Origin of the sequence: Paraburkholderia elongata, from assembly GCF_013177735.1 — a bacterium.
GTDB classification, from domain to species: domain Bacteria; phylum Pseudomonadota; class Gammaproteobacteria; order Burkholderiales; family Burkholderiaceae; genus Paraburkholderia; species Paraburkholderia elongata.
Genome location: NZ_WOEZ01000055.1, coordinates 1 through 110,036 on the forward strand (window position 1 = coordinate 1; position 110,036 = coordinate 110,036).

Sequence of the window (110,036 nt, forward strand, 5' to 3'; positions counted from 1 at the left end):
ATTCGCAGGCAAGGTGGCGGTGATCACCGGTGCGGCAAGCGGTTTCGGCCGGGCGTTCGCGGAGAAGGGCGCGTCGCTCGGCATGAAGCTCGTGCTCGCCGACGTGAATCCCGAGACGCTTCTTCAAACCGTCGCCGCATTGCGCGCCGGCGGCGCCGAGGTAATCGGCGTGCCGACGGATGTATCCGACGCCGCCCAGGTCGAAGCGCTCGCGCAAGCGGCGCTCGACGCCTTCGGCAAGGTACATCTTCTGTTCAACAACGCGGGCGTGGGCTCGGGCGGCTTCCTTTGGGAAAGCTCGGCGAACGACTGGGCGTGGGTCTTCAACGTCAACGTGATGGGCGTCGCGCACGGTGTGCGCGCCTTCACGCCGATCATGCTGCGGCAGAACGAACCCGCGCATATCGTCAACACGGCGTCGGTGGCGGGTTTGCTGTCGCCGCCCGCAATGGGTATCTACAACGCCTCGAAGCACGCCGTCGTGTCGCTCACGGAGACGCTTTATCACGACCTGCAACTCGCGCAGGCGGCCAGTGGCGGCGAGGTCGGCTGTTCGTTGTTATGCCCGGCCTTCGTGCCGACCGGCATCGCCGACGCCGAACGCGCGCGGCCCGCGGAACTGCGCAACGATAGCGGGCCGACGCGCTCGCAGATCGCCGCCGGCAAGCAACTGCAACGCGCGGTGCAATCGGGCAAGCTGACGGCGGCCGACGTCGCTGACATCACGTTCGAAGCGATCGCTGCGCGGCGTTTTTACATCGTCACGCATCCGGGCATCATGGCAACGGTGAAGCTGCGTCACGAGGATATCGAGCAGTTGCGCAACCCGACTGATCCGATGTCGCTGAAGCCCGAAGTGAAGAACGCGAGCTAGGGGCTGTTTCCCCACTTTCGACCCATTAACCTTCGGCGCCCACGCGCCACCAGAAGCCCGATGCCGCTGAATCCGAAGATCGAGCAGGTGCTCGACATGATCGCGCGCGCAAAACGCCCGCAGCTTCACGAGTTGAGCCCGCAAAAGGCGCGCGCATCCTACGAAAAAAGCGCGCCGATTCTGGAGATCGCGAGCGCGCCGATGTTCGCGGTCGAGGACCTGCACGTGCCGACGCGCGACGGTGCGACGATTCGCGCGCGTCTTTATCAGCCGATAGAGCCAAGCTGGGCCGAGCCTGCGCCGGCGCTGGTGTATTACCACGGCGGTGGCTTCACGGTCGGCAGTGTCGATACGCACGATGCGTTGTGCCGGATGTTCGCGCGCGATGGCCGTTGTACCGTGTTGTCGGTCGATTACCGGCTCGCGCCGGAGTACAAATTCCCCACCGCCGTTGAAGACGCGTTCGATGCGTTGATCTGGCTGCACGCGCATGCCGCGGAATACGGCGTCGATGCAGAGCGGCTGGCCGTGGGCGGCGATAGCGCGGGCGGCACGCTGGCAACGGTGTGCGCGGTGCTGGCGCGCGACGCGGGCATCAAACTCGTGCTGCAATTGTTGATCTATCCGGGCGCCACGGGCTATCAGCAAACCGATTCGCACTCGCGCCTCGCCGATGGCTTCCTGCTATCGGGCGACACGATTCAATGGTTCTTCGAGCAATACGTGCGGGATAAGAGCGATCGCGACGACTGGCGTTTCGCACCACTCGACGGCAAGCGCGGCGCGCCCGATTTCAGCGGCCTCGCGCCGGCATGGATCGCGACCGCCGAATACGATCCTCTAAGCGATGAGGGCGATGCGTATGCCGAGAAACTACGCGCAGTGGGCAATCAGGTCACCCTGAAACGCTACCCGGGCATGATTCACGAGTTCTTCAAGATGGGCGGCTACGTCCTTGACGTTGCGCAGGCGCATGGAGATGCCGCCGCGGCATTGCGGGCGGCGTTCGGCGTCGAGTAGTCTGCGCTCTGTCTAAGCCGTCTGGGAGATCGTGCGATTGATCGCCCGGCTGCCCAGCAGCGAGGCGGTCAGCAAATGACCGTCAGGCAATGAACGGCCGGGCAGTCGCCAAACAGTCCTCAGGCAATCTCGCGTTCAACGTTGAACGCAAAGCTGCGCTCGAAGTCGCCGGGTCGCACGATCCGGTGCGAGCCGTTGTCGTCGCTGCGTTCGGCGGCCGCTACGCTGATCACCTCGCCATGCGCGACCACGCGTACCGCCGTCGTGCCACGCGTGCCGTATTCCGGCGTTTCGATAAACGCCGCTGACAACGCCCGCTCCCGTTCGAGCGGAATGCCGGTGGACGGCAATTCGTCATCGCGCGCGAGGCGCGGATCGCGCATCAGATCGATCAGGCGTTCGAGCGGCGGCATCGCATCACTCGTGAGCATGGCGCCCAGTTCCGCGCGTTTTTTAACCAGCTTCGGCCAGGCGGTATCGAGCACCGCGTTCGAGATGCCGTGCGTGCCGGGCGCGAGCAGCGTGGGCGCGATGTTCGAGCGGTTGCAGTACCAGCCGAGTTCGCGGCGCGTCCAGTCGCCGACGAGCAGATTGAAGCCGTTGTAGATGTCGCCGGTTCGCGCGACGTGTCGCAGATAGTCGAGCGGCGTTTCGTGCTGGCCGTTACCCGATCCACTGAGCCAGTCGCTCACAAGCGTGCCGCGGGTCGGCGCATCGGCGCGCATTTCATGCGGCGCGCGGTAATTGGTCAGCGCGGCGAAGCGGCCATCGCGCGACATGCCGAGCCACGTGCCGCCGCCCAGCAGATCACGACCGGCCAGCACGGTCGGTGCGTCATGCCACCAACTGATCGGCTCGGCGGTACGGCGGAAGAATTCGTCGCGATTTGCGGCGAGCGTGAAGAGCGGTCCGTCGACCGCATCGGGTCGCCAGTCGAAGACGATCAGGCACATCGGGGGGCGTCTCCCGGTGAGGGCTTAAGAGCGGCAGAACTTGAAGTCAGCAGGAAGCTTGCCGCGAAATTGACGGAGGCGCGCGAAGTAGAAATCCCGCTTGGAATTACCCGCATCTTCAGGCTGCGCGTCAGCGGCGATCACTTCGAAAGTGTCGCCTTCGCACAGTTGCAGTAACTGGACCATGTCCGCAGGCAAACGGATAGCGAGGCTATCGCCCCATTTCAAAACTTTCATGGCCTTCCCATGGATTTAACTGGCACGTGTCAAACTTGACCGAATCAAACCTCAGTCGGCAACCCATACGGCAACGCCAGGAACGTCAGCGCCGGACCATCCACCGCGCCCAGGTGCACCGTGCCGCCTTCGAGCGCCGCCAGCTTGATCTCCACCAGCACATCGACGCCGCCTTCCGGCGCGGACGCCGCATTCACCACCATCCCGCACGGCTGGCCCGGATCGTCCGAGTGGAACAGTTCGGCACCGGCCTTGACCGTCTCCAGTTCGCCGGCCACGTTCGCGAGCGAGGTGCGCCGCTTGATCGTGCCGCGATACTGGCTGCGCGCCACCACTTCCTGACCCGGATAGCAGCCTTTGCGGAAATTGACCGCGCCGAGCACGTCGAAATTGACCATTTGTGGCACGAACTGTTCGACCACCGGTTGCGTGATGCGCGGTTCGCCCGCACGAATGTCGAGCCAATCCCATACGGCCGGCGACACGCGCTTGAGTTTTTCGTCGAGCAAGGGCAGGCGTGCCTCGACCACAGCCTTCGGGCCGATCCATAGATAGCGCAGCCGGTCGAGCGCGTCCGGAACACGAATCAGCGAACCCGCCGTGCCGTCCACCTGCACATGCACGCCGTCGGGCAGCGCATCGAACACACCGGAAAGCGCTTTGCGCACGTCGCCTGCGAGGCCCACCACCGCCAATTCACCGCTCGCATCCACGAGCCTGGCCTTGGCGCGCAGGACGAACATGGAAAGCCGCTTCTGCACGGCGGCCTGCACGTCCTTCGACACCAGCAGGCGGATCGTCTCGCCCGTGCGCCATGTCAGGAACGACGCCAGCAGTCGGCCCTTGGCCGAGCAGTAGCCAGCGAGGCGCGCATTGGCGGCGTCGAGATGCTGGGTGTCGTTGGTCAACTGGCCGTGCAGGAAGCTCGCCGCGTCGTCGCCGGTCACGTCGATCACGCCGAACTGCGTCAGCGGCATGTAGGCGCCTTGTCGGATGACGGCGTCGAATTCATCGGCGGCAGGGCGCGGCAGCGTAGGAAGTCCGACTGGTGCTGCGGCCTGCGCCGTGGCAGCGGCGCCGGCGGGCACAACTGCGGGAGTCACTGAAGGCGTGCCTGAAGCGGTAGCGAGCGGTGTGTTCATGGATTCCGAGAACAGTCAATTCTGACTTTAGCTAAGGCAAACAAGTATTATATGAGGTCCAACCCAGCCACGTTTCGCATGTCCCTTCTGAAGAAATGTTTCGTCGCCGGCTCAATCGTCGTTGTGCTGGCCGCAGCCGCAATCGCAGGCGGATATCACTGGGCCACCAGCCCACTCGATTTGACCCCCGCGCAACTCGATGTCACCGTCAAGCCGCACAGCAGTTTGCGCAGCGTCACGCTGCAGCTCAACCGCGGCGGCGTGCCGGTCGAGCCTGAACTGTTCGTTATCATGACGCGGCTGCTCGGGCTGCAAAGCGACCTGAAATCGGGCAACTACGAGTTCAAGACGGGCATCACGCCGTACGAAGTGCTGCAAAAAATCGCGCGCGGCGACGTCAATGAATACGTGGCGACCATCATCGAAGGGTGGACCTTCAAGCGCATGCGCGCCGAGCTGGACGCCAATCCGGCGCTCAAGCACGACACGGTCACCATGAGCGACACCGATCTGATGAATGCGATCAACGCGCCGGAAGCGTCGATAGGCAATGGCGAGGGGCTGTTTTTCCCCGACACGTATCTATTCGACAAGAACACCAGCGATCTGGACGTCTACCGCCGCGCATACCGGCTGATGCGGCTGCGTCTGGACGAAGCGTGGACCGCGCGTGCGCCGAACCTGCCGTACAAGACCCCGTACGACGCGTTGACGATGGCGTCGATTATCGAAAAGGAAACCGGCAAGAAATCGGACCGGGCGTTGGTGGCGGCCGTGTTCGCGAACCGCCTGCGCGTGGGGATGCCGCTGCAAACCGATCCGACCGTGATCTACGGCATGGGTGAGAACTACACCGGCCGTATCAGAAAGAAAGACCTGCAGACCGACACTCCCTACAATACCTACACCCGGATGGGGCTTCCGCCAACACCCATCTCGCTGCCCGGTGTCGCATCGCTGCAGGCGGCGATGAACCCGGCGCAATCCACCGCGCTGTACTTCGTATCACGCGGCGACGGCAGCAGTATCTTTTCTGACACCCTCGGCGATCACAACAAGGCCGTGGACAAATACATTCGAGGGCAATGATGGCGCGGGGCAAATTCATAACGTTTGAGGGCATCGATGGCGCCGGCAAGACCACCCACCTGGGCTGGTTTCGCGAACGCCTCGAAGAGAAAGTCGCGAGCACCGGCCGCTCTGTCGTGATGACGCGCGAGCCGGGCGGCACGGCGCTCGGCGAACAGATCCGCGAGATCGTGCTGCATCAGAAAATGGACCTCGAAACCGAGGCGTTGCTGATGTTCGCGCTGCGCCGCCAGCATCTGGCCGAAGTGATCGAGCCGGCGCTGGCGCGCGGCGACTGGGTGCTGTCCGACCGTTTCACCGACGCGACCTTCGCCTACCAGGGTGGCGGCCGCGGCCTGCCGCGCGACAAGCTGGAAACGCTCGAACGCTGGGTGCAGGGCGGTTTTCAGCCGGACCTGACGGTGCTGTTCGACCTGGCGCCGGAAATCGCCAACGAACGGCGCAGCGCCGCGCGCGATCCGGATCGGTTCGAAAGCGAGTCGGAGGCATTTTTCAACCGCACCCGTGCCGAATATCTGCGCCGCGCGGAAGAAGCACCGTACCGGTTCGCTATCATTGACTCTTCACAGAGCATCGCGCGTATTCAGAAGCAACTTGAAGAATTGATCGCAGTTCTTTGATTTTAAAAGAACATAATCCTGAGTTATAACGGTGACGAAGTTCGCTTGATATCTCAACAAGCGTCGTCAACCGATTGATTTAAAAGAGAAACGATGATTTATCCGTGGCAAGCCGATGACTGGAACCGCCTGCAGCAGTTGCGTGGGCACTGGCCGCACGCCTTGCTGCTGCATGGCCAAGCGGGGATCGGCAAGCTGCGCTTCGCGCAGCACCTCGCGCAAGGGCTCCTGTGCGAGGCCCAGCAGGCCAACGGCGAGCCCTGCGGCGCGTGCGTGGCGTGCAACTGGTTCACGCAGGGCAATCATCCGGACTATCGGATCGTCGTGCCTGAAGCGCTGGCCGCCGAAGCCGGTCTCGCTAACGCCGCGGAAGAAAAAGCCGAGAAGGCCGACGGCGACGAAGGCAAGAAGACCCGCGCGCCCAGCAAGGAAATCAAGATCGAGCAGATTCGCGGCCTGCTTGATTTCGTCGGCGTCGGGTCGCACCGCGGCGGCGCGCGCGTGGTCGTGCTGTATCCGGCCGAGGGGCTCAACATCGCTGCCGCCAACGCGCTCCTGAAAACGCTCGAAGAACCGCCGGCGGGCGTGGTGTTTTTGATGGTGTCGGCGCGCGTCGACCGGCTGCTGCCCACCATTATCAGCCGCTGCCGCCAGTGGCCGATGACGATGCCTGCGCCGGATGTCGCCAGCCGGTGGCTCGCCGCGCAAGGCGTCGCCGAAGCGCCCGCGCTGCTCGCAGAGGCCGGCGGTGCGCCGCTCACGGCCCTCGCACTCGCGAGCGACGAGAACCGCACGCTGCGTGACTGGACCCTCAAGCAACTGGCCGCCGGTGCCGAGTGCGACGCTTTTGCCTGCGGCGAGGCGCTGCAGAAGCTGCCGGTGCCGCTCGTGCTCGGCTGGCTGCAACGCTGGATGTACGATTTGCTGGCGCAGCGCACGGCCGGCGTGCCGCGCTATTTTCCGCAGGCGTCGACGGCGTTGACGCGCTGTGCATCGCAAGCCGACGCCAGCGCGTTCGCGCGCTTCATGCGCACCGTGACGCGCCAGCGCGCTGTGGAGAACCATCCGCTGAACGCGCGGTTGGTGTTCGAAGAACTGTTTATCGGCTACCGCGAGCTGTTCGCGTAAGTCTGTTGATGGCGGACGATCCGGCCGGGGCAGGCGCGCCTTACCGCGCCGTGCCCACTCGTGCGTCCGTCCGCTGATTCGTCTTCCATCTCACGTTCAAAGCACCATGAACCTTTCCTACCGCGATGCCACGCTCGACGATCTGCCCGCGATCGTCGCCATCTACAACTCGACCGTGCCGTCGCGGCAAGTCACCGCCGATCTCGAACCGGTGAGCGTCGAAAGCCGTCTGGCGTGGTTTCAGGCACATGGCCCGTACAAGCGTCCGCTATGGGTGGTGGAAGATCCGCAGCAGTCCGGCCGCGTGATCGCATGGCTGAGTTTCTCTGACTTCTACGGTCGCCCGGCCTATCTGCGCACCGCCGAAGTCAGCATCTATCTGGACGAAAGCGCGCGCGGCAAGGGGCTCGGCAAGCAACTGCTGACGGCCTCGCTCGCGGCGGCGCCGGCGCTCGGTATCGACACGGTGCTGGGTTTTATCTTTGGCCACAATGACGCGAGCCTGCGACTGTTCCGTGGCTTCGGTTTCGACACGTGGGGGTCGCTCCCGCGCGTTGCGGTGCTGGACGGCGTGGAGCGCGATCTGGTGATTCTCGGCAAGCGGCTCGAAGCGGCCGCCGGCTGATTTACAGTCGGATTGATAGGCGGATTCACGGCCTGATCGACGGCCAGATTCACACCAAGCTATTTATCAGCAGGACATCATCATGTTTGTCGATTCGCACTGCCATATCAACTTCGAAGGACTCGCCGACCGCCTGCCGCAGGTGCTCGAGAACATGCGCAGCCATTCGGTCACGCATGCGCTGTGCGTATCGGTCGACCTGGAGACGCTGCCGTCTGTACTGGAGATCGCGAGCCAGTACGAGAACGTGTTTGCGTCGGTCGGGGTGCACCCGGATCACGAGGACATGCGCGAGCCGAGTCTCGCTGAACTCGTCGAACTGGCCGAGCATCCGAAGGTGGTTGCGATCGGCGAGACCGGCCTCGACTACTACCGCCTGGAAGGCCGCACGATCGCCGATATGGAATGGCAGCGCGAGCGCTTCCGCACCCATATCCGCGCGGCGCACGCCACGAAGAAGCCGCTGATCATTCACACGCGTTCGTCGGCGGAAGACACGCTGCGCATCATGGCCGAAGAGCGCGCGAGCGAACCGGGCGGCGTGATGCATTGCTTCACCGAACCGTGGGCGGTTGCCGAGCAGGCGTTGGCGCAGAATTTTTACATTTCGCTGTCGGGTATCGTCACGTTCAAGAGCGCGACCGACGTACAGGACGTCGCGCGCCGCGTGCCGCTCGATCGTTTGCTGATCGAAACCGACTCGCCGTACCTCGCGCCCGTGCCGTATCGCGGCAAGCCTAATGAACCTGCGTACGTAAGTTATGTCGGACGCTTCATCGCGCAACAACGCGACATGCCGGATACGGCGCTGGCCGCCGCGACGACACAAAACTTCTTCCGGCTCTTTAAAATCCCCGCGCCAGCTGGCGCGTGATGGATAAAGTCAATAAATATCAAAAGGATAGGGAAGTTTCCTAAAGCAAAACATGACAAATTATTCGACTTCGACCGCTGCGTTTCAAGAGACTTCAGCGGTGCAAACCGCCCTCGGTTCAACGCGCCGCAGCGCGTCGCGCCTCGCGCTGGCCGCCACGCTCGCCTGCGCCGCGCTGACTTCGTTGGTCGCCTCGCCGGTTCAGGCCGCGCCGATCGACTCGCTGGTCAAGTCGGTCAAATTCGACGACGTCGACGGCGTCAACAAGCTGCTCGCCAAGGGCATGGACCCGAACAGCGTCGATAACCAGGGCTACCCGCTGCTGGTGATCGCCGCACGCGAGAAGTCGGACAAGGTGGGCGCGGCGCTACTCGCCAATCCGAAGACCGACATCGAGATCCAGGACAAGGCCGGCGAGAACGCCATGATGATGGCCGCGCTGAACGGCGACCTTGATTTCGTCAATCAGCTGATCGCGAAGGACGCCGAAGTCAACAAGAAGGGCTGGGCGCCGCTGCACTACGCGGCTGCGAACGGCCACGACGACATCGTCAAAGTGCTGCTCGACCATTCGGCCTACGTCGACGCCGGCTCGCCGAACGGCACCACGCCGCTGATGATGGCCGCCCGTGGCGGTCATGTGTCGACGGTGAAGCTCCTGCTCGACAACGGCGCGGACCTCACGGTGAAGAACCAGATCGGCCTGACCGCGCTCGATTTCGCGAAGACCTACAAGGAGCCGGACGTGGTTGAGGGACTCACCGCACGCCTGCAGCAGATGCAACAGAAGTGAACTGCGTGAAAAACCGGAGCGCCGGCCGCCGGGGTACCGAAGCGCCGGAGTGCCGGGCCACCGAAGTGTCGGACCACCGGAGCGCCGGACCGACAAATTTGCCTGAAGATAGCGGCTGTTGGCATGACTGCGGCCTTGCAAAACAGTGCAGAATGACGACTTGGCGTGCTACGAGGCGCGCCGGTTCGATGCGGCGCAAGACCGCCTGATAAACGACCCTGGAAAGGAACATCATGCTGCGGGCTTTGATTTTCGCCAGCGCGCTTGCCGTACCGCTATCGGCAGCCGCGTTTACGGGAGGCGACCTCAACAAGCTGTGCACGAAGACCGATGTGGCATCGCGTAGTGCGTGTGCTGCGTATATCGAAGGCGCCGCCGACGGTATCTTCAACACGATCGACGCTATCGGCGGCACCACTGGGCCGCGCGTCGGCCAGTACTACTGCCTGCCGCCGGACGCGCGCTCGGCGCAACTCACTGACGCAGTACGCAAGTACATCGCCGAGAATCCGATCGTCGCGGGCTATAACGCCAGTACGGCGATCTCGCTGGGGCTCGGCAAGGCATTTCCTTGCAAGAGCGGCAGCTGATCGCGTCGTCGATTTGAATTTGATGTGAATCGCGGCAGACACCTGAGCCGCGTGCCCGAATCGGGGGGACGCAAGGCGTTTCAGCCAGCTTGAGCCTTGAACAGCACATCGGCCGCGCCGTGCGAACCAAGGAGGACTACCAACATGGGCCGACTGATCGTCGTGTCGAATCGCGTCGCAACACCGACAGAAACCAAAGGATCGGCGGGCGGCCTCGCGGTTGGCGTGTTCGGCGCGCTCAAGGATGCGGGAGGCGTGTGGTTCGGCTGGAGCGGCGACGTGGTGAGCGAGACCGTCGCCAACGCCGGCCCGACTTTGGAGCAGGACGGCGCGGTGACCTTCGCGACCGTCGGCCTTACGCGCAAGGATTACGACCAGTACTACCGCGGCTTTTCGAACGCGACGCTGTGGCCGGTGTTCCACTACCGCAACGACCTCGCGCGCTACGAGCGCGACGAGTATGCGGGCTACCGGCGCGTGAACGCATGGCTCGCGCACAAGCTGATCAAGCTGCTCGAACCCGACGACGTGATCTGGATTCACGACTACCATCTGATCCCGTTCGCCGAAGCGCTGCGCTCCGAAGGCATCGCGAACCGCATCGGTTTCTTCCTGCACATTCCGTTTCCCGCACCGCAGATCCTGCTCAACATTCCGCCGCACGAAGAGTTGGTGAAATCGCTGTCGTGCTACGACCTGCTGGGCTTCCAGACCGCGACCGATGAACTCGCTTTCCACGACTACGTGGCGCGCCACGCGCGCGGCACCGTCAGCGGGGGCAATCAGGTCGAAGCCTTCGGCCGCAAGTTGCGTACGGGCGTCTATCGGATCGGCGTATTTCCCGACGAAATCGCCGAACAGGCCAAGCGCTACGAAAGCCGCCAGCACGTGCTCGACCTGAAGCAGAGTCTGGAGGGCCGCAAGCTGATCATGAGCGTCGACCGGCTCGATTATTCGAAGGGGCTGGTTGAACGGTTTCGCGCCTTCGAGCAGTTGCTGGAACGCTCGCCCGAATGGCGCGGCAACGTCACGCTGGTGCAGATCGCACCGCCGACCCGGTCGGACGTCGCCACCTATCAGAAGATCCGCCAGGATCTCGAATACGAAGCGGGGCGCATCAACGGCCGCTATTCGGGCCTCGACTACACGCCGATCCGCTATCTGAATCAGCAGTACGACCGCTGGAAGCTGATGTCGCTGTTTCGCGAATCGCAGATCGGCTTTGTCACACCGTTGCATGACGGTATGAACCTGGTCGCGAAGGAGTATGTCGCCGCGCAAAATCCCGACGATCCAGGCGTGCTAGTGTTGTCGATCTTCGCGGGCGCAGCCGCGGAGTTGAGCGGCGCGCTGCTGGTCAATCCGCACGATACGATTGGCATGTGCGAAGCGTTGCAGCGCGCGCTGCAGATGCCGCTCGATGCGCGTCAGCGGCGTCATGAGATCAACATGGCGGCGCTGCGCAAGAACGATCTCGGCGTGTGGCGCGATACTTTTCTGAACGATTTGCGCAATGTGCCCGTGCAGAAGCCGGGCAAGGGTGGCGGACATAAGTGATGGTGCATTTGAACGGACTTGTTTTACTGAGCGCTCGACAGCGCGCGTTTGGTCGAAGGGTGGCCGCATGCTGAGGACTTTGGCCATCGCGGGGTACCGGTCGCTACGCGAGTTGATCGTGCCGCTCGGGCAATTGAATGTCATCACGGGTGCGAATGGCAGCGGGAAATCGAGCGTCTATCGCTCGCTGCGTCTGCTGGCTGAGACCGCGCGCGGCGGCGTGATTACGTCGCTCGCGCGTGAGGGTGGTTTGCAATCTACGTTGTGGGCTGGGCCCGAACGTTTTTCGCGGGCCGTGCTGGCGGGCGAGTTGCCCGTCGAGGGCACGCGCCGTAAAGAACCGGTGAGTCTGCGGCTTGGATTTTCCGGCGACGATTTCGGTTATGCGATCGATTTGGGGTTGCCGCCGCTCGATAAAGCCACCCGTTTCCCCCTCGACCCCACGATCAAACGCGAGAGCATCTGGAGCGGCCCGGTGTTGCGTCCGTCGGCCTTACTGGTCGACCGGCACGGCGCGGCCTTGCGCACGCGTGACGAGCAGGGCGACTGGCAAACCATCCCCCAACCAGTCGCCAGCTTCGACAGCATGATGACGGAGTTCTCCGACCCACGGACCGCCCCCGAGATGATCACGGTGCGCGAGCAGATTCGCTCGTGGCGCTTCTACGACCACTTCCGCACGGATGCTGAAGCGGCCGCGCGTCTGCCGCAGATCGGCACGCACACGCCGGTGCTCTCGAACGACGGCGCGGACCTCGCTGCGGCGCTGCAAACCATCCGCGAGATCGGCGACCCCGTGGCACTCGATGCCGCCATCGACGACGCATTTCCCGGCTCGCGCCTCGACATCGCCACGCAGGACGGCCGCTTCGAAGTGTCGATGCAGCAACACGGCCTGCTGCGGCCGCTGAAGGGCGCGGAACTGTCGGACGGCACCTTGCGCTACCTGTTGCTGGTGGCCGCGCTGCTGACACCGCGTCCGCCGGCGCTGCTGGTGCTGAACGAACCGGAGACGAGCTTGCACCCGGACCTGCTGCCGGCGCTGGCGCGCCTGATCGCGCGGGCTTCCGCGCATTCCCAGGTGCTGGTGGCATCGCATGCGGCGCGGTTGATCGCGGCGCTCGAGCGAGAGGATGGCAGCCAGTCGATCGTGCTCGAGAAGCACTTCGGCGCGACGCGCATCGCCGATGCGGACGATCGCGACCTGCCGGGCTGGAAATGGCCGGCGCGATAGCAATGGCGAGGCGGATAATAGGCGCGCCATCGGATGTAAGTTGAATGTAACAGCGCACAGGAATTGCAAGACCAAGGGTTTTTTGTTGCGTCCTGGTGAATAATGCTTTGATGCGGCTGGTGCAGGCGGACACCCGGCGTTCGCCTCATTGATGGAGAAGGACCGGCGCTGTCATACTCAGCGCCGCTGACGTGCACCGCCATTGGCGCAAGCCGTCAGTTCACGGAGACAAAATATGAAGATTGCGCAGATCGCCCCCTTGACCGAATCGGTGCCGCCGAAGCTATACGGTGGCACGGAGCGCGTCGTGTCCTATATCACCGAGGCGCTCGTCGAACTCGGCCATGACGTGACGCTGTTTGCGAGCGGCGACTCCGTCACGAGCGCGAAACTCGAACCCGTATGGCCGCGCGCGTTGCGTCTGGACCCGGGGATCCGCGATCGCATCGCGCCCCATATGCTCTTGATGGAACTGGTGCGCCGCCAGGCCGAAAACTTCGACGTGCTGCATTTTCACCTCGACTACTACTCGTTTTCGGTCTTCAAGCGTCAGGAGACACCCTTCGTCACGACGATGCATGGCCGCCTCGACTTGCCCGAGCAACAGCCGGTGTTCGACACCTTCAACACCGCGCCGGTGATCTCGATTTCGAATTCGCAGCGTCATCCGTTGCCGCAGGCCAAGTGGCTCACTACCGTCTATCACGGCCTGCCTGAGCAGCTCTACACGCCGCAGCCGGTCGAGCAGAAGTACCTCGCGTTTCTCGGCCGTATCTCGCCGGAAAAACGCGTCGATACCGCGATCCGGATTGCCGGGCGCTGCGGGATGCCGATTCGCATCGCCGCGAAAGTGGATGCCGCCGACCGCGAATACTTCGAGCGCGAGATCCGGCCGTTGCTGGACTTGCCGCATGTCGAGTTCATCGGCGAGATCGCGGATAACCAGAAGGCCGAGTTTCTATCGGGCGCGCATGCGCTGCTCTTCCCGATCGACTGGCCCGAGCCGTTCGGCCTCGTGATGATCGAAGCAATGGCGTGCGGCACGCCGGTGATTGCGTTTAACCGCGGCTCGGTGCCGGAAGTGCTGGACGATGGTGTGACCGGCTTTATCGTCGAAGATGAGATCGGCGCGGTGGCAGCGGTCAATCGCCTGCATAAGGTGCCGCGGGCGGGCGTGCGGCAACGCTTCGAAGAGCGCTTCACGTCGCACCGGATGGCGCAACAGTATGTGGATGCGTATCAGTCGGTGATTCGCGCGCAGAAGCGTTCGCGCTTCAAGGTGATCGATACGTCGGGGAGTTGAGCGGCGTACTGTGGCCTCACGCGGCACGATGAAAAAGAACGGCGACGTGCGATGCGCATCGCCGTTTTTTATTGCCGCTGCCTTCGGGACCTGGGAGCGGGTAGCTGCCTAGATCTTCAGGCGCGATACCTTGGTGCCCTGCAGCGAGATATCGGCCATCAGGCCGGAGTTGGTCAGCACGAATACTTCGACCGGGGCGGTTGCCGTGGTCGTGTCGATCGCGCCGTTGGCGCCCATCTTCACCAGCGCGACGGAGGCGTCGCCGCCCGCCGACCAGCCGTCGGCATTGCGGAATGTGTCGAGCGAGTCCTGCGTCATGAACAGGAAGATGATGGCCTTCGACTGCGCGCCCGCCGTAAGACCGAGCGAACCGGAAATCGTGCTGTAGTAACCCACCGTGCCGCCGCCTACGCGCAGCGCACCTTCGCCATACTGGCCGCCGACGATGAAGCCCGCTTGCAGTACCGACGGGAACACCAGTACGCCGCGCGCCTTGGAGACGAGTTCGCGCGAACCCTTCACGGTTGTGAACAGGCGCGACATGGTGCCGTCGACGCTGGCATCGATCGACTGGCGTTTGGATGCATCAGTGGAGGGCGTGTTCTGGCTGGGGCCGTTGGTCGTACAACCAGCGAGTGCAAGGCCTCCGAAAGCGAGCGCGGCGGTAGTCTTCAGCATGAAGTTACGTCTTTGCATCGTTTTTCTCCATCATGGTTCCTAGGCACAACCCCATATTGTGCTGCCGGGTTGCCTTTAAGTTATATCACAGGCCAGCGGGGAAGGCGTACTTGGTCGTTCGGCTAAAAGCCTTGTGTGGCGGGGGTTTGCGAACTATTGTCGGGGGCGTTGATGTAATTTTGACCGGCCGCGGCACCCGCATCCTCACCCATGGTTCGCCGGACTTTTGACAGGCGGGCGCCGCAGCGCGCGGCGAATCATGCCGATCAGCACGCCGATCAGGAACAGCGTGATCGCCGGCACGATCCAGTAGCCGACGAACGCATGCCAGAGGTAAGCCATGAGGGTAGAGCGACGCACGCTATATTCGTTGCGGGCGTCCTGCTGGCGCGGCGCATTGGCGGCCAGCACATCGGCCGGGCAGCCGGCGGCTTGCGCCTCGTCGGGCTTGCCATGGCAGCGCGCGGGGGCGCCGGCGGCGCGTTGTGCGTCGGTGAAATTCCAGGTGGTCAATGCACGGTCGAGGTCGACGGCGTTGTACGCCATTTCTTCCCGGATCTCGCTGACCGCAACGATCGCCACGGGCACAGCCCAGAATATGATGACGACCAGCCACCGCCTCAACCAGCGGTTTTTATGCTTCGATACCATCCTTGCCTCCGATCGATGCTCTGCAGCATCAACGACAAGATGGCGGCCCGTCTAATGTTGTGTGTGGGGGTGGGCCGTCTCCGCAGCCATCATAGAAGAAAAACGGCGCGTTCGCGCGGATGGACAGCGAAGGAATCTGCGGCGCGAGGGCGGTTGCCGGGGAGATGAGCTGCGAAGGGGCGCAGTAGCGAGGATAGAAGCAAGGACAGGAGAAAGGCAGTAGCCGCGCCGGAAAGCGGCGCGGCCCTGTTCGAGCAATACGCGGCTGAGCGCGCGGCGTGTGGGCCGCGCCGATTGCCTCGTGTTTAGTTAGCCGGCGCGGACGACAGGCAGGTCTTCATGAAGGCCTTGCGGTCGTCGCCTTTCTTGTCAGCGGCTTGCGTGTTGCACGCCTTCATCTTGTCCTGCTGGCTCATCGGCGCTGCGGCAGCCGGCTTGGCGGACAGGCAGGTCTTCATGAAGGCCTTGCGGTCATCGCCTTTCTTGTCGCCGGCCTGCTTGTTACAGTCGGCCATTTTCGTTTGCTGGCTGTTCTGCGCGAACACCGGCGAAACGAGGACCGCGCCCAGCACCAGCGTAGCGATAGCGGATTGGATTTTCATGTGGCACTCCATCGGTGGTGAAAACGTTTTTGGTCGTTCATGCGCGCGGGCGTCAATGGAGTCCAGGACCCCTCGGCACGCGCATTATGGCAAATGCTGTCTGCCAGAACGGACAAAAGGGCATTCCGGTTGACAAGCGCTCACGCTGGTTTTCCCCTACGCGGCGGGGGATGGCGGTGCTCCGGCGAATGAAACGGCTCAATCGTAGCCGGGCCAAAATATGTTATGCAATCCGGATTAATTGGCGAGGTGCATGCAAATGAATTAGCACACCGTCGTTCGATATGGGTGATCAAATATTAAGCATTCGATCCGCATTGCTGCAGATGCAAATGAATAGAAAATCGGCAGAAAATCCCGTTGACGATCGTACGGGTCATCTTGACTCGAATTTCCGCGCCGATGCGCCGCCCGCCCTCTGCGCCACGCAAGCCAAAGGAGGCTCGCCATGCACTATCTGTTGATCTATGACCTCGTACCGGACTACCTCGAGCGGCGTGGCGTGTATCGCGAGGCCCATCTGAAACTCGCCTGGGCGGCAGCGGAACGCGGTGAATTGCAACTGGCCGGCGCGTTGACCGAACCCGTGGACACTGCCGTGCTGCTCTTCGAAGGCGACTCTCCTGCAGCCGCCGAAGCCTTTGCCAGAGCCGATCCGTACGTGCTCGCGGGGCTCGTGGCAGTTTGGCGCGTACGCCAATGGATGACTGTGGCGGGTGAGGGCGCGGCGAACCCTATGCGCTAGAAGAGAAGCCGATCAGCCACGCTCGCGCGGCGTCGAGAGGAATGCGAACTGCATGAAGAAGCGCTGCGTTCGCTTGCGCGACAATGGCGTCTCGATGCCGATCAGGTGCTGTCCACTCATTGTGTCCACGCACTTCCCAGCCGGGCAAAATTACATTAAAAACGCATCAAAATGCATTGTGGATCAAGTGCGGATTTCGTAAAGACCATTCGCCGCCCTTGCCGTGTCATTGTGCTGTGCAATAGTGTGTTTCGGAGCCGGAACCGACAGCCGTTCTGTTACAGCAATGCGTGAAATGACGCAGCAAAAAGGACAAGATTGTTTCCATCCGTAACACTTGTCTCAACGATATTCACGCAAACCCTGGTGATGGTATGCTTCGTGCACAAATTCTCCCATGCACGAGTGAGACCACGTTTTGTGCTTCGCAATAGGGACAAACCGCACTAACCCAGTGCGATATTGACCAGCAAACAGAACGTACAAAACATATTTGTGCAACCGAGGGCTGCACACGGATCGTGAAAGTTGAATCCGTGGCCGCCCAAAGCCGCGGCCGGGCCAGGCCGCGTGGAGAAAACCCAATGTTTTTCGATGAGCTAAGCAATGAAGAATGGGCGCTGCTAGCAGCGCTTGTCTCTGATGAGCCGGCCGTCCGTCTAAACCGACGCGGCCGGCCCCGCGCCGAACCACGTATCGTGGCGAATGCCGTCCTGTGGATTCTGACAACTGGCGAACCCTGGTCGAAGCTGCCGGGGCGCTATCCGTCGGGTCCCACATGCCGGCGCCGTTTCGAAGAATGGCAGTTGAACGGCACCCTCCTCGAGATGGTTCGGCTGTTGTCGCAAACCGGGCGCACCTTCGCGTACGTCCCGCAACCGGCGCCGCCCGTCGCGGTCAAGCCGGCAGCACCGGTAGCGGAAACCCCCAGCGTGCGCGACGAAAGTCTGCGTGGTGTGTCGTGGAAGAGCCCCGAGTCGTGGCAGACGCCCGGCATGTCGAGCAGTCTGAGCAACTGGCGTTCGGCCGATCCGATCGCCGATATCACACGCCAGTTGTCCGGGCTGACGAACGTGCCGCCGGTATCGCGCGCGCCTTCGAAACCTTCGACACCCGCCTCGTCATTCGCAGCAAGGCCTGCTATGCGCGCCGATCTGCAAAGCATGGACGAAGCGCGGGCGGTGGACGCGGCAATGCACAGTCTGGATTCGGCCATCGCGTCGGCACGCCGCACGCAACAGCTTGAAGATCAGCGCAGCCCGCTGTCGATGAGCCTCGCGCCACGCGGCACGCAAGTCGCCGACCGGCGCGGCTACGTGATCTACGTTGCGGCGGAGCAGGTGCCCAACGCCATGTATCGCGCGTGGGCGGAGATCATGAAGGACGGCAAACGCGTCGAGCGTTCCGGCCTCGTCGGCCCGCGTTTTGAAGAAGCCGACGCGGCAGAGCAATACGCGCTCGAATGGGCGCGGCAGTGGATCGACCGTGAATGCGTCACGCAGGCTGCGGCAGACGCCGCACCGGCAGTTAACGCGGCAGCGGCTGCGGCTGCGCGTCCGTTGCCGGCCATGCGTCATGTGCCGGAGCCGGTCACGGTGAATCACGGCGGCCCTTTGCACGGTCCGCTCAATGCGTTCCGTGGGCCACTGCGTCGTTATCCTGGCGAACCGGCCGCACCCGCGACCGAAAGCAGTAGTGCATCAGATCGTTTTCCGTCGTACCCAGAACTCATCTCCCACGCGGGATGAGCGAGACGGCAAGCGCAGCAGCACCCCGCGGCCGTTAGGAGCAACCGCCGCAGGTTCCCGCTTCATCTGTTGTGAATCATTGGCGTTGCCTGACTGGTGTCGATTGACGTTGCCTGGGCGCTGATTAAAGTTGCCCGCCGGCGTCCTTCACCGGCGTTCCTCATTGGCGCGCTTTCATCGGCGTGAGTCAGTCGCGTGCTTCACGGGCGTCCCTCATTGGCGTCCATACGTATCGTCGAAGCGCACGATATCGTCTTCGCCGAGATACGAACCCGATTGCACCTCGATCATTTCGAGCGGCATCTTGCCCGGGTTCTCGAGACGGTGGGTGACGCCCAGCGGAATATAAGCCGATTCGTTTTCGGAGACGATGAAGCGATCTTCACCTCGCGTGACGAGTGCGGTGCCGCGCACGACGATCCAGTGTTCCGCGCGGTGATGATGCATTTGCAGCGAGAGCCGCGCACCCGGCTTCACGACGATACGTTTCACCTGGAAGCGCTCGCCGGTGTCGACGGAATCGTAATTGCCCCACGGGCGATGTACCTTGCGATGACTGGCCGCCTCCAGCCCGCCATCGCTGCGAATCCGTCCGACAATCTTCTTGACGTCCTGCACGCGCGATTTGTCCGCGACCAGAATCGCATCGGCCGTTTCGACCACCACGAGATCCTGCGTGCCGACGCAGGCAATCAGGCGTCCTTCCGAATGCGCGAAGGTCGAAGCCGCCCCTTCGAACATCACGCGGCCGCGGCCCACGTTCTGATCGGCGTCTTTCTCCGAGATGTCCCAGATCGCGTCCCACGAACCCACGTCCGACCAGCCCGCTTGCAATGGCACGACCACTCCGGATGCGGCGGTCTGATCGTTACCCAGTTGCTCCATCACGGCGTAGTCGATCGAATTCGACGGCGAGGCGCTGAACGCGTCGCGTTGCAGACGGAAGAAATCGCCGTCCGCTTTGCCACCCGCGAATGCTGCTTGGCAGGCTTCGTAAATCGCCGGCTGGAAATGGCGGATCGCCTTCAGCCAGGTCGACGCGCGCATGATGAAAATGCCGCTGTTCCACCAGTACTCCTGCGATTCGATATAACGCTGCGCCAACTCCAGATGCGGTTTTTCGACGAAGCGATCGAGCTTGTGCGCGCCGATCTTGTCGGCTGCATCGGCGTCCGTCGCGCCAGCGTCGTTAGGCGTGCCAAGCGCCTCACCGATGCGGATGTAGCCATAGCCTGTTTCCGCACGCGTCGGCACGATGCCCATCGTCACAATATGGCCGGCGGCCGCATGCTGTACGCCGGCGGCCACTGCCGCATGAAAACCGTCGATATCGGTCACTGCGTGATCGGCGGGCATCACGACCATGATGCCGTCCTCGTCCTGCGCGGCGATCGAAAGGGCGGCCACCGTCAGCGCCGGCGCCGTGTCGCGCCCGGCAGGCTCGAGAATCAGCCGGGTCGGTTTGCCGCTCGTGCGCAATTGCTCGGCGGTCGTGAAGCGCTGTTCTTCGTTGGCCACGACGACCAGTTGCTCGGCGAGCGGATGGCCGGTTTCGAGCCCGTCGAGCCGACGAGTGGTCGATTGCAGCAGCGAGTCGTCGCCGAGCAGGCCAATCAGTTGTTTCGGATGCTGCTCGCGCGACATCGGCCACAACCGTGTGCCGGAGCCGCCCGCCAGAATCACGGGATGAACCTTGAGCTTGACGTTTAGGGGCATAGCTTGCGTGGACCGGGTGTCGGCGGGCGTGGCCGTAACCAGAGCTGTCATGAGATGGACTCCTCGAGGCTGGGTGAATGCGTCGAGTTTTATCACGAAGTAATGAATCAATAAAAGCGCGTTAAATGGAAACTATATAAAACGTCTAATAAAATTCGTCGCTTCGTGAAGGAAAAATGTCCGGATAATTTTTAAAAAAGAAAAATTACCCGAAAAAAATAGCGGGCAATTTTTTTGTCCAGCGGAATGAGGGAAAATGGAGGTGAACGACGAGATGTAAGCTTCGTAGGAAAACAGACAGATTGACTCACCGCCGCCTCCAGAAAGGCGATAAAAGGGGCTCTCAAACGCTAATTCGGTAACAATTGCCGCACAAAATTCAGAAAAAATACCGAAATTTTGACCGATACATTTTGAGATTTTTTGCTGTCTTGCAGTCCGAATTTTAATATCGCTTTATCTATACCTGTACAAGGGTATTCACTCATTCAGGCACCTGCTTTCCGAATCGGCCGTTCAGGAATTTTTTATCTGGAAGGCGGCAGGGCAATTAGCACCGGTTCAATCAGTTTCGCGTTGCGCATTTATCTGGCAGGCGCGAATACCGGCGTTGCGCCCCCGGCGGCAAGACTTGATGAGTGTGATGGGAATTCAACCAACCAACGGATGGCACTTGACTGACGAACTGAGGGGCAGCGCATGCTGAGCGTTCTATCGAGAATCATCGACATCGCCATGGTCGCGCTCGGCGCCGCCATCGCGACGGCCGTGCACAGCGGGAAATTGGCGTGGCTGGACGACGTCCAAAGCGTGTCGCTCGCGTTCGACTGCCTGCTGGTGGTGGTGTTCTTTCCCGCGCTGGGGATCTATCAGTCGTGGCGCGGCAAGCCGCTCTACGACCTGTTGTGCCGCGTCGCGGGCGGTTGGGTGATGGTGGAGGTCACCGGCGTGCTGATCAGCTTCAGCCTGCACCGCTCGGACAGCCTGTCGCGGCTGTGGCTCGTGTACTGGGCGGTTGCCACGATCGTGCTGCTGATCGTCAACAAGGCGATCGTCTATTCGATCCTGCGCGGCCTGCGCCGCGAAGGCTTCAATCAGCGGGCGGTGGCGATCGTCGGCGGCGCGCCGTATGGGCGCTTCCTGATCGAACAGATGCGCAGCCGCCCGGAAGCGGGCTTTAGCCCCGTCGTGGTGTTCGACGAGGAGGGCACGATCAATCCCTATGAAGACCCCGATGCGAGCGATTCGATCGAGGGCGTGCCGGTCGAGCGCGATTACGCGCGGATGCTTCAACTGGTGCGTCAGCGTGCGATTCGCGAGCTGTGGCTCGCGCTGCCGATCTCGAAGGAGAAGGCGATCCACCGCTTCGTAATGGACCTGAAGAACGACTTCGTGAACATCCGCTTCATCCCGGACGTGCGCAGCCTGACGCTCTTCAATCAGCCGATGGTGGATCTGCTCGGCGTGCCGGCGATCAACCTGGCCGCCTCGCCGATCACCGATCTGCGCGTGCTGCCCAAGCGCGTCTTCGACCGTCTGTTCGCGCTGGCGGCATTGACCGCGCTGTCGCCGGTGATGCTGGTGATCGCGGCGATGGTGAAGCTGAGCTCGCCCGGCCCGGTGTTCTTCCGCCAGAAGCGCAAAGGCATCGACGGCAACCAGTTCGAGATCTACAAGTTTCGCTCGATGAAGATGCACAAGGAAGAGGCCGGCAAGATCACCCAGGCCACGCGGCGCGATCCGCGCATCACGGCGGTCGGCGCGTTCCTGCGGCGCACCAGCCTCGACGAATTGCCGCAATTCATCAACGTGCTGCGTGGCGAGATGTCGGTGGTCGGCCCGCGCCCCCACGCGCTCGAACACGACGACATCTACAAGGATCTGGTGAAGGGCTACATGCACCGTTACCGGATCAAGCCGGGTATCACCGGCTGGGCGCAGATCAACGGCTATCGCGGCGAAACCGACCGCATCGAAAAGATGATGGGCCGCGTCAAGCTCGATCTGTACTACATGCAGCACTGGACCTTCTGGCTCGACATCAAGATCGTCGTGCTGACGCTGTGGAAGGGCTTTGTGGGCAGCAACGCTTACTGAGCGTCGCATTGCGCATTTATCGAGCAGCCGCTGCGCAACGCATCGCGCGACGGCTCTCCTGAATCAACTCCATTTTCCGAGGTGTAATACATGAACCTGACGATCATCGGTAGTGGCTACGTAGGCCTCGTGACGGGCGCTTGTCTGGCCGACATCGGCCACGACGTCTTCTGTCTCGACGTCGATCAGCGCAAGATCGACGTGCTCAACAACGGCGGCGTGCCGATCCATGAACCGGGTCTGCAGGAGATCATTGCGCGCAATCGCAAAGCAGGCCGCCTGAAGTTCTCGACCGACATCGAGGCCGCGGTCGCGCACGGCGACATCCAGTTCATCGCGGTGGGCACGCCCTCCGACGAAGACGGTTCCGCCGACCTGCAATACGTGCTTGCCGCCGCGCGCAACATCGGCCGCCATATGACGGGCTTCAAGGTGATCGTCGACAAATCGACGGTGCCGGTCGGCACGGCGTCGCGCGTGCGCGACGTGATCGGCGAGGAACTGGCCGCGCGCAACGGGAGCCACATGTTCTCCGTGGTGTCGAATCCGGAGTTCCTGAAAGAAGGCGCGGCCGTAGAAGACTTCACGCGGCCTGACCGCATCGTGCTCGGTTGCGATGAAGACATGCCGGGCGAAAAAGCGCGCGAACTGATGAAGCGCCTCTATGCGCCGTTCAACCGCAATCGCGAACGCACGCTGTACATGGACGTGCGTTCGGCCGAGTTCACCAAGTACGCCGCCAACGCGATGCTCGCCACGCGTATCTCGTACATGAACGAGCTCGCGAATCTGGCCGATCGCGTCGGTGCTGATATCGAAGCGGTGCGCCGCGGCATCGGTTCCGATCCGCGGATCGGCTACGACTTCCTGTATGCCGGTTGCGGTTACGGCGGTTCGTGCTTCCCGAAAGACGTGCAGGCGCTGATTCGCACGGCAGCCGATCACAAAGCCAACCTGCGCATTCTCGAAGCGGTGGAAGCCGTCAACGACACGCAGAAAAAGATCCTCGCGCACAAGATCGTCGATCGTCTGGGCGAAGACCTGTCGGATCGCACCTTCGGCGTGTGGGGCCTCGCGTTCAAGCCGAACACGGACGACATGCGCGAAGCGCCGAGCCGTCCGCTGATCGCCGAACTGCTGCGCCGTGGCGCGCGCGTGAAAGCCTACGACCCGGTTGCGATCGACGAATCGAAGCGCGTGTTCGCACTCGATCTGAAGGATGTGCCGCAACAGCACGCGCGCCTGTCGTTCGTGAACGAGGAGATGGACGCGGCCGAGGGCGCCGATGCACTGGTGATCCTCACCGAATGGAAAGTCTTCAAGAGCCCGGATTTCGATTTGCTCAAGGAGAGCCTCAACACGCCGCTGATTTTCGACGGCCGCAATCTGTACGAGCCGGACGCGCTGCTCGAACTCGGTATCGAGTATCACGCGATCGGCCGTCAGCACGCGCTGCGCAATGCGCCGGCGAAGGTCGGCGCGAACGGTATGCCGGTAACAGCCCATTCGCCTGAAGCGGTCGAGGCCGCTCAGGAAGTTGGCCAATAAGTTGGCCAATAAGCCGCCGCGCCGTCACGCCTCGTTAAGGAGCCCGCTATGTTCGCTAACGTTCTGATCGTCTGCCACGCCAACGTGTGCCGTTCGCCCGCTGCCGAGATGCTGTTCAAGTCCCGGCAGCGCACGGCGTCGCGGTCGTCCTCAGCGCCGATCGCGTTTCATTCGGCGGGCCTGCGTGCCGCGAACGGCCACGGCATGGACCCGGTGATGCGACGCCTGCTCGACGAGCAGGGCGTCGCCTCCGGGATCCACTATTCGCGGCGCCTCGAGCGCCAGCTCGTGCGTTCCGCCGACCTGGTGCTCGTCACCGAGCGCGCGCAGGTGAGCGCGGTCGAAGCGCTCGATCCGGCCTCGCGCGGCAAGGTCTATCCGCTCGGCAAGTGGGAAGACGATTCCGACGTCGCCGATCCGCACGGCGGCGTGGAATCCGACTATAGGGAGAGTCTCGTGCTCATCGAACATCTGGTCATGGGATGGCTGAAAAAAATATGCTGATGAAAAAACTCACTGCACACACATTCGCGAACTGCAACTCGACAGGCTTTAAATCGAGGTTTGCCGCCACGCTTTTGCTGACGTCCTTTCTGTCGGCCTGCGCTACCGCACCTGGCAATTATCTCGACACGTCCCGTCTGAAAGACGACGGCCAGCACCAGAGTCAACAAGCTAACGAAACCTATCCGGTCCATCTGATCGACGGCCCGCTGGTTGCGGCGCAAGCGCAAGCTCAAGCCAGCGCCGCGCAACAGGCGCTGCCGACCTCGCATTACAGCGATCCGTCGCAGTACGTGTACCGGCTCTCGCCGCAAGACATTCTCGGCATCACCGTGTGGGACCATCCGGAATTGACCACGCCGCAGGGCAGCACGCTGTCGGCGGGCGGCAACACCACGCAGAGTGTCGGCGGCGCCCTGCAGCAGCCGTATACCGCTGCGCTGCCGGGCCAGGCCGATCCTTACGGCCAGACTGTCGCCGCGGACGGCACGATCTATTTCCCGTTCGTCGGCCGTATCAAGGCCGCGGGCAAGACCGTGGGCGAGTTGCGCGATCAGTTGAGCGCCGGCCTCGTGCGCTACATCCGCAATCCGCAGGTCGACGTGCGCGTGCTGTCGTACCGCGGCCAGAAAGTGCAGGTGACCGGCGACGTGAAGACGCCGGGCCCGCTCGCCATCAGCGACGTGCCGCTCACGCTGGTCGACGCGATCACGCGCTCGGGCGGCACGAACACCGACGCCGACATCCAGCGTGTGCGCCTCACGCGCAACAACAAGCTGTACGTGCTCGACGCCAACCGCATGCTCGACCAGGGCGACACCACGCAGAACGTCATGCTGCAAAACGGCGACGTGATCAACATCCCGGATCACAACGACAGCCGCATCTTCGTGATGGGCGAAGTGAAGACGCCGATCCAGCTGCCGATGGTGAAGGGCCGCCTGACGATCGCCGACGCGCTCACGCAGTCGGGCGGCATTCTCGACACGGACGCCAATCCGCGCCAGATCTTCGTGATGCGCGGCATGCGCGAGCATCCGACCACGCCGGACGTGTACCGCCTCGACATGACGCAGCCCGACGCGATCATGCTGTCGTCCCAGTTCCAGTTGCAGCCGATGGATGTCGTGTATGTGGGCACCGCCGCTTCGACCACGTTCAACCGTGTGTTGCAGCAGGTCCTGCCGACCATACAGACGCTGTTCTACCTGAAGCAGTTGACGAAATAACCGTCTGAGCCGCCGACAGGCCCGCGCCGCTCTCTCAGGGCGCGGGACCGAAGCAAACGCCAAGGCAAACGCGCAAGCACATGCCAAAGCAGACGCTGAAGCCCACGCCGAAGCAACCAAAACGGGATCGAATTGTGAGCAATCAAATCTCTCCACACATGGCCGGTCCGATCAAGACCGAAGAAGAGGACGTCGTCCTCGGGCAACTGGTGCAGGTGATCCTCGACGACATCTGGTGGCTGATCGCGATCGCCGCGGTGATCGTCGCGCTGGCCGCCGCGTACTGTTTCCTCGCCAAGCCGATCTATTCGGCCGATGCGCACGTGCGGGTCGAGCAGTCCGACAACACCTCGCAGGCGCTCACGCAAACGCAGACGGGTGCGGCGATCACCACCGGCTCGACTTCGCTGCCGACCGACGCCGAAATCGAAATCATCAAGAGCCGCGGCGTAGTCGGTCCGGTGGTCCAGCAACTGAAGCTGAACTTCAGCGTCGTGCCGAAGACGATTCCGCTGCTCGGCAGCATCGCCGCGCACATTGCAACGCCGGGCCAGCCGGCGCGGCCGTGGCTGGGTCTGTCTTCATACGCGTGGGGCGGTGAAGACGCCGAGGTCGATTCGATCGATGTGGTGCCCGCGCTCGAAGGCGAAAAGCTGACGATGAAGGTGTTCGACGACCAGCACTACGAACTGTTTGCAAAGAACGGTTCACTGCTGCTGCGCGGCCAGGTCGGCCAGCAGGAACAGGGTGGCGGCGTGACGATCCTCGTCAGCAAGCTGGTGGCACGTCCGGGTGAAGAGTTCACTGTCACGCGCTATAACGATCTCGACGCGATCGCCGCGTTCCAGTCGGCAATCACCGTGCAGGAGCAGGGCAAGCAAACCGGCGTGATCCAGATCTCGCTGGAAGACAAGAGCCCTGAGCACGCCGCTCTGGTGGCCAATGCGCTCGCGCAGTCGTATGTCCGTCAGCACGTGTCGAATAAACAGGTCGACGCGAGCAAGATGCTCGACTTCCTGAAGAGCGAAGAGCCGCGCCTGAAGTCCGATCTCGAACGCGCCGAAGCCGCCTTGACCGCGTACCAGCGCCAGTCCGGCTCGATCAATGCGAGCGATGAAGCCAAGGTCTACCTCGAAGGCAGCGTGCAGTACGAGCAGCAGATCGCCGGTTTGCGTCTGCAGATGTCGCAACTGACCCAGCGCTATGGCGACGACCATCCGATGCTCGTGGCCGCGCGCCAGCAGATGGCCGAACTGGAGGCGCAACGCGCCAAATACGCGGACCGCTTCCGCGATTTGCCGGCGACCGAAGTGAAGGCCGTGCAGTTGCAACGCGACGCGAAGGTGGCGGAAGACATCTACGTGCTGCTGCTTAACCGCGTGCAGGAGTTGTCGGTGCAGAAGGCCGGTACCGGCGGCAACGTGCATATCGTCGACCAGGCAATGCGCCCGGGTGCGCCGGTCAAGCCGAAGAAGGTGCTGATCCTGTCGGCGGCGGTGATTCTGGGCCTGATCTGCGGCACCGGTTTCGTGTTCCTGCGCCGCAATATGTTCAAGGGGATCGACGACCCCGACCATATCGAGCGCGCTTTCCATCTGCCGGTGTACGGTCTCGTGCCCTTGAGCGCCGAACAGGCTGTGCTCGAAAGCGGCTTCCAGCGCGGCGGCGAACGCCTGCGCTCGGTGCTGGCGAATGCGCGGCCGAAGGACGTCACGATCGAAAGCCTGCGCAGCCTGCGCACCTCCATGCAGTTCACGATGATGGACGCGAAGAACCGCATTGTCATGCTGACCGGTCCCTTGTCCGGCGTCGGCAAGAGCTTCCTGACGGTCAATCTGGCGGTGCTGCTCGCGAACTCGGGCAAACGCGTGCTGATGATCGACGGCGATATGCGTCGCGGCGTGCTCGAACGTTACCTGGGCGGTGTGCAGGACAACGGTCTGTCGGAATTGCTGAGCGGGCAGATCTCGCTCGAGGAAGCGATTCGCGCCTCGAACGTCGAAGGCTTGAGCTTCATCTCATGCGGCCGCCGTCCGCCGAATCCGTCGGAACTGCTGATGTCGCCGCGTCTTCCGCAATACCTGGACGGCCTCGCCAAGCGCTACGACGTGATCCTGATCGACACGCCGCCGGTGCTGGCCGTGACCGATGCGTCGATCATCGGCGCGTACGCCGGTTCGACCTTCTTCGTGATGCGCTCGGGCGTGCACAACGAAGGTGAGATCGCGGAGGCGTTGAAGCGCCTGCGCGCAGCCGGCGTGCACGTGCAGGGCGGCATCTTCAACGGGATGCCGGCGCGTTCGCGCGGCGGTTACGACCGTGGTTATGCAGTGGTCCATGAATATTTGAGTACCTGAGCCACCAGACTGAGCCCATTGTTCTGATTCCAGCGCAAACACGATAAAAGGACATCACGATGAAAGTGACGGTACTGGTTCCGACTTACCGCCGCCCGGCCGACCTGGCGCGCTGCCTCGCAGCACTGCAACGGCAGTCGCGCGCACCGGACGAAGTGGTGGTGGTCGCGCGCGCCGACGACGAAGCGACCCACGCCTGCCTGCGCAATCCGGCCGTGCCGGGCACGTTGCCGCTGTCCGTCGCGCTGGTGGACGTGCCCGGCCAGGTCGCGGCCCTGAATCGTGGACTGGACGCGGCCAAAGGCGACGTGATCGCGATCACCGACGACGATGCCGCGCCGCACGTGGACTGGGTCGAACGTATTGCTGCCGCGTTCGAAAGCGATGCGCGCCTCGGTGCGCTGGGCGGACGCGACTGGGTGCATGAAAAAGGCCGCGTGCTCGACGGCGAGCGGCCGCTGGTCGGCAAGGTCACGGCGCATGGCAAGATCATCGGCAATCACCACCTTGGGGTCGGCGGCGCACGCGAAGTCGACATCCTGAAGGGCGCTAACATGAGCTACCGGCGCGAGGCAGTTCGCACGATCCGTTTCGATCAGCGTCTGCGCGGCGCGGGCGCCCAGGTTCACAACGACATGGCCTTCAGTCTGAGCGTGAAGAACGCCGGCTGGAAGCTGATGTACGACCCGCGCGTAGCTGTCGATCATTTCCCGGCCGAACGTTTCGACGACGACCGGCGCGACGCGCAAACCATGGCGGCATTGCGCAATGCCGCCTTCAATTTCCATCTGATCCTGCGCGACCAACTGCCGCCGCTGCGTCGCGAAACCGCGTGGTGGTGGTGGACGCTGGTCGGCACGCGGGTCTATCCGGGTCTCACGCACGCCGCGCTCGCGCTGGTTTCGAAACAGGCGAGCCTGAGGCTATCGCGCTGGCGCGCGGTGCGCACCGGCGCGCATGAGGCGCGCCGCGCGCTGTCCCGGACCGCGTGAGCGCCGCTCGACCCCGCGTGTCCCGCGTGATCCAAACGTCCTGCACGTTCGTGCATCGGCACAGGCGCCTGCTTGCGCATGCCGATGCTCCTTTCCACCGGCAGAGCGGAGTGTCTGCATGAGTACGAAAGTTCACGTTCATCTGTTTTACGGTGCCGACCCGCGCTTTTACCGGCCGGGCGACAACATCGGTTGCCTGTACGGCTATCACCATGCCGAATCCGATGCGTTCGCGCTGACCTATTCGCGGGACGCTCGCGAGAGCAAGCCAGTTTGTTTGCTGCGCCGCGCGCTGAAGGCGGCGCTTGGGTTCGACTTCATCCATACGTGGCGCAACCGCGCCGAGATGTTGCGCTCGGACGTGATCTGGACACATACCGAACAGGAATGGCTGTCTGCCGCGTTGATGCTGCTGCTGAGCGGCCGCAAGGCGGGTGCTAATGCTTCGCCATTGCTGTTGGCGCAAAGCGTGTGGCTGCTCGATAAATGGCCTTCCTATGGGATTCTGCGCAGCTGGCTGTATCGCAAGCTGATGACCCGCGCCGACCAGCTGACCACGCTCGCCAGCGAAAACGCCGAACTGTGCCAGCGCTACTTCAAGCGCGACGCAAAACCGCTCTTCTACGGCCTCAACACGCAGGACTTTCCCGTAAAGGCGCCGACCGAATGGACGCCTCACACGCCGATCCGCATCGCCGCGATCGGCAACGATCGCGACCGCGATTGGGAAACGCTCATCAAGGCCTTCGGCAACGATGTGCGCTACACAGTGAAGCTCGCGACACGCCGGCGGATTCCCGCCTCGCTGCGCGCGCCGAACGTCGAGATCGCGTTGTTCTCGGGCATCAAGAAACAGCACGAACTCTACGACTGGGCCGACGTGATCGTCGTACCGCTACGGCCGAATTCGCACGCCTCGGGCATTACGGTGATGCTGGAAGCGGCGGCGGTCGGCAAGCCGATGGTGGTCACCAACGTCGGCGCGCTGCAGGATTATTTTCCGGCGGGCGAGGCGGCTTATATCCCGCCGTTCAACCCACAGGCGTTGCGCGAGGCGGTGGATCGGCTCGCCGCCTCTCCGATGGATGCGTTGCGCCAGGCGCAGGCGGCAGCCGCCGGTTTGCTGTCGCGCGATCTGACCACGCAGAACTATGCGATGCAGCACGTGAGGGTGACGCAGGAGATGCTGCGGGCGCGCGCCGCGCCCGCCGCTGCCACCGTGAACCAGCCGGTGCGAATCCGCGCGGGCAGCCAGGGGCAGGGTCAAGGTCAAGGCCCTTCGCGCCAATCGCGCGGGGGTCTCTAAACGATGTCGACGATTGCGCGAGGTGGCGACAACGCGGGGCGGGTTCAGTCCGGCGCTCGCAAAGAGTGGCTGCCGGAGGCTTTCCTGTGGCTGATCACAGCGATGCTGATCATCGCGCATCAGGGCACGGTGCTCACGCTCGGATTCCCGGTGCTCGCGATCCTGACAGGCCTGTGGCTCTACTTCAAGAGTCCGGCGCGCTACATCGGTTTCATGTGGTGGCTGTGGTTCATGAGCCCGGAAGTGCGGCGTCTGGCCGACTGGTCCAAAGGCTCATTCACGCCGACCAGCCTGATCCAGGTCGCGCCGCTGGCGGTGACGATGATCAGTGCGCTCTCTCTACTGCGGTACTACAAGCTGCTTTCGCAGCGGCGCGGCCTGCCGGTGCTGCTCGTTCTGATGGGGCTCGCCTACGCATTCATGATCGGCGTGATGTCGAGCGGACCGCTCGCCGCGACCTATGACCTCGCGAACTGGCTCTATCCGATCCTGATCGGCTTTCACATCATGGCGCACACGCGTCAGTACCCGAAGTATCGCGACACCATCGTCAGCACTTTTATCTGGGGCATGCTGGTGATGGGCGGTTACGGCCTGATCCAGTTCTTCATCATGCCGCCGTGGGACGCGCTGTGGATGCTCGGCTCGCAAATGAATTCGCAGGGCGATCCTGTGCCGATGGGTGTGCGCGTGTTCAGCACGATGAACTCATCGGGACCGTTCGCGTTCGCGATGATGGGCGCGATGGTCTACGTGATGGCGGCGACGCACCGCGTGCGCTGGGTTGCCGCGGCGCTGGGCTTCTTTTCCTTCGCGCTGAGCCTCGTGCGCTCGACGTGGGGCGGCTGGGTGATCGCGCTCCTGATCCAACTGGTCAAGGCGAACAACAAGGTGCGCGTGCGGATCGTTGCGAGTGCGGTGCTGCTTGCCGGTCTTTGCGTGCCGCTGCTCACAGTCGGCCCGGTCGCCGAGCGGATGCAGGCGCGCCTGAACACGCTCGTCAATCTGAGCGACGACCAGAGCTATGCCGCGCGTAACGAGTTCTACGCGACCTTCGCGAAGACGGCATTTACCGACGTCTCCGGCGAAGGCATGGGCGCGACTGGCACCTCGACCAAGCTCTCGAACGACGGCGGTCAGCTCGGCCAGTACGGAAACTTCGACAGCGGCGTGATGAACATCCCGTTCGTGCTCGGCTGGCCCGGTACCTTGCTCTACATGTCCGGCATCGTGTGGCTGGTGGTGCGCGCGGCGCTCGCGTCGTTCAAGCTGCGCAACGACAAATTCGTTTCAGCTTGCCTGAGCCTCAGTCTCGCGACCTTCGCGATGCTGGTGTTTACCAATTCGCTGGTCGGCACCGGCGGGCTGCTGCTTTTCATGAGTGTTTTTTCGATCCTTTCTGCGGTGCACTACGAAAAGATGAACCGCAGACGCACGCTATTTCCCCACGGAGGCACTGATTGAGAGTCGCCATTGTCACGCACGTCGTGCGCCATAACGACGGCCAGGGGCGCGTCAACCACGAGATTGCGCGTGCCGCCCTCGATGAGGGCATCGCAGTCACGCTGGTTGCGTCGCACGTTGCGCCGGATTTGCTCGCGCATCCGAACGTACGCTGGGTGCCGGTGAAAATCGGCCGCTGGTGGCCCACCAATCTGCTGCGCCAGCAGGTGTTCGCATTCAAGAGCGCGATGTGGCTGCGCGCGCATCGCCGCGAATACGACGTGCTGCACGTGAACGGCTTCATCACGTGGATGCCCGCCGACGTCAACACTTCGCACTTCGTACATAGCGGCTGGTTCGGCAGCAAGTACTACCCGTTCGGGCTCACGAAAGGCGTGTGGTCCGCGTATCAGTCGGTCTATACGCGCTGCAACGCGTTGCTCGAACGCTGGGCTTACCGGCGCTCGAAAGTGATCACGGCCGTGTCGCAAAAGGTCGCCGATGAAATTCGCGCGATCGGGTTGACGCCTCATAACCGGGTCGACGTGATTTACAACGGCGTCGATACGCAAGGCTTCGCGGCCGCAACGGGCGACCGCGCGAAATTCGGTTTGCCTGCGGACGCATTCCTGCTGCTGTTCGTGGGCGACCTGCGCACGCCGCGCAAAAACCTCGGCACGGTATTGCAGGCGCTCAAGCATCTGCCCGAACACGTGCAGATCGCGGTGGCCGGATTTCTGCCGGGCAGCCCGTATCCGGAAGAAGCGAAGACGCTCGGCATTGCGCATCGCGTGCATTTTCTCGGCCTGGTCAAAGAAATGCCAGTGCTGATGCATTCGGTCGACGCGTTCGTGTTCCCGTCGCGCTACGAGGCGATGAGCCTGTCGCTGCTCGAAGCGATGGCCGCGGGCCTGCCGGTGGTCACGGCGCGCACGGCGGGCGGCGCCGAAATCATCACACCGGAATGCGGCATCGTGCTCGACGATCCGGACGATCCCAAGGCATTGGCCGGCGCCGTCGCGCGTCTTGCTGAAAACGACGACGCGCGCCGCGCGATGGGCATTGCTGCCAATGAACTCGCGACCGGCTTCGGCTGGGCGCGGATGGCCGCGCAATACATCGCGCTGTACCGGCAATTGGAGGGGCAGCAGAAGGACCGCCGGCGTAGCGAAACGGAAACTGCGGCAGTGGCCAAGACCGACGCGCTGACGCTGCACACGCTGGCCGGGCAGACAATTCACCACCATTCTCAGAACGCACAGGGGCAACAATCATGACCACGAGCTCAATCAAATCACTGCAGATCGGGATGCACTGGTTTCCCGAGCGCGCGGGCGGCCTCGACCGCATGTATTACTCGCTGGTTGGCGCGCTGCCGGGCGCGGGCGTTGCGGTGCGCGGCGTAGTGGCCGGCTCGCCCAAAGTCGCCGCGGACACCGGCGGTGCGATCAACGGTTTCGGCTCCGCCGCGCAATCGCTGCCGCTGCGGCTGATGGCGGCACGCCGCGCGCTGCGCCAGGAGATCAGCACCTCGCGTCCCGACGTGATTTCGTCGCACTTCGCGCTGTACACGTTTCCGGGTCTCGACGTGACGCGCGGCATTCCGCAGGTTTCGCACTTTCAGGGGCCTTGGGCCGACGAAAGCCATGTGGAGGGCGCCGATTCGCTCGGCCAGCGCGCCAAGCGCTATCTGGAGCAATCGGTGTATGCGCGCTCGTCGCGGCTGATCGTCTTGTCGGAGGCGTTTGGCAAGATTCTGACTTCGCGCTATCGCATCTCACCGGACCGTGTGCGCGTCGTGCCGGGGTGTGTGGACGTCGAGCAGTTCAATCTGCCGATCACACCGGCCGAAGCGCGCCTGAAGCTGCAATTGCCGCAAGACCGGCCGATCGTGCTGGCGGTGCGCCGCCTGGTGCGCCGCATGGGTCTCGAAGATCTGATCGATGCGGTGAAGCTGCTCAAGCGCACAGAACCCGACGTGCTGCTGCTGATCGCGGGCAAGGGGCGGCTCGAAGGCGAGTTGCAGGCGCGTATCACCGAGGCAGGCCTCGAGAACAACGTGAAGCTGCTGGGCTTCGTGCCCGATCAGCATCTGGCTGCTTTGTACCGTGCGGCAAATATCAGCGTGGTGCCGACGGTGGCGTTGGAGGGCTTCGGGCTGATTACCGTTGAATCACTGGCTTCGGGCACGCCCGTGCTGGTGACGCCGGTAGGCGGCTTGCCGGAAGCGGTGGCGGGTTTGTCGCCGAATCTGGTATTGCCGGCGACGGGGGCGAAGGCGATTGCGGAAGGTCTGGCAGGCGCGTTGAACGGCTCGCTAAAGTTGCCGGATGCCGAGGCTTGCCGTCGCTATGCACGCGAGAATTTCGACAACTCGGTGATCGCGAAGCGGGTGGCCTTGGTGTATAGCGAGGCGATCAAGGCGGGTGGGGGGCATTGAAAGGAGGGCGGGCCGCGTCTACGTGGCCCGGCTGCCGTCGGCGTTAAGCAAACGGAAGTCGGCAGGAGACTCCTCAAACGCGTTGGCGCTCCTCATTGCAGACACCAGTCCAGCAAGGTCTGCATAGTCGAAAGTGGCGCACCAACTACCCATGCGCGATAGCGCATTGATGAGCGGCTCCGGCCGCCCGCTCTGCGTGAGCGCCCGGAGGCAGTCGACGAACTGCGGATGAAATAACGTTGGAATCGTGATGCGTGAGCGTCCGCACCTCGACAGTTCCGCATTCATGACCAACCTGGAAAGCCGTCCGTTGCCGTCTGCAAACGGATGTACTTCGACGATGAGAAAAAGGTAATAAATGGCCCGTGCCATCCCTTCTGGGATAGTCAAGGCAAGGCGAGATCCTTCGGCCAGTGTGCCGCGCACGTGCGAGGGTTGGACGAACTGGGTCGTGCCTGCGTAGTTCGCCTCGAGCTTGAGGTGGCCGGGGTCCACTTCTGGCCGGCGCTCGAGCATGACGCGATGCCGTTCCTGAAGCAAATCGACGAAATCGTCGCCAACCGGCGGCACCGCCGCCCGGGTTTCCGCGCGATACGCAAGATTGAACACGCCCAGGATGTCGTGCGAATCCTTGGGGCGTTGCGCAACTATCTGGTTGCGCAGAACAATACCCTCGGCTTCCTCCACGGAGAATCGGGTTCCTTCGACGTAGTTCGAAAAATACGATTCAAGAAACGCAAAATGGATTCGGGCGCTGCCTTGAGCGGCGACGTCTGTTATGTCAGGCAGTATCGCCGTGCGCAGCGCAGTGGCAAGTGTGCTGAAAAGATCAATACGCTCCATGTCGATGGGCGTGCCTTGAGCGATGGCCAATCCAGCCTTTGTTTTGAGCACGCCCTTTGAATGAGTACTCAGCAGAGCGCCGATTATCCTGTTGAGTACGTCGAAGCTGGCTGTCGCGTCGAGCGGATCGGCGAGCGCGCGAGCGCGGTCTCGAACCTGGTTGAGCCCGGCTTCCTTGTTTGCATTCAGGCAGGTAATGAGCCGTTCTTCAACGGCGTCACGCGCCGCGCGGGTGGTGGCCGATCCCCGGCTGAGATTTTCCAGAAGAGCGCGTTCCTGCGAGGCCCAGTAAAGGTCGAGCGAACCGAGGCGAAGATCGCCCGGTTGCGGCCCGGGCCCTTTGATGAGGACCAGCGTGAGGTCCGGATACCGGATGCGCCGGTTAAAGCGAGTCGGATGGGACAGTACGACTTCATTGGACGCTGTGATGCCACCCGCAAACGCGCTGAGATGCGTGACTACGGCACCCGGCACGGCATGGGCTGCGATCCTTTGCCAGTTTCGATGAATTCTGCCGGATACCTCCTCTTCGCTGCCGGATTCGACGTATACGCCGCGGCCGACACGAGTCAGGCTGCCTTCCTTCGCGCGGCGCTGCAGACTGCGAGCAAGCGCGGGATCAGCGGTCGTAAAAAATACGTCCTCTGAATGTCGTTTTCCAGCTTTGGAGAGGCTCACTTGGGGAGAATATGTCGTTTTCCAGCTTTCAATTTAGCATATCTGTCGTTTTCCAGCTAAATTAAAGTGATCCAGCGGCGATCCGCGCTGTCGTTTTCCAGCTAATCTGCTTGCTGAACCTGCCGACTTTGTCGTAAACCAGCTAAGGAACAGGCAAATATGTCGTCCCAGCGCTTATAAGCCCGTGCTTGAGTGTCGGCGGATGCACCTAGCCTTACTGTCCTTGGGCGGGGGGCCGCAAGAGCCTCTGCGTTACATCGCCCGCCCGACGATCAGCGGATTCACCACGCCGGTCGCCTCGGCGTCGCGATTCGCATAGGGCAGCTTATGCAGCACGTAGCGCATCGCATTGAGCCGCGCGCGCTTCTTGCAATCGGAGCGGATCACGGTCCACGGCGCGTCGGCCGTATCGGTCTGCGCGAACATCGCTTCTTTGGCCTGCGTGTATTCGTCCCATTTGTCGAGCGAGGCGAGGTCGACCGGACTCAGTTTCCATTGCTTGAGCGGATGCACCTCCCGCTCCTCGAAGCGGCGGCGCTGTTCCTCCCGGCTTACCGAGAACCAGAATTTGATGATATGCGTACCGCTGCGCGCAAGGTGCCGCTCAAATTCAGGTACCTGTTGCATGAATTCGCCGTACTCCTGTGGCGAGCAGAAACCCATCACCCGTTCGACGCCGGCGCGGTTGTACCACGAGCGGTCGAACAGCACGATCTCGCCCGCCGTGGGCAGATGCTGGACATAGCGCTGGAAATACCATTGGCCGCGTTCCGACTCGCTCGGCTTTTCCAGCGCGACCACGCGCGCGCCGCGCGGATTCAGATGTTCCATGAAGCGTTTGATCGTGCCGCCTTTGCCGGCCGCGTCGCGTCCTTCGAACAGAATCACGACGCGCTGGCCGGTTTCCCGCACCCACGCCTGCAATTTCAGCAATTCGACCTGCAGGCGATATTTCTGCTTTTCGTACGCGCGGCGGGACATCAAATTGCGGTACGGATAACCGCCTTCGCGCAGCGCCGGCGACAGTTCGTCGTCGGGATGGCGCACGGCGCCGGCATGCCAGGTGGCGGGATTGCCTTCCAGCAATTGCATGCGCAAGGCTTGGGCTTCGTCGGGCGAGAGGCCGTCCAGCAGCGTCTTGATGCTGTTCATCGCACCGCCGGGCTCGGGTTCGGCTTGGGTTTGCCCGGCAAGAACGCTTTCCATGCCGTTGACGATGAAGGCGTGGGCGGCTTCCACTGAACGGCTGGTTTCGCTGCGTTCGGCGGCACGCGCTGCGTGATGGGCATGGACGGCTGCTTCGCCGCTGATGGCGCTATGCGAGTCACTTTGCGTGGTGCCGCGAGTAGCATCGCGGATGTCGACGGCGACGTCGCCGCGGCTGACGAGCCGAGGCGCTGGCGCGCTCGCGAGTTTTATCCTGCGGGGATGCCAAGATAGGGGATTCCTCATGGAAGATTGATCTTTGCGCGCCGGCACTAACGAACGCAGACGCACATGCAAACGTGACCGCGAACGCTAAGGCAAATGCACGGATTCAAGCGTGGAGCCGACGCCTTCTCAAGCGGCTGCGGCCGCCTTCCTCAAGACCCCATACAGCTGATCCTTTAGCAGAAGTTTTTCCTTCTTGAGCCTTTCGATGGCGGTGGCGTCAGCAGGCGTGACGTTCGTTTCCATGTTGTGGATGCGATGATCCAACTCGTTATGGCGTTCGAACAGGCGGGAGAAGTGGGCGTCTTCAGTTTTGAGACGGGAGATCAGGTCGCGATACTCGGGGAACATCTGTCGCTCCATCTGGCAGTGATGAAGGTGCCGGGTCTTCCAGGAAAGACGCGGCACCCTCTGGAGCGACCATTTTTGCACTACCAGGTATCGGTAGTATTGACCTGAATCATTGCGATCAGGCTTACCGATCTTCGGCTCACGTCGAGGAAGGCGAGCGCACCTCCACCGGTGAAACTGCGACCGCTCGCGCGGCCGCTCGTCACCGCACCGAATCAGAACGTCTCGTGATGCTCGTTCCGGCCAAGATCCGCATGAACCATCATGTGGCACAACTGTTCGAGCGTGGTTTCCGGCTTCCAGCCGAGCTTCTCGTGCGCCTTGTCGGCGCAACCGATCAGCAGGTCCACTTCCGCCGGGCGGTAGAACTTCGGGTTCACGCGCACCAGCGTCTTGCCGGTGGCCACGTCGATGCCGGTCTCGCGCTCTTCCTTGCCCGACCATTCGATCTGATAACCCGCAGCCGCGAACGCCATGCGCACGAAGTCGCGTACCGTCTCGGTGCGGCCGGTGGCGAGCACGAAGGTGTCGGGTTCGTCGGCTTGCAGCATGCGCCACATGCCTTCCACGTATTCGAGCGCGAAGCCCCAGTCGCGCTTGGCGCTCAGGTTGCCGAGCTCCAGCGCGTCCTGTTTGCCGAGCTTGATCTTCGCGACGGTGTCGGTGATCTTGCGGGTGACGAACTCGCGGCCACGCAGCGGCGATTCGTGATTGAACAGAATGCCGCTGCTCGCGAACAGGTTGTACGACTCGCGATAGTTGATGGTCGACCAGTGCGCGAACAGCTTGGCGACGCCATACGGGCTGCGCGGATAGAAGGGCGTGTCCTCGCGCTGCGGCACGGCCTGCACGAGACCGAACATTTCCGAGGTCGACGCCTGGTAATAACGGGTCTTCAGATTCAGAATGCGGATGCCTTCGAGCAGATTCAGCGCGCCGATGCCGGTCACTTCGGCGGTCGTCACGGGCTGGTCAAACGAGACGCCCACGAAGCTCTGCGCAGCCAGGTTGTACAGCTCGTCGGCCTGCGCGCCTTCGAGCAGGCGCAGCGTCGAACCCAGGTCGGTCAGATCGTGTTCGACCAGACGCAGATTCGGATGATCGAGCACGCCGAGCTCACGAATGCGCCAGAAGTTGACCGAACTCGTGCGCCGGTAGGTGCCGGTCACGTGGTAGCCCTTGTCGAGCAGCAGTTTGGTCAGATAGGCGCCGTCCTGTCCGGATACGCCGGTGATGATCGCTTTGCGTGGTTGGCTCATAGCTTGCCTTCGATATTGGTAAAAGAAAAAAGAAGCGCACTTGAAAAAAAGAGCTTCAGAGCGTGCCGTCCAGCAGTCGCCGCACCAGCGGATCGACGACCTGAAAATCCTGTTCAGCCTTGAGACGGTATAAGTCCGGCTTCGGATGCGCGCCGTCGGACATCAGCGTCTTCCAGTCCGGCAGATTGCTGACGTAAGCGAACTGATCGACGAGCGGCACCTGCTGTTCGGCGGCCACCCGGCGCGTCATCGCGACCATCGCGGCGAGCCGCGCGTTGAGACGGTTGTCGGGCATCGGGTTCGAGGTCTGCAGAACCGGCGCTTTGCCGAGTGCGCGAGCCGTTTTCACGAGCGTCGTTTCAGCCGCGTAAAACTGCTCGGGCGTCTGGTTCTGCATCACTTCGTTGATGCCGTAGTTGATCAACACGATCTGCGCGGACGAAGCGGCGAGCCGTTCCTGCCACGGCAGACCGGCAGTCGGGCCGGCGCGGCGGTTGCCGGTGCCGTCGCGCAACTGGGTGGCCATCGTGCCGCCCACGCCGTAGTTCGTGACGCGTACCCGCTCGCCGTGCTTGGCCTGCAATTCGTCCTGCAGGTACGACACGGCGTTTTGTGCCTGGGGTCCGCAGTGGCCGTCTCTGCAGGTAATGCCGAGCGTGGTCGAATCGCCGTAGGCGTCCACCAGCACCTGCGTTGCTGGACTTCCGGCATGCGCATCCAGTGCCAGTGAAACCAGCACCGCCGCAGCGGCCGACACGCTCGCGGCGAGCCACCTGCGGCGCCTCATGCGCGGCTTTGCGGCGCTTGCGACGCGCCCCCCGAAACGCTGCCGGCGGGTGCATGGGCGTTGCCTGCCGAACCGAAGATCAAACGCTTTTCGAACGCGAACCACGTGATGCTGGCGTAGGCGAGGGTGATCGCGAGCGCCAGCGCCGCGGTCAGAAACCGGTTCAGATGCAGCGGCCACAGCGTGTACAGCACGCTCAGGTGGATCAGATAAATCGTGTAGCTGATGGTGCCGATATAAACCAGCACAGGGTTGCACAGCAGCCGCTTGACGATGCCCTTGCTTTGCAGGGCGATGACCACGACGGAAGTGCACAGCACCAACGAAATGCTATAGAGCCCGGCGTTCGACAGCGGCGTATTCGCCGCGCGGAACCGCGGGTAGTGCAGATGCAGCCACGCAAGCACGGCCAGCGCGGCAAAAAAGCCGAGCACGGCAAGGCCCTTGAACGGTTCGAGTGCGTTGCGATCGCGCCGTACGGCGACCGCGAGCAGTGCGCCGGCCGCCAGCAGGTCCATGCGGAACGGCGTCAGGTAATAGATTGGCCAGAACGAATCGAACCAGGGCGTGGCGAGCGCGCGCAGCACCGGCACCAGAATAATCAACGCGGCCGCCACGTAGCCGAGCACGCGCTCGGGCAGCAACAGAATCACGAATGGCCAGAAAATATAGAACTGCTCTTCGACCGCCAGCGACCACAGCACATTCAGGCTGTCGTGACCGCTTTGATTGAGCGCGTCGCCAATATTGGTCGCGAAGAACGCATACCACTGCCAGTGCTGCGCCCAGCCGAAGCCGAACAGAATCGACGACACCACCATCAGCAGCAGATAAGGCGGCAGGATGCGCCGTGCACGGCGCGCATAGAAGTAGCCGAAATAGGACTGCTGACGCGCCTTGCGTTCGAGCAGGATGCCGGTAATCAGAAATCCGCTCAAAACAAAAAACAGATCGACGCCCATCCACAGCGGCGCTTTCAGCGCGTGCTGGGCGAACACGGCGAGCACGGCGATGGCGCGCAAACCGTCGAGCTGCACGATGCGGCGTGAGTGAGAAGGCGCTAAGGGCAGTGCGCTAGCAGTCATGAACCGTCCATGGTGTGAAGCGGATGAGCCGGGCGAAGGATCGCGCGAGCCTTCTCAAGTCAAGAACAGGGCTTAAGAAAAACAGGGGCGCGCTCGCTTCGCGTCGCAACGGAAGTGCAATCGATTCTAGGCAAAAGAAATTGATGAAAAAACGGGAATGAAATGGATAAATGAATCTGATTGCAACAGGGTGTTTCGTTACCCATTCGAAATAGATTTTTATGCTTGTGTCCCGAAATTGTCGCAATGCGTAAGAAGTGCCGCCGGCATCGGGCTGAACCGGTAAAGATGGATGCGAAGGCACGGCTGGACGCCGGCATCCACGGGCATTTTCATTTAATCGATTTTTAAATCATTTTCTTTCACAACGCTTAAGGCATCGAATATTTTTGAATTATTTTCGATTTTCGTTGCGGCGTTTTTTCCGCGTAATGTGAGCCGTGCGGATTGGGCGGCCAAGGAGGGCGTGTGCGTCACGCGCTCAGTGCTCGCGATCGACCGGGCTCGCGATCGACCGGGCTCGCGTGCGAGTGGCGGCTCTGCGGCGAACCTGGTCTGAAAGCCTCGTCTTATACGTCGTGTCTCGCGTGAATCAGTCTCACGTTCTTACGTCGCTTCTAGCGGTCTTCGCCGTCATTTCATTGGATTTTTCACCCGCGCGGGCTATTTGCCTGATCGCGGCACGGCCCTGATTGGAGGAATTGCTTTGGTCCGTTTCACGTTCAAAACCTGGATTGCTGTACTCGCCTGTGCGACCGGCATGACGGCGGCATCGGTCAGCTTCACGGCATCCGCGGAAACCGTGTTGAACGCGAAAAATTCCTGGATCGGCAACACCTTCGGTTTTGGCGACGGCACGTGGACGCAGATCAACATCACGGCGATCGCGGTCGCGCCCGACGGCAGGGTCTACACGAACGCGCCTTGGGACGAAAGCGGCGCCGAAGCGAGCGTCTACCAGAACGGCAAGATGCTCGGTTTCGCGGGCGGCACGCATGGTTGGGGCAACGGCGGCGGTAGCGCGATCGCGGTGAATCGCAATTACGCCTTCGTGGCGATCGCGGTCGGCAACGAAAAGGGCCGTCTGGTCGAGCAGGGCGTGTGGCCGGAGAAGGGCAAGCAATGGTTCGGTATTTCGCGTCGGCAGATCGCCGATCCGAAGCGCGCCGCGCCGTTCCAGCCGGCCGCGAAAAGCGCTGACCCGCATGCGCAACTGGCAGCCGGCTTTTTGATGATGAACGAAGTGCCGACCGGCACGAGTGCCGAAATCGGCGGTTTGGCGGCGAACGACACCACGCTTTACGCGGCGAACACCGCGCGCGATCGCATCGAGGTGTATGACGCGGAATCGATGCAGCAGAAAACCACGTGGACCGTGCACGAACCGGGCCGGATTGCGCTTGCGCCCGACGGCACGCTCTGGGTATTGAGCGGCACGCGCAACGATAAGACGCCGCATGTGGAGCACTACACCGCGGCGGGCAAGCGCATCGACGAAACCTTCACGCTGCCCGCCGATACGGTCGCGGTCGATATCGCTATAGACGCACAAGGCCGCGTTCTGATCGCCGACAACGGCCCGCGTCAGCAAGTTCTGTTCTTCAGCAAGAGTAATGGCCGTTACGCGGAGTCGGGCTCGCTCGGCGAGCGCGGCGGGATTTTCAGCGGCGTCCCCGGCAAGCCGGGACCGCAGCGCTTCAACGGTTTGACCGGCGTGGGCGTGGATGCGCGCGGCAACGTCTATGTGTCGACCAACGGCATCGGTCCGCGTTACGAGCCGATCGGCGCGGGCCTCGGCGCGACGCTCGAAAGCTACGCGCCTGACGGCAAGCAGAACTGGCAGGTGCAAGGCTTGTTGTTCGTCGACGGCGCATGGATCGATCCGTCACGTCCGGATAGCGTCTATACCGGCAACAAACGCTTCGAACTCGATCTCTCGAAGCCTGCAGGTCAGGACTGGAAATACGCGGGCTTTCTGTCGAACCGCTTCAAGTATCCCGACGATCCTGTCTTTCACACCGATCAATATCCAGGCTTGCCGATCGCTCGCAAGCTCAAGGGCCACACGTTCCTGTACCTGACCGACATGTACGCGGACCACCTGAAAATCTATCGCTTCGATCCACAGCACGACGGCGAAGTGGCGATTCCTTCGGGCTTCATCGCCGGGCGTGAGCGCGCCGTCGCCAAGGTGCCGAATGCGCCGCCGGGCGGCGACTGGATCTGGCGCGACGTGAACGGCGACGGCAAGTTCAACACGGACGAATTCACGCTCAACACGAGCGGCACAAAGCTCGCGGGCGGCTGGGGCTGGTGGGTCGATAGCGCAGGCGATATCTGGCGCACCCGCGATAACAAGGGCATTTACCGCTTCCGTTTCGGCGGCCTCGATGCGAAGGGCAATCCCATCTACTCGTATTCGAATCTCACGCAATACCCGGTGCCGCAGCCGTTCACCGAACTGCATCGCGCGATTTACGAACCCGAGACCGACACGATGTACGTGACCGGTTATACGGCCGACACGCCGACCGACCGCGGCTTCTGGAAAGAAGTGGGCCGCGTGCTGGTGCGTTACGACAAATGGTCGAGCGGCAATCCGGTGCAGCGCTATTCGATCACGCTGCCGTGGACCACGCAGACCAAACCCATCGCTACGATCATCGGCCTCACGGTCGAAGGGCAATACATCTTCGGCGTCGAGCCGGTCGGCGCGGTGCACGTGTGGGACAAGGACAGCGGCCGCGAGGTCGGGGTGATCCGTCCGGGTCCGGAAGTGGGCGGCGCGTCGGGCTGGGTCGACGTGCCCAACGGCATTAGCGCCGCGAAACGCAGCAATGGCGAGTACCTCGTGTTCGTCGAAGAAGACGCGCGCGGGAAAGTGATGATGTATCGCTGGAAGCCGTGACGTGACGTGACGTGACGCTCGCGGCACGACGGCTTTCGAATGAATCATCAGGCAACTGATTTAACCCAAGGCATCCGATGGACAAAGGCATTCTCAAGAACGTAGCGATCAACTTCTTCGGACTGGTGCTGCCGACTTTCGTCTCGCTCGTGACCGTGCCGTCGTATATCAAGCTGCTCGGCGTCGAGCGCTACGGCGTGATCAGTCTCGTGTGGACCTTGATCGGCTACTTCGGGATTCTCGATCTCGGCATGAGCATGGCCGCGCAGAACCACATCTCGAAGGCGCGCGCCTCGGGCGACAAGGGCGAGAGCGCACGCGTGTTCTGGAGCGCGACGTGGCTCAATCTCGCGACCGGTGTGATCGGCGGCCTGATCATCTATTTCGGCGCGTTTCTGTACACCGCGTACTTCACCAAGGTGTCGCCGGAGTTGCAGCATGAGGTCTATATGGCGCTGCCGTGGCTCGCGGTGGCGATTCCGATTGCCAACGTGTCGTGGGTGTTCGCAGGTGCGATCAACGGCGCGGAACGCTTCGGCGTCTACAACACCAATCAGACCATCGGCACCTTCCTGTTCCAGTTGCTCCCGCTCGGCGCTGCGCTGTGGATGGGGGCGACCTTGCAGAACGTGCTGGCCGCAGCAGTATTCGCACGGATTCTCGCGGCGATTCTGCTGGGCCGTTCCGCGCTGAAGGTGCTGGAAATCCGCAGCATTCTTCCGCCGCAGCTCGGCGTGGCGAAGGGACTCTTCAACTTCGGCGGCTGGATGCTGATTGCGAGTGTCACCAACATGATCGCGGAATCGCTCGACCGGGTGATGCTCGGCACGAGTCTCGGCGCGCGGTTCGTTACCTATTACACGGTGCCGCAGAACCTCGTGACGCGTTTGAATATCGTGCCGACCGCGCTGGTGCGTACGTTATTTCCGCGCCTGTCTGCCGTGGGTCGCGCGGATGCGGACACCATCACGCAACAGTCGCTCGAATTCCTTAACGGCGTGTTCACGCCGGTCGCGCTGGTCGCCATGCTCGTACTCGAGCCGTTCCTGCATCTGTGGGTCGGCAATGAGATTGCCACCGTGGCGGCGCCGGTGGGCCGGATCATGATCGTCGCCGTGTGGCTCGTCGGCCAGGCGAACGTCACACGAATTCTGATCCAGTCGCAGGTCAATCCGGCCACCGCCGCGCGCGTCGGTTTGTTCGAATTGCCCTTGTTTGCAGGGGCTTTGTGGCTCGGCATCACCCATTTCGGTTTGACCGGCGCGGCGATGGCCGTGGCCGGCCGGGCATTGTTCGATTACGCCGTGCTGCTGCGTCTGTCGGCGATTCGCGCGCGCCAGATCGCGCTCGACATGCTCGCCCACCTCGCTTTTCTGCTGGCCAGCCTGTGGCTTGCCAGCTTCCTGCCGAGTCTCGCATTGGCGATCGTCGCCGGCGTATTGATGGTCGGCGCGAACGTCGCCTGGTCAATCACGATGACACCCGCTTTGCGCGATCTTGCGCGTTCACTGCTGTTGCGACTGAATCCGAGGAAAAGCGCATGAACCACGAAGTCCTTGAAGAAGCCGTGCTGCAACCCGCGACGCGCAGCGCACTGGCTGAACTCACCACCGTTCCCGGCGTTCAGGCGCCGCCGCGCCGCACGGCGTTGCGCAGCGATAAGACGGTGCGTGTCGCGATCGTGCACGACTGGCTCGTCACCTATGCGGGCGCCGAGAAGGTGCTCGAGCAGATCGTCGCGTGCTTTCCGGACGCGGACCTGTTCAGTCTCGTCGATTTTCTCGACGACCGCAGCTTCCTGCGCGGCAAGCCGGTCACGACCTCGTTCATCCAGAAACTGCCGCTCGCGCGGACCAAGTACCGCACGTATCTGCCGTTGATGCCGCTCGCGATCGAGCAGCTCGACGTGTCGGCCTACGACGTGGTGATCTCGAGCAGCCACGCCGTTGCAAAAGGGATTCTCACCGGCCCCGACCAGGTGCATATCAGCTACGTGCATTCGCCGATCCGCTACGCGTGGGATCTGCAGCACCAGTATCTGCAGCAGTCGAAGCTGACCGCTGGTCCGAAGTCGGCAATGGCGCGGCTGATTCTGCACTACATCCGCAACTGGGATATCCGCACGTCGAACTCCGTGGACGGCTTTGTTGCGAACTCCGACTTCATCGCGCGGCGGATCAAGAAGGTCTATCAGCGCGAAGCGCAAGTGATCTTTCCGCCCGTCGACGTCGAAGCGTTTTCGCTGTGCACGGAAAAGGATGATTTCTATCTGACCGCCTCGCGGATGGTGCCATACAAGAAGATCGATCTGATCGTCGAGGCGTTCGCGCGGATGCCCGAGCGCAAGCTGGTGGTGATCGGCGACGGCCCTGACATGCAGAAGATCCGCGCGAAGGCGGGGCCCAATGTCGAGATCATGGGCTACCAGCCGTTCAAGGTGCTCAAGGAAAAGATGAGCCGCGCGAAAGCCTTCGTGTTCGCCGCGGAAGAAGACTTCGGCATTTCAGTGGTTGAAGCGCAGGCGTGCGGTACGCCGGTGATCGCCTACGGCAAGGGCGGGGCGCTTGAAACCGTGCGCGATCTGTCTGAATCGCGGCCCACCGGCATGTTCTTCGACGAGCAGAACGCCGAGTCGATCATTGCGGCAGTTGAGCGTTTCGACGACCACGTGAAGCGTTTTTCTCCGATGGATTGCCGCGCGAATGCCGAGCAGTTCTCCGCCGCCCATTTCCGGGAGCGTTTCTTCGCACACGTGCGGGCTTCGGTGCCGGCATTGCGCTCGGCGACGCTGCCGCCGTACGTCCCTTATAAAGCAGAGGCGGCTGCCAACGCGCCGCGCATTCTCGCGGTCGACCAGAGCGGCGTGCTCGGCGGCGCTGAGTTATCGCTGCTGGAAATCGTCAAAGCCTTGCGTTCGCGCATCGAAGTCGTGCTGTTCGACGATGGCCCGTTCCGCACTGCTTTGGCCAAGGCCGGCGTGACCGTCAACGTGCTGGACGCCGGCGCATTGCGCAATGTCCGCAAACAAGGCGGTTCCTTGCCGAAGGGCCAGGCGCTCAAGGGTTTGATGTCGCTCGTGCGCGCCACCGCGAAACACGCACGCAACGCCGAGGTGATCTACGCCAACACGCAGCGCGCAATGGTGATCGGCGCGATTGCCGGCAAGCTCGCGAGGCGGCCGGTGGTCTGGCATCTGCGCGATATCGTGAGTCCCGAGCATTTCGGCGGCAAGCAACTGGCGATCATCAAGTGGTGCGCGCGTTTAGGTCTCACGCACGTGATTGCCAACTCGGCGGCTTCCGCTCGCGCCTTCGCGGAGCTCACGCATTTCGACGAAAAGCGTATCGACGTGGTGTTCAACGGTATTTCCGCAGCACCGTTCGACGCCTTGCGCACCGTTCCGCAAGCGACGCTGCGCCGGCGCCTGAACTTGCCGCAGGACGCGTTTCTGGTCGGCTCGTTCAGCCGCCTCGCGCGCTGGAAGGGGCAACATGTGCTGCTCGAGGCGATGGTCCTCAATCCGCAGATGCATGCGGTGCTGGTGGGTGCCCCGTTGTTCGGCGAGGACGCATACGAGATCGAACTGCATGCCTTCGTCGCCACGCACAACCTCGGCGACCGAGTGCATTTTCTCGGCTTCCAGCACGACATACCGGCTTGCATGTGCGCAGTCGATGCCGTCGTTCATACTTCGATCACGCCGGAGCCGTTCGGTCGCGTGATCGTCGAGGGGATGCTGGCGCAGCGGCCGGTGGTGGCTGCACGCGCGGGCGGCGTGCTGGAGATCATCGACGACTACGAAAACGGCGTGCTGTGCACCCCCGGCGACGCACACGGTCTTGCCGATACGCTCGCTGAATTGCGCTCGAACGACGAACTGCGCAATAAGCTGGTCAGGAATGGGTATCAGACGGCGTTGAGCCGGTTCGGGACTGCGACCTATGTGGAAGGTGTCGAGCGGATTCTGAAGCGCGTGGCGGGGCGTTGAGGTGCTTGCGCGCGCTGTTAGGCAGATGGTCAGGCAGATGGTTGGGGGAGGCGATTTAACGCGGGGGTAGGCAGGGACTGGGCCGGTCCCTGTCGTTAGCGCAGCGGAGCGAAAGCCCTGAGGGCCTTCGCTCCGTTTTTTTATCGTGCCGTGCGCGGCTTGAAACTCGCCGACCACTTCATCGCCGGCAGTTCGACCAGCCGGTAGAACACGTACGCTACCGGCACGGCCACCAGCATGTAGCCGAACGACGGCCAGATCGACATTTGCAGTGACGAGCGGAACAGGACCGACGACAGCAGCACGAAGATTGGGAGATGGATCAGATACAGCGAGAAGCTGAAGTCGCCGAAGCGCGACAGGAGGCGCACGCCTGGGCCATCGGTCTTATCAGCATTAGGGCGCTCCAGCGCCTTATACAGGTAGAACGCGAAACCGACCGCCCAGAGCTGGAATGCGCCGTACTGCCCGAAATGGAACGCCGCACAACCGAGCGCGATGAACGCCGCAGCCAGCACATAGAGCCAGGCCGACGAGCGCGCATCCCGAGCGGTACGGGCCTTCGTATCGGCGATCCACGCGCCGAGCGTCCACGAAAACCAATAGGACGTGAAGAACTGGATATCGTGGCGCTCAAGCACATAGGCGGACACTACATTGATCACCGCGACGATCGCCAGCACGGACGTCATGCCCAGACGCCGGCGCAGCGCGAATAGGAGCGGGTAGATCGCGTAGAACTGCACTTCGAGCGATAGCGTCCAGAGCGCGCCGTTCGACCCATACGTCTTGCCGGCCACGCCTTGCAGCGAAAACAGGTTGACGAGAAACGCCTGCAGGCCGATCTCGCGGATCTTGTGATTGACCGGCGGCAACTGCAAGCTGACCCAGTCGAGTGCAAAAGTCAGCACGAGCGCCGCAAGCAGCACCGGATAAATGCGCGCGAAACGGCGCACCCAAAAATTGCCGGTGTCGAGCCGGTAGTCGGGATTTTTTGCAAGGCGCAGCGCGCCGCCGCGGTGAATGCAGTAACCGCTGATCACGAAGAAAATCGGCACACCGGCCGAACCCCACGCAATCGGGAACGTCAGATAGGCGGCAATCGTACTCAGGCTGAATGAATGCCCGACGCTTTGGTGAAAGGTCTGCATACCGACCCATTCGACCTGGCGGCAATGAAAATATGCGACCAGAAGCGCGGCGAAGCCCCGCATTGCGTCGATTACATGTTCCTTGCCGGCGCCGTCGGCGCGCGCTTCGCTCTGGGCGCGCGGCGCGGCGGCCGGCCGTGACGGGGGGAGGGGCAGGGATGAGCCGGCGGCATCCAGTGCTGAGTCGCTCATGCGCGGTCCTTATGAAGGAGAAAAATGCTTATTCCCGGGCACGCCGTGCGCGCCCGCGGTGCATCACATGCTAGTGCACCGCGGAGGCAAAAAATCGATAAAAAATTGCGTATCGAATTGAATTAAATGACGATTTTGTGTCGAATTGTAATTAGGCTTAAGCACTTGCTACAACGAATTATTTGCCGGTTTTGTCGTGCTAATTTAAGGCACGGATTCTCTTGACCCGAGGTGAAGTCATGAACCTGCATTTACTCGCCGGCGTTGCCGTGCTGCTGTTCCTTGTCGCCGCGTCCGCCTACCGGGAAGCGCTGCGCAACGAGCCGATCCGCCGTTTTCGCATCAACCCGGCCAAGCTGCCCCAACTCGACGAGAACGAATGAGCGGTACCTGGGAACCTCAAGCGCGTCCGCGATGCGCGCCCGGACTCGCTCGAGACTCCCCGCTGTCCGTTTCGCCGAATACGTAAAATTTTCGGATTTCCCGAAAATAATTCGATTTCGATACGTAATTATTTCCTGATGCATGCCACGATCCGGAATATCGAAAGAGAATCGATTTATTTATTTGAATCGAAAAATATTCACGCCTGAGATGGATTAATTTTTTGTTAGTCTTTTCGGCAACATCGAGTGGCCGCCAGGCCCGCGACACACTAATTTCTAACCGATGTGGGAATGCCTACCATGCTGAAAGTCACCAAAGCCGTGTTTCCCGTAGCGGGCCTCGGGACACGATTCCTGCCGGCTACCAAAGCAAGCCCGAAGGAAATGCTGCCGATCGTCGACAAGCCGCTGATCCAATACGCGGTTGAAGAAGCGATTGCCGCCGGTATCACCGAGATGATCTTCGTGACGGGCCGCAGCAAGCGCGCCATCGAAGATCATTTCGACAAGTCCTACGAGATCGAAGCGGAACTCGAAGCGCGCAACAAGCAGAAGCTGCTCGACCTCGTGCGCAGCATCAAGCCGGCCAACGTCGACTGCTTCTATGTGCGTCAGGCCGAAGCGCTCGGTCTGGGCCACGCGGTGCTGTGCGCCGAAAAACTGGTGGGCGACAGCCCGTTCGCCGTGATTCTGGCTGACGACTTGCTGCACAGCTCGAAGCCGGTGATGAGCCAACTCGTCGACACGTTCAACCACTATCACAGCTCGGTGATCGGCGTCGAAACCATCGCGCGCGAGGACAGCCGTTCGTACGGCGTGGTGGACGGCCGCGAGTGGGAAGACAATGTGATCAAGCTGTCTGGCATCGTCGAAAAACCGGCACCGGACAAGGCGCCGTCGAACCTCGGCGTGGTGGGCCGCTATGTGCTGATGCCGACTATCTTCAAGCATATCCGCGCGCTCAAGCCGGGTGCGGGTGGTGAGCTGCAATTGACCGACGCGGTGCAATCGCTGCTGACCGAAGAGCAGGTTCTCGCGTACCGCTACTTCGGCACGCGCTTCGATTGCGGCAGCAAGCTCGGCTATCTGAAGGCGACGGTGGAATTCGCGCTGCGTCATCCGGAAGTGAAGGAAGAGTTCGAAGCTTATCTGCAAACGTATCTGCAGGCGAATATGCAGGCCGGCGTGCCGGCGCAGTACGCGGCAGAAGCGGCTTAAGGTGTAAGAGGCCGCCGCAAACGCTTCACGCAGAAGCAACGCGCAGCACTACCGCGCAAATTAAAACGGGCGCCGCATCATGCGGCGCCCGGCTTTTTCCGGCCTGGTTCGCGGCTGAGACCCAGGCGGGCCCGAAAGATCGAGCCTTATACCCAAGCCACCGCCCAAAAAGCCTTTACTGCTCCTTCTTCACTTCCAGCCGGAACTTATGCAGCAACGGTTCCGTATAGCCGCTCGGCTGCTGGCGTCCTTCGAACACCAGCGCCTGCGCGGCCTTGAACGCCAGCGTGTCGAAGCCCGGCGCCATCGGCTTGTAGTGCGGATCGCCCGCGTTCTGCTCGTCGACCACCTTCGCCATGCGCTTGAAGGTCTCTTCGACCAGCTCGCGCGTCACCACGCCGTGATGCAGCCAGTTTGCAATGTGCTGGCTGGAAATACGCAGCGTTGCACGGTCTTCCATCAGGCCGACGTTGTGAACGTCCGGCACCTTCGAGCAGCCCACGCCCTGATCGACCCAGCGCACCACGTAGCCGAGAATGCCTTGCACGTTGTTCTCGATTTCGCTGCGGATCTCGTCCGCGCTCCACTTCGCTTCGGCGACGACCGGAATCGTCAGCAGGCCGTCGAGTAGTTCGTCGCGCACCTTCGCGTAGTCCGTGCGTTCGAGTTCCTGCTGAACCGCCTGCACGTCGACTTGATGGTAATGCAGCGCGTGCAGCGTCGCGGCGGTGGGCGACGGTACCCATGCGGTGTTCGCGCCGGACTTCGGATGCACGATCTTCTGTTCGAGCATGGCGTGCATCAGGTCGGGCATCGCCCACATGCCCTTGCCGATCTGCGAGCGGCCACGCAGGCCCGCGCTCAAACCGACCAGCACGTTGCTGCGTTCGTACGCGGCAATCCATGCGCTCGACTTCATGTCGCCCTTGCGCATCATCGGGCCCGCTTCCATCGCCGTGTGCATTTCGTCGCCGGTGCGGTCGAGGAAACCCGTGTTGATGAACGCGACACGTTCGGACGCTTTGCCGATACAGGCGAGCAGGTTGACGCTGGTGCGGCGCTCCTCGTCCATGATGCCCATCTTGATCGTGTTGCGCGGCAGCTTGAACAGGTCTTCGACGCGCGCGAACAGTTCGCTCGCGAACGCGACTTCGGCCGGGCCGTGCATTTTCGGCTTCACGATATAGATCGAGCCGGTGCGCGAATTCAGCTTGTGCTTGCGGTCGTGCAGCGCGCACAGCGTGGTGATGACAGCATCGAGAATGCCTTCCGGAATCTCGTGGCCGTCTATGGTCAGCACGGCCGGATTCGTCATCAAATGGCCGACGTTGCGGATGAACAGCAGCGAGCGGCCATGCAGCACGACCGGTGCTGTGCCGTTCGCGGCGGTGTACACGCGATCGGCATTCAGACGGCGCGTGAAGGTCTTGCCGCCCTTCGTGACTTCTTCCGTCAGATCGCCGGTCATCAGGCCGAGCCAGTTGCGATAGAGCTGGACCTTGTCGTCGGCATCCACGGCTGCAACAGAGTCTTCGCAGTCGATGATCGTGCTCACCGCGGCTTCGACCAGCACGTCCTTCACGTGCGCCGAATCGGTCTTGCCGATCGAATCGTTCGCGTCGATCTGGATTTCGAAGTGCAGGCCGTTGTGCTTCAACAGCACGGCGGACGGTGCGCTCGCGTCGCCCTGATAGCCGATGAACTGCGCCGGCGTCTTCAGTTCGGTCTTGCCGCTCTTCAGCGTGACGACGAGCTTGCCGCCTTCGACGCTATAAAGCGTGGCATCGGCGTGCGAGCCGTTCGCGAGCGGCGCGGCTTCGTCGAGAAACTTGCGTGCATAAGCGATTACCGCGGCGCCGCGCACCGGGTTGAAGGCTTTCTGTTTTTCAGCGCCGTTGGTCTCGGGGATCGCATCGGTGCCGTACAGCGCGTCGTACAGGCTGCCCCAGCGTGCGTTGGCAGCATTGAGCGCATAGCGCTGATTCGACAGCGGCACGACAAGTTGCGGGCCGGCCTGTTCGGCAATTTCGGTGTCCACCTGGTCGGTCGTGGCTTTGACGTTCGCCGGCGACGGCACGATGTAGCCGATGCCTTCGAGGAAGGCGCGGTACGCGCGCAGATCGCGTACCGGGCCCGGATTGGCGCGATTCCAGGTGTCGAGTTCGGTTTGCAGGCGGTCGCGCTCGGCCAGCAGCGCACGGTTCTTGGGCGCCAGCTCGTGCACGAGGGCGTCGAAACCTGACCAGAATGCGGCGCTTTCGATACCGGTGCCGGGCAGGGCTTCGGTTTCGACGAACTGGTCGAGGTTGGCGGCGACTTGCAGTCCACCGCGCGGGTTCATCTGAGTCATCGACTGCTCCATCTTTGAATGGGACCGATGTGGGGGCACCGGTCCGTGTTGTGTTTCTTTCTTTTATTGATACCGCTTTGAACGAATCCCGAACGTGTAGCGAACGGATACCGAACTTAAGCGGCGATTGCCTGAATACCCGCTTTGGCGATTTGCGCGTCCTGATCCGACTTGACGCCCGACACGCCGACCGCGCCGACCACCTGGCCGTCGACGATCACCGGCACGCCGCCTTCCAGTGTGCCTTGCAACGGCGCGCTCAGGAATGCCATGCGGCCGTTGTTGATCATGTCTTCGTACACCTTGGTTTCACGGCGGCCGATCGCCGACGTGCGGGCTTTTTCCGTCGCAATGTACGCGCTGGCCGGCGCGCTGCCGTCCAGACGCAGCATGCCGAGTTGGTGGCCGCCATCGTCGACCACCACGATAGCGACGGCCCACTGGTTCTTCTCGGCTTCCGCGCGGGCGGCTTCGAGGATTCGGGTCGTTTCGGCAACGGACAACACGGGTTTGCTCAGCATAATGAATTTCCTGTTTCGTTTATGGTAGGGATGCTTCTACAAGTTCTATCCAGTGGCGCACCGGAGTGCGCCCGGCGCCGTTCAGATGGGTCTGGCAACCGATGTTGGCCGTGACGATCATCTCGGGCTTGCCGCTTTCCAGTGCATCGAGCCTGTTGCTCCGTAATCTTTCCGCAAGCTCCGGCTGGGTAATGGAATACGTGCCCGCCGATCCGCAACACAGATGGGCGTCGGGCACGGCGGTGAGATCGAAGCCGAGCCGTTGCAGGACCGACTCGACCGCGCCGCCCAGCTTCTGCGCATGCTGCAACGTGCAGGGGCAGTGAAACGCGATTTTCTGTGGCGCTTCATTTGGCAAATTCGCCGGCAAACTCGCTGGCAACTTAGCTGCCAAATCCGCTGCCAACTTCCCCGGCAATTGATTCGCCTGCAACTGATCGAGCGGCTCGTTAGCCAATACCTCCACGAGGTCTCGCGTCAGCTCGCTGACCCGCTGCGCTTTTGACGCATAGGGAGGGTCGTGGCGCAGCAGATGCCCATACTCCTTGACGAACGCCCCGCAGCCGCTCGCAGTTTGCACGATCGCTTCGGCACCGGCTTCGATGGCGGGCCACCACGCGTCGATATTGCGCCGTGCGCGCGCCAAGCCTGCGTCTTGCGCATTCAGATGATAATCGGTCGCCCCACAGCAGCCGGCCCGGCTGGCATTCACGATGCGGATGCCCAGCCGGTCCAGCACGCGCGCGGCGGCCGCGTTGGTGTTCGGTGACAGCGCGGGTTGCACGCAGCCTTCCAGCATCAGCATTTTGCGCGGATGCCGCGACGCCGGCCTCGGTTTTGTCCCAGTATTTGCCTGAGCGCCTCGCTTGGGGATTTTACGTCCAAGCGCGGCCGGAAGAAACGGCCGCATGGCCCGGCCCGTTTTAAGCAGCGCGTCGAACACCACCGGATTCGGGATCGCCCGGCGCAAACCCTCGCGCAGCAGGCGTTCCGAGGCAGGGCGCTCAATGCGCCGCTCCAGTTCGGCGCGGCCGATATCCAGCAGCGCGTGATAGGTGACACCCGACGGGCAGGTGGTTTCACAGTTGCGGCAGCTCAGGCAGCGGTCGAGGTGCAACTGGGTTTTCTGCGTGACCGGCTCGCCCTCCAGCATCTGTTTGATCAGATAGATACGGCCGCGCGGGCCGTCGAGTTCGTTGCCGAGCAGCTGATAGGTCGGGCAGGTCGCGTTGCAGAAGCCGCAATGCACGCAGGAGCGCAGGATCTGTTCGGCTTCGTCGGCGCGCGACAGGGTTTTGGCGGCGTCGCTGAGATTGGTTTGCATGGTGTCGTTCGCCTTCGGGGCTTCACAGGTCGATGTTCACAGGCTGAGGTTCACAGGCCGATGCTCAAGACCCGCATTCACAGGCCGGCATAAAGGCGGCCGGGGTTGAAGAGGCCACGCGGGTCGAGTTGCTGCTTTAACTGCTGATGAAAGCGCAGCAGCGCTTGCGGCATCGGCGTGAACGGCTCGGCGTCCACACGTGGCGTGAAGCAGGTCGCATGGCCGCCTGCGGCGTGCGCGAGCTGGCGGATCGTTGCCGCGGGGGCGTCGCTTTTGAGCCAGCGTTGCGCGCCGGCCCAATCGAGCAGCGTGTCTCCGGGCAAGCGGGTCAGCGGCGAAGCATTCGGCAGCGAGAGGCGCCACAACGGGCGCGGGTCGTCGAAAAACGCCAGGCGGTGCTCGCGCAGAGCGTCCCAGAACCGCAGATCGAGTTCGGCGCCGCCGATGCGATCCACAGCCGAGGCCACCGACCCCAGGCCGCCTTCGAGCCGCACATGCAGGCGGCCGTCGACGTGAGCCGCGCCACCGATCGGCAACGCAGCCTTGCGCCACGCCGACAATTCGCGCAGCGCTTCGCCCACATCGAGATCGAGCGTGAGACTGCCGAGCGCGCGCGGCTTCGGCAACACCTTGAGCGACACCTCGGTGATCAGGCCGAGGCAGCCGAAGCTGCCGGCAAGCAGGCGCGAAACGTCGTAGCCCGCGACGTTCTTCATCACTTCGCCGCCAAAGCGCAGATGCTTCGCCTGACCGGTGATGACTCGGCAACCCAGCACGAAGTCGCGTACCGAACCGGACCACGGCCGGCGCGGACCGGCGAGGCCGGCAGCGACCATGCCACCGACGGTGGCCGTGCCGTCAAACGTTGGCGGCTCACAGGACAGCATCTGACCGGCCGCGTCGAGCACGGCGTTCAGTTCGGCGACCGGCGTGCCGGCGCGCGCGGTGATCACGAGTTCAGTCGGATCATAGCTGACCACGCCGCGATGCGAGCGCGTGTCGATGTGCGTGCCTTGCACCGGACGGCCGAGAAAAGCCTTGCTGTTGCCGCCGCGAATCTTTAGCGGCGCACCGCTTGCCCACGCTTGCGAGACTTCGGCGACGAGCCGTTCGCTATCGTCCGTCGATATCGGTTCGATCAGCATCAGAAACGCTCCAGTTCAGGAAAGGGCAGTGCGCCGTGGTGGACATGCATCGAGCCGAATTCGGCGCAGCGGTGCAGGGTCGGCACGTTCTTGCCGGGGTTCAGGAGGCCGCCTGGATCGAAAGCGGCTTTCAGCGCGTGGAAAAAACTCAGTTCATCGCTATTGAACTGCGCGCACATCTGGTTGATTTTTTCGCGGCCCACGCCGTGTTCGCCGGTGATGCTGCCGCCCACCGCCACGCACAGTTCGAGGATCTTCGCGCCGAGGGCTTCGGCGCGTTCGGTCTCGCCGGGCGCATTCGCGTCGAACAGGATCAGCGGATGCATGTTGCCGTCGCCGGCATGGAAGACGTTGGCCACACGCAAGCCATATTCGTTCGAGAGATCTTCGATGCCTTTGAGCACACGCGGCAATTCGCGGCGCGGGATCGTGCCGTCCATGCAGTAGTAATCCGGCGAGATGCGGCCCACTGCCGGGAATGCGTTCTTGCGGCCGGCCCAGAAGCGCTGGCGTTCGGCTTCGTCTTTCGCGAGGCGGATATCGGTGGCGCCCGCCGCGCGCAGCAGCGCCTCGACTCGTTCCACGTCGTCCTGCACGTCGCTTTCCACGCCGTCGACTTCGCACAGCAGGATCGCTTCAGCATCGACTGGATAGCCTGCGTGGATGAAGTCTTCCGCCGCGCGGATCGCGAGGTTGTCCATCATTTCGAGGCCGCCAGGGATCACGCCCGCCCCGATGATCTGTGCGACCGCGGCGCCCGCTTTCTCGACGTCGTCGAAACTGGCGAGCAGCACCTTCGCGCTTTGCGGCTTGGTGAGCAGCTTCACGGTGACTTCGGTGACGATGCCGAGCATGCCTTCCGAGCCGGTGAAGAGCGCGAGGAAATCGAAACCGGGCGCGTCCAGCGCATCCGAGCCGAGCGTGATGCGCTCGCCGTCGATGGTGAGAATCTCGAGCTTCAGGATGTTGTTGACGGTCAGTCCGTACTTCAGGCAGTGCACGCCGCCCGCGTTTTCCGCGACGTTGCCGCCAATCGAGCAGGCGATCTGCGACGAGGGGTCCGGCGCGTAATACATGCCATGGGGCGCGGCCGCCTGCGAGATCGCGAGGTTGCGCACGCCGGGTTGCACGCGGGCAATGCCGGCCTCGGGATCGACTTCGAGAATCCGGTTAAAACGCGCCATCACCAGCAGAATGCCTTTGTCCAACGGCAATGCGCCGCCCGACAAACCGGTGCCGGCGCCGCGCGCGACCACGGGAATCTTTTGCACATTGGCGAATTTCAGCAGCGCCTCAACCTGTTCGACCTTGTCGGGCAGGGCGACCAGCATCGGCGTCGCGCGATAGGCGGCGAGGCCGTCGCATTCGAACGGGCGCAAATCTTCCTGTTCATAGAGGAGTTGCAGGTCGGGGATCAGCGCTTGCAACTGCGCGACGACTGTGGATTTATCGTGCGTCGCGAGCGCGCCGTCAATGCGCTCGTCGTAGTGATAGCTCATGTGGGAGTCTCCTGGAGCCGCGCCAACCTGGTGGTCAGACCCGTGGGCACGGGTGCGCGAGCGTGTCTCAGGCGGGATTGTTGCGGCTATGGGGGGCGCTGTCGACGGGTGCGGTAAGTGGTCGTACCAGTTTTTGATTTGATGATTTCGGAGTCGATATGCTGAGCACCTTGATATAAATGGCTCATGGAGGACATATCCGACTCCAGCGTGTTAGAATTTCACAGTGGTCATACCAGTTGGAATTGCAATGCAAACAGCGGATCAGGAAAGCTCGCGGCAGGTGGCGGACGTTGTCGCCGAGCGTATCGAACGATTGATCGTCGACGGTGTGCTGAAAACGGGGCAGGCGCTGCCGTCCGAGCGGCGCCTCACCGACAAGCTCGGCGTATCGCGCACGGCGCTGCGCGAGGGGCTCAAACTCTTGCGGGCGCGCGGCATCATCGAGACCTCGCACGGCAAGGGCTCGTTTGTCGCCAGCCTCACCGCGCAACCCACGCTCACGCCGATGATGCATCTGCTCGGCTCGCAGCCGCGCACGCTCTACGATCTGTTCGAAGTACGCGCCTTGCTCGAAGCGGAATCCGCACGGCTTGCGGCGCTGCGCGGCACGCCCGCCGACTTCGTGCTGATCACGCGCCGCTACGAGGAAATGCTCGCAGCGCACGGCAAGGAGACCAGCGCGTCCACCCACGCGCGGCTCGATCATGCGTTTCACCTCGCGATTTGCGAGGCCTCGCATAACCCGGTGCTGGTGCATACCTTGAGTACGCTGACCGATCTGCTGTTGAGTTCGGTTTTCGCTTCGGTGAACAATCTCTATCACCGCGAGCCGCAAAAACGTGTGATCGATCGTCAGCATGCACGGCTCTACAACGCCGTGACCGGCAAGCTGCCCGAACAGGCGCGCAAGGCCGCGGCCGATCATATCGCCAGCGTATGCGCGAACCTGCGGGAAATCGAACAGGAAGAGCAGCGGCTCGTGCGCGCAACGCTGCGGCTGGAGGGTTGGGAGTAATCGGCGCGGTTGCGCGGGCGCAGGCCGCGAAACTGCCATAGCGGCAGCGCGAACGCGTGCCGGCGCTTTACAAGCTTTCCAAGCTTTACAATCGGGCATCGACACAGGAAATCGCGTGTTCCTCACGCATGCACACCATGCCTACCATCAGCGAACTTTTCGTCTATCCGATCAAATCCTGCGCCGGCATCGCGCTCAATGAAGCGCGCCTGCTCGCCACCGGCCTCGAATACGATCGATGCTGGATGGTCACGGACCCGAGCGGTGCGATGCTCACGCAGCGCGCGTATCCCCGCATGGCGCTGATCAAGGTCGAGATCGGCGAACATGAACTCGTGATCCGCGCGCCGGGCCTGAGCGAGCTGCGCACGCCGCTCGACGCCGCCGGACTCGGCGCGCCGCAAAAGGTGCAAACCGAGGTCTGGGGCGACGCGGCCCAGGGGCTCGACACCGGTGAAGAAAGCGCCGCATGGTTTTCAGCGTTTCTCGGCGTGCCGGCGCGGCTTCTGCGCTTCAATCCCGAGCGCGAGCGGATTGTCGATCCGGAGTACACCGGTAGCGTCGGCGGCGCCACCACGCATTTCGCCGATGGTTTTCCGCTGCTGGTGATCGGCCAGGCCTCGCTCGACGATCTGAATGTGCGGCTGAACAGTAAGGGCGCACCGTCGATTCCGATCGACCGGTTTCGGCCCAATGTCGTGTTGACGGGGCTCGATGCGTACGAAGAGGATTACGTGGAGAGTTTGAATATCGACGGAGCAGAGGATCGGGCCGTGCAATTGCAACTGGTCAAGCTGTGCTCGCGCTGTCCGATGCCGACCATCGATCAGGCGAAGGGCGCGCCCGATCCCGCTTGGCCGAACGAACCCACCGACACCATGAGCCTCTACCGGGCGAATCCGCAGCGAAATGGTGCACTGACGTTCGGCAACAATGCAGTCGTCGCGCGTGGAGCCGGGACGTGGCTGCGCGTCGGGCAAGCGGTCGAAGCCGAATTGGGCTTTGGTGATTAGGCTGGGGCTCAGGGCAGCACTGAGCTGAACGCCGGGATCGGCGCATAGGGCGGCACACGCATAGTGTGCTCGCCGTCTGTCGCTCGCACGGGCACAGTGCTGCGTCGCACCATCCTTGTGCTTTGCTGCATCAATTCGTGACTCACGCTCCGTTCGCCGCTCACTCGTCTAATTCGCCGCAAAGGCCCGCGCCACGGCGCTGCAGCTCACATTTCGCACGCTTGGCACGGGCCTTGCGTTAAGCGTTGCCATCGGATCAACGTGGATCCGGCGCGAGCGCAACAACATGGCACTCGCTGCAGCACAGGTCAGGACAACGGCGTCCCCCGAATTCAGTCATCGACTGGGTTCGCGGGGCGCCGTTTTTATTTCCGGAATCGCTTTCGCCAGATGCCACACGTCAGCGACCGAAGCACAGCAAGCACAGAACACTGAGGAACCGCGGTCATGAAAATCATCGTTATCGGTCACGGGATGGTCGGCCACAAACTGGTCGAATGCCTGGCACAAGACGCGGCGCATGGCCTCGATATCACTGTGCTGTGCGAAGAATCCCGGCCGGCATACGACCGTGTGCATCTGTCCGAATTCTTCGCGGGCAAGACGGCGGACGACCTGTCGCTCGTCGAGCCGGGTTTCTTCGAACGCCAGAACGTCTTGCTGAAGCTGAATGCAAAAGCAGTGGCGATCGATCGCGACGCGCGCACCGTGACGGTATCGACCGGTGAGACGTTACCGTATGACAAGCTGGTGTTCGCCACGGGCTCCTATCCGTTCGTGCCGCCCGTGCAAGGCCGCGAGCGGGCCGACTGTTTCGTCTATCGCACCATCGACGACCTCGAAGCCATGCAGGAATGCGGCGCCCGCTCGAAGACCGGCACGGTGGTCGGCGGCGGTCTGCTCGGTCTCGAATGCGCGAAGGCATTGCGCGACATGGGCCTGCAAACGCACGTGGTCGAATTCGCGCCGCGCCTGATGGCGGTGCAGGTGGATGAAGGCGGCGGCCGCGTGCTGCGCACCAAGATCGAGGAACTCGGCGTGACGGTCCACACGCAGAAGAACACCTCGGCGATTGTCGATGGCGAGAACGGCACGCACCGCATGCAATTCGCCGACGGCAGCTTCCTCGACACCGACATGATCGTGTTCTCCGCGGGCATTCGTCCGCGTGACGATCTCGCCCGCGCGAGCGGCCTCGCGCTCGGCGAGCGCGGCGGCATCGTGATCGACAACGCGTGCCGCACCAGCGACCCGCACATCTACGCGATCGGCGAGTGTGCGCTGTGGAACGGCCAACTGTTCGGCCTCGTTGCGCCCGGTTATGACATGGCGCGCACGGTGGCGAAGCAACTGCTCGGCGACTCGGCAGAATTCGCCGGCGCCGATATGAGCACCAAGTTGAAGCTGATGGGCGTGGACGTTGCCAGCATCGGCGACGCGCACGGCAACACGCGCGGCAGTCGCGCGTATCAGTTCAGCGACGAACGCAAGCAGGTCTACAAGAAGCTGGTGGTGTCCGAGTGCGGCAAGTATCTGCTCGGCGGCGTGATGGTGGGCGACGCGAGCGAATACGGCACGCTGCTGCAGATGATGCTGAACCGGATCGAGTTGCCGAAGTCGCCTGAATTCCTGATCCTGCCGTCGTCCGACGGTCAGGCGAAGCCGGCGCTCGGCGTTGAGGCATTGCCCGCCGGCGCGCAGATCTGTTCGTGCAACAACGTCTCGAAGGGGGACCTGTGCGCCGCCGTCTGCGCGGGCGCGACCGACATCGGCGCGCTGAAGTGCGCGACCCAGGCCGGCACCTCGTGCGGCGGCTGCGTGCCGCTCGTCACGCAGGTGATGAAAGCAGAGATGAAAAAGCAAGGCCTCGCGGTCAACAACCACTTGTGCGAACACTTCCCGTATTCGCGCCAGGAGTTGTATCACATCGTGCGCGTAGAGGGCGTGCGCAGCTTCGGCGAATTGCTGGCGAAGCACGGACACGGCCTCGGCTGCGACATCTGCAAGCCGGCCGTGGCGAGCATCTTCGCCTCGTGCTGGAACGAATTCGTGCTGAAGAAGGAGCACGCCTCGCTGCAGGACACCAACGATTATTACCTCGCCAACATCCAGCGCGATGGCACCTATTCAGTTGTGCCACGCATGGCAGGTGGGGAAGTGACGCCTGACGGCTTGATCGCGGTCGGTCAGGTCGCGAAGAAATACGGCCTGTACACGAAGATCACCGGCGGCCAGCGGGTCGACCTGTTCGGCGCGCGGGTCGAGCAACTGCCGTTCATCTGGGAAGAACTGATCGCGGCCGGTTTCGAGTCCGGCCATGCGTATGGCAAATCGCTGCGCACCGTTAAGTCGTGCGTCGGTTCGACGTGGTGCCGCTACGGCGTCGGCGATTCGGTGGGCCTCGCGGTGGAGCTTGAGAACCGCTACAAGGGCCTGCGTACGCCGCACAAGATCAAGTTCGGCGTATCCGGCTGCACTCGCGAATGCGCGGAAGCGCAGGGCAAGGACGTGGGCATCATCGCCACCGAGAAGGGCTGGAATCTCTACGTCTGCGGCAACGGCGGCATGAAACCACGCCATGCCGAATTGCTCGCCTCGGATCTCGATAAGGAAACGCTGGTGCGCTACATCGACCGCTTCCTGATGTTCTACGTGCGCACGGCCGACCGTCTGCAACGCACCAGCGTATGGCGCGACAACCTCGAAGGCGGCCTCGGGTATCTGATCGACGTGGTCGTCAACGATCACCTGGGCGTGGCCGCGGAGCTCGAAGTGGAAATGCAGCACGTGGTCGACACCTACGAATGCGAATGGAAGAAGGCCGTCACCGATCCTGAAACGCGCAAGCGCTTCCGTCACTTCGTCAACAGCGGCGAGCCGGACAGCAATGTCGCCTTCGTCGAGGAACGCGGCCAGATCCGGCCTGCGACGACGGCCGAGCGGCGTTCGAAGCTCGCTTCGATTCCTGTGGTTGTCGAAACCGTTTGATTCTTTTTTGTGTCATTCACTGAGGACTTCCGTCATGAACCTTGACCGCCTTCCGCTCACCTGGACGCCGATTTGCCCGCTCGATGAGATCGTCCCAAACACGGGCGTGTGCGCGCTCGTCAACGGCGAGCAAGTGGCGGTATTTCATGTGGACAACGGCGACGCGGACACCGTCGTGTATGCGATCGAAAACTACGATCCGGGCTCGCAAGCGGCCGTGCTCTCGCGCGGGTTAATCGGCAATCTCGGCGAGCGCCTCGTGGTCGCCTCGCCGATCTACAAGCATCACTTCGATCTGCGCACCGGCGAGTGCCTCGAAACACCGGCGTATTCCGTCAGCGCGTACGCCGCGCGGGTGGAAAGCGGGCAGGTGTGGGTCGCGATGTGAGTCACTGATTTTTTGTTCAATCTCCTCGAACGATGCTGCCTGCCATGTCCTCCAATAGCGTAACAACGGTGTGCCCCTACTGCGGCGTCGGCTGCGGCATGGTGCTGCACGTCGAGGACGGGCAGGTCGTGAAGATTGCCGGCGATAAAGAGCATCCGGCTAACTTCGGACGGCTCTGCACGAAGGGTCAGTCGGCGCACGTCGCGTTGCGCAAGTCGGGTCGTCTGGAAGGCGCATTCGTTCGTTATGCACGCGACCAGGATCCGGCGCCGCTGCCGATGGCGCAGGCGATCAGCGACACGGCAGCACGTCTGCGCGGCCTGCTCGACGCACATGGACCGGACGCGCTGTCGTTCTATGTGTCCGGGCAGATGTCGATCGAGGCCCAGTACCTCGTCAACAAGCTCGCCAAGGGTTTCGTCGGCACCAACAACATCGAATCGAATTCGCGTCTTTGCATGGCGAGCGCGGGCAGTGGCTACAAGCTCTCGCTCGGCGCGGACGGGCCGCCGGGATCGTACGAAGACATCGATCATGCCGACCTCTTTTTCGTGATCGGCGCGAATATGGCCGACTGTCACCCGATTCTGTTTCTGCGGATGATGGATCGCGTGAAGGCCGGCGCGAAACTGATCGTGGTCGATCCGCGCCGCAATACGACCGCTGATAAGGCCGATCTCTTTTTGCAGATCAAACCCGGCACCGATCTGGCGTTGCTGAACGGCTTGCTGCATTTGCTGCACGAAAACGGCCACACGGATGCGGCCTTTATCGCTGAATTCACGGAAGGCTGGGACGGAATGCCCGCTTTCCTCGCTGACTATACGCCGGAGAAAGTGTCGGCGATTACGGGCCTTTCCATAGAAGACATCCGCCAGGCCGCGCAAATGATCGGCGCCGCACCGGAGTGGATCAGCTGCTGGACCATGGGCCTGAATCAGAGCACGCACGGCACGTGGCACACGAACGCGATCTGCAATCTGCATCTGGCGACGGGCAAGATCTGTCGCCGTGGCAGCGGACCGTTCTCACTGACCGGCCAGCCCAATGCAATGGGCGGTCGTGAAATGGGCTACATGGGGCCCGGCTTGCCAGGGCAGCGTTCGGTGCTGGCCGAAGAAGACCGCGTGTTTATCGAAGACCTGTGGGGCATCCCGAAGGGCACGCTGAAGACACACGTCGGCAACGGCACGATCGATATGTTCAGCCGCATGGCCGCGGGCGAGATCAAGGCGTGCTGGATCATCTGCACGAATCCGGTGGCGAGCGTCGCGAACCGTCAGAACGCTATCGCTGGATTGAGCGCGGCCGAACTCGTGATTTCACAGGATGCGTTCCTCGACACCGAGACCAACCGTTACGCCGATGTGCTGTTGCCCGGCGCGCTATGGGCCGAGGCCGAAGGCGTGATGATCAACTCCGAGCGCAATCTGACGCTGATGCAAAAGGGCATCGAGCCGCCAGGAGCCGCGCTGCCGGACTGGCAGATCATTGCGCGCGTCGCTTGTGAAATGGGTTTCGCCGATGCGTTTACCTATGCAAGCGCCGAAGAAGTTTTCGCGGAAATCACCCGCGCGTCGAATCCGAAAACCGGCTACGACCTGCGCGGCGCGAGCCATCGCCGGCTGAAGGACACACCGCTGCAATGGCCGCTTGCTTCCGACGACGCTGCCGACCGCAACCCAATTCGCTATGTCAACGACGGCGTCAGCCAGACGCTGAAGGAACGGCTCGACGGCAGCCGTCCGCGGCTCGCGTTTCCGACCGCAAGCGGCAAAGGCGTGTTCTTCGCCCGTGCTTTTGCAGCCCCGGCTGAATTGCCCGATCGGGAATTTCCGATCGTGTTGAATACGGGCCGCTTGCAGCATCAATGGCACACCATGACCAAGACCGGCAAGGTCCCGATGCTCAACAAGCTGAACCCGGGTCCGTTCGTCGAGATTCATCCCGAAGACGCCGCCACGCTTGGCATCAAGCCCAAGGATCCGGTCGAGATCCGTTCGCGGCGCGGGCGTGCCGTGTTGCCGGCGGTCGTCACGGAGCGCGTACAAGCAGGGAACTGCTTCGCGCCGATGCACTGGAACGACGTCTTCGGCGACGACCTGTGTATCAACGCAGTCACCAGTGATGCAATCGATCCGGTCTCGCAGCAACCCGAACTCAAGTTCTGTGCGGTCGCGCTGAGCCCGGTTGCAGTCGACGCCATCGAGCCGGTTTCGAATGCAGGCGACGAGACGCTCACCGATGCGCCCGCCGTTGAAGTCGACGCGGCGACAGCAAGTGCTATATCGGCGAACACCAAGGAACTGGAAATGCCCCGCATCAATGCACTGACTAGCCTGTTGCAGCTTCCACAGACACCCGCGCCTTCGTTCACGGAAACGGAGCGGGCGTATCTGAGTGGTTTCGTCAGTGGCCTGCGTTCGGCTGAAGGGCAGGGCATCGACAGCGTGCCGGTCCTCCCGGCCGGCGCACCGTTTGATCCGACGAACCGCCTGTACGTGGACGGTTTGCTGGCCGGACTTTATAGCCGCAGCGGAGCCCATGCGGCCGTGCCGGCAGGTGCGCTCGCCACGCCGCATTCCGACGCGGCACATCATGCATCCGGTGTGCGCATCTTGCGCGTACGACCCAAAGTGACCTTGCTGTGGGCCTCGCAAACCAGCAACACCGAATCGCTGACCGAACGTTATGCCACGCGTCTGATGGAGTCGGGCTTCGAAATCCGCACGTCATGCATGGCGGACTATCAGGTTTCGGCACTCGCGAAAGCGCAATACGTACTGCTGATGTCGAGCACCTTCGGTGACGGCGATCCGCCCGATAACGCGCAAAGTTTCTGGTCACAATTGGCCAGCGCCGCAGCGCCTCGTCTTGAAGGCCTGCGCTACGCGGTGCTCGCGCTGGGCGATCGCAACTACGATCAATTTTGCGGCCACGGCCGCCGTCTGGATGAACGTCTCACAGCTCTTGGCGCGCTGCGTTTGATGGATCGCGTCGATTGCGACAGCGAGTATCAGGAGAACGCTGACGCGTGGCTCGAAAGCATCATCTTGCGCATCAAGGAAGAAGATGCGGCGCTGCATGCGGTGCCGCCGGGCGGCATGATCAACGCCGTGGTGCCTGGCACGGTGGCGACCAAAACGCGTCCGGCCGCCTCGCGGCTCGTCAGGAACCTGCAACTGAACAAGCGGGGTGCAGCGAAGGATACGCGCTACTTCTCCTTGAGCATGGGCGACTCGGGACTCGAATACGAAGCCGGCGATGCGTTGGGCGTATGGCCGAGCAATTGTCCAGAACTGGTCGACGAATTGATCAGCCTGAGCGGTTTGAGTGCCGACGCTGCGGTCAACGTGTCCGGCGCGGGTGAAATGCATCTCGCCGACGCGCTCGGCAAACACTACGAGATCGCGCGTCCCAGCCCTGATGCGCTCGCGTTCATTGCCGCACGCAGCAACAACGGCGCACTGCGCGATCTGCTCTCCGCAGAGCGCAAGCACGACCTCAAACAATGGTTGTGGGGCCAACAACTCGCCGACGTACTCCACGAATTTCCCGTCAACCTGACGGCAACCGAATTGACCGGCATGCTCAAGCGCCTGCAACCGCGTTTGTATTCGATTGCATCGAGCCCGAAGGCGCATCCCGGTGAAATTCATCTGACGGTTTCCGCGGTTCGCTACAGCAATGGTCGCCGTCATCGCAAGGGCGTGTCGTCGACGTTTCTCGCCGACCGCGCCAACGACGTGAATGTACCGGTATTCGTGCAGCAATCCGCACACTTTCGGCCTCCTCATGTTTTCGACACGCCGATCATCATGGTCGGTCCGGGTACCGGCGTTGCACCGTTTCGCGGCTTTCTGCACGAGCGGCGTGCACGCGGTGACAAGGGGCGCAATTGGCTGTTCTTCGGCGAGCAACACGCGGCCACCGATTTCTACTATCGCGACGAACTTGAAGCGATGCGCGACAGCGGTGTGCTGACCCGGCTCGACGTCGCTTTCTCGCGCGATCAAACGGAAAAGATCTATGTGCAGGACCGCATGCGCGAGCAGGGTGCGCAACTGTGGGCATGGCTCGAAGAGGGTGCGCATTTCTACGTCTGCGGCGACGCAAGCCGGATGGCGAGAGACGTCGACGCGACGCTCAAGCATGTGGTCGCCCAGCACGGTGGCATGAGCGAAGAAAAGGCCGCTGAGTATGTGAACCGTTTAGCGCAAGAAAAGCGCTACGTACGCGACGTTTATTGATTTTCGAAGCGGGCGGCACAGACACGGCATCACGATTTCAGAGAGTACGCAGTCAAGCTTCAGACGATGAGCCCGGATGGCATGAAGGTTGCGTGTTCATACCGGTATTCAACATCATGATCATTCCGGTGCGCAGTGCCTCAGCGCAAAGTTCCAGCGCCGCGCACCAGGTTAGCAAACAATCAGCATATTTAAGGATGCCTAATGAAAAACGTGATGAGCTCCCTTAAGAGTGGAGACTGGCGCGCGCTAGTGGCGTGTTTTCTCTATTTCGATACCGGCTTCACCGTCTGGGTGCTATACGGGCCGCTCGCGCCATTCATCAGCAAGAGCGTCGCAATGACGCCTGCGCAGCAAGGTTTGCTGGTCGCCGTGCCGGTTCTGTCGGCAGCGATCCTGCGCGTGACGCTCGGTAACCTCTATCAATCGGCGCATGGCAAGCGCATCGCGCTGATGGGCGTGATGCTCTCTGCGGTGCCGACGATCGTGCTGCCGTCGTTGCCGTTCGTGCCGTCGTACACCTTGCTGCTGGTGCTTGGCGTGTTCCTCGGAATGGGCGGTGCAAGCTTTTCGGTGGCGCTGCCGATGGCCGGCAGCAACTATCCGCCGAAAGTGCAGGGCCTGGTGCTGGGTCTTGCCGCTGCCGGTAACATCGGCGCGGTGCTCGACGGCTTCCTGTTCCCGCAACTGGCAACGCATTACGGCTGGCAAATGGCAACCGCCGGCGCACTGCCGTTGCTCGCCATCGCTGCGATCACGCTGTACTTCTGGGCCAACGATTCCGGTATCAAATCGGGCAGCGTGCTGCGCGCGTTCGGCAGCTTTGCAATAACGCTAGTCGGTTTGATCGTGCTCGTGCTGCTGGTCGAAGCGGGCGTGTTCGGTTCGGGTAAGACGGGTGTGCTGCTGTTGCCGGTGATCGGTGCGCTGCTGGCGATTGCGGTGCTGCCCAAGCGCTATCGCGCGGTGCTGGCCGAGCGCGACACGTGGGTGATCATGCTGGTCTACAGCATCACGTTCGGTGGGTTTGTCGGCATGTCGTCGTATGTTTCGCTGCTGCTGACCAACCTGTATCAGTTGTCGAAGATCGACGCGGGTCTGTTCATGGCGCTGCTTGCCGCAACTGGCGCGATTGTGCGGCCGCTCGGTGGCTTGATTGCCGACAAGGTGTCCGGCGTGCGCGCGTTGACCGTCCTGCTCGCGATCATTTCGCTGTGCGACTTCGTTTTCGCTGCCGCAATGCCGTCGATACTGGGCGGAATTGCGCTGCTGCTGTGCCTGTACGTGGCCTTTGGTCTGGGTAATGGCGCGACCTTCCAGCTGGTGCCGCATCGTTGGGCCGGCCGCACCGGGCTGATGTCGGGCATCGTCGGCGCCGCGGGCGGCATCGGCGGCTTCTATTTGCCGGTTGTGATGGGCATCGCTAAGGAAAGCACGGGCAGCTATCAGATGGGCTTTGCGACCTTCGGCGCACTGGCGGCTTGCGCGTTCCTCGCGATCGTCGCACTGCGCCGTCCGTGGATGGCGTGGTCGATGCACACCAACGTGATGCACGCGCACGCAACGGAGTAATTCAAGGAGACGTCCGCGTCGTGGCGTGACAGCAGAATCGGCGCAGCGTCGCCCGAACAACACGGGCACGCTGACATGCAAACGCTTCTGAGGATCGCGCCATCCCGTCCGCTATGCATCGATGGGGGGCATGTCGCCGTGGCCGCGCAGCCACGCATGATCGGCAAGCGCGAGCATTTCCTTGTCACCTCGACTATCGCCATACGCATAGAGCACACGAGGGCGATCGCCGTCGAACCATTGTTGCAGTCTCCGCACTTTTTCTGGTCCCCAGCAATTCGGGGAAGCCAGGTGACCAGAAAAGCGATCGTCATGAAACTCGAGCTCGGTTGCCAGTACCGAGTCGAATCCCACAGCCGTAGCCCAGACCTTCAGGTAGAGCGCAGGAGACGCGCTGACAAGCACGAGTTGATGGCCACGGCGCTTATGATCCTGGACCCGCGCGACCATTTCGGGGCGAATGAGCTTCGGCAATCTCTGAGCCACGTATTGCTGTGCAATGTCTTGCAGTTCGCGCTGAGTCCTGGTGCCGATCGTCGCTGCGAGAAAATGCGCTTTCGCGGTACCTCGGTCGCACGCGCCGATCAGCATGCCGGCCATCCATGGCGCCGCGCAAACCGCGCCACGGATCAATCGCGGACTGCCGGCCGTGTAATGCACAAAATCACGTAGGCTGTCGGACGTGGTGATGGTGCCGTCGAAATCGAAGGCGGCAACGACACGATCGCGCCGCATTGTTCGATCAGCGGCGGCGTGCAATGCAATCTGTTGTGAGGACGACGGCGTACCGCTTTGGCTCCCTTGCGAGACGGCGCCTGGACGACGTCCCGCGTCACGGGTCAACGCATGTTCCCGGTGTGCCCCAGCGAATAACGCCCGGGCTGCGGCCAGACGGTGAGCCCGTGCGGCTCCGCGCCAACCGGAATGGATTTGATGGAGCCCGTTGTCGTATCGATCGCGTAGACCACGTCATCGAAGCGACCGGACAGCCACAGCATCTTGCCATCCGGGCTGACATTACCCATGTCGGGACTGCCGCCGCCCGGAATCGGCCAGTTCGCGACGACCTTGCGCGTTCCGAAGTCGATCACCGACAAGCTGCCCTTGCCATGTTTCGGCCCGTGCACGAGATTCGAGCCGCGATTGGATACATAGAGCCGGGTGCCGTCGCGGCTCGGGTACAGGCCGTGTGTACCGACGCCGGTCTTGATGAAGCCGATCTTCGTGAAGCTGTCGCCGTCCACCACGTAGACGCCGTCGGCCATCATGTCGGCGACATAGAACACCTTGCCGTCTGGCGAGATGCGGATGTCCTGTGGCATGCCTTTCTTGTCGAGTTCGATGTAGCCCACCACCTTGCGGTTGACGAGATCGATCTTGGCCAGCTTGCCGCCGAATTCGCAGGTGAAGAGCGCGTACTTGCCGTCGATCGAGAAATCGGCGTGATTGATGCCCTTGCACTGCGGCGCTTCGAGACTCGATTTCAGCGCCATCGTGTGCGCATCGCGAAAGTCCAGTCGCGCGTGCGCTTCGGCCACCACGATCGCTTCTTTGCCGTCCGGCGTGAAGTACATGTTGTAGGGATCGTCGACCATGATCGCCTTGCCGGGATGGCCGGTCTTCGGATCGATCGGGGTCAGGCTGCCGTCGGGGCGGCCTTCGGCGTTGTTGGCCACCCACAGCGTCTGCAGATCCCATGCAGGGACGACGTGCTGCGGACTGAAGCCGACGTGAAACCTGTCGACCACCTTGAGCGTGGCCGGATCGATCACGTAGACGTCGTTCGAACGCAGGTTCGGCACATAGACGCGCGGCAACGCGCTGGCGACCGCGGGGCTCATATGGCCGGCGCCCGCTTCGCTGTACAGGTTATCGGGGTTCACCACGGGCGGCATGCCGGCCACCGTCGCGACAGCCGACGCAGCCGATGCAGCGCCGGCGGCGCAGAAACCGGCCAGCGCGATGGCGACTGCCGTTGCAACGCGCGAAAAGCGGGGAGAACACAATTGCATGGCGAATTCCGTTAACGAGTGAATGGGGGAGTCGGGGACGGAAGCGGGAGGCTGTTGAATGGTTTAACGGCTTGCAGTCTCTTTCTTGATGTCATCGATGGTCCGCGACACGATCGCGTCAATGCCCAGTCGACCGAGTTCGACGCTCGAGTGCCGCGGGTCGCCGCCATAGACTCCGTCGGCCGGTCCCAGTTTCGGACCGCTTCGCAGGCGCTCGAGCCGCACCATCTGCGGTGCGACCGCCAGCAGCAGCGAGGTATCTGCGAGTCCCGCATGAGTGCCGATCTCGGCATCGCTGACGCCGTGCTGCCGCAGGATCTGCGCGTAGCCGTCCGAACTGGTGCCGTAGTACTCCGGCGGCACGAATGCCCGGGCGCCCGAGCCGGCCCAGTTCTTATTGAGTTGGGCTACGGCGCGCCTGACGTCGTTCTGATAGCCGCCGTGGTCACCGAGAAAAACAACGTTGGTGAAGCCGTGAACCTTGAAGCTGTTCGCGGCGGATTCCAGCGTCTTTTCGAACACGTCGTCCGGCACGGTGATCGTGCCGGGAAAGCGCATGTGCGAGGTCGGCGGAGCGTAGCCGCCCTCCGGCACGTAGGCGATGACCGGCGCGACGATCGCGTTGCCGAGGCCCTCGGCGATGCGCTGCGACAGCACCTTGACTCGTGCATTGTGCTTGCCGAGTGCGACGTCGGGGCCGCTTTGCTCGGTTCCGCCGATGGGGATGATGATGGTGGTCTTGCCCCCCTGAATCTGGTCGCGCAGTTCGGTCCAGGTCAGATCCTCAAGGAGTACGGTTTTCGGGGTTTGAGCAAAGACGGTCTGCGCGGAGATGAGCAAAATGACGGATGCGAAAGCTCGTCGTAGTGGAAAGCGCATGAAGGGTCCTCATGGAAAAGGCGTATCTGGGCTCTGAATCCGGGCTCTGAAATTCAAGGCCGCGTGGGCGCGGGCACCCATCGATACAGCGTTGAATTGACACACTTCCAGACGACCAAGGTGCCGCCCGCATGCAATACTTCCAGAGCCGTCTGCAGACTGGGGCGCGGGGCCAACGGCATGCTCGAGGCGCTTTGCCAGTGGGCGAAAGCGAGAATAGCATATCGAAAACGGTTTTAGAGGACCGGGCGCCTTGGGTCTTGTCTTGCCGCAATCATTGCCCGACGACCGCTCATAAACGAACGTTTTCAAGCGCAGGACATTGCCCCGACCCGAGTTGAAAAATACGCAGTCGAATACTTGCATGTTGTCGGTGGTGAGCCTAATATGCAGTCAGGATGCTGCATATGAACATCTCATCCGACACATCAAAAGACGCATCGACCGATCGCATCGAAAAACAGATTTTGCTGAAGGCGCCGCGCTCGCGAGTGTGGCGCGCGGTGTCCAACGCCGAAGAATTCGGCAATTGGTTCGGCGTGAATTTCAGCGGCAAGCAGTTTGTGGTCGGCCGGTCCATTCAAGGCAACATCACCTATCCGGGTTATGAGTATCTCATCATGGACGCGCTGGTCGAGCGCATCGAGCCGGAACATCATTTGTCGTTTCGCTGGCATCCGGCTGCGGTGGATGTGTCGGTCGATTACTCTCCCGAGCCCACTACCCTGGTCGTATTCGAGCTGAGCGAGGTCGATTCAGGCACGTTGCTGCGTGTGGTCGAATCGGGTTTTGATCAGATTCCCGCCGCGCGCCGCGAGGAAGCGTTCCGCATGAATAGCGGCGGGTGGGAACAGCAGATGGTCAACATCGAAAAGCATGTCGCCAAGGGTTAAGCTGCCCAACACCAGACCGGCTGCCGGTCATGCGCGTCGGAAAACGGCCTTGCTGCGAAGTTCCGCGCACATTTTTGCGGCGCTCGGCGACGAAACGCGCCTGCGTCTGATCGCCGTGTTGTGCGCGGGCAGTGCGATGTCGATCGCGCAGCTCACTGCCGGCACGGAGATCACGCGGCAGTCCGTCACGCAGCATTTGCAGGTGCTCGCCAATGCGGGCCTTGTGCGCGACGTCAAGGTGGGGCGTGAACGCTTATGGGCGTTCGAACCGGTGCACCTCGACGAAGCGCGGCGCGCGCTCGAAGCGATCTCGCAGCAGTGGGATCAGGCGCTGCTGCGGTTGAATGCGGCGGTGGAGGGGGATTGAACCCTCAGAACTTGTGGCGCAACGCGACGCGCACGGCGACCTGATTCCCCGTCGACGACGGCGCCTGCACGCCCGGAATGAACGCGTTGTCGAGAATCGAGTTGGTCGAGTCGCCCGCGACCTTCGGGTATTCGCCCTGCACATACACATCCGTGCGCTTCGACAGATTGTAATCCGCCATCAACCCGACTGAGTGAATCTTCGGCTTCACGCTGCCCGTCGACGCATCGTAGTTCTCCATCGTGTACACATACTGCGCGCCGATAAAGAAGGCCGGCGTGAACTGGTATTTGCCGTTCACTTCGAAGTTCTGGTACTTCAGCGTGTTCAACCTGACGCCGGACGCCGCCAGCGGGATGCCGATATAGCCGTTGCCGGTCGGATCCTTATAGTTCGAGTTGGTGTAGGCAAAACCGGCGGTCGCCGCACCGAACGTGTAATTGATGCCGCCGCCGAACACCCGCATGCGCCCGGCGATGAAGCTCGCGTCGTTCGCGGTGATCGCGCCGGTGGAACCTGCGCCCGGATTGTTCGCCTGCAGGTACGCGGCCGCAATCAACAGCCCGCCGTTCGCATACTGGCCGCCAAAGCTATAGGCGCGGTTGTTCGCGAAGTTCGTGTCGTTGCTGAAGCTGTACACGCCGCCGAACTGGAAGCCCGCGATCTCCGGGCTCGCGTACTTCACGCTGTTGCCGAGACGGAACGAGTTGTCGGTATTGTCGTTGTCGTACGGGTGCGCAAACAGGTAGCCGGCCCAGTTGCCGTTGGCCGTGGTCTGCGCGAGGTAGTCGACCACCGAGTCGTACTGGCGCCCGAGCGTGACCGTGCCGAACCGGCCGTCGCTCAAACCTACATAAGCCTGGCGGCCGAACATGCGGCCGCCCTGGTTAAGCCGCCCAGAGCTCACGTCGAAGCCGTTTTCCAGCTGGAACACCGCCTTCATGCCGCCGCCCAGATCTTCCGAACCCTTCATGCCCCAGCGGCTGCCTTGGGCATAGCCGCTCGCCATTTCCCAGACCGCGCCGCGCCCGGCGTTGTTCGTGTAGTCGATACCTTCATCCAGCACGCCGTACAGGGTCACGCTGCTTTGTGCGAAGGCGGACGGGGCCGCCAGCGAGGCGAGTGCGGCGAAGGCGGCGGCGATGACATTCTTTTTCATTGTGAGCTCCAGACGTTGGTAATGAGCGGCCCAGTGGTTCGAAACAGGGTTCGACCGGCCTCGAAGGCCGCCGCTTATTGGCAAAGCCCGGATTCTGCTATTCGAGATGGGAATCGCGTATGAGGCACATCCCTGGATAAACGTGATTTTTTCGAATGTTTGTCCCGCAAATTATTCGCTTGTGGCTCGCCGTGTCGCAGAGAAAAATTCCGTCCATGCACCTTTGGCATGAACGCGATAGCTGAAGGCAATGCGCCACCGCACCAGGTTTTTCAGGAGACGACATGCGACTCGATCGGAATTTTGCTAACGGCTGCTTTATCGACGCGGCAAGCGACGAGCTCATCGCCGTCACCAACCCAGCCACCGAAGCCGTGATTGCCCACGTCACCGGCGCCACCCGGGCCGAGGCCATCGCCGCGGTCGACGCCGCAGCAGCCGCGCAGAAGGGCTGGCGCAAGCTGCCTTCGGCCGAGCGCGCGGTCTATCTGCACAAGCTCGCCGACGCGCTCACCGAATGCGCGCCTGCCATCGGCGCGGCGCTCGCGCTGGAGTCGGGCAAGAGCGTCGCCGACGCCACCAATGAAGCGGTCTATGCCGGCCAGATCACCCGCTACCACGCCGAATGGGCGCGCCGCATCGAAGGCGAGGTGATTCCGAGCGACACACCCGACGAAAACTTGTTGCATCGCGAGCCGATCGGCGTCGTCGCGTGCCTGATCCCGTTCAACTACCCGGTCTATACCTTCATGCGCAAGGTGGCGCCCGCGCTGATCGCCGGCAACACCGTGGTGGTGCGCCCGAGCAACAACACGCCGACCTCCGCGTTCGAGATCGCCAAGGCGGTTGAGAAAGCAGGGCTGCCGGCCGGTGTCGTGAACATTCTCGCGATGAATCATGCAACCGCCGAGGCGCTCTGCACGCATCCCAAGGTCGGCGTGATCACGCTGACCGGCAGCGTCGGCGCCGGCCGCAAAGTGCTCGAATACTGCAAGGCGAACATCGCCAAGCCGTCGCTCGAACTGGGCGGTAAGACGCCCGCCATCATCGAGGCGGATGCCGATCTCGAGAAGGCCGCGCGCGATCTGGTCGCATCCAAAACGACGCACTGTGGGCAGCTTTGCACAGCGATCGAACGCGTCTACGTGCAGGAAAGCGTGCATGACCGTTTTGTCGCGCTGCTGAAGAAACACATGAGCGCGGTGGAAAGCGGCGACCGCAGCGAACAGCCGTCGCTGATGGGGCCGCTCGTCAACGACGCGTCGCGCCAGTCGATTCACGGGATGGTGGAGCGCGCGATTGCCGCGGGCGCCACGCTCGAGACCGGCGGCAGACTGCCGCAAGGCAAGGGCTTCTTTTATCCGGCCACGTTGCTGTCGAACTGCCGGCAGGACATGGAAATCATCCAGGAAGAAACCTTTGGTCCGATCATGCCGGTCGTCAAATACCGCACGCTCGACGAAGCGCTGGAGATGGCCAATGACCACCAGTTTGGTTTGTCGTCGGTGCTCTATACCGAGAACTACCGCAGCGCGATGAAGATCGCCAACGGCATCGAGGCAGGCGAGTTGTATGTGAACCGTACGCCGGCCGATCCGTATCAAGGTTTCCACGCCGGCTGGAAACGTTCGGGTCTCGGCGGCGACGACGGCAAGCACGGCATGCTCGAATTCACGCAGACCCGTCTCGTGGTCATGAAGTACTGAGGCTGAAACCGGCGCGTGCCGCGCGATTCGGAGTAGACGGCACGCGTCGCCTTAAAACCCACAGAAACGCAGCAAACCCGCTGCACTTATAACAACAAATTGGAGATCCGGCAGACCGGTGGACCGGCGCTGTGTCTCTAAGGAGCGATCACGTGTCATCTCAACCCGTTCAAACCACTGCCTCGCTCGCGTTAAGCGACGAAGCCGCACTGCAAAACAGCAAGGCTCAACGCTATATCCAGCTCATGTTGCTGGTGGTGGCGGCCGGCGCGATTTACCCGATTCTGTATCTTCGGCAGGTCTATCAGCCGACGATGCTCGAAGTGTTCCACATCACCGATAGTCAGCTCGGCTATCTGTATTCGTCGCTCGGCACGATTTTTCTGCTGAGCTACCTGCCGAGCGGCTGGCTCGCCGACCGGATCGCACCGCGCCTGTTGATCTGCTTTTCGTTGATCGCGACCGGCGTGCTGGGCCTGTGGTATTCGACTGCGCCGTCGTTCCAGGTGCTGATGCTGATCTTCGGCGGCTGGGGATTGACGACCGGATTGACCTTCTGGGCCGCCGTCATCAAGCGCGTGGCGATGATCGCCGGCACGCACGAGCAGGGCCGCTTCTTCGGTTTGCTCGACGGCGGACGCGGCTTGATCGAAGCCATGCTCGCGACCATCGCGATCACGCTGTTCGCGTGGTTCACGCAGACCAAGGGCGAGCCGGTGGCGACTGGCTTCAAGCTGGTCGTCTACATGTACGCGTTTCTGTGCATCGCGCTCGGCGTGGTGCTCGCGCTCGTCAAAGACCCGCAAGGCGCTGCACATGCCGCCGCCAACCGCGCCACGAAGAAACGCAGCAACGTGCTGGTCGATCTGAAAACGCTCGCGTCGATTCCCGAGTTGTGGCTGGTCGCAGCAATTGTGTTCTGCGGCTATCAGGTGTTTTGGGCCACCTACAGTTTCTCCGCGTATCTGCATGAAGGCGAGATCGGTTTGACGGTGGTGATGGCCGGCACGATTACGACGCTCAAGCTGTGGATGCGGCCGATCGGCGGCATCGGCGGCGGCTTTCTCGGCGACCGTTATTCGAAGGTCTCGGTGCTGGTGATCGCGCTCTTCCTCGCGGCACTGTCGCTGCTCGGTCTGATGGCGGCGCCGCGTATCTCGAGTCACGTGCTGCTGGTGTTCCTCGTGCTCTTCATCGGCATTCTGACTTACGCGATTCGCGGGCTGTACTGGTCGCTGCTGGATCGCTGCAATATCCCGGTCGAAACGATGGGCCTCGCCATCGGCCTGATCTCCGTACTCGGCTATTCGCCCGACGTGTTCCTGCCGTTGATCAACGGCTATCTGACGCAGAACTTCCCGGGCGTCTTCGGTTACCAGCTTTACTTCGGCTACGTGGCCGGAATGGCGGCGCTCGGCGGCTTTGCCGGCTTGGCGCTGAGAAACATGCTTAATAGGAAAGGGGTTGCGTAAATGAAAGTCGTCTCGCTCGAAACGCATATCGTCGCCGTACCGCCGCCGCACGTGGGCGGCATGTACTGGATCTTCGTCAAGCTCAAGACCGACTGCGGTATTGAAGGCGTCGGCGAAATCTATTCGGCGACGTTCCATCCGAAGGCGATGACTCACATCATCGACGATGTATTCGGCCGCTACCTGCTCGATAAAGATCCGCACCATATCGAGCGGCTCTGGCGCGAAGCGTATTCGAGCGGTTTCACGCAACGCCCCGATCTGACGATGATGGGCGTGGTCAGCGGCCTGGAAATGGCGTGCTGGGACATCATCGGCAAGGCGGCGAACAAGCCCGTGTACGAGCTGCTCGGCGGCATGGTGAACCCGCGTTTGCGCTCGTACACGTACCTGTATCCGAAGAACAGCCGTGGCGAATACGACTACGACGATCCCGATCTCGCCGCCGAATGCGCCGTTGAAAACGTGAAGCGTGGTTTCACCGCGGTGAAGTTCGATCCGGCGGGGCCGTATACGGCTTACTCGGGCCATCAACTGTCGATGGAAGTACTCGACCGTTGCGAGACTTTCTGCCGGCGTGTGCGTGAAGCGGTCGGCAGCAAGGCGGATCTGCTGTTCGGTACGCATGGGCAGATGGTGCCGTCGTCGGCAATCCGGCTTGCCAAGCGCCTCGAGAAATACGATCCGCTGTGGTTCGAAGAACCGGTGCCGCCCGGCCAGGAAGGCGCGATGGCGCAAGTCGCGCAGCACACGAGTATTCCGATTGCCGCGGGCGAGCGCCTGACCACCAAGTATGAATTCTTCAAGCTGCTCGAAGCGGGCGCGGCGTCGATCCTGCAGTTGAACGTTGCGCGTGTGGGCGGCCTGCTCGAGGCGAAGAAAGTCGCGGCGATCGCTGAGGTGTATTACGCGCAGATCGCACCGCATCTGTACAACGGGCCGGTGGGCGCGGCGGCCAGCATCCAGCTCGCAGCCTGCACGCCGAACTTCCTGATTCAGGAAAGCATCGGGACGTGGGACGGCTTCCATGCGGCGGTGTTGAAGAAGCCGATTCAGTGGGAAGACGGCTACATCATTCCTTCGCAGGAACCGGGCCTGGGCGTCGAACTGAACATGGACGTGGTCAGGGAGCACACGCCGTACACCGGCGAGCGTCTGCATCTGCAAATGGCGGCACAACCGGCTGACGTGAAAGATCTCGCGCCGGCTAAGGGTTGAACCAGGATTGAACCTGCCGGGTTCGACCTGCGGGTTTTAACCTGCGAGTTTCAACCTGTTTCTCGCATTCAATGGATTGGGCGCCGTCTGGCGACATAGAGCATGAACTACGATTACATCATCGTCGGCGCGGGTTCGGCGGGCTGCATTCTCGCCAATCGCCTTTCGGCGTCGGGCCAATATTCGGTGCTGCTGCTCGAAGCGGGCGGCAAGGATAGTTCGTTCTGGTTCAAGATCCCGGTGGGTTTCACCAAGACGTACTACAACGAAACCTATAACTGGATGTACTACAGCGAGCCCGAAAAAGAACTCGACAACCGGCCGATCTATTGCCCACGCGGTAAAGTGCAGGGCGGCTCCGGCTCGATCAACGCGATGATCTATGTGCGCGGCCAGCCGCATGATTTTGACGACTGGGCGGCGGCGGGCAACCAGGGTTGGGCGTTTCGCGACGTGCTGCCGTATTTCCGCAAGCTCGAATCGCATCCGCTCGGCAACACCGAGTATCACGGCGCGGACGGCCCGATCCGTATCTCGCCGATGAAGGACGCGGTCCATCCGATCTGCCACGTGTTCCTGAAAGGCTGTGACCAGGCCGGCTACAAGCGCAGCGACGACTTCAACGGTGCACGATTCGAAGGCGCGGGCATCTACGACGTGAATACGCGCAACGGGCAGCGTTCGTCGAGCAGCTTCGAGTACCTGCATCCGGTGCTGACGCGCAAGAACCTGACGGTCGAGCGTGACGTGCTGGCAAGCCGCGTGCTATTCGACGGCAACCAGCGGGCAATCGGCGTGAGCGTGACGCAAAACGGCGCTACGCGGCAGTTCATGGCGAACCGTGAGGTGATCCTGTCTGCGGGGGCGGTCGATTCGCCCAAGCTGCTGCAACTCTCGGGCATAGGCGATAGTGCATTGCTCGCGAAGCATCGCATTGCGATGGTCAAGGAACTGCCCGCAGTGGGGCAGAATCTGCAGGACCATCTGTGCGTGAGTTTCTACTATCGCGCGAACGTGAAGACGCTGAACGATGAGATGCGGCCGTTGCTCGGCAAGCTCAAGCTCGGCTTGCAGTATCTGCTGACGCGCAAGGGGCCGCTCGCGATGAGCGTGAACCAGTCGGGCGGGTTCTTCAAGGGCAGCGAACGGGAAGCGCAGCCGAATCTGCAGTTGTACTTCAATCCGCTGTCGTACCGGATTCCGAAGAGCAATAAGGCGAATCTCGAACCTGAGCCGTATTCGGGCTTCCTGCTGGCATTCAACCCGTGCCGGCCGACGAGCCGCGGATCGATCGAGATCGCGTCGAACCGCGCGGAAGACGCCGCGAAAATCCGCATCAATGCGTTGACCACGGAGAAGGACATCGACGAAGTGATCCAGGGATGCGAACTGGTGCGCAAGGTGATGGCATCGCCGGCGTTGAAAGAGATCACGGTCGAGGAAATCTCGCCGGGGCCGCAGGTGAATACGCGTGAAGGCTTCCTGCAGTATTTCCGTGAGCAATCGGGTTCGATCTATCACCTGTGCGGCTCGTGCGCGATGGGCGACGACCCGCGTACCTCGGTGGTCGATGCGCGTTTGCGGGTGCACGGCGTTGCCGGTTTGCGCGTGGTCGACGCGTCGATCTTTCCGAACATCACCTCCGGCAATATCAATGCGCCGACGATGATGGTGGCGGAGAAGGGCGCCGAGATGATTCTCATGGACGCCGCCGTCGAAGCCGCCTTTAAACCCGAAGCGGCGGAGCTGGCTGCTGCTGCCTGAGGGTTGGCGGCTCAGCTTTGCGCTATATAAAACCGCGCCGATGCGTTGTCGTCGGCGCGGTTTTTATTTGCATTATGCAAAGCGGCGCGCGTTACGCCGCCGCAAAGCGGTTCACGAATTGCTCGCTTCAGCCCGCTGCGCCTAACTGCGCCGACTCCGACGAATCGAGTGCACGCTCGGTCAGCCAGATCTCCTGCTGCAACCAGTCGCGGAACAGCGCGACGTGCGGCAACTCGTCCTGCTCCGCGCGGGTAACGAGCCAATACGACTGGTGGCCGTCGACGTGCACGTTCAGCACCTGCACGAGTTGGCCTTCCGCAAGTTCACGCCCGATCATGTGACGATCGGCAATCGTCACGCCGAGGCCGTCGATGGCTGCGCGGATCGCGTGGTCGAGCAAATCGAATTCATATCCGCCGCGGGTGTCGACGTTTTCAATGCCGGCGGCCTTTAACCAATGCTGCCAGGTCGGATAGCGCTGATCGGCGCTCGCGAGTACATGCAGCAGCGTGAACTGATTCAGGTCGATGGTCGCGCGGCCTGCCTGGCGTGCGAGCAACGCGGGCGCGCAGACGGCGATATGCCGTTCGTTCATCAGCAGACGATTGTCGAAGCCTTCCCACTCGCCGTTGCCGAAGCGGATGGCGCAGTCGAGCACGCCTGATTCGGCGAGGTTGTCGTCGAGGCGGGTGGACAGGCTGAGTTCGAGATGCGGGTGCGCGTCACGCAGACGTCCGAGACGCGGCATCAGCCAGCGGCTCGTGAAGGTGGGTGGCGCGTTGATACGCAGGCGGTTGCGGTGGGTTTTCTCTTGCAGGCTGCGGACTGTGAGCTCGATTCGGTCGAATGATTGTTGCAGGGCTTGCAGGAGGATGCGGCCGGCGGCCGAGAGTTCCAGGTGGTGGTGGTGACGCTGGAGGAGCGTCTCGCCGAGTTGGGCTTCCAGTTGCCGGACTTGCCGGCTGACCGCGCTTTGCGTTACGTTCAGTAGCTCCGCTGCGCGGGTGAAGCTGCCCGTGCGGCCAGCGACTTCGAAGGCTTTTAGCGCGTTTAGCGCGGGCATTTTGCGTTTCAAGATTGGGCTCGGGGGGGCTTTGCGCGGATGCGCGGGTTTTTGGTATTTTACTTCGTCGCCTATGGCGTTGGCGTTGCCTTGAATTGTTTGCCTTCGTGGCGGTTTTTTCTGTTCACTTACGGTTTTGGCCTTTCCTTGAATTGATATTGGATTATTAGCGTTCGCCCCTGTGCGGGGCAGGCACTTACTTTCTTTGCCGCCGCAAAGAAAGTAAGCAAAGAAAGCGGCTCGAACCGCCTGCTAAGCGGGTCCCCCGCGCAGTTGCGGTAGTGGTGCATCTGGAATCTGTGCTCTCGCACATTCGACGTGAGTGACAAGGGCGTCATACTTCCGGCGGCGCTGCGCGCGCCGAAGAGCATTTCATAAACCGACCACTACGTTTTCGCACCCGCACTTCATTCGGCGCTTCGCCGGGGCAAAGCCGATGGCGCCCACCGCCCCCAAACAAAACCGCTGGTTTCCCATGCAGACCCATCCGCGACGCACGCAGTGCGGAGTGGGAGCTGATGAGCGCTTTGTCACTAACGCCGAATGTGCAAGGGCGCGGATTCCAGATGCACCACAACCTCCTCCAAGCCAGGGGACCCGCTTAAGAGTTGGCGGTTGGAGCCGCTTTCTCTTGCTTACTTCTCTTTGCGGCGGCAAAGAGAAGTAAGTGCCCGCCCCGCACAGGGGCGACGCTAATAAACCAATAACAAATCAAGGAAAGGCCAAGAAGCCAGATCAAGGAAAGGCCAACGCCGCAGGCAAAAAACCCCCATCAATAAGCAATACAAACAGACTTGCTTTCAGTATAAGAATCGACAATAGCCTTCCCATGTTCACGCCCGATCCCGGATGCCTTAAACCCGCCGAACGGCATGGCAGGATCGACCATGTTGTGCGTGTTGACCCAAACGGTTCCCGCCTCGATGCCATCAACCAGCCTCAGGGCCTTATCGAGCTGATTCGTCCAGACACTCGCGCCAAGACCATATTCCGACGCGTTGGCCTGAGCCAAAACCTCATCGATATCGTCGTAAGGCATCGCCACAAGCACCGGTCCGAACACCTCCTCCCTGACAACGGAAAGCGGCTTGCATGCGCGATTGGCAATGACCGTCGGCCGGACAAAGAAGCCAACTGCATCAACAGCCGCATCACGCGACAGGATCTCGCCACCTTCCTGCCTGCCTTGCGCAATCATCCCCATGACCTTGTCGCGGTGTCGTGCGGAAACCATGGGTCCCATCTGCGTTGCGGCATCGAAACCGGAACCCAATGCAATGCCGTCGGCTACTGCCGCAATGCCTTGCACCACTTCGTCGTAAATCGATCGCGCAACGTACAGGCGAGAACCCGCGGTACAGACCTGCCCGTGGTTGAAGAAAATCGCGCCTGCAGCGCCTTCAATCGCTTTCTTCGGGTCGCAATCGTCCAGCACGATCACCGGGCTTTTTCCACCCAGCTCAAGCGATGCCCGTTTCAGATCGTCAGCACACTGGCGACCGATGATGCGGCCCACTTCGGTCGATCCCGTGAAGGTGACTTTATTTATCAATGGGTGCTTGACCAGCGCTGCACCGGCGGTCTCGCCGCGGCCAGTGACGACGTTGAATACGCCCGGCGGGAAGCCGGCTTCGTGTGCCAGTTCGGCCAGGCGGATCGCCGTCAACGGTGTTTCTTCCGCGGGCTTCAGCACGACGGTGCAGCCGCATGCGAGTGCCGGGGCGATTTTCCAGACCGCCACCAGTAGCGGGAAATTCCACGGGACGATTGCGGCGACGACGCCCGCTGGGACGCGTTTTGTTGAAGCGTTGTAGCGGGTGCCTGGTGGGAAGGGGACCGACAGGTCGAAAGTCGTGCCCTCGATTTTGGTGGCCCAGCCGGCCATGTAGCGCAGCCATTGGACGCTGCCCGTGACTTCCAGCATCTTTGAGAATACTATTAGTTTTCCCTGGTTTAGGGTTTCCAGGGTGGCTAGTTCGTCGGTGTGTTGTTCTACAAGGTCGGCTAGTTTTAGTAGCAGGCGTTCGCGCGTGGCTGGCGGCATTCTGCGCCAGGTGTCGGATTCGAAGGCCGCTTTTGAGGTTTTTACCGCGTGGTCGATGTCGGTTTCCGATGCGTCTGGGATTTGGCTTAATTCTTGGCCTGTGGCCGGGTTGTAGATGGGGAAGGTTTTGCCTGCAGCGCTGAGGGTTTTTTCGCCGTTGATGAACATGGCGGTTGGCAGCTTCGCTGTGGTTTTCTGTTCGGTCATTTTGCTTCGTCTCCGTCGAGGATGGGGTGGAGTTGCTGTCCTTCGGCAATTGCTTTTGAGCTCTGCTTTGGTGCTGTTGCTGTTGCTGCTTGCCTGGGGCGTTGGCCTTTCCTTGATTTCTTATTGGTTTATTAGCGTCGCCCCTGTGCGGGGCAGGCACTTACTTCTCTTTGCCGCCGCAAAGAGAAGTAAGCAAGAGAAAGCGGCTCAAACCGCTAACTCTTAAGTGGGTCCCCTGGCTTGGAGGAGGTAGTGGTGCATCTGGAATCCGTCTCCTCGCACCTTCAACAATGAGTGACAAAGGAGTCATACTTCCCGCCTTGCACTTCGTGCTCGTCGGAATGGCCTGCCTGGCGGTGGTGATGGTTTGAGTGCTTGCGGAACGGCTTTTTTTCGAACCAACCAGTTGCTAACGAGACGGCACATATCAGGCTCGCCATCGAACTCAGCGCATACAGCATCATGAATCCGTCGCCGAAAAAGTAGGGGGTCGTCGATAACGTCGCTCCCGATACCATCCCAAGATGGTGTACCGCGCCGGGGCAGCCCGCGCGCATTGCGCTGCGCGATTTGCCGCGCAGTTTCACTAGCGCCGGAATCGTCAGGCAGTCGAGAACCACAAACATCTTTGCCGCGAACAGTGCCAGTGTCGGGCTGTCTACAGCTGCGAGCGCTCCAATTAACACCGCTCGTAGCACGTACAGCACAGCCAACATTCGGTTGTTGTTGCCGGATCGGTCGGCGATGAGCGCCAGTGCGCAAACAGCACTCACCGAAAGCGCAATCTGCGAGATCGGTTGCACGCCACTCATGCCGCAAATCGCATACAACTGGAAACGCGCGAGACTGCCGCTCGATAGACCCGCAAGCAATGCAAGCAGCGCCGTAGCGTCGGTCGCGTGCATGGCTCTGGTCGACTGGTTCGCGTTTTGGTTTGAGTATTTGTTTCTATCGGAGTGTTCAGGTGGCGAGGCCGTCGTGCCAGCAAGGTGTCGCCCGTAGAGCAGCAATACGCCACCTATCACCATAGCCAAGGCAGCTATCGCGGTGCGATGCTCCAACCCGCCCACATACGCCGGCACGACGCCCATCGCACTCATCGTGGCGATCAGCGTCACAGCCGTCGCAAGCGTGGTGTGCTGTCTGGATATGCGCGACATCAACAGCGGCACGATCGTCATCGTTGCTAACGCCAGCGCGCTCATCCACAGCGAGTTGGCTCGCTGACCAAGGTCGGCCTGCGTCACCAGCGTAGCAGCGCCGCTCACGAGCAACACACAGGCCGTGCTGACCACGCTCGCCATCAGCCCGCGTGCCGCGCCACCCACGCTTGCAATTCGCCCGCTTGCCGCGCCACCCACGCGCGCAATCAGCATGCGTGCCGCGCCCGCCGCAATCGCGAGAAGCACGCATGCCGTGCGGGTCACGCGGACGACGGCGGGACGCACGTATGCCGCGTTTGCCACGCAGGCGGCTGCCCGCGCGCCGCGCGTCGTCGGATCAGCGCTTGCAGCAGCCATGATCCGCGGACTTGCCGTCTTCAACGCTGTTCTGGTCACGCTCGGACGGTAAGTCCATCGTGGGGTTGGCAGAGAAGAAGTTGTTCGGCTTGAGCATGAAGCCTGCGTATTCCACCGGCATCACGGGGAAGTCCTCGGGTTTGCACACGTGCGTGTGACCGAAGCTGTGCCACAAGACGATGTCTTCGTTCTCGATGTTGCGGTTCGCCTCGATGTAACGCGGCAAGCCGTCACCGCCGGCGTGCTGGTTCGGATAGTCGCCGCTCGCGTAGCGCTCGGCCGGATCGAACGGTGTGACCCACACGTGGCGCGTGGCAAAGCCGCCGCGTTGGCGGACCTTCGAGCGTTCGTCGGCCAGCATCAGCGGGGAGTCGTTCACGATCAGCTTGTAACCAGGATTCGCACCGACGGCGTTCTTCACGTTCGGGTTGGTCACCTTCCAGTAACGCCCGGTGCCGCCGTTCGCCGTGCGCGCGGCTTCGTTCTCGATCTTGAACACGCGCTTCGTGGTGTCGAAGACGTTGCCGTACGGATTCGTTTCGCCCATCGGACGCGGGACGAATTCGTGTTCGGTCACGGTGTTGCGTTCGCCGTCCACCATCATGTGCATCCGTGCATTGAAGAAGTGCTGATGGGTCGGGCCGCCAAGGTTCTCGGTGATCATGCCGCCCCACGGATACGTGTCGCCATCGGCCACGGCCGAGGTTTGCACGATGCCGGTCAGCTTGCATTCGAGCTGAATCGTGCCGTCCTGATACAGGTACCAGTAGAAACCGTAGTCGTAGTTGCCGACGGTCGCGAAGAACGAGATCACGAGGCGACGGGAACGGCGCATTTCGAAGACGCCGGTGCGAAACTCATAGTGCTTCCACAGAGTGCCGTAATCCTCTTCGTGCATGCACACGGCGTTCTTCATCAGGAACGCATTGCCGAAATCGTCGGCGGCCGGAATGTCGAAATAACGGATCGTGCCGAGGCAATCGCAACCGAGTTCAAGTTGATTCGCCAGCTTGCCGAGGCCGTATTCGCCGGCATCGAATGCGCTCTTCCAGTAGTGGTTCGTGCTCGGGTCGGAGTAGGGCACGCACATCTCCGTCACGCTCGCACGGTAGATGATCGGCCGCGTGTTCTTGCCGTCGTCCCATGACAGTTGATGCAGCACCAGCCCTTCGCGCGGCGTGAAGCCGACCCGGAAGTTCCAGTTCTGCCAGCTCACATGCCAGCCGTCGATCTTGAAGCTCGGGCCCTCGGGTTGGCTGATCGACAGCGGTTTGAGCGTGCTGCGCGGCTCGCCGAGGCTCGGCGTGTCGTAGTTGTGCTTCGCGCGCGGAATCGGAATGATGCGGCCGTCGTCCACCAGTTCGATCACTTTCTTTTCGAGCAGATCGACCACCGCCACCACGCCCTCGATCGGATGCGCGTAGCCGTTATCGGTCACGGTCTCGCGGTAGTAACTCACGCAACGCACAAGGCGCCGGCCATTCTCGTTCTCACGGTCGAAGCAGCCGGCGGAAAACGGATCGACCTGGACGCGCTCCAGATCCTTCTCGGTGAGACCGCGCTTCATTACCGCAACGCGCCATGCGTCGTCGTTCTTGACGATCTGCTCGGCGTTCATGAAGTCTTCGATCATGATTGGCGGCTGGCCGTAAGGCGCCTGATCGAATGGCAGCACGTTGCGCGAGGCGACTCTTTTCTCTCTCAGGTCCACGTTGTATTCGATGGTCGTCCCATTCGTACGATCGATTGCCAGGACGAATGCAGCACGCGAAAAATATTGGCCAGTCTTGAATGCAATCACTTCGGCCTTCGGCGGCTCACGCAATTCGACCATCGGAAAGCGTACGTGCGTGTCGAGTTTTTCGGCAGCCTTCACGAGATCGCAGGCAAGCTGCATTTCGTCCGGACTCAGCGGATCGAGCGGATGAACGGGGGCGTGGGCGGCTTTCGTGGCATTCGTGTTCATAAGATTCCCGTAAGGAGTGTGCTGGACCGGACTGCGTGCGAGGCTGGATGAAGCGCGGCGAACGCTGAGTCGATGGCAAATCGTAGGAACCCAATATTATTTTCGCGCTTGCTTATCGCGCCAAATGAACGATAAAGTGCGCCAAGTGCAATGACACGGCAGTCAATCAGCGAAGACTTGAGAGGAGACGCTCAGCATGAAAAAAGTCACGCTCAACGGCAGTTTCCCCATGATCCGCGGCGCGGTGATGGGACCGGTTGTGCGCGCACTCGATGCATCAGGCGCCAATTGCGACGCGCTGCTCGAAACGTTCGGCATGAGCCGCAAGCTCCTGTCGAACCCGTACGAAATGCTGCCGCTCACACGTTATGTGGCGGCATTCGAGCGCGCGGCTGAAGTACTCGGCGAACCGTCGCTCGGCTTGCGTCTCGGCAGCGAATCGCAAGTGACGGAGCTCGGGCCGGCGGGGCTCGTGTTTCTATCGTCGCCGACCTTGAACGCGGCGATGCGCAAGTTCACGCTCGCACTCGCGTCGTGGCAGAACGCCACAACCTGCGAGGTGCTGCGCGATGGCGAATGGCCGGTCTGGACCTATCAGATCGCCAATCCGCAGATCTGGCCACGCCGGCAGGACGCGGAATACAGCCTGTCGACGATGTGCCATATGATCCGGATGGTGCGCGGCGCAGCGTGGAATCCAGTCGAAGTGCATTTCGAACATGCCGCGCCCGCCGATCTCAAACCGTATGCGCGCAATTTCCGCGCACCGGTGCGCTTTCAGCAGCCTTTCAATGGTGTGATTCTGCGTCCGCTGGATCTCGATGCGTCGCTCAAGAGCGCCGATACGCAAATGGCGCGCATGATGGAGCGCCACGCCACCGATCTGATTGCGCGCGATGCGGTGCCCCACAGCATCGTCGAACAAGTGCGCGATCTGGTGACGCGGCGGCTTGCGCACGAAAAACTGATCGTCGCCGACATCGCGAAAGATCTCGGTCTCTCGCATCGCTCGTTGCAACGGCACCTGGCTGAAGCAGGGACTTCCGTGCGGCAGATCTTGCGCGAAGAGCGGCAGCGTAGTGTGGAAGGACTGCTTGAACGTGACGGGCTCACCAATGCGGCGATCGCTCGCGCCGTCGGTTATGCCGACGCAACCGTACTGTGGCGCGCCACGCGCAACTGGAAAAACAATAAAAGGTCGTGATGTCTCAGATGCTTTCATTCTGAAAGCACGCGAAGGAGCAATCGTCACACGAAAAGAAAAACTTCCGTTTCCTAAGTATTTGCTGCGAACCGCAGTGCCTGACACGCTCGCGAACATTGGCGCGAATTATCGAAAATTTGGCGCAGTTCGCGAAGTCGCTTTATTTTTTAGCTACCTACCATGCGCTCACACCGAAACATCGAACGTCGGTCAACCGAGCGCCTTCACCAGCATTTCCCGGGTTTAGGCGAGTTCCAGACTAGCCAACAAAATAGAGGCAGCGATGAATGAACCCTACTCTCCGACCCGTCTGGTCGACGCGGAGAACCCCGTGGAACTGAAGGGCAATACGCTGGGCTTGTGGCAGATCGTGTTCCTCGTGATTTCCGCGGCCGCGCCGCTTACTGGCATGCTTGGTGCGGTGCCGCCCGCGATCAGCTTGGGCAATGGCGCGGGCATTCCAGGCGCGTTCGTGATTGCCGGCATCGTGCTGCTGATTTTCAGCGTGGGCTTTGCGTCGATGAGCCGGCACGTGGTGCGCGCCGGCGCGTTTTACGCGTACATCACCGCCGGACTCGGGCGGCCTCTGGGTGTGGCCGGCGCACTCGTCGCGCTGATGTCGTACACCTTCATCCAGATCGCGCTATATGGGCTGTTTGGATTTTTTTGCACGGTGATTCTTTCTCCACTCCTGCATACCGCGATGCCCTGGTACGGCTATTCGCTGATCTGCGTGGCGGTGGTGCAATTCACCGGCATCCGGGGTATCGATCTGAATAGCCGGCTGCTCGGCGTGCTGATGTGTCTCGAACTGGGCATTCTGCTGCTGCTCGCGATTGCGATCGTCGTGCATGGCGGTGGCCCGAACGGACTCACGCTCGCGCCGCTCGCACCGGAGCATGTGTTCAGCGGCCACCTCGGCATTGCGGTGATGTTCGCCTTCGCGTCGTTTATCGGTTTCGAAGCGACGGCGATTTACGGCAAGGAATGCCGGGACCCGAAGGTGACCGTGCCTCGCGCGACGTATGTATCGGTGATGCTGATTCTCGTGTTCTTCGCTTTCGTCACGTGGACGATTGTTTGCGCCTACGGACTGAACGACGTGGTCGCGGTCGCGACGAAGCAGCCGGGCGACTTCTGGTTCATTCAATCCGGCAAGTACCTGGGCGGTGCGGTGACGACTGTGATGAGCTTCCTGTTGCTCAGCAGTATCTTCGCGAGTCTGTTGTCGTTTCATAACACGCTGGTGCGTTATATCCACGCGCTGAGCCTGGAGGGCATCCTGCCGCAAGCGCTCAATCGGGTGCACGAAAAATACCGTTCGCCGTATATGGCGAGCTATCTGCAGACACTCTCCGTGTGCGTCCTGCTCGGGCTCTTCATCGCGGCAGGCAGCGATGCGTTCAACATCGTATTCAGCTGGAGTTCGGCGCTCGGCACGATCGGCATCGTGATGCTGCAAGCAGTGACGAGTTTTTCCGTCATCGCGTTCTTCCGCAAGACGCGCAAGGACACGCGCGTATGGCACTCGTTTGTCGCGCCGCTGGTGGGCGGCATCGGCCTGCTGTATATCGGCGTCATTCTGGTGCGCAATCTCGATGCGCTCAGCGGCTCCGATAGCCCGATCGTCAAGTCTTTCCCCTGGATCGTATTCGCGGTGGCGCTCTTCGGTGTCGTGATCGGTCTCATCTTGCGTAAGAAGCGGCCGGATATCTACGCGCGCTTCGGGCAGTAATCGAACAGCGCGCAAGGCACTCAGCGCGCGCTATCTCGCCACGTTCTAACGATCGACTGCTGCCGTTCATTCTCGAACGGCAGCGGAGCGCTGTCGTTCGTCCGGTTCGTTCTAACTGTTCCTGTTTGTTCTTGCTGATTTCACCACTCAACTTCCGGCAAAAAAATATGGCAGACAAATTCGTCAAGCGCTCGGCGCTTGCGCTGGCCGCGTGCGGCCTCGCGATGGGCGCTCATGCGCAATCTTCAGTGACGCTCTATGGCACGGTCGACGCCGGCGTCGTCTACACGACCAACCAGCAGACAACGCTCGCCGACGGCAGCACCAACGGCCACGCGAATTACCAACTGGCGGGCGGCAACCTGGTGCCGTCGCGTTGGGGTTTGACGGGCACTGAGGATATCGGTGGCGGCACCACGGTGAACTTCACGCTGGAGAACAGCTTTCTGATCGGCAGCGGCGCGATGTTGCAATCGAACACGCTGTTCAACCGCAACGCATGGGTCGGTTTGAACAACGGCACGTATGGCGCGCTGACATTCGGCCGTCAATACGATCCGTTCTCCGACTACATGGGTGCGTATGCATCGAGCAATAACTGGGCGACGCTGTACGGCTCGCATTTCGGCGACGTCGACAACCTCAACGAAGCATTCAACTTCAACAACTCGATCAAGTACATCAGCCCGAGCTTCGGGGGTTTGACTGTTGGCGGGTTGTTCAGCCTGGGTGGCGTGGCGGGGAATTTTTCGCAGAACAAGGGCTGGGCGCTGGCGGCGAATTACGCACAAGGCCCGTTGTCGTTGAGCGCGGGGTATCTTGAGTTGAACCAGCCGTTGCAGGCGGCCTTAGGCGGTACTGCCGGGTATATCGGCGATTTCAGTTGCGCGAATGCCGACGCGTCGTATTGTCTGCTGCAGCAGGCGAGCAAGGTGAGGATCTTCGGAGCAGGGGGCTCGTATGCGTTCGGCAAGGCGAGCGTGGCCGTGAGTTATACGCATACACGCCTGTCGCAGAGCCAGTATTTCGCGAGTGCGGCGAGGCCTGCGGGGGCCGATATTTCATTCGATATTGCCGAGTTGAATACGACCTATATGCTCGCGCCGGATTTGCAACTCGGTCTGGCGTATATCTTCAACGATGCCAAACCGAGCAGCAGTGCTTCGACGCGTGTGCATCAGATCAACCTGGGTGCGGTGTACAGCCTGTCAAAGCGGACGGCGGTCTATGCGGTGGCGATCGGGCAGAAATCTTCCGGCGCCGGGCTGGGGATCAATCCGTCGACGGGGCAGACGGAGAATCTGGCGCAGATTCCGAATATCGTCAATTCGGATACCGATAAACAACTCTCCGTGATCATCGGCGTGCGGCACAATTTTTAATCTGCCAGGCGTTTGTCCGCAAGCGCGTTCTGGCAATCCGCCAGCACCTGTTTCACCAGTCGCGCTTGAGGATCAAGCTCGTCCGTATCGAGAATCTCCTCGACGGCATCCCGCGCCCAATCGGCCTCGACAAATTTCGCGTGCCGCCGCGCAATCTCCAGTGCGGTTGCCGACAGTCTGGCGATACTCAACCAGTCGGCTTCCCGGGACCGATAATCGAGCCACTTATGGGCGGCCTGCACGTGAAACGCCGCGTCAGGCCAGTCCTCATTCAGGTAATAGGCGCCAAGGCAGCCGCATGTGAGCCAGCACAACAGCTCCAAACGGTCCCGTGGACTCAGATGATGGCGTACATCACTCATGGCGACGCTCGCTGCTGAAATTTGCGTTCCGGTGGGGACGGCAGGCCGCCCTCCGCTTACGTTACACAATATCACGCAGAATTCACGAGCGGCAATGCCTGACTGACCCTGGCGGGTCCGGCGCCACAAATGCCACTCGGCACCAACGGGCAACCGGCAGCCGGCGCGGCTCCGTTAGCGCGTGGCGACGATAAACAGCCGCGGGAACGGCAACAGCACGGTGCCGTCGGCCAGGGCCGGACAAGCCCGCGTAACCGCATCCCGGTAGCGTTCCAGGAAGACACTTTCCTCACTGTCGTCGAGTTCGGCCAGGAACGGTCTCAGCGCGCTACCCTTGAACCATTCGACTACCGCGTCCGCGCCGCCCGCGAGCGGGTGATAGTAGACGGTGCGCCACACGTCGACCCGCGCGCACTGCGGCTTGAGCAGCGAGTAGTACCAGTCGGCGCCGTAGCGCATGGTGCGCTCCAGCCCCCTGAGTTTGTTGGCCCAGGGGCCGTCCGCCGCGATTTCGCGCAGCAGACGATGCGCGGGTTCGTCGAGGTTGTCCGGCATTTGCACGGCAAGACTGCCGCCCGGCGCAAGTTTCTTCACCAGCGATGGAAACAACTGCTCGTGATTCGGCACCCACTGCAGCACGGCATTGGCGAGGATCAGGTCGTAAGGGCCCGGCGCATCCCACGTCGCAATGTCGCTCACCTCGAACTGGAATTGCGGCAGGCGCTTGGCGGCCGCCGCGATCATGTCGGCGGAACTGTCCAGACCGCTGACCGCCGCGCCGGGCAGGCGGGCCGCCAGCGCCTCGGTGGAGTTGCCGGGGCCGCAGCCGATGTCTACCGCCACTCGCACATCCGTTGCCGGAACCGCCGCCAGCAGGTCCTTGACCGGACGCGTGCGTTCGTTTTCGAACAACACGTACTGCTTCGCAGCCCAATTCGTCGTTGAAGTCATTTCTCGCTCCTTTGTCTCGATCGCTGGACCGTTTCCGCTGACATCCGCTCACAGTGTGCGGTATCGAACCGATCCAATCCGCTCATTCTGTGCGGCAGCGAAGGCGGAGTAAAATGAATTTATCTTCCCAATTCCTTCATTTTTCTAATGAAAATCGACACGCTCGGCGTACAGGCGTTCGTCGCGATTGCGGATCGCTGCAGCTTTCAAGGCGCCGCCGCTTCACTGCACGTCACGCAAACGGCCATCACGCAACGCTTGCGTAAGCTCGAAACGTTTCTCGGCGTCACGCTGATCGAGCGGACCACCCGTTCCATGGCGCTGACGGAGATAGGGCGCAGTTTTCTGCCGCAGGCGCGCCGTTTGTTGGGCGAGCTTGCCGATGCGCTGGTGGAGATTCGTGAGACGGGAGTGGCCCGTCGCGGCGACGTGTCGATCGCCTGCGTGCCGACGGTGGGCGTGCAGTATCTGCCGCGCATTCTGCAGGCGTATGCGGCGCGTTATCCGCATAACCGCATCAAGATTCTCGATCACGCGTCGTCCGCGGTGGAGGAGGCGGTGCTGCGCCGGGAGGTGGAGTTCGGCATCAATATCGCCGGCGAGCATCATCCGGATCTCGCCAGCGTGCCGTTGACGGAAGACCGCTACGTGCTGATTTGCCATGAAGATCATCCGCTGGCGAAACGGCGGCGCATCGCCTGGCCGCAACTGCAACCGTATCCGCTGATCTTTGCCGGCGAGGTCAGCGGCAATCGCGCATTGCTCGATGTCGCGCTGGAAAAGAGCGAACTGGCGCTGCGCTCCTTTTATGAAGTGCAACGCAGTTCGACTGCTGTCGGCCTGGTCGCTCAGGGGGTGGGCGCGGCTGTCGTGCCGGCGCTCGCCATCCAGAAGGGCGCGTATCCGACGGTTCGCACCGTCGAGCTTACGCATCCGGTGGTCTCGCGCACGCTGGTCCTCGTGGCGCGCAAGACTGCCCAGTTGTCGCCGGCGGCGCAGGCGCTTTACGACATGATTCTTGAACAGGCGACGTTGAAAGTGTGATGCGAGTACGAGACCTGGGGCCGGCCCCTACAAACACAGCGCCCGCAAACAACTCGCCGCATGGCTGAGATCGTGCTCGATCGCGCGTCGCACACCGGCCGCGTCGCGCGCTTTTGCGGCGTTCAGCAATTCGTCGTGCGCATCGTTGAGGGTGCCGGCAAACTGCGCCTCGCCAAACAACAGGTTCGAAATCGGCCCGACCTGCAGCCACACCGTTTCGATCAACTCGAGCAGAAGCGGCGAGCCGGCCGCGCGGTACAGAATCAGATGGAACGCCTCGTTGGCATCGAGATAGCCCTTGGCGTCGGCAGTCGGCAGGGCCCGCGCCATCTGCTCATTCAGTTTTTCCAGCGTGTCCAGATCGTGCGCGCTGAGATGCGGCACGCCCAGTTCGGCCGCCTGGCCCTCGAGAATCAGGCGCACACGCAGCACATCGTCGAATTGTTCTTTCGACAGACGTGGCACCGTCACGCCGCAATTGGGCACGTTCACCAGCGCCGATTCGGCGGCAAGGCGCTGCAAGGCGGAGCGCACCGGCATCTCGCCCACACCGAGTTCGGCGGCGACGTGACGGATCTTGATGCGCTCGCCCGGCACGAAGCGCCCGATCGTCAGCCATTGCCGTAGCGTTTCGTAGGTCTGGTCCTGCAGCGTGTGATGGCGCGAAGTTTTCATAAAGCTCGGTGCGGGGGCCGAAATAAAGCTACAAAAAGGCTGCAAAAAAGGCCGGCAGTTTAGCGCCGGCCGCGCTCGATCGACCTCGATCCAACAAGCCTCAGGTCAGTTCGGCAAGGCAGGCGTCGAACGTGGAAACCAGTCTGTCGACGTCGGCCACTGACGTGTCAGGGCACACCAGGATCATGTTGTGAAACGGCGTGATCAGTACGCCGCGATTAAGCAGGTACAGGTGCACGATATGTTCCAGTTCCGGGTCTAGCTGGCGGCCGGCTTCGGCGCCGTTGCGCGGCGGTGTCGGCGTGAACTGGAATTCGGTGCGGGCGCCGACGCGCGTCACGCACCACGCGAGGCCATGACGCGCGATCGCACTTTTCAGGCCGGGCTCGATCCGCTCGGCGAGCGCGAACATGTGATCGTAGGCGGCATCGCTCATCACCTCGGCGAGCGTCGCGCGGATCGCGCTCATCGCCAGCATGTTCGCCGTCAGGGTAGTGCCGATGCCGGAGTGGCCGGGCGGTGCGCTGCGCTTGGCGTGCTGCGCGCGGGCGGCCAGTTCGGCGCTGAAACCGTACACCGCGCACGGAAAGCCGCCGCCCACCGGTTTGCCGAGGATGAACAGGTCGGGTTCGAGGCCGTACGCCCGCGAGTAACCACCCGGCCCGCAGCTGATGGTGTGGGTCTCGTCGATGGCCAGCAGCGTGCCGTAGCGGCGCATGAGCGCTTGCGCTTGCCGCCAGTAGTCCGGTTCGGGCAGCACCATGCCGATGTTGGTCATCGCCGGTTCGGCCAGCACACAGGCCACGTCGCCGTCTTTCAGCGCGTTTTCCAGCGCGGCCAGGTCGTTGAATTCGATCACGCGCGTGGTTTCGAGCAGGTCGTGCACCTGGCCGATCAGGCTGTCACGCTGTTGCGGCTTGCCGTCGACGAGATCGACGAACACGTCATCCACGGTGCCGTGATAGCAGCCGTTGAAGATCACGATCTGCCGGCGTCCGGTCGCCGCGCGCGCCCAGCGCAACGCAAAGCGGTTAGCGTCGCTCGCTGTCATCGCGAACTGCCAGTAGGGCAGCCCGAAACGGCGCGCGAGCTCTTCGCCGACCCACGCGACATCTTCGCCCGGCAGCATGGTCGTCAAGCCGCGCTCAGCCTGGGCAGCGATCGCGCGGGCCACGGGGACGGGCGAGTGGCCGAACATCGCACCGGTGTCGCCGAGGCAGAAGTCGGCGTAGCGATGACCGTCCACGTCGGTAAACGTGGCGCCGAGCGCTTGATCGACGTAGAGCGAGAAGGGTGTCGACCAGTCGTTCATCCAGTGCAGCGGCACGCCGAACAGCAGGTGGTGCGCGGCGCGTTCGGATAGCGCGCGGGATTTCGGCATGGCCTCCGCAAACGCGTGACGTTCGCGTTCGACCAGCGCTTGCGCACGCTCCCAGTTGATGCCGTGGCGGGTATTCAAATCCAGCTTCTCCAATGAAGTTTCAATAATGTTCCCGCGGCCGCCCGCGCTCAGACGAGCAGTTGCAGATGCTCGCGTTCCCACGCGGTAATGCCTTGCGAGAAGGTCTCGAACTCTTTTTCCTTTACCGCGCAATAGGCCTGCACGAAGTTGTCGCCGAGCACGTCCGCGAGTTCGGTGCACTTCAGGAGCGCCTTGAGCGCATCTTCGAGACCGCGCGGCAATTCGTATTCGAGGTCGTAGGCGCTTTCGACCATCGGCGCCGACGCTTCCTGCTGCTCCACCATGCCGAGATAGCCGCAAGCGAGGGTGGCCGCCATCGCCAGATACGGATTGACGTCGACGCCCGGCACGCGGTTTTCGAGCCGCCGGCCGTCCGGCCCGGAGTTCGGCACGCGGATGCCGCAGGTGCGGTTGTCGTAGCCCCAGCGCACGTTGATCGGCGCGGCGGTAAAGCGCGACAGACGCCGGTAGGAATTCACGTAGGGGGCGAACATCGGCATGGCTTGCGGCATGTACTTCTGCAAGCCGCCGATATAGTTGAAAAACAGCGGGCTCGCCGTCCCGTCGGGCAGCGAAAAGATGTTCTCGCCGGTTTTGTGATCGACAATGCTCTGATGAATATGCATCGCACTGCCTGGTTCGTGCTCCATCGGCTTGGCCATGAAAGTCGCGAAAATGCCATGACGGTAGGCGGTTTCGCGCACTGCGCGCTTGAACAGGAACACGCGGTCGGCGAGATCGAGCGCGTCGCCGTGAGAAAAATTGATCTCCATCTGCCCCGCGCCGACTTCATGCACGAGCGTTTCGACGCCGAGATGTGTCATCTCGCAGAAGCGCGACAGGTCCTGGAAAAACGGATCGAATTCGTTGACGGCGTCGATCGAGAACGACTGGCGGCCGGCTTCGTGACGCCCCGCGCGGCCGAGCGGCGGGCGCAGCGGTTCATGCGGGTTTTTGTTCTGCGCGATCAGGTAGAACTCCATCTCCGGCGCGACCACGGGACGCCAGCCCTTTTCCTCATAGAGCTTCAGCACCCGCCGCAACACCGCACGCGGCGAAATGCCGATCGGCTTGCCGTCGAGTCCGACGCAATCGTGGATCACCACCGCGACCTGCTCGATGGCCCACGGTACGAGCCGCACCGTGTTCGGATCGGGGATGCAGACCATGTCGGGATCGCTCGGCCCGACAAAGCGCTCGAAATCCGCGAACTCGCCGTTGACGGTAATCATCAGGAGCGCGTTCGACATGTGCATCTTGCCTTCCGAGAGAAACAGGTTCTTCGGCACGATCTTGCCGCGAGCGACGCCCGTCATGTCCGGTATCACGCATTCCACTTCATGGATGCGGTGATGTTCCAGGAATTCACGCAGGTCCGCGCGTAGGTCGCTTTGCAAGGTTGACTCCAGTCGGTTGATGAAGACGGCGCGAAGCGCGGCTGCAAACCTTGCGCGACGAGCTGCCAGTTCGGGAAAGCTGGGCGTTTTGCATGATGAGATTTGATCAAATCATCGCACGGATTTTTCCTTTTGGGAAATTTGATCAAATATCATCGCTTCATTGAGGGAACCCGAGATCCGCCTATGACCGATGCACCGTGTTCGCAACGCCCTTCGCCGGCCCAGTGCGTCGCGACCTTGCATACGATTGCCGCCGCCGTCTCCTTGCTGGAGCGGCAGGGGATCGGTGCGGAGGTGCTGCTGGCGGGAAGCGGCATCAGCGAGGGCGATTTGCGGCAGCCGTCCGGGCTCGTCACGCACGCGCAGGAGCTGATCGTGTTCGCCAACGCGCTGCGCGCCTGCGGCGATACGCGTATCGGCCTCGATATCGGCCGCGCGATGCATATTTCGAGCTACGGCATCCTCGGTTACGCGATGTTGGTGAGTCCCACGCTCGGCGACGCGCTGCAGTGCGCCCAGGACTTTCCCGTACTGCTCGGAAGCTACTTCAAGGTTTCGCTGCGCCGCAATGGCGACGAAGCGGCGATCGTCGCGGCCGATTATCACTACCGGCCAGATCTCACCGTGATCAATACGGACATGTGCCTCGCGTCGATGTGGGCGATTGTCTGTGACGTGCTGTCAGCGCGGCGCGCGCCTGCCGCGCTCGAGGTGACGTTCGGCGCTCCGGCTCACGCGGAAGCCTACGAAGAGCGGATAGGCCGCCACGCGACCTTCGACGCCGCCGAAAACGCGCTGATTTTTCCGGCCAGCTGGCTCGACGAACCGTTGCCCCTTGCGGAACCGGTGAGCTATCTGATGTCACGCCAGCAATGCGCGCAATTCGAGCGCGAATGGGCCACCGCGGCGGGCAACGACGTGACCGCAAGGAGCCTGCGCCTGCTGTATTCCGACCCATGCCGCTACGGTTCGCTGCGCGCGCTCGCCGATGCGCTGTGCGTGTCGGAACGCACGCTCAGACGGCGTCTCGCGGGCAGCGGCTCCGCCTTCCAGGCGCTGCTCGACCGCGTGCGCCACGATCTCGCGCTCGACTACCTGGTGCGTACGCGCCTGTCGATGTCGGATATCGCCGAGCGTCTCGGCTATAGCGAAACGGCTGGCTTCCGGCACGCGTTCCGCCGTTGGACCGGCCAATGTCCGAGCGACTACCGCTGCGCGTAGCCAGCGGTTCTGTCTTGAGTCTTTTTGAGCGCACGGTGTCAGCGGCGCAGCCACGCGCTGTCGGGTCACGTCCCAACGTCATGCCGCCCCCGGCCACATTGGCCACATTTATCCCCTCGATGACCGCTTCTCCGTTATCGCTCATCCGCGCACCTCGGGCAGAATTTTCCCAGACGAATACAAGGGAGACACGAAATGCGCGCAGTCAACGTAGCGGCAATCCAGTTGGCCGTACCCGGATGGGATCGCGAGGCGAATCTCGCGGAAGCCGAGCGCCTGGTGCGCGAAGCGGCGGCACAGGGCGCGCAGGTGATTCTGCTGCCTGAGCTGTTCGAGTTGCCGTACTTCTGCACCGAACAGGATTCAAAGCACTTCCGCCATGCGCTGCCGTTCGAAGGCCATCCCGCCATCACGCGCTTTAGTCGCGTCGCGGCAGAGTTGAACGTGGTCCTGCCGATCAGCTTCTTCGAACGGGCCGGCAACGTCTTCTTCAACACGGTGGCGATGATCGACGCCGATGGCAGCGTGCTCGGCCGCTACCGCAAAACCCATATCCCCGACGGCCCAGGCTACAGCGAGAAGTACTACTTCACGCCTGGCGACACGGGCTTTCGCGTCTGGCCGACGCGTTACGGCACACTCGGCGTCGGTATCTGCTGGGACCAGTGGTTCCCGGAGACGGCCCGTGCGATGGCGCTGCTCGGCGCCGAACTGCTGTTCTATCCGACCGCGATCGGCAGCGAACCGCAAGACCCCTCGCTCGACAGCGGCGCGCACTGGCAGCGCGTGATGCAGGGCCACGCAGGCGCGAATCTCGTGCCGCTGATTGCCGCGAATCGCACCGGCCGCGAGCAAGGCCGCGACTTCCCGCAGCGCTATTACGGCTCGTCGTTCATCGCCGATCAGTATGGCGAGCAGGTGCAGAAAGCGGGGCGCGACGAGCCCGCGATCCTGCTTCATCGTTTCGATCTGGATGCGGTTGCCGCGACTCGTCAAGCATGGGGTGTGTTTCGCGACCGGCGTCCGGCCTGCTACGGCATCCTCGCGACGAGCGATGGTGTACACCGTACCCAGGAGGGGGCATCTTGAGTATCGTATCCACGAGCGTGGCCGGCCTTGACGGGTACGGATTGAGTGATGGATTCGAGCAGCAAGCACCCTGAGGAGACATTGCATGTTGACTGTGTATAGCGATCGGCACCGGCTGCACCATGGCCATGCTGAATTGATCGACGGCGAAATGAAGCCTTGCTTCGAGATGCCGAGCCGCGCTGATTTCATACTGGAACGGGTGCGCGAAACGAAGCTCGGCGAAGTGATTGCGCCCGCATCGTTCGGGCTCGATCCGGTGCACCGTATTCACGACAAGGGCTTCATTGCTTTTCTTGGCAGCGCATGGGACGAATGGAGCGCGCTCGGCCGCAAGCACGACGCGCTTCCGCTCATATGGCCGGTGCGTGGCATGCGCCAGGACCGCGTGCCGGAAGATATCGACGGCAAGCTCGGCTACTACTCGATGGATGCGGGTGTGCCGATCACCGCGGGCACCTGGGCGGCAGTGAGCGATGCAGTGGATGTCGCGCTGACCGGCGCGCGCCACGTGAGGGAGGGCGCACGCGGCGCGTTCTCGTTGTGCCGGCCGCCCGGGCATCACGCCGCGGCGGACTATATGGGCGGCTACTGCTATATCAACAACGCGGCAGTGGCGGCGCAGTCATTCCTCGACGCGGGCGCGAAACGCGTGGCGATTCTCGACGTCGACTATCACCACGGCAACGGCACGCAGAGCATTTTCTATCACCGTTCGGACGTGTTGTTCGTGTCGTTGCATGGCGATCCGCGCACCGAGTATCCGTTCTTTCTCGGGCACGCCGACGAAACCGGCACGGGTGCGGGCCTCGGCTACAACGCGAACTTCCCGCTGCAACCGGGTACGGCGTGGGCCGACTATACGGTGGCGCTCGACGCGGCTTGCGCGCGTGTCGCTGAATACACGCCCGATGCGCTGGTGGTGTCGCTCGGTGTCGATACTTTCGAAGAAGACCCGATTTCGCAGTTCAAGCTGCGCAGCGCCGACTATCTGCGCATCGGCGAGGCGATTGGTCGATTGGGGAAACCGACTTTGTTCGTGATGGAAGGCGGCTACGCGGTCGCGGCGATCGGGGTGAATGCGGTGAATGTGCTGACGGGGTTTGAGTCGGTTTAACTGAGCGGCCACGATCCCATGCTCCAGATACTAGGCAAAGCCTCATCCATCAACGTCCGCAAAGTACTGTGGGCATGTGTTGAACTCGGCCTGCCGTTTGAACGGGAGGACTGGGGTTCCGGATTCAGGGCGACCAACGTGCCCGAATTCGTCGCGTTGAATCCCAATGCGATGGTCCCCGTAATCAAGGACGGCGAGTTCGTGCTGTGGGAATCCAACTCGATCATCCGTTACCTGGCCGGACGCTATGACGGCGAGTCTCTCTATCCGAACGATCCTTGCGAGCGCGCAAAGTGCGATCAATGGATCGACTGGCAAGCGAGCGAGCTGAACCGCGCATGGAGCTACGCGTTTCTTGCGCTGGTCCGGCACTCGCCCGCTCATCAGGACCGTCAGCAGATCGACCTGTCGTGCGTGAACTGGGCCAGGCATATTGCGATCGTCGACAGGCAACTCGAGACAACCGGCGCCTTCATCGCCGGGCCATCGTTCTCGCTTGCGGACATTCCGATCGCGCTCTCGATCAACCGCTGGCTCGAAACGCCATTGCAGCATGCCGAATTTCCCGCGCTGACGGCTTACATGGAGCGCCTTGCCACGCGCCCCGGCTACCTGGCTCACTGCCGCAACGGCACGCCGTAAGCCGCGCATCCGTGCTGCATTCGTGACGCTATCCGTGAGCGACGGCGACGTTGACGTCGCGAGGTTCATTCGCAGGCGAATGCTTACAAAAATACTTTCGTAATTCTTACGAAATCCCGAGCGCCGGACGCTTCTGCGCAGCACGCCCCGACTCGCCTACAATGGCCGCTTTTGCGACACAGATTGAAGGTTCAAAGATGCGGGTATCGAAATTTGCACTGGCTTTGCTGACGGCCTGTTTTACTCTCAACGCAAGCGCCGAGATGACGGCCTCGCAATACAAGCTCTGGGCGCATACCGACAACAACTCGGTCTACGCGGCTTACATCACCGGCACGATCAACGCGCTGGGGTGGGCGAACGGGGATCTGGTGTCGAAGAAGCGTCCGCCGCTGTTCTGCCCGCCACAAAACCTCGCTATCGGCAACCAGAACGTCTATCCGCTGCTCGATCGGTTTTTCACCAACCATCCGGGTCTTTCAGACGACTTTCCGATTGGCCTCGCCATTCTGCGCACGCTTCAGGCGGCGTTTCCCTGCTGATCACACTGAAAACGCACGGCTTGCGGGGTCGTAAGGACCCCGCAAGCAAACATCAGATCTGCACGAGCCCGGGGATCTGCACGTCCGGATTGACGTCGGCTTCGTAGTCCACGCCGGCGATCTCGAATCCGAACAGACGCAGAAAATCGGTCTTGTAGCCGCTGAAGTCGGTGAGCTCGTACATATTGTCGTTGGTCACCTGAGGCCAGAGTTCCTGGACGCGAGCTTGCACGTCGGGATCGAGTTCTTTGTAGTCGGCGCGCAGACGGCCTTCTTCATCGATGTGCGGCGTCGCGCCGTACATGCTGTCTTTGTAGAGACCGTAGACCTGCTCGATACAGCCTTCGTGCGTGCCTTTTTCCTTCATGACCTTGAAGAGCAGCGACAGGTACAGCGGCATCATCGGGATCGCGGAGCTCGCTTGCGTGACGACCGCCTTGAGCACCGAGACGCGTGCATCGCCGCCCTTGGCTGCGAGTTTCTCGCGGATACCGAGCACCTTCAGGTCGAGATCTTTCTTGGCCGCGCCGATCGAGCCGTTCCAGTAGATGTCGTGCGTGATCTTTTCGCCGAGGTAGGTGAACGCGGTCGTCTTCGCGCCTTCGGCGAGCACGCCGGCGTCGAGGAGGGCGTCGATCCACATCTGCCAGTCTTCGCCGCCCATCACCGCGACGGTGTTGTCGATTTCGGCTTGCGTGGCGGGTTCGAAGACGGTTTCCTTGACGACTTCCTTATCGGTGTCGATGCCGCGCAGGGTGACGGCCTTGCCGACCGGCTTCAGGGTCGAGCTGAACACTTCGCCGGTCTTCGGATGCGTGCGCTTGGGCGCGGCAAGACTGTAGACGACCAGGTCGACCTGGCCGAGATCGCGCTTGATGACTTCGATGGTGCGTTGCTTGACTTCATCGGAGAAGGCGTCGCCGTTGATGCTTGTGGCGTACAGGCCTTTTTCCGCGGCGAATTTCTCGAAGGCGGCGGTGTTGTACCAGCCCGCGGTGCCGGCTTTGGTTTCGCTGCCGGCGCGCTCGAAGAATACGCCGAGGGTGGCCGCGTCTGAACCGAAGGCGGCGCTGATGCGGGCGGCAAGGCCGTAACCCGTGGATGCGCCGATCACGAGCACCTTCTTCGGGCCGTTGGCAATGGGACCACGTGCCTTGACGTAATCGATCTGCTCTTTGACGTTGGCTTCGCAGCCAGTCGGATGGGTCGATACACAGATGAAGCCACGCACGCGCGGTTTGATGATCATGAAGCACCTCTTGTCAGAATTGCCGACATTATAGTGGGGTTGGGTTTTTGCCTGCTCGGCGGTTTCTGTCTGTTTGCCTGCGCGGCGCTTTGTTGTCTGGTTGCCTGCGGCGTTGGCCTTTCCTTGAATTGATATTGGATTATTAGCGTCGCCCCTGTGCGGGGCAGGCACTTACTTTCTTTGCCGCCGCAAAGAAAGTAAGCAAAGAAAGCGGCTCGAACCCCCTGCTAAGCGGGTCCCCCGCGCAATAGCGGTAGTGGAACATCTGGAATCCGTGCCCTCGCACATTCAGCCCTGGTGACAAGGCAGTCATACTTCCGGCGGCGCTGCGCGCGCCGAAGAGCACTCCATAAGACCGCTCGCTGCGTTTTGGCCCTCACGTTTTGCGATGGCCCTCACTGCGCTGAACCGAAGCCCCTGGTTTGCCAGGTATACCCATCCGCGACGCACGCAGTGCGGAGTGGGAACTGATGAGCCCTTTGTCACTAACGCGGAATGTGCGAGGGCACGGATTCCAGATGCACCACTACCTCCTCCAAGCCAGGGGACCCGCTTAAGAATTAGCGGTTGGAGCCGCTTTCTTTGCTTACTTTCTTTGCGGCGGCAAAGAAAGTAAGTGCCTGCCCCGCACAGGGGCGAACGCTAATAAACCACTAACAAAGCAAGGAAAGGCCAACACCGTAAGCGCACAGAAAAAAGCGCCGAGCAGGCAAACAGATCAAGGAAAGCCCAACGCCGTAGGTACACAACCGAAACCCGCCGACCAGGCCCCCTCAGCATCTTGATACGATGCTGCCTTCGTTAAGCAGAACGGTACCCCCGAGTGAAGCGCCTGATCCCCAAATTCCTACAGACCCTAGAAAAAGGGCTAACCCTGGCGAACCAACCCGTCGCCCGGGCCCTATGGCACCTGCGCCATCCCACGCTGCGCGGCGCGGCATGGGCCTGCGCCGCCATCCCGGCGCTCTTCCTCGTGTATGTCCTGGCCCTGATCCCGTTCACCCCCAGCATCGGCGACATCCGCAAGGCGAAAATCGAGCAGCCGGCCCAGATTCTCTCGGCGGACGGCAAACTGCTAGCCGAATTCAAGCCCTCGAACCGCGAGTGGGTGAAACTCAAGGACATCTCGCCGAATGTGGTGAACGCACTGATCGCCACGGAAGACCACCGCTTCTACCAGCATTTCGGGCTCGACTGGCGCCGCACGGCATCGGCCGCGCTGCACACGTTTTCCGGCGACCGCCAGGGTGGCTCGACGATCACCCAGCAACTCGCCCGCAATCTCTATCCAGACGAGATCGGCCGCGCCCCCACGCTGACGCGCAAGATCAAGGAAGCCATCACGGCCTTCAAGATCGAGGCGCTCTACACCAAGGACGAGATTCTCGAGACCTACCTCAACACGGTGCCGTTCCTCTACAACGCCTATGGCATCGAGATGGCGGCGCGAACCTATTTCGACAAATCGGCCGGCGACCTGAACGTGCTGGAAAGCGCAACACTCACCGGCATGCTCAAAGGCAATAGCTATTACAACCCGGTGCTCAACCCGGAACGCGCCCTGCAGCGGCGCAACACCGTGCTGGCGCAAATGGTCAAGTACGGCAAGCTCACGCCCGCGGCCTACGCGACGCTCGCGCGCCGTCCCTTGCGCATCGATTTCGAACGGCAAACCGAGCCGCCCGGACCCGCGCCGCATTTCGCGCAGCAACTGCGCAAGTGGCTCGCGGCATGGGCCGATCGCAACGACTACAACATCTATTCCGACGGACTGGTGGTGCGCACCACCATCGATTCACGCTTGCAGACCATGGCGACTCAGGCTGTGACCTTGCAAGGCAACCAGTTGCAGGGCATCGCCAACTCGGCGTGGGGCGCGCGCGCCGGTTGCGCGAACGGCCGCGACCTGCTGCAGACTTTCCTGCGCGAAACGCCCGACTATCGTGCCGCCAAAGACGCGGGCCTGACGGACGACGACGCGATGAAGCGCGTCTCGTCCGATCGCAACCTGGTGCAGACGGTATGCGAATCCAAGACCCGGGTGCAGGCGGACTTCCTCGCGATGGACCCGCGCAACGGCCAGATCAAGGCATGGGTCGGCAGCCGCGACTTCAGCCAGGACCCGTTCGACCACGTCCAGCAGGCGCGGCGTCAACCGGGTTCGACCTTCAAACCGTTCGTCTACGCCGCTGCCTTCGAAGACGGCGCCAAACCCAGCGATACGTTTATTGACAAGCCCGTCGAGATCCCGCTGGCCGGTGGCGAAATCTGGCGTCCGAGCGACGAGGATGAGCCAAGCGAGCGCGCTATCAGCCTGCGCGATGGCCTCGCTTATTCCCGCAACCGGATCACCGCCCAGTTGATGGAAACAGTCGGTCCGAACAAGGTCGCGAGACTGGCGCGCGCCATGGGCGTGCGCGACAGCGAACTCGACCCGGTGCCCTCGCTCGCGCTCGGCACGAGCCCGGTGACACTGAAGGAGATGGTCTCGGCCTACGGCACGATCGCCAACCTCGGCGGTTACGTGGAGCCGGTGATGGTCACGCGTATCGAAGACCGCAATGGCGAGGTGCTAGCCGACTTCGCTCCGGTGCCGCCCAAACAGGAGTTGCCGGCTGACGCCGCCCGCACGCTCGTCGATGTGATGCGCGACGTGGTGAGCCGCGGCACGGGTTCGAGCATTCGCAGCCGCTTCGGTGTTCGCGGCGATGTCGCGGGCAAGACGGGCACTACGCAGGGTAACGCCGACGGGTGGTTCATCCTGATCCAGCCGCAACTCGTGGCGGGCGCGTGGGTCGGCTTCAACGACAGCCGGGTGACCTTGCGCAGCGACTATTGGGGCCAGGGGGCGCACAGCGCATTGCCGATCGTCGGCGATTTTTTCCAGCGTGCGCAGCGCTCGAAGCTGGTCGACAGCCGCGTCAGATTCGCAACCGACCAGCAGCCTGGCTGGTTTGCGGAACGGTCGGGCAGACTTCGTGAATGGTTCCAGCATCTGTTTGCGGCATCGCCGGCGAAGACTGAGGCGCCGGTTGTCGCGCGAAGTACGACGCGACACGCGCCTGCTGTTACTGCACCTGCGTCGGCATCTGCCTCCGCGTCCGCTGCGAATGTCGAATCAAAGCCGCTCCCGGCGCAGCCGCCGCTTCTTCAAGCGCCTGTGCCGGCGAGCGGGTCAGTCGACGGTGAGACGCATGGCAGCGGCGAGCCGGCCCTGGCACCAACGCCCACGCCGGACGACATCGCGCCGCCAGACGCAGGCGGCGCGGCAAATCAAATCTTGGGCGCGCCAGCAAGCGCTAGCGCATCGCCCTGATGTCAATCACGTTGCGCCTTAGAACCGATGCGTCATACCCACCGTCGCAAGAATCTGCTTGGTTCCGGGTGCGGTCACGGTCACGCCCGGCCAGCTCACCGTGGCAGTGCCGTTGTTCTTCATGTAGCCCGCCCGCATGTACAGACTCGTACGTTGGGATATCGAATGATCGACGCCCAGCTCGATGCTCGGCGTATTGTCATGCGCGCCGCGTACGCTGCGCTGAACGCCGGCAATCGTGATCACGTCGGCCGGGGTTGCCTGGATCGTCGCGCCCAACTCCGCAATGCTCAGCGAATGCCCGGTGCCGAGGTGCGCGGCCAGCGACCCAGGCGTCGGGTCCTTCGCGCGGTTATATGAATAGTTGAACTGGAAGTTCACGATGCCGATCCGGTAAGCGAGCGCGCCGATAAAGTGCTCGGTGCCCAGCAGGCTCAGCGGAGCGGGCAGGCCTGTAATGGTTACCCGTCCCGGATGCTGGTTCACGTACGCAAGACCCGCGTAGAAACCGTAGCCCGAGTAAGTGGCCGCAACGTTCAGCATGTTGCCCGTCGTGGCCGGCACTGGCTGGCTCACCGTGGCGGAAAACGCATACATGCCGTGGAACCGCAGGCCTTTCAGATCCGGCGATTGATACATGATCGAATTGCTGGCGCGGCCGGAATCGTATTGCGTCGACAGCGTATTCCGATCCACTGCGAGGACGTTGGCCGAAAACGGCGACAACACTTCGTTCGCGCGAAACGGATCGGACGGATAGATGACCCGGAAGCTTGGCTCGTACTGACGTCCCATGGTCACCGAACCGTATTTGTCGTCGCTCAGGCCGACCCATGCCTGACGATAGAAGAGCGCCGAGGTGTCGGCGAACAAGCCGCCGTTGTTCACGTTAAAGCCCGTTTCGACGTTGAACTGCGCCTTCAGGCCACCGCCCAGGTCTTCGGTGCCCTTCAGGCCGAACAGGGAGCCGGTCGAGCCGCCGCTTTTTTCGGCATACGAGTGGACGCCGCCGTTGCTCAGATACTGGATGTTCGCATCGACGACGCCGTACAAGGTAACGCTCGACTCGGCCGCCGCGGCGCCACCGGCGGCAAGAATCAGCGTGGCTCCGCAAACGCCATGATTGATAAAACGCATGCATGTCTCCTCTTTTTATATCCGCCTGTTGCGGACTTGATTGCACGGCCGTGCTGGGGGGCGAGTGCGGTCTGGGTTCATCGACCCGGACCGGTCGCTGCATAAATCGAATGACCGTGCTAATTTCAAGTCAACTGGCGGGATAAAGCCAGTGCATTGTTTTTATTAGGAGAGTGCAAATATTGCATGACTGGAAAAGACCATGGAAACCTGGCTTAGGCCGACGGGATCATGCCGTTCGTCCGTCACGCCACGGACTTGCGAAGTCCCATCCCAGCACGGCCCGCCGGCGATTATTCAGGCGTATGCAACAGTGTTTTCGGATGACGAAGCTGATCTGGCGCGCCTGATTGCGCATAATTTCGAGATTGGTAAAACGGTCAAAAATGTAGGCGAATCATGTTCAACACTGTTTCAGATCACATGCCCGGTCAGGAGCGGGCATCCGTAGCGCTGCAGCGTGGAAGCTCACTGTCCAACCGGGCGCGCGCACTCGTCGCGGCGGTGGCCGCGTGTGCCAGCCTCATGGGATGCGCATCGACGACCGACGTTGTCGCCACCGACAAACCCGGCACCTACACGGTAGCGGCGAGCGCGACCGGGGGTCGGATGGCGTGGGCCCGCGCGCACGAACACGCCGTGAGCGAGGCGCGCGACTTCTGTGAGCGTCGCGGCATGCAGACCAGTATCACGACTGAAACGGTGAGCGGTGTGCAGATGATGACCGAGCATGGATCGTCATTGAATTTCGAATGTCATCCGAGGTTCTAGGGGAGGGGGACGGCGCCATCCCGCACCGCAATTCCGCATCTCACGTTACGCGCTCACTGCTTGTCGAACGTGACCAGATTTTTATCTTTCGTGTCCGCCACAAAAATGGCCAGCAGCTTCGCGGGTTCTGTATCGCTCCCGTTTTCGCTGATCATATGATGCGCGCCGGGCTTTTCGGTCCAGTATTCACCCGCGTGATAGACGCGCGTCTCGCCGTCGTTGACACGGCTGCGGATCGCGCCCGACAGAACATAGCCGACCACAAAGGCCTGTCCGTGCCGATGCGATGGCGACTTGCCTCCGGGTGCATAGTCGACGACAAGCGCCGTCATCGTTTTGCCCGGCACGTTGGCGATTGCTTCGGTGAACGCGGGCGTAATCGTCTCCGGTGCAGCGGCCGTATCGGCGGCGAATACGGGTTGGGAGATTCCCGCGATGGAAAGACCCGCGAGCGCTGCCGCCGCGATAAGCGTACGAATTTTCATGCGGTTACTCCTGGCTCAATGCCATAGCATCGTTGTTCAAGCCGGCAACTTGCGAAACGCGATCGCAAAGCGATTCCATGCGTTGATGGCGGAGATCAGCAGCGTCAGGTCGACCAGGTCCTCGTCGCTGAAGTGCGGGCGTACGGCTTGCCATACGGCGTCGGGTACGTGTTCTTGCGACACCAGCGTGAGCGCTTCAGTCCATTCGAGCGCGGCGCGCTCACGGTCGGTGAAGAAGGGCGTTTCACGCCACACCACGACGGTGGCCAGACGCCGCTCGGATTCACCGCCTTTGCGGGCGTCGGTGGCGTGCATATCGACGCAGAAAGCGCAGCCGTTGATCTGGGAAGCGCGTAGACGGACTAGTTCAGTCAGCGATTTTTCGAGGGCCGATTTGCCGATGCGCTCTTCGACGCCGACCAACGCCTTGATGGCGGCGGGGTTGGCTTTGTAGAAGTCGAGACGTTGTTCCATGATTCACTCCTTGACTGGTTAAGCCCACTCAGTGGGCCGGTGAGTGAAGATTAGGGGTTCAACTGGCCTTAGAAAATAACCAGTTTTGTCTAATTTTGGGTAGCCACTTTTTGGAGAATAAATCTGCCCGGCGCGATAGGGCTTACATTCCGCACGTCGAGGACACAATTTGGCGCGAATTTCGTCGCTAGTCTGGCGGGCGAAAGGCATCTTCCGGGACGCCGAGTAGGCTGAGCAGCTGACGCTGCAACTCCGTGAGGGGAACGTCGAAGACCTGCACCGTGTGTGCACCCTCGGTCAGCCGGTGACGTTGGGCGAGGCTGAACAGGCGCAGGATCTGTTCGGTCGTGGGGCGTGCGCACTGACGCTGCTCGGGATAAAGAGGCAGTTCGTCGAGATTCTCGCGCTTCATGGCAAGGCGCAGCTCGCGTTCAATGAGCGCCTGCACAAGCAGAGCGAGGAAGTACAGCGTGAAGAAAGCCTCAATGCGGCCCTCATCCTTCAGAAACACCGGTGCGATCTCATGTACCGTCTTGACCTGTTCGAAGCGCTTCTCGATCATCGGCTGACCCTTGTGGGCTTCCAGCACCTGGGCCGGTGACAGACTGCGATCGTTTGTGACCAGGGGATACATGCCATCGCTGCTGTGATCGTAAGCGATGGCCTGTTCGTCGGTCGCCCACTCGATGTCAAAGCGCCGCCTCGTGATCTTGCGGTAAGCGGTCTCGGGTCCCGGGCGACCCCGCCGCGTCTGCCTGTACTCGTGTTCTTCACGCACGGTACGCCGGACCTTCAGATAGCGGGCGACGTGGTGCTTCTCGAGCATCACCTTGATCTGCAGGTCAATCTCGGCAGCGCCACGCAGCCGCGTCTTCGCGCCGGCCAGCCGCACGCGTAGCTGCTGGAACTCTTCAATGGCCGCGGCGATGTTCCTGCGTCGCCTAGCCTCCTGGCGTAGGGTCAGCAACGGACTCCACACCCATACGACGGGCCATGCTTCGGCCGACAGCAGCGGCGCGCGAAAGACATACCAGCAGTCGCGCGGCCCGTCACTGTGGCGCGAATTGG

At 62.0% G+C, this 110,036-nt stretch carries 89 protein-coding genes; 52 read left to right on the forward strand and 37 right to left on the reverse strand.

All coding sequences use genetic code 11. The annotated features are described in order from the left end of the window. Positions 1-874 (forward strand): SDR family oxidoreductase (locus GNZ13_RS11675; RefSeq protein WP_172163814.1); only part of this gene is annotated, 874 nt, incomplete at its 5' end. A 60-nt stretch (positions 875-934) separates the two neighbouring features. Then, a complete protein-coding gene (locus GNZ13_RS11680) occupies positions 935-1,894 on the forward strand; it encodes an alpha/beta hydrolase (RefSeq protein ID WP_172163816.1) in 960 nt (319 codons plus the stop codon). 119 nt (positions 1,895-2,013) lie between these two features. On the opposite strand, the gene GNZ13_RS11685 is transcribed toward GNZ13_RS11680, so the two are convergent. Genes GNZ13_RS11685 through ygfZ form a run of 3 tightly spaced genes read right to left on the reverse strand, consistent with a single transcriptional unit; the run spans position 2,014 to position 4,226 of the window. Then, positions 2,014-2,847: an NRDE family protein gene (locus GNZ13_RS11685; protein ID WP_172163819.1), complete on the reverse strand. Its 834-nt coding sequence runs from the start codon at positions 2,845-2,847 to the stop codon at positions 2,014-2,016. 24 nt (positions 2,848-2,871) lie between these two features. Continuing rightward, positions 2,872-3,084 (reverse strand): AbrB/MazE/SpoVT family DNA-binding domain-containing protein, encoded by a 213-nt coding sequence (locus GNZ13_RS11690; RefSeq protein WP_172163822.1) that lies wholly within the window; start codon positions 3,082-3,084, stop codon positions 2,872-2,874. A gap of 44 nt (positions 3,085-3,128) precedes the next feature. After that, a complete protein-coding gene (ygfZ, locus tag GNZ13_RS11695) occupies positions 3,129-4,226 on the reverse strand; it encodes a CAF17-like 4Fe-4S cluster assembly/insertion protein YgfZ (protein WP_172163825.1) in 1,098 nt (365 codons plus the stop codon). A 78-nt stretch (positions 4,227-4,304) separates the two neighbouring features. Here ygfZ and mltG point away from each other — a divergent pair, with 78 nt between their 5' ends. The 10 genes from mltG (at position 4,305) to GNZ13_RS11745 (ending at position 14,039) form a co-directional block, all read left to right on the forward strand. Beyond that, complete coding sequence (gene mltG, locus GNZ13_RS11700; protein ID WP_172163828.1) at positions 4,305-5,315, forward strand: endolytic transglycosylase MltG; 1,011 nt, start codon at positions 4,305-4,307, stop codon at positions 5,313-5,315. Next, entirely contained in the window at positions 5,315-5,935 is a 621-nt protein-coding gene (gene tmk / locus GNZ13_RS11705; RefSeq protein ID WP_172163831.1) for a dTMP kinase, read from the forward strand. Before mltG ends, tmk begins: the two co-directional genes overlap by 1 nt. Before the next feature lie 93 nt (positions 5,936-6,028). Further along, the gene (locus GNZ13_RS11710; RefSeq protein ID WP_172163834.1) at positions 6,029-7,063 is read left to right on the forward strand and encodes a DNA polymerase III subunit delta'; all 1,035 of its coding nucleotides are present in this window, start codon (positions 6,029-6,031) and stop codon (positions 7,061-7,063) included. 106 nt (positions 7,064-7,169) lie between these two features. Further along, positions 7,170-7,688, forward strand: a complete 519-nt coding sequence (locus tag GNZ13_RS11715) for a GNAT family N-acetyltransferase (protein WP_172163837.1) — start codon at positions 7,170-7,172, stop codon at positions 7,686-7,688. Positions 7,689-7,770: 82 nt separating this feature from the next. Further along, complete coding sequence (locus GNZ13_RS11720; RefSeq protein WP_172163840.1) at positions 7,771-8,562, forward strand: TatD family hydrolase; 792 nt, start codon at positions 7,771-7,773, stop codon at positions 8,560-8,562. A 52-nt stretch (positions 8,563-8,614) separates the two neighbouring features. Beyond that, positions 8,615-9,355, forward strand: a complete 741-nt coding sequence (locus GNZ13_RS11725) for an ankyrin repeat domain-containing protein (RefSeq protein WP_172163843.1) — start codon at positions 8,615-8,617, stop codon at positions 9,353-9,355. 233 nt (positions 9,356-9,588) lie between these two features. Continuing rightward, the gene (locus GNZ13_RS11730) at positions 9,589-9,945 is read left to right on the forward strand and encodes a Rap1a/Tai family immunity protein (protein ID WP_054042704.1); all 357 of its coding nucleotides are present in this window, start codon (positions 9,589-9,591) and stop codon (positions 9,943-9,945) included. A 144-nt stretch (positions 9,946-10,089) separates the two neighbouring features. After that, entirely contained in the window at positions 10,090-11,502 is a 1,413-nt protein-coding gene (otsA, locus tag GNZ13_RS11735; protein ID WP_172163846.1) for an alpha,alpha-trehalose-phosphate synthase (UDP-forming), read from the forward strand. Positions 11,503-11,569: 67 nt separating this feature from the next. Beyond that, positions 11,570-12,736, forward strand: coding sequence for an AAA family ATPase (locus tag GNZ13_RS11740; protein ID WP_172163849.1), 1,167 nt, complete (start codon positions 11,570-11,572; stop codon positions 12,734-12,736). 235 nt (positions 12,737-12,971) lie between these two features. Further along, positions 12,972-14,039: a glycosyltransferase family 4 protein gene (locus GNZ13_RS11745; protein WP_172163852.1), complete on the forward strand. Its 1,068-nt coding sequence runs from the start codon at positions 12,972-12,974 to the stop codon at positions 14,037-14,039. A gap of 108 nt (positions 14,040-14,147) precedes the next feature. Here the strand turns inward: GNZ13_RS11745 and GNZ13_RS11750 are convergent, their stop codons facing one another. From GNZ13_RS11750 to GNZ13_RS11760, 3 genes are all read right to left on the reverse strand, one after another. Further along, positions 14,148-14,735, reverse strand: a complete 588-nt coding sequence (locus GNZ13_RS11750; RefSeq protein ID WP_172163855.1) for a BPSL1445 family SYLF domain-containing lipoprotein — start codon at positions 14,733-14,735, stop codon at positions 14,148-14,150. A gap of 186 nt (positions 14,736-14,921) precedes the next feature. Continuing rightward, positions 14,922-15,368, reverse strand: a complete 447-nt coding sequence (locus GNZ13_RS11755; RefSeq protein ID WP_172163858.1) for a hypothetical protein — start codon at positions 15,366-15,368, stop codon at positions 14,922-14,924. 305 nt (positions 15,369-15,673) lie between these two features. Next, positions 15,674-15,970 carry a PsiF family protein gene (locus GNZ13_RS11760; protein ID WP_172163861.1) on the reverse strand — a complete coding sequence of 99 codons (297 nt, stop codon included), beginning with the start codon at positions 15,968-15,970 and terminating at the stop codon, positions 15,674-15,676. 448 nt (positions 15,971-16,418) lie between these two features. On the opposite strand from GNZ13_RS11760, the gene GNZ13_RS11765 reads away from it, so the two are divergent. Next, positions 16,419-16,715: a YciI-like protein gene (locus tag GNZ13_RS11765; RefSeq protein ID WP_172163864.1), complete on the forward strand. Its 297-nt coding sequence runs from the start codon at positions 16,419-16,421 to the stop codon at positions 16,713-16,715. 584 nt (positions 16,716-17,299) lie between these two features. After that, entirely contained in the window at positions 17,300-18,463 is a 1,164-nt protein-coding gene (locus GNZ13_RS11770; RefSeq protein ID WP_172163867.1) for a transposase, read from the forward strand. Positions 18,464-18,676: 213 nt separating this feature from the next. Here the strand turns inward: GNZ13_RS11770 and GNZ13_RS11775 are convergent, their stop codons facing one another. Next, complete coding sequence (locus tag GNZ13_RS11775; protein WP_328807220.1) at positions 18,677-20,230, reverse strand: mannose-1-phosphate guanylyltransferase/mannose-6-phosphate isomerase; 1,554 nt, start codon at positions 20,228-20,230, stop codon at positions 18,677-18,679. A gap of 648 nt (positions 20,231-20,878) precedes the next feature. On the opposite strand from GNZ13_RS11775, the gene GNZ13_RS11780 reads away from it, so the two are divergent. The 10 genes from GNZ13_RS11780 (at position 20,879) to GNZ13_RS11825 (ending at position 34,095) form a co-directional block, all read left to right on the forward strand. Continuing rightward, the gene (locus GNZ13_RS11780) at positions 20,879-22,276 is read left to right on the forward strand and encodes an undecaprenyl-phosphate glucose phosphotransferase (RefSeq protein WP_172163870.1); all 1,398 of its coding nucleotides are present in this window, start codon (positions 20,879-20,881) and stop codon (positions 22,274-22,276) included. A 90-nt stretch (positions 22,277-22,366) separates the two neighbouring features. Continuing rightward, complete coding sequence (locus tag GNZ13_RS11785) at positions 22,367-23,824, forward strand: UDP-glucose dehydrogenase family protein (RefSeq protein WP_172163873.1); 1,458 nt, start codon at positions 22,367-22,369, stop codon at positions 23,822-23,824. A 48-nt stretch (positions 23,825-23,872) separates the two neighbouring features. Further along, entirely contained in the window at positions 23,873-24,328 is a 456-nt protein-coding gene (locus GNZ13_RS11790; protein ID WP_172163876.1) for an arsenate reductase/protein-tyrosine-phosphatase family protein, read from the forward strand. After that, positions 24,322-25,557, forward strand: coding sequence for a polysaccharide biosynthesis/export family protein (locus GNZ13_RS11795; RefSeq protein ID WP_172164070.1), 1,236 nt, complete (start codon positions 24,322-24,324; stop codon positions 25,555-25,557). The genes GNZ13_RS11790 and GNZ13_RS11795 overlap by 7 nt, the downstream gene beginning before the upstream one ends. A gap of 158 nt (positions 25,558-25,715) precedes the next feature. Continuing rightward, a complete protein-coding gene (locus tag GNZ13_RS11800; protein WP_172164073.1) occupies positions 25,716-27,914 on the forward strand; it encodes a polysaccharide biosynthesis tyrosine autokinase in 2,199 nt (732 codons plus the stop codon). A gap of 59 nt (positions 27,915-27,973) precedes the next feature. Further along, entirely contained in the window at positions 27,974-28,906 is a 933-nt protein-coding gene (locus tag GNZ13_RS11805; protein ID WP_172163879.1) for a glycosyltransferase family 2 protein, read from the forward strand. A 118-nt stretch (positions 28,907-29,024) separates the two neighbouring features. Next, complete coding sequence (locus tag GNZ13_RS11810) at positions 29,025-30,212, forward strand: glycosyltransferase (protein ID WP_172163882.1); 1,188 nt, start codon at positions 29,025-29,027, stop codon at positions 30,210-30,212. A 3-nt stretch (positions 30,213-30,215) separates the two neighbouring features. After that, positions 30,216-31,676, forward strand: a complete 1,461-nt coding sequence (locus GNZ13_RS11815) for a glucose-6-phosphate isomerase (protein WP_172163885.1) — start codon at positions 30,216-30,218, stop codon at positions 31,674-31,676. Next, entirely contained in the window at positions 31,673-32,932 is a 1,260-nt protein-coding gene (locus GNZ13_RS11820) for a glycosyltransferase family 4 protein (protein ID WP_172163888.1), read from the forward strand. The genes GNZ13_RS11815 and GNZ13_RS11820 overlap by 4 nt, the downstream gene beginning before the upstream one ends. Then, complete coding sequence (locus tag GNZ13_RS11825) at positions 32,929-34,095, forward strand: glycosyltransferase family 4 protein (protein ID WP_172163891.1); 1,167 nt, start codon at positions 32,929-32,931, stop codon at positions 34,093-34,095. The genes GNZ13_RS11820 and GNZ13_RS11825 overlap by 4 nt, the downstream gene beginning before the upstream one ends. An 18-nt stretch (positions 34,096-34,113) precedes the next feature. Here GNZ13_RS11825 and GNZ13_RS53820 read toward each other — a convergent pair whose 3' ends face one another. From GNZ13_RS53820 to GNZ13_RS11855, 6 genes are all read right to left on the reverse strand, one after another. Next, on the reverse strand, positions 34,114-35,412 hold the full coding sequence (locus GNZ13_RS53820) for a Fic family protein (protein WP_328807221.1): 1,299 nt from the start codon (positions 35,410-35,412) through the stop codon (positions 34,114-34,116). Between the two features lie 456 nt (positions 35,413-35,868). Beyond that, positions 35,869-37,068 (reverse strand): polyphosphate kinase 2, encoded by a 1,200-nt coding sequence (ppk2, locus tag GNZ13_RS11835; protein ID WP_236001956.1) that lies wholly within the window; start codon positions 37,066-37,068, stop codon positions 35,869-35,871. A 108-nt stretch (positions 37,069-37,176) separates the two neighbouring features. Continuing rightward, a complete protein-coding gene (locus GNZ13_RS11840; RefSeq protein WP_172163897.1) occupies positions 37,177-37,398 on the reverse strand; it encodes a YdcH family protein in 222 nt (73 codons plus the stop codon). 215 nt (positions 37,399-37,613) lie between these two features. After that, positions 37,614-38,657 (reverse strand): GDP-mannose 4,6-dehydratase, encoded by a 1,044-nt coding sequence (gene gmd, locus GNZ13_RS11845; protein ID WP_172163900.1) that lies wholly within the window; start codon positions 38,655-38,657, stop codon positions 37,614-37,616. 55 nt (positions 38,658-38,712) lie between these two features. Beyond that, positions 38,713-39,444 (reverse strand): SGNH/GDSL hydrolase family protein, encoded by a 732-nt coding sequence (locus tag GNZ13_RS11850; RefSeq protein WP_172163903.1) that lies wholly within the window; start codon positions 39,442-39,444, stop codon positions 38,713-38,715. Continuing rightward, on the reverse strand, positions 39,441-40,529 hold the full coding sequence (locus GNZ13_RS11855; RefSeq protein WP_172163906.1) for an acyltransferase family protein: 1,089 nt from the start codon (positions 40,527-40,529) through the stop codon (positions 39,441-39,443). The genes GNZ13_RS11850 and GNZ13_RS11855 overlap by 4 nt, the downstream gene beginning before the upstream one ends. Positions 40,530-41,235: 706 nt before the next feature. Here GNZ13_RS11855 and GNZ13_RS11860 point away from each other — a divergent pair. The 3 genes from GNZ13_RS11860 (at position 41,236) to GNZ13_RS11870 (ending at position 47,425) form a co-directional block, all read left to right on the forward strand. After that, positions 41,236-43,437, forward strand: coding sequence for an NHL repeat-containing protein (locus GNZ13_RS11860; protein WP_172163909.1), 2,202 nt, complete (start codon positions 41,236-41,238; stop codon positions 43,435-43,437). 77 nt (positions 43,438-43,514) lie between these two features. Beyond that, the gene (locus GNZ13_RS11865) at positions 43,515-44,981 is read left to right on the forward strand and encodes a flippase (protein WP_172163912.1); all 1,467 of its coding nucleotides are present in this window, start codon (positions 43,515-43,517) and stop codon (positions 44,979-44,981) included. After that, positions 44,978-47,425: a glycosyltransferase family 4 protein gene (locus GNZ13_RS11870; RefSeq protein ID WP_172163915.1), complete on the forward strand. Its 2,448-nt coding sequence runs from the start codon at positions 44,978-44,980 to the stop codon at positions 47,423-47,425. The genes GNZ13_RS11865 and GNZ13_RS11870 overlap by 4 nt, the downstream gene beginning before the upstream one ends. 140 nt (positions 47,426-47,565) lie before the next feature. Here GNZ13_RS11870 and GNZ13_RS11875 read toward each other — a convergent pair whose 3' ends face one another. Beyond that, positions 47,566-48,768, reverse strand: a complete 1,203-nt coding sequence (locus GNZ13_RS11875; RefSeq protein ID WP_172163918.1) for an acyltransferase family protein — start codon at positions 48,766-48,768, stop codon at positions 47,566-47,568. 239 nt (positions 48,769-49,007) lie between these two features. Here GNZ13_RS11875 and GNZ13_RS11880 point away from each other — a divergent pair, with 239 nt between their 5' ends. Together GNZ13_RS11880 and galU are read left to right on the forward strand one after the other, a co-directional pair. Beyond that, positions 49,008-49,151, forward strand: coding sequence for a hypothetical protein (locus GNZ13_RS11880; RefSeq protein WP_172163921.1), 144 nt, complete (start codon positions 49,008-49,010; stop codon positions 49,149-49,151). Positions 49,152-49,454: 303 nt separating this feature from the next. Next, on the forward strand, positions 49,455-50,372 hold the full coding sequence (gene galU / locus GNZ13_RS11885; RefSeq protein WP_172163924.1) for a UTP--glucose-1-phosphate uridylyltransferase GalU: 918 nt from the start codon (positions 49,455-49,457) through the stop codon (positions 50,370-50,372). Between the two features lie 175 nt (positions 50,373-50,547). On the opposite strand, the gene GNZ13_RS11890 is transcribed toward galU, so the two are convergent. The 5 genes from GNZ13_RS11890 to glcD all read right to left on the reverse strand — a co-directional run bounded on the left by GNZ13_RS11890 (position 50,548) and on the right by glcD (position 57,211). Further along, positions 50,548-52,722, reverse strand: a complete 2,175-nt coding sequence (locus GNZ13_RS11890; RefSeq protein WP_172163927.1) for a malate synthase G — start codon at positions 52,720-52,722, stop codon at positions 50,548-50,550. A gap of 116 nt (positions 52,723-52,838) precedes the next feature. Then, positions 52,839-53,243 (reverse strand): heme-binding protein, encoded by a 405-nt coding sequence (locus GNZ13_RS11895; protein WP_172163929.1) that lies wholly within the window; start codon positions 53,241-53,243, stop codon positions 52,839-52,841. Between the two features lie 19 nt (positions 53,244-53,262). Continuing rightward, positions 53,263-54,567, reverse strand: a complete 1,305-nt coding sequence (glcF, locus tag GNZ13_RS11900; protein ID WP_172163931.1) for a glycolate oxidase subunit GlcF — start codon at positions 54,565-54,567, stop codon at positions 53,263-53,265. Positions 54,568-54,644: 77 nt separating this feature from the next. After that, complete coding sequence (glcE, locus tag GNZ13_RS11905) at positions 54,645-55,712, reverse strand: glycolate oxidase subunit GlcE (protein WP_172163933.1); 1,068 nt, start codon at positions 55,710-55,712, stop codon at positions 54,645-54,647. Next, positions 55,712-57,211 (reverse strand): glycolate oxidase subunit GlcD, encoded by a 1,500-nt coding sequence (gene glcD / locus GNZ13_RS11910; RefSeq protein ID WP_172163935.1) that lies wholly within the window; start codon positions 57,209-57,211, stop codon positions 55,712-55,714. Before glcD ends, glcE begins: the two co-directional genes overlap by 1 nt. Before the next feature lie 250 nt (positions 57,212-57,461). Between glcD and glcC the strand changes: the two genes are divergently transcribed. The 6 genes from glcC to GNZ13_RS11940 all read left to right on the forward strand — a co-directional run bounded on the left by glcC (position 57,462) and on the right by GNZ13_RS11940 (position 68,440). Then, a complete protein-coding gene (gene glcC / locus GNZ13_RS11915) occupies positions 57,462-58,229 on the forward strand; it encodes a transcriptional regulator GlcC (protein WP_172163937.1) in 768 nt (255 codons plus the stop codon). Between the two features lie 137 nt (positions 58,230-58,366). Further along, positions 58,367-59,242 carry an MOSC domain-containing protein gene (locus tag GNZ13_RS11920; RefSeq protein WP_172163939.1) on the forward strand — a complete coding sequence of 292 codons (876 nt, stop codon included), beginning with the start codon at positions 58,367-58,369 and terminating at the stop codon, positions 59,240-59,242. Positions 59,243-59,689: 447 nt separating this feature from the next. Beyond that, positions 59,690-62,230, forward strand: a complete 2,541-nt coding sequence (nirB, locus tag GNZ13_RS11925) for a nitrite reductase large subunit NirB (RefSeq protein WP_172163942.1) — start codon at positions 59,690-59,692, stop codon at positions 62,228-62,230. A 34-nt stretch (positions 62,231-62,264) separates the two neighbouring features. After that, on the forward strand, positions 62,265-62,618 hold the full coding sequence (nirD, locus tag GNZ13_RS11930) for a nitrite reductase small subunit NirD (protein ID WP_172163945.1): 354 nt from the start codon (positions 62,265-62,267) through the stop codon (positions 62,616-62,618). Positions 62,619-62,662: 44 nt separating this feature from the next. Beyond that, positions 62,663-66,868, forward strand: a complete 4,206-nt coding sequence (locus GNZ13_RS11935) for a bifunctional nitrate reductase/sulfite reductase flavoprotein subunit alpha (protein WP_172163948.1) — start codon at positions 62,663-62,665, stop codon at positions 66,866-66,868. Positions 66,869-67,072: 204 nt separating this feature from the next. Continuing rightward, positions 67,073-68,440, forward strand: coding sequence for an MFS transporter (locus tag GNZ13_RS11940; protein WP_172163951.1), 1,368 nt, complete (start codon positions 67,073-67,075; stop codon positions 68,438-68,440). 111 nt (positions 68,441-68,551) lie between these two features. Here GNZ13_RS11940 and GNZ13_RS11945 read toward each other — a convergent pair whose 3' ends face one another. From GNZ13_RS11945 to GNZ13_RS11955, 3 genes are all read right to left on the reverse strand, one after another. After that, entirely contained in the window at positions 68,552-69,175 is a 624-nt protein-coding gene (locus tag GNZ13_RS11945) for an HAD family hydrolase (protein ID WP_172163954.1), read from the reverse strand. Between the two features lie 104 nt (positions 69,176-69,279). After that, positions 69,280-70,452, reverse strand: coding sequence for a YncE family protein (locus tag GNZ13_RS11950; protein WP_172163957.1), 1,173 nt, complete (start codon positions 70,450-70,452; stop codon positions 69,280-69,282). A 63-nt stretch (positions 70,453-70,515) separates the two neighbouring features. After that, complete coding sequence (locus GNZ13_RS11955) at positions 70,516-71,331, reverse strand: creatininase family protein (RefSeq protein WP_172163960.1); 816 nt, start codon at positions 71,329-71,331, stop codon at positions 70,516-70,518. Between the two features lie 407 nt (positions 71,332-71,738). Between GNZ13_RS11955 and GNZ13_RS11960 the strand changes: the two genes are divergently transcribed. Then, positions 71,739-72,224, forward strand: coding sequence for an SRPBCC family protein (locus GNZ13_RS11960; protein WP_172163963.1), 486 nt, complete (start codon positions 71,739-71,741; stop codon positions 72,222-72,224). After that, positions 72,208-72,591 carry an ArsR/SmtB family transcription factor gene (locus tag GNZ13_RS11965; protein ID WP_172163966.1) on the forward strand — a complete coding sequence of 128 codons (384 nt, stop codon included), beginning with the start codon at positions 72,208-72,210 and terminating at the stop codon, positions 72,589-72,591. Before GNZ13_RS11960 ends, GNZ13_RS11965 begins: the two co-directional genes overlap by 17 nt. A 4-nt stretch (positions 72,592-72,595) precedes the next feature. Here the strand turns inward: GNZ13_RS11965 and GNZ13_RS11970 are convergent, their stop codons facing one another. Further along, positions 72,596-73,750 (reverse strand): porin, encoded by a 1,155-nt coding sequence (locus GNZ13_RS11970; RefSeq protein ID WP_172163969.1) that lies wholly within the window; start codon positions 73,748-73,750, stop codon positions 72,596-72,598. A gap of 284 nt (positions 73,751-74,034) precedes the next feature. On the opposite strand from GNZ13_RS11970, the gene aldA reads away from it, so the two are divergent. The 4 genes from aldA to GNZ13_RS11990 all read left to right on the forward strand — a co-directional run bounded on the left by aldA (position 74,035) and on the right by GNZ13_RS11990 (position 79,910). Then, positions 74,035-75,456: an aldehyde dehydrogenase gene (gene aldA / locus GNZ13_RS11975; protein ID WP_172163972.1), complete on the forward strand. Its 1,422-nt coding sequence runs from the start codon at positions 74,035-74,037 to the stop codon at positions 75,454-75,456. Positions 75,457-75,608: 152 nt separating this feature from the next. Then, the gene (locus GNZ13_RS11980; protein ID WP_172163975.1) at positions 75,609-76,928 is read left to right on the forward strand and encodes an MFS transporter; all 1,320 of its coding nucleotides are present in this window, start codon (positions 75,609-75,611) and stop codon (positions 76,926-76,928) included. Further along, on the forward strand, positions 76,929-78,146 hold the full coding sequence (locus GNZ13_RS11985; RefSeq protein ID WP_172163978.1) for a mandelate racemase/muconate lactonizing enzyme family protein: 1,218 nt from the start codon (positions 76,929-76,931) through the stop codon (positions 78,144-78,146). A gap of 102 nt (positions 78,147-78,248) precedes the next feature. Beyond that, a complete protein-coding gene (locus tag GNZ13_RS11990) occupies positions 78,249-79,910 on the forward strand; it encodes a GMC family oxidoreductase (protein ID WP_172163981.1) in 1,662 nt (553 codons plus the stop codon). Positions 79,911-80,037: 127 nt separating this feature from the next. Here GNZ13_RS11990 and GNZ13_RS11995 read toward each other — a convergent pair whose 3' ends face one another. From GNZ13_RS11995 to GNZ13_RS12010, 4 genes are all read right to left on the reverse strand, one after another. Continuing rightward, the gene (locus GNZ13_RS11995) at positions 80,038-80,973 is read right to left on the reverse strand and encodes a LysR substrate-binding domain-containing protein (RefSeq protein ID WP_172164081.1); all 936 of its coding nucleotides are present in this window, start codon (positions 80,971-80,973) and stop codon (positions 80,038-80,040) included. Between the two features lie 772 nt (positions 80,974-81,745). Next, positions 81,746-83,224 (reverse strand): phenylacetaldehyde dehydrogenase StyD, encoded by a 1,479-nt coding sequence (styD, locus tag GNZ13_RS12000; protein WP_172163984.1) that lies wholly within the window; start codon positions 83,222-83,224, stop codon positions 81,746-81,748. Positions 83,225-83,508: 284 nt separating this feature from the next. Further along, positions 83,509-84,744 (reverse strand): hypothetical protein, encoded by a 1,236-nt coding sequence (locus tag GNZ13_RS12005; protein WP_172163987.1) that lies wholly within the window; start codon positions 84,742-84,744, stop codon positions 83,509-83,511. After that, entirely contained in the window at positions 84,725-86,710 is a 1,986-nt protein-coding gene (locus GNZ13_RS12010) for a primary-amine oxidase (RefSeq protein ID WP_172164003.1), read from the reverse strand. Before GNZ13_RS12010 ends, GNZ13_RS12005 begins: the two co-directional genes overlap by 20 nt. A 196-nt stretch (positions 86,711-86,906) precedes the next feature. Here GNZ13_RS12010 and GNZ13_RS12015 point away from each other — a divergent pair, with 196 nt between their 5' ends. The 3 genes from GNZ13_RS12015 (at position 86,907) to GNZ13_RS12025 (ending at position 91,031) form a co-directional block, all read left to right on the forward strand. Next, positions 86,907-87,914: an AraC family transcriptional regulator gene (locus tag GNZ13_RS12015; protein ID WP_172164006.1), complete on the forward strand. Its 1,008-nt coding sequence runs from the start codon at positions 86,907-86,909 to the stop codon at positions 87,912-87,914. 283 nt (positions 87,915-88,197) lie between these two features. Continuing rightward, complete coding sequence (locus tag GNZ13_RS12020) at positions 88,198-89,649, forward strand: APC family permease (RefSeq protein WP_172164009.1); 1,452 nt, start codon at positions 88,198-88,200, stop codon at positions 89,647-89,649. A gap of 167 nt (positions 89,650-89,816) precedes the next feature. Beyond that, positions 89,817-91,031, forward strand: coding sequence for a porin (locus GNZ13_RS12025; protein WP_172164012.1), 1,215 nt, complete (start codon positions 89,817-89,819; stop codon positions 91,029-91,031). Here GNZ13_RS12025 and GNZ13_RS12030 read toward each other — a convergent pair. Beyond that, complete coding sequence (locus GNZ13_RS12030) at positions 91,028-91,393, reverse strand: hypothetical protein (protein ID WP_172164015.1); 366 nt, start codon at positions 91,391-91,393, stop codon at positions 91,028-91,030. The two genes, GNZ13_RS12025 and GNZ13_RS12030, sit on opposite strands and share 4 nt — an antisense overlap. Before the next feature lie 174 nt (positions 91,394-91,567). After that, positions 91,568-92,344, reverse strand: a complete 777-nt coding sequence (gene tam, locus GNZ13_RS12035) for a trans-aconitate 2-methyltransferase (RefSeq protein WP_172164018.1) — start codon at positions 92,342-92,344, stop codon at positions 91,568-91,570. Positions 92,345-92,491: 147 nt separating this feature from the next. Between tam and GNZ13_RS12040 the strand changes: the two genes are divergently transcribed. Next, a complete protein-coding gene (locus tag GNZ13_RS12040; protein ID WP_172164021.1) occupies positions 92,492-93,388 on the forward strand; it encodes a LysR family transcriptional regulator in 897 nt (298 codons plus the stop codon). A gap of 27 nt (positions 93,389-93,415) precedes the next feature. Here the strand turns inward: GNZ13_RS12040 and GNZ13_RS12045 are convergent, their stop codons facing one another. The 3 genes from GNZ13_RS12045 to GNZ13_RS12055 all read right to left on the reverse strand — a co-directional run bounded on the left by GNZ13_RS12045 (position 93,416) and on the right by GNZ13_RS12055 (position 96,922). Beyond that, positions 93,416-94,063 (reverse strand): GntR family transcriptional regulator, encoded by a 648-nt coding sequence (locus tag GNZ13_RS12045; RefSeq protein WP_172164024.1) that lies wholly within the window; start codon positions 94,061-94,063, stop codon positions 93,416-93,418. A 100-nt stretch (positions 94,064-94,163) separates the two neighbouring features. Beyond that, positions 94,164-95,522 carry an aspartate aminotransferase family protein gene (locus GNZ13_RS12050; RefSeq protein ID WP_172164026.1) on the reverse strand — a complete coding sequence of 453 codons (1,359 nt, stop codon included), beginning with the start codon at positions 95,520-95,522 and terminating at the stop codon, positions 94,164-94,166. A gap of 50 nt (positions 95,523-95,572) precedes the next feature. Further along, positions 95,573-96,922, reverse strand: coding sequence for a glutamine synthetase family protein (locus tag GNZ13_RS12055; RefSeq protein ID WP_172164029.1), 1,350 nt, complete (start codon positions 96,920-96,922; stop codon positions 95,573-95,575). Between the two features lie 186 nt (positions 96,923-97,108). On the opposite strand from GNZ13_RS12055, the gene GNZ13_RS12060 reads away from it, so the two are divergent. The 5 genes from GNZ13_RS12060 (at position 97,109) to GNZ13_RS12080 (ending at position 101,536) form a co-directional block, all read left to right on the forward strand. Beyond that, positions 97,109-98,146, forward strand: coding sequence for an AraC family transcriptional regulator (locus tag GNZ13_RS12060; protein WP_172164032.1), 1,038 nt, complete (start codon positions 97,109-97,111; stop codon positions 98,144-98,146). A 195-nt stretch (positions 98,147-98,341) separates the two neighbouring features. Beyond that, entirely contained in the window at positions 98,342-99,235 is an 894-nt protein-coding gene (gene aguB, locus GNZ13_RS12065) for an N-carbamoylputrescine amidase (protein ID WP_172164036.1), read from the forward strand. A gap of 85 nt (positions 99,236-99,320) precedes the next feature. Then, positions 99,321-100,352, forward strand: coding sequence for a histone deacetylase family protein (locus tag GNZ13_RS12070; protein ID WP_172164039.1), 1,032 nt, complete (start codon positions 99,321-99,323; stop codon positions 100,350-100,352). Positions 100,353-100,370: 18 nt separating this feature from the next. Further along, positions 100,371-100,994, forward strand: a complete 624-nt coding sequence (locus tag GNZ13_RS12075) for a glutathione S-transferase family protein (RefSeq protein ID WP_172164042.1) — start codon at positions 100,371-100,373, stop codon at positions 100,992-100,994. Positions 100,995-101,191: 197 nt separating this feature from the next. Further along, a complete protein-coding gene (locus tag GNZ13_RS12080) occupies positions 101,192-101,536 on the forward strand; it encodes a hypothetical protein (RefSeq protein WP_172164045.1) in 345 nt (114 codons plus the stop codon). 52 nt (positions 101,537-101,588) lie between these two features. On the opposite strand, the gene fabV is transcribed toward GNZ13_RS12080, so the two are convergent. After that, positions 101,589-102,785: an enoyl-ACP reductase FabV gene (fabV, locus tag GNZ13_RS12085; protein ID WP_172164048.1), complete on the reverse strand. Its 1,197-nt coding sequence runs from the start codon at positions 102,783-102,785 to the stop codon at positions 101,589-101,591. 823 nt (positions 102,786-103,608) lie between these two features. Between fabV and GNZ13_RS12090 the strand changes: the two genes are divergently transcribed. Next, positions 103,609-106,101 carry a penicillin-binding protein 1A gene (locus GNZ13_RS12090; protein WP_172164051.1) on the forward strand — a complete coding sequence of 831 codons (2,493 nt, stop codon included), beginning with the start codon at positions 103,609-103,611 and terminating at the stop codon, positions 106,099-106,101. An 18-nt stretch (positions 106,102-106,119) separates the two neighbouring features. Here GNZ13_RS12090 and GNZ13_RS12095 read toward each other — a convergent pair whose 3' ends face one another. Beyond that, positions 106,120-107,238, reverse strand: a complete 1,119-nt coding sequence (locus GNZ13_RS12095) for a porin (RefSeq protein WP_172164054.1) — start codon at positions 107,236-107,238, stop codon at positions 106,120-106,122. Between the two features lie 399 nt (positions 107,239-107,637). On the opposite strand from GNZ13_RS12095, the gene GNZ13_RS12100 reads away from it, so the two are divergent. After that, complete coding sequence (locus GNZ13_RS12100) at positions 107,638-108,009, forward strand: hypothetical protein (RefSeq protein ID WP_236001958.1); 372 nt, start codon at positions 107,638-107,640, stop codon at positions 108,007-108,009. Between the two features lie 53 nt (positions 108,010-108,062). Here GNZ13_RS12100 and GNZ13_RS12105 read toward each other — a convergent pair whose 3' ends face one another. From GNZ13_RS12105 to GNZ13_RS12115, 3 genes are all read right to left on the reverse strand, one after another. After that, positions 108,063-108,494, reverse strand: coding sequence for a cupin domain-containing protein (locus GNZ13_RS12105; protein ID WP_172164057.1), 432 nt, complete (start codon positions 108,492-108,494; stop codon positions 108,063-108,065). Positions 108,495-108,530: 36 nt separating this feature from the next. After that, on the reverse strand, positions 108,531-108,968 hold the full coding sequence (locus GNZ13_RS12110) for a carboxymuconolactone decarboxylase family protein (RefSeq protein ID WP_172164061.1): 438 nt from the start codon (positions 108,966-108,968) through the stop codon (positions 108,531-108,533). Positions 108,969-109,155: 187 nt separating this feature from the next. Continuing rightward, positions 109,156-110,036: IS1634 family transposase (locus tag GNZ13_RS12115; RefSeq protein WP_456238724.1), on the reverse strand; the 881-nt coding region annotated here is incomplete at its 5' end.

Bases quoted from the DNA above. Each gene is read 5' to 3' on its own strand.
- GNZ13_RS11680 (WP_172163816.1), top strand. From the start codon at position 935: ATGCCGCTGAATCCGAAGATCGAGCAGGTGCTCGACATGATCGCGCGC.
- GNZ13_RS11685 (WP_172163819.1), bottom strand. From the start codon at position 2,847: ATGTGCCTGATCGTCTTCGACTGGCGACCCGATGCGGTCGACGGACCG.
- GNZ13_RS11690 (WP_172163822.1), bottom strand. From the start codon at position 3,084: ATGAAAGTTTTGAAATGGGGCGATAGCCTCGCTATCCGTTTGCCTGCG.
- ygfZ (WP_172163825.1), bottom strand. From the start codon at position 4,226: ATGAACACACCGCTCGCTACCGCTTCAGGCACGCCTTCAGTGACTCCC.
- mltG (WP_172163828.1), top strand. From the start codon at position 4,305: ATGTCCCTTCTGAAGAAATGTTTCGTCGCCGGCTCAATCGTCGTTGTG.
- tmk (WP_172163831.1), top strand. From the start codon at position 5,315: ATGGCGCGGGGCAAATTCATAACGTTTGAGGGCATCGATGGCGCCGGC.
- GNZ13_RS11710 (WP_172163834.1), top strand. From the start codon at position 6,029: ATGATTTATCCGTGGCAAGCCGATGACTGGAACCGCCTGCAGCAGTTG.
- GNZ13_RS11715 (WP_172163837.1), top strand. From the start codon at position 7,170: ATGAACCTTTCCTACCGCGATGCCACGCTCGACGATCTGCCCGCGATC.
- GNZ13_RS11720 (WP_172163840.1), top strand. From the start codon at position 7,771: ATGTTTGTCGATTCGCACTGCCATATCAACTTCGAAGGACTCGCCGAC.
- GNZ13_RS11725 (WP_172163843.1), top strand. From the start codon at position 8,615: ATGACAAATTATTCGACTTCGACCGCTGCGTTTCAAGAGACTTCAGCG.
- GNZ13_RS11730 (WP_054042704.1), top strand. From the start codon at position 9,589: ATGCTGCGGGCTTTGATTTTCGCCAGCGCGCTTGCCGTACCGCTATCG.
- otsA (WP_172163846.1), top strand. From the start codon at position 10,090: ATGGGCCGACTGATCGTCGTGTCGAATCGCGTCGCAACACCGACAGAA.
- GNZ13_RS11740 (WP_172163849.1), top strand. From the start codon at position 11,570: ATGCTGAGGACTTTGGCCATCGCGGGGTACCGGTCGCTACGCGAGTTG.
- GNZ13_RS11745 (WP_172163852.1), top strand. From the start codon at position 12,972: ATGAAGATTGCGCAGATCGCCCCCTTGACCGAATCGGTGCCGCCGAAG.
- GNZ13_RS11750 (WP_172163855.1), bottom strand. From the start codon at position 14,735: ATGCAAAGACGTAACTTCATGCTGAAGACTACCGCCGCGCTCGCTTTC.
- GNZ13_RS11755 (WP_172163858.1), bottom strand. From the start codon at position 15,368: ATGGTATCGAAGCATAAAAACCGCTGGTTGAGGCGGTGGCTGGTCGTC.
- GNZ13_RS11760 (WP_172163861.1), bottom strand. From the start codon at position 15,970: ATGAAAATCCAATCCGCTATCGCTACGCTGGTGCTGGGCGCGGTCCTC.
- GNZ13_RS11765 (WP_172163864.1), top strand. From the start codon at position 16,419: ATGCACTATCTGTTGATCTATGACCTCGTACCGGACTACCTCGAGCGG.
- GNZ13_RS11770 (WP_172163867.1), top strand. From the start codon at position 17,300: ATGTTTTTCGATGAGCTAAGCAATGAAGAATGGGCGCTGCTAGCAGCG.
- GNZ13_RS11775 (WP_328807220.1), bottom strand. From the start codon at position 20,230: ATGACAGCTCTGGTTACGGCCACGCCCGCCGACACCCGGTCCACGCAA.
- GNZ13_RS11780 (WP_172163870.1), top strand. From the start codon at position 20,879: ATGCTGAGCGTTCTATCGAGAATCATCGACATCGCCATGGTCGCGCTC.
- GNZ13_RS11785 (WP_172163873.1), top strand. From the start codon at position 22,367: ATGAACCTGACGATCATCGGTAGTGGCTACGTAGGCCTCGTGACGGGC.
- GNZ13_RS11790 (WP_172163876.1), top strand. From the start codon at position 23,873: ATGTTCGCTAACGTTCTGATCGTCTGCCACGCCAACGTGTGCCGTTCG.
- GNZ13_RS11795 (WP_172164070.1), top strand. From the start codon at position 24,322: ATGCTGATGAAAAAACTCACTGCACACACATTCGCGAACTGCAACTCG.
- GNZ13_RS11800 (WP_172164073.1), top strand. From the start codon at position 25,716: ATGGCCGGTCCGATCAAGACCGAAGAAGAGGACGTCGTCCTCGGGCAA.
- GNZ13_RS11805 (WP_172163879.1), top strand. From the start codon at position 27,974: ATGAAAGTGACGGTACTGGTTCCGACTTACCGCCGCCCGGCCGACCTG.
- GNZ13_RS11810 (WP_172163882.1), top strand. From the start codon at position 29,025: ATGAGTACGAAAGTTCACGTTCATCTGTTTTACGGTGCCGACCCGCGC.
- GNZ13_RS11815 (WP_172163885.1), top strand. From the start codon at position 30,216: ATGTCGACGATTGCGCGAGGTGGCGACAACGCGGGGCGGGTTCAGTCC.
- GNZ13_RS11825 (WP_172163891.1), top strand. From the start codon at position 32,929: ATGACCACGAGCTCAATCAAATCACTGCAGATCGGGATGCACTGGTTT.
- ppk2 (WP_236001956.1), bottom strand. From the start codon at position 37,068: ATGAGGAATCCCCTATCTTGGCATCCCCGCAGGATAAAACTCGCGAGC.
- GNZ13_RS11840 (WP_172163897.1), bottom strand. From the start codon at position 37,398: ATGTTCCCCGAGTATCGCGACCTGATCTCCCGTCTCAAAACTGAAGAC.
- gmd (WP_172163900.1), bottom strand. From the start codon at position 38,657: ATGAGCCAACCACGCAAAGCGATCATCACCGGCGTATCCGGACAGGAC.
- GNZ13_RS11850 (WP_172163903.1), bottom strand. From the start codon at position 39,444: ATGAGGCGCCGCAGGTGGCTCGCCGCGAGCGTGTCGGCCGCTGCGGCG.
- GNZ13_RS11855 (WP_172163906.1), bottom strand. From the start codon at position 40,529: ATGACTGCTAGCGCACTGCCCTTAGCGCCTTCTCACTCACGCCGCATC.
- GNZ13_RS11865 (WP_172163912.1), top strand. From the start codon at position 43,515: ATGGACAAAGGCATTCTCAAGAACGTAGCGATCAACTTCTTCGGACTG.
- GNZ13_RS11870 (WP_172163915.1), top strand. From the start codon at position 44,978: ATGAACCACGAAGTCCTTGAAGAAGCCGTGCTGCAACCCGCGACGCGC.
- GNZ13_RS11875 (WP_172163918.1), bottom strand. From the start codon at position 48,768: ATGAGCGACTCAGCACTGGATGCCGCCGGCTCATCCCTGCCCCTCCCC.
- GNZ13_RS11880 (WP_172163921.1), top strand. From the start codon at position 49,008: ATGAACCTGCATTTACTCGCCGGCGTTGCCGTGCTGCTGTTCCTTGTC.
- galU (WP_172163924.1), top strand. From the start codon at position 49,455: ATGCTGAAAGTCACCAAAGCCGTGTTTCCCGTAGCGGGCCTCGGGACA.
- GNZ13_RS11890 (WP_172163927.1), bottom strand. From the start codon at position 52,722: ATGACTCAGATGAACCCGCGCGGTGGACTGCAAGTCGCCGCCAACCTC.
- GNZ13_RS11895 (WP_172163929.1), bottom strand. From the start codon at position 53,243: ATGCTGAGCAAACCCGTGTTGTCCGTTGCCGAAACGACCCGAATCCTC.
- glcF (WP_172163931.1), bottom strand. From the start codon at position 54,567: ATGCAAACCAATCTCAGCGACGCCGCCAAAACCCTGTCGCGCGCCGAC.
- glcE (WP_172163933.1), bottom strand. From the start codon at position 55,712: ATGCTGATCGAACCGATATCGACGGACGATAGCGAACGGCTCGTCGCC.
- glcD (WP_172163935.1), bottom strand. From the start codon at position 57,211: ATGAGCTATCACTACGACGAGCGCATTGACGGCGCGCTCGCGACGCAC.
- glcC (WP_172163937.1), top strand. From the start codon at position 57,462: ATGCAAACAGCGGATCAGGAAAGCTCGCGGCAGGTGGCGGACGTTGTC.
- GNZ13_RS11920 (WP_172163939.1), top strand. From the start codon at position 58,367: ATGCCTACCATCAGCGAACTTTTCGTCTATCCGATCAAATCCTGCGCC.
- nirB (WP_172163942.1), top strand. From the start codon at position 59,690: ATGAAAATCATCGTTATCGGTCACGGGATGGTCGGCCACAAACTGGTC.
- nirD (WP_172163945.1), top strand. From the start codon at position 62,265: ATGAACCTTGACCGCCTTCCGCTCACCTGGACGCCGATTTGCCCGCTC.
- GNZ13_RS11935 (WP_172163948.1), top strand. From the start codon at position 62,663: ATGTCCTCCAATAGCGTAACAACGGTGTGCCCCTACTGCGGCGTCGGC.
- GNZ13_RS11940 (WP_172163951.1), top strand. From the start codon at position 67,073: ATGAAAAACGTGATGAGCTCCCTTAAGAGTGGAGACTGGCGCGCGCTA.
- GNZ13_RS11945 (WP_172163954.1), bottom strand. From the start codon at position 69,175: ATGCGGCGCGATCGTGTCGTTGCCGCCTTCGATTTCGACGGCACCATC.
- GNZ13_RS11950 (WP_172163957.1), bottom strand. From the start codon at position 70,452: ATGCAATTGTGTTCTCCCCGCTTTTCGCGCGTTGCAACGGCAGTCGCC.
- GNZ13_RS11955 (WP_172163960.1), bottom strand. From the start codon at position 71,331: ATGCGCTTTCCACTACGACGAGCTTTCGCATCCGTCATTTTGCTCATC.
- GNZ13_RS11960 (WP_172163963.1), top strand. From the start codon at position 71,739: ATGAACATCTCATCCGACACATCAAAAGACGCATCGACCGATCGCATC.
- GNZ13_RS11965 (WP_172163966.1), top strand. From the start codon at position 72,208: ATGTCGCCAAGGGTTAAGCTGCCCAACACCAGACCGGCTGCCGGTCAT.
- GNZ13_RS11970 (WP_172163969.1), bottom strand. From the start codon at position 73,750: ATGAAAAAGAATGTCATCGCCGCCGCCTTCGCCGCACTCGCCTCGCTG.
- aldA (WP_172163972.1), top strand. From the start codon at position 74,035: ATGCGACTCGATCGGAATTTTGCTAACGGCTGCTTTATCGACGCGGCA.
- GNZ13_RS11985 (WP_172163978.1), top strand. From the start codon at position 76,929: ATGAAAGTCGTCTCGCTCGAAACGCATATCGTCGCCGTACCGCCGCCG.
- GNZ13_RS11990 (WP_172163981.1), top strand. From the start codon at position 78,249: ATGAACTACGATTACATCATCGTCGGCGCGGGTTCGGCGGGCTGCATT.
- GNZ13_RS11995 (WP_172164081.1), bottom strand. From the start codon at position 80,973: ATGCCCGCGCTAAACGCGCTAAAAGCCTTCGAAGTCGCTGGCCGCACG.
- styD (WP_172163984.1), bottom strand. From the start codon at position 83,224: ATGACCGAACAGAAAACCACAGCGAAGCTGCCAACCGCCATGTTCATC.
- GNZ13_RS12005 (WP_172163987.1), bottom strand. From the start codon at position 84,744: ATGGCTGCTGCAAGCGCTGATCCGACGACGCGCGGCGCGCGGGCAGCC.
- GNZ13_RS12010 (WP_172164003.1), bottom strand. From the start codon at position 86,710: ATGAACACGAATGCCACGAAAGCCGCCCACGCCCCCGTTCATCCGCTC.
- GNZ13_RS12015 (WP_172164006.1), top strand. From the start codon at position 86,907: ATGAAAAAAGTCACGCTCAACGGCAGTTTCCCCATGATCCGCGGCGCG.
- GNZ13_RS12020 (WP_172164009.1), top strand. From the start codon at position 88,198: ATGAATGAACCCTACTCTCCGACCCGTCTGGTCGACGCGGAGAACCCC.
- GNZ13_RS12025 (WP_172164012.1), top strand. From the start codon at position 89,817: ATGGCAGACAAATTCGTCAAGCGCTCGGCGCTTGCGCTGGCCGCGTGC.
- GNZ13_RS12030 (WP_172164015.1), bottom strand. From the start codon at position 91,393: ATGAGTGATGTACGCCATCATCTGAGTCCACGGGACCGTTTGGAGCTG.
- tam (WP_172164018.1), bottom strand. From the start codon at position 92,344: ATGACTTCAACGACGAATTGGGCTGCGAAGCAGTACGTGTTGTTCGAA.
- GNZ13_RS12040 (WP_172164021.1), top strand. From the start codon at position 92,492: ATGAAAATCGACACGCTCGGCGTACAGGCGTTCGTCGCGATTGCGGAT.
- GNZ13_RS12045 (WP_172164024.1), bottom strand. From the start codon at position 94,063: ATGAAAACTTCGCGCCATCACACGCTGCAGGACCAGACCTACGAAACG.
- GNZ13_RS12060 (WP_172164032.1), top strand. From the start codon at position 97,109: ATGACCGATGCACCGTGTTCGCAACGCCCTTCGCCGGCCCAGTGCGTC.
- aguB (WP_172164036.1), top strand. From the start codon at position 98,342: ATGCGCGCAGTCAACGTAGCGGCAATCCAGTTGGCCGTACCCGGATGG.
- GNZ13_RS12070 (WP_172164039.1), top strand. From the start codon at position 99,321: ATGTTGACTGTGTATAGCGATCGGCACCGGCTGCACCATGGCCATGCT.
- GNZ13_RS12075 (WP_172164042.1), top strand. From the start codon at position 100,371: ATGCTCCAGATACTAGGCAAAGCCTCATCCATCAACGTCCGCAAAGTA.
- GNZ13_RS12080 (WP_172164045.1), top strand. From the start codon at position 101,192: ATGCGGGTATCGAAATTTGCACTGGCTTTGCTGACGGCCTGTTTTACT.
- fabV (WP_172164048.1), bottom strand. From the start codon at position 102,785: ATGATCATCAAACCGCGCGTGCGTGGCTTCATCTGTGTATCGACCCAT.
- GNZ13_RS12095 (WP_172164054.1), bottom strand. From the start codon at position 107,238: ATGCGTTTTATCAATCATGGCGTTTGCGGAGCCACGCTGATTCTTGCC.
- GNZ13_RS12100 (WP_236001958.1), top strand. From the start codon at position 107,638: ATGTTCAACACTGTTTCAGATCACATGCCCGGTCAGGAGCGGGCATCC.
- GNZ13_RS12105 (WP_172164057.1), bottom strand. From the start codon at position 108,494: ATGAAAATTCGTACGCTTATCGCGGCGGCAGCGCTCGCGGGTCTTTCC.
- GNZ13_RS12110 (WP_172164061.1), bottom strand. From the start codon at position 108,968: ATGGAACAACGTCTCGACTTCTACAAAGCCAACCCCGCCGCCATCAAG.